The organism is Streptomyces sp. NPDC053493, assembly GCF_044544825.1.
Taxonomy (GTDB): Bacteria; Actinomycetota; Actinomycetes; order Streptomycetales; family Streptomycetaceae; genus Streptomyces.
In genome coordinates, this window is the sequence record NZ_JBITXS010000002.1 from 493,800 (window position 1) to 598,570 (window position 104,771).

Genomic DNA, 104,771 nt, shown 5'->3' on the forward strand with positions numbered 1-104,771 from the left:
GGGGCCGGCGGCCCCGGCGCCGCCCCGGGTGAGCGCACCCTCGTCGCGGCCTGCCGCCCCGTCGGCACCCCCCCCCCCCCCGGGCCCCCGGCGCCCCCCCCCCCCCCGCGGGGCGCCCGCTTCTGACGTGCTCCGCGCGGCCCGCCGCCGCTCCGAGCCGCTCCCCCACTGCACCGAACCGAAAGGAAGCGACATGCTGCATCCCGATGTCGTCGACGTCTGGCTCATCTCCCTCGACGCGGTGGCGCCCGGTGGCCACGACGACCGGGTGGACGAGCTCAGCCCGTACGAGCAGCACCGGCTGTGGCGGCTGGGCCAGCGCAATCCGAGAGCCCGGCACCGCTATCTGGCCACGCATCTCGCGGTCCGCGAGATAGTCGCCGGCTACCTCGGCTGCCATCCCGGCGAGCTCACCCATGTGCGCAACGCCCCGCACGGCAAGCCTGGATACAATCTCGGCTGGTGCCCCGGGCCCGCCGTGAGCCTGTCGCGGTCCGACGGTCTGGCCCTGCTCGGTGTGCGTCCGCCCGGCGCGACGGTCGGCGTGGACGTGGAGCGCATCCGGGCCGGCATCGACTGGCCGAGGGTGCTCGGCCGTCGTGCGGTGGGCACGGTACCGGGCTTTCGCGCGTGGACCCGTCTTGAGGCCTCCGTGAAGGCGTCCGGCCTCGGGCTGGCCGCCGGGGCGGGCCGGGATCTGTCGCCCTGGCCCGCCGCCACCCTGGCGCTTCCCCACCCGTTCCGCGACTACGCCGCGGCGGTGGCGACCGAACAGCGGCAAAAGCCGGTCGACATCAGATTCCGTCACCACTCGGGCGCCTTGGGACGTCCGAGTGAAGAACGTGCATTGGCGCAGGTAGGGTCGTGGTAAGAGCACGTTACAAGTTCAATTCTGTTCTTTCGACGTCAAGAAGTCTCGTTACACTCCTCCATGCAACGCAAGGGGGAGCTGATCATGATGAAGACCGAACCGGTCGAGGACACAAGGACTGCGGCACGACAGCTGGAGAGCTGGTTGTTCGCCGGAAGAGACGAGATCGTCCGCTCCTTCCGGAACGCCCTGCTGGAAATCTCGAGTCCCCTGGTAACCACGGACGAACTCTGGGTCGAGGCCCGCGAACACGCGCTGCTCGTCCTCGAGGAATGCTGCGCGGCCCTGCGTGAGGACGGCGACCGGGCGGGCGGCAACATCGCGCTCAGCCTCTCGGTCGGCCTGAGCACCCGGGGCATCCTGCAGACGGTGCACCCGGCCGACACGCTCCGCTCGTCGGGGCTGCTGTTCCAGATCACCCTGCAGTACCTGGTCAGGGTGGTCGCCGACCTTCCGCCCGCGCAGGCTTCCCACTGCCTGGGACGGGCGGTGTCGGCGCTCAACCAGAGCCTGTCGACCTGCCTCCAGGTGTCGGCGGCCGGCTATGACGCCTATCTCCTGAACAAGGTGGAGGAACGGGCCGGCAGCCACCGCCGGCAGCTGGGCCGCGACCTGCACGACCACCTGGGCAACACCCTGGCCGTGGCCCACCGCTACCTCGACCTGCACGAGCAGGCCTCGGAACGGTCTCGACCTGACGAACTACGGACGCCTTATTTGGGCCGTGTACGAGACGCTCTCGACGAGGCCTCCGTTTTCACCCGTCAACTGATCTCCGATCTGCGGGTAACGAGCGGAACGCGCCATCTGGCCGATTCTTTGAAGGAATACGCGGAGCAGCACCAGCCGTCCGGGACGGCCCTGCACATCGAGGTCAACGGGGACGAGAGCTGGCTCCCGCAGGAGCACGCCGAGGAGTTGTTTCTCGTCCTGCGGGAATTCCTCCGCAACTCACTGGCCCACGCGAGACCGAGAACCGTGGCGTTGAAGGTCGACGTGGCGCCGCACCGCGTGGACTGTTTCGCCCACGACGACGGTGACGGCTTCGACACCGACCGGCCCCTGGGTCTCGGCAGCGGCCTGCTGTCGATGCGCGAGCGCACGCAGGCGCTTGGCGGATCGTTCCACCTGACCAGCACGCCCGGCGTGGGAACCGGTATGCGCATGTCCGTGCCGCTGCCGCCCGGGCCGGAACAGGCCGGGGGGCGACCCGCTTCGTGAACCCGTACCGGATCGTGATCGCGGACGACCACACCCTGCTCCGCGACGCCTTGGCCGAACTGATCGCCGCCATGGGCGACTTCGAGGTGGTGGCGACCGCGGGCGACGCGCCCGGCATGATCGCCGCCGTCGCCGAACACCGGCCCGCCGTGGTCCTCATGGACATCGAGATGCCCGGCAACGAGGACCCGGGCCGTACGGTCCAGGCCCTGCAGGCCGCCTCGCCCGACACCCGCGTCATGGTGCTGACGATGCACGACGACCCGCGGCTGCTGCAGGCGCTGCTGCCGCTCGGCATCCGCGGCTTCCTGCACAAGACGGCCACCCACCGTTCGCTGACCGCCGCCCTGCGCGACGCCTGTACGCAGGACGGCCTGACCGTGTCGCTGCCGCCGCGCTCCCGGGCGGCGGCCCGGCAGCCGGCTCCCGCGCCGCCGCGTGAGAGTCTGAGCCCGCGCGAGGTGGAGGTGATCACGCTGGTGGCGGCCGGCTACAGCAACCGCCGCACGGCGACCTCGCTGGGCCTCACCGAGGGCACGGTCAAACGCCACATGCGCAACATCTTCGCCAAGCTGAGCGCCACCTCACGGGTCGACGCGACCAACAAGGCCGTCGCGGCCGGCCTCATCACGCCGCCCGCCTCGGCCCCGCCGAACACACCGTCGCTCTGACGCCCTCGGGGCGTCCTCCCGGGTCGGCCCCGGCCGCCACCGCGTCCCGTACGACGGGACGCGGGTGCGGTCCGGGGCTTCGGCATGCCCGCGGCGGGGCGTCTTGGGCGCGGCGCCTCGGGCGCGGCGTCTTCGGCGCGGCGATGAGTTCGCGGCCGACGGCCGGTCTATCTCTTGACGGAGACAACCGACTCTCCGCAGAGAGGAAGCCATGGGCCTCATCCACATCGAGATGTTCGCGACCCTCGACCTCGTCGGGCAGGCGCCGGGCGGCCCGGACGAGGACCCGGTGGGGTTCCCGTTCGGCGGCTGGCAGGCGCCGCTGCTCGACGAGGTCACCGGCGGGCAGGTCGCCGCCGCGTATGAGGGCACCGACGCCCTTCTGCTCGGCCGGCGCACGTACGACATCTTCGCCGCCTACTGGCCCCACCAGAAGGACGGCGAGGACGAGGCGATCGCCACGCTCTTCAACCGCGTCCCGAAGTACGTGGCCTCGCGCGGCCGGCCCGACCTCTCGTGGGCCGGGTCGACGCAGCTCGGCCCGGACCTGGCCGCAGCGGTGCGCGAGCTCCGGGACCGGCACGAGCACGTGAAGGTGGTCGGGAGCCTGAACCTCGTGCAGAGCCTCCTGCGCGAGAAGCTCTTCGACCGGCTCGACCTCTGGCTGCACCCGGTCGTGCTCGGCGTCGGCAAGAAGGTGTTCGACGGCGGCGCGGTGCCGTCCAACCTCACGCTTCTCGAACCTCCCGCCGCCGGCCCGAAGGGCACCGTCTACCTGCGGTACGGCCTCGCCGCCGGCACTCCCGCCACCGGAGACATGAGCGCCCCCGACCGCGGTGTCGGCGGCGACGCCTGAGCCCGCCCGCACCCTCTCGTCCCGTCCCCGTCGTCAGCTGACGGTCAGGAACTTCGCGACGCTCGGCACCCCACGGTCGTTCAGGGCGAAGAGCATGTACGTGCCCGGAAGGACTACGCCCTTGTCGGCCGGGATCGACACCGTGTACGTGCCGGGTGACACGGCCGTGGAGGCCAGCGGGACCCGCCGCTGGTCGTTGTCCGTGGAGTGGGTCGCGGCGGCCGCCCGCATCAGGACGAAGGAGGCCACCGGCCCGTCGGTGCCGACGGTGAGCGAGGCGCCCGCGGCGGCCCGGGCCGGTACGCCGCCGGTGATGGCGGGACGCGGTTTCGGCGAGCCGTCCGCGTTGAGCAGGTAGGGCGGTGTGAACACGGCCCCGTCGGCGTGGTTGGTAGCGCAGTCGCCGCACAGACCGCCGCCGCCGGAGAAGATCCGCCCGTCGGGCAGCAGGTTCGCCACGCTGTGGTAGTTCCGCGGGATGGCCATGGTGGCGAGCGGGGTGAAGCGGCCGGTCGCCGGGTCCCACAGCTCGGGAGTCAGCACGGAGGTGGCGTCGCTGAACGGCACCGGATAGGCCTGGCCGCCGAACACGGCGACCTTGCCGTCGGGCAGGACGACGCTGTTGACGAAGCCGCGGGCGTAGCCCATGTCGCCGGTGCGCGCGGTCCGGACCTCGGTGCCGTCGGTGCTGACGGTGTACGCGCGCCGGGTGGCGGGCGTCTTCTCGTAGGCGGGCGCGCCGCCCAGGGTGAGCAGCTTGCCGATGTCGTAGGCGACGGCGTTGCCGGTCATGGCGTCCGGGCTGTCGGCCCGGGTGCCGGCGGAGGTGATGCTGCCGTTCCCGCCGGTCGTGATCCAGTTCATCTGCTTGCTCGGGCCCAGCTGGAGCACCTTGCCGCCCGAGGTGGCGTACAGCCACATGTGGTTGTCGGCGCGGTAGGCGCCGGCCGGGTCGGCCGTCACGGCCGGGCCCGCGGGGACGCCGGGGAGCTTGCGCCAGGTGCGGGTGTCCGGGGACCAGACCTCGCCGGCCTTGTCGCCCGCGGCTCCGCTCCAGGATCCGCCGAGGACGAAGGCCTCGCCGGTGGAGAGGAGCGTCATGGCCTGGTAGCCGCGGGCGATGTTCATGTTGGTGGTCGCGGACCAGCCGTCGGTGGCCGGGTCGTAGATGCTGGCCTTCTCCGCGTTGCTGCCGCCGGTGACCAGGACCCGGCCGTCGGCGAGCATCGCTATGCCCGGGCAGAACATGTCGTGGCCGGTGTTGTCGATGCGGCGCTGGGTGACCTTGCCCGTCTTCAGGTCCAGGATGGCGGTCTGTGTGTAGCCGTTGCTGCCGCCGTAGCGGTCGACCGCGTACGCCGACCAGGCCAGGAGCTTGTCGCCGGGCAGGACGGCGGTGGCGACCGGGACCAGGGGGAAGCCGGTGATACGGCTCCAGGTGCCGTGGACGGCCGGGTCGGCCGGTCCGCTCAGGCGTATCTCGGCGGCGGAGGTCCAGGGCCCGCGGTTGCCGGCCTCGCGGGTCACGGTCAGGCGTATGTAACGGGCGGTGGCGGTACGGGTGAAGGTGGCGGTCTTGACGGTGTCGTCGTCCCGCCAGGTGCCGGAGGAGACCGGTGTTCCGAAGGTGGTGCCGTCGGTGCTGGTGGTGACGGTGTAGGCGCCCGCGCGGCCGTTCGCGCCGTCCTTGCGGGGCTGGTAGACGAGGGCGGAGACGGGCGCCGTGCGGTGCATGTCGACGGTGATGCTGTGCGGCAGCGGCGCCGGGGTGGTGGACCACCTGCTGTGCCAGATCGTGGTGGCGTCGCCGTCGAGGACGTTGGCGGCGCGGCCGTTCTCCTTGGCGGTCTCCTCGTCGCTCGCCGCGGCCGTCCATCCGGTCCGGGGCAGGTCGACGGTGGCCGCCGGTGTTCCGGGATCGCCGAGCAGGTTGAGCTCGGCGGCGGCGCTCCACGGGCCGCGGTTGCCGGCCTCGGTGAGGGCGGTGAGCCGGACGAACCGCGCGCCCTGCGGGGCGAATCCGAGCGTCTTGGCGCCGGGATCGTCGGCGAGGGTGCCGGTGGCGACCGGGCTGCCCCAGCTCCGGCCGTCGGTGCTCACGCTGATGCTGTACTCACCGACGCGCCCGTTGGCCTTGTCGGTGCGCGGCTGGTAGACGAGCGCCGAGACCACGGTCGTACGGTGCATGTCGACGGTGATGCTGTGCGGCAGCGGCGCCGGGGTGGTGGACCACCTGCTGTGCCAGATCGTGGCCGTGTTGCCGTCGAGGACGTTGCTCGCGCGGCCGTTCTCCCTGGCGGTCTCCTCGTCGCTCGCCGTGGCCGTCCATCCGGTCCGGTCGAGGACGGGAGCCATCGGCTCCATGGCGTTCGCCGGGGCCACGCCGTGGTGCGGCGACTGCTTCGCCGGCTGCTGGGCGAAGGGCACGGGCGTGGGCCGGGCGACGGGACCGTGGGCACCCGGCGCCGGGCTCGCCACGCCGAGCCAGGGGGTGAAGCCGACGATGAGCGAGCCGAGGCCGAGCGCGATGAGCAGAGGGGAGCGGCGCAGCGCTCCGGCGAGGGCGCGAACGCGTCTGGGCGGCAATCAGACCTCCTGGGCGAACCGTGTACCGCTACGGGCCCCTCGAACATAGGTCAGAATGCCTCAACTCGACTCCGGAACGGAGGAGTTGGCCCGAACCCGCCCGACCGGAACCGGAACGGGCTCCTCCGTCGGGCCGGTTCAGACGGTGCGGATCGCGGTGCCGAGGATGTGGGCACCGGCCGGCATCGGGACGCGGGTGGGCGGGAAGGCGAAGCGGTCGACCGCGGTGACGGTGAAGCCCGCGGCGGCGATCGCCGCCTCGGTGTCGCGGCCGGTGTGACAGCCGCCCGCCAGCCGAGGCCAGAGGGTGGCGTCGAGCACCCGCTGCAGGCCGCGCATCGCGGGCGAGGCGGCCCGTACGTGTTCGAGGAACCTGAGCTGCCCGCCCGGCCTGAGCACGCGCCGCAGTTCGGCGAGCGTCGCCGGCTGGTCGGCCACGGAGCAGAGCACGAGGCAGACCACGGCCGCGTCGAAGGAGGCGTTGGCGAAGGGCAGTTGTTCACCTCGGGCGGTCACCGTGTCCACCGGGAGGGCGAGGCCGTGCGCCTGCCGCACGGCCAGCGCACGCAGGGTCGGTTCCGGCTCGACGGCGACCAGACGGGTCACGTCGGGCGGGTAGTGGGGAAAGTTCAGTCCGTTGCCCGCGCCGATCTCGACCACCTCGCCGCTCAGGCCGGCCAGCAGCCGCCTGCGGTGCGCGGTGATGCCCGCCCGCTCGAGCGCCGGGCCGACGAGCCTGCTGTAACAGCGGGCGAAGACCGGATGCGGTGTGATCGGCTGCGCCATGACGCCCTCGCCCTCTCTCCTCGGGTGCCGGACAGGCCCTTTCTCCATGATGGGCCGTCGCGGCCGCGGTGACGTCGGGTGGGGGCGCGCTCACGTGCCGTGTCCGCGCCGGACCCGGTCGCGTCGCCGGGTCGCGTGTGCTGTTCTGGAAGCAGCCGCAGGAAGGCACGCCGATGCGTCGCAGCCGGATCTCCGCCTTCGTCCCCGCCCGGCCGCCCTCGCCGACCGGAGCCGGTGGAGGCTTGCAGCCCAGGCGGGATCTCGCGGCCGCCTGGATCCTCGTCGTCCTGATCTCCGTGCCCGCCTGGGTGCTGACCGTCGGTCAGGCCCGGGACATGGGTGTCGAGCCCGGCACCATGGGGATGGCGCTGCCCCTGTTCCTGCTGCTCTGGGTGACGATGATGGCGGCCATGATGCTGCCGTCCATGGCACCGGTGGCCCTCTCCTGGGTGCGCGGCATCGGCCGCCGGTCCTCCGGCTGGGCCAGGACCGCCCGCACGGTGGAGTTCGTGGCCGGATATCTCCTGGTGTGGACCGCCTTCGGCCTGCTCGCCTACGCGGCACTGGCCTTCACCGGCGGCCTGCTGGACGACCATCCCGCCGTCGGCCGCTGGATCGGCGCCGCCGCCTTCCTGCTCGCCGGCCTCTATCAGCTCGGTCCCCTCAAGAACGTCTGTCTGCGCCACTGCCGCGACCCGCTGGGTCAGCTGGTGCGTTACGCCGGCTTCCCGCGCCCGGCCCGTGACCTGCGGGTGGGCGTCCACCACGGCGCGTACTGCGTCGGCTGCTGCGCCGGGCTGATGGTCGTCCTGATCCCGCTCGGCGTGATGAACGTGGCGGCGATGGCCGGACTGGCCTTGGTGATCTTCGTGGAGAAGCTGTGGCCCCGGGGCGTCCTCCTCAGCCGCGTCGTCGGCGTCGCCTTCCTGGTCCTGGCGGTGCTCGCACCGTTCCAGGACTGGATGCTGCCGGGCCTGGAGGGCTCGATGCCGTCCATGGACGGCATGTGACCTGGAGGTGCAAGCTGGAAGGGAGACCGTCCTTTCGATCCCGGGAACGGGCTCGGGACACACGGCCTCGCCACTCCGAGTGGGCTCCTCGGAGCCCGGCTGGAGGAAGCGAGATGACACAGCAGGCCACCAGCGGCACGCGCTGGCATCTGGCCGGCGACTGGTTCGACGTGTGCAAGTGCGCGATCCCGTGTCCGTGCACCTTCGCCCAGCCTCCGACCTACGGCGACTGCGAAGGCGTCCTGGTCTGGCACATCCGGGACGGCAACTTCGGCGACGTACGGCTCGACGGCCTCAACGTCCTGATGCTCGGCTCCTTCGAGGGCAACCCGTGGGCCGGCACGCACACCGAGCCCTACGCCGCGGTCTTCCTCGACGAGCGCGCCGACGAGCAGCAGCGCGCCGCCCTCGGGGCCGTCTTCGGCGGCGAGGCCGGCGGATGGCCGGCGGAGTTCGGGCAGATGTTCCACCCGGAGATGCGGGGCATGGACGTCGTCCCGATCCATGTGGAGATCGACGAGGACCTCGCCACCTGGCGGGCCGAGATCCCGGGCCGTGTCACGGCGAGCGCCGAGGCGCTCACCGGCCCGACCACGCCGGACGGCACCCGCGTCCAGGTCCACAACCCGCCGGGCGCCGAGGTCGGACCGGGCCAGATCGCCACCTGGGGCCGGGCCACCGTCGACCGCGCCGACGCGTTCGGCTTCTCCTGGGACCGCACCGGCAAGTCGAGCAAGCACTTCCCGTTCGACTGGAGCGGTCCCGACTGAAGGACCCGCCGAAGAACCCGCCCCACGCGCGGGAGCCCTGTCTCACCGAAGTGAGACAGGGCTCCTGTTCTGCGACGACGAGGCGAACCTCTCGTCGGGACGACAGGATTTGAACCTGCGACCCCTTGACCCCCAGTCAAGTGCGCTACCAAGCTGCGCCACGTCCCGATACCCGTCTGACCTGGGCTTTCCCCGGCCGAACGCGCATGAGAACAATACCGCACTTCCGCGCGTGGTCACGAACCGGTTTGCGGTTTGACCTCAAGCAAGCTTGAGGTTGCAAGGTGTGAGGCATGACGAACACGACGTACACGCCGCGCCCGGACGCCCAGGACCACGCCCGGGATCACGCCCGGGACCACGCCCGGGACATCGAGCGGCTGCAGCGGCTCATGGGGCTCATGACCGGGGACGAGAAGCACTCCCCCGCCGCCACCTCCACGCTCGACGCGCTGTGGGTGCTCTACGACCGGGTGCTGCGGGTCGGGCCCGGGACCGTCGGGGACGCGGGCCGGGACCGGTTCCTGCTGTCGAAGGGGCACGGCCCCATGGCGTACTACGCCGTCCTCGCCGACAAGGGCTTCATCGGGGAGGAGATGCTGAGCGGGTTCGGAGGCTACGACTCGCCGCTCGGGCACCACCCGGACCGGACCCTGGTGCCCGGCGTCGAGATCGGCAGCGGGTCGCTGGGGCACGGACTGCCGCTGGCCGTGGGGACCGTGCTCGGGCTGCGGGCGCAGGGGCTGACCGAGCCGCGCGTGTGGGTGCTGATCGGCGACGCCGAGCTGGACGAGGGCAGCAACCACGAGGCGCTCGCCTACGCCGGGCCCGCCGGGCTCGAGCAGCTGCACACGCTGGTGATCGACAACAGCTCCGCCAGCCACGGCTGGCCCGGCGGGATCGCCTCCCGCTTCGCGGCGGCCGGCTGGTCCGCCGAGACCGTGGACGGCCGCGATCCCGAGGCGCTGTACGCCGCCTACACCGCCCCGCACCCCGGCCGGCCCCGCGCCGTCGTCGCCCGGGTCGAGCCCAAGTACGCCTGACGCGAGCGCCCCGGGCCCGGCCGACAGCGCGCCGCCCCGGGCACGGCCCCCGGCCGGCACCGCCCCGGCCCCGCACCGCCGCCCCGGCCCCTCCTTCCTCTCACCTCAGCTCAGCTCTCAGGAGACAGCCATGGACACCATGCGCGACCGCTTCATCGCCACCACCACCCGCCTGCTCGACGAGGACCCCCGGCTCGCGCTGCTCCTCGCCGAGATCAGCAAGGACGGCTTCCGGCAGGCCCTGGACCGCCACCCGGACCGGGTGATCAACGTCGGGATCCGCGAGCAGCTGCTGATCGGCGCGGGCGGCGGGATGGCGCTCACCGGGATGCGGCCGATCATGCACACCTTCGCGAGCTTCCTGGTCGAGCGCCCCTTCGAGCAGCTGAAGCTGGACTTCGGGCACCAGGGCGTCCACGGCGTCCTGGTCAGCGCGGCCGGCTCGTACGACTGGCCGGCCGGCGGCTTCACCCACATGGCACCCGGTGACGTGGCCCTGATGGACACCCTGGACGGCTGGACCGTGCACGTGCCGGGACACCCGGACGAGGCCGAGGCCCTGCTGCGGCGGGCCGCCGCGAGCGAGGAGTCGGTGTACGTACGGCTGTCCGCGCACGCCAACGCCTCGGCGCACCCGATGTCGCCGGGCGGTTTCACGGTGCTGCGCGAGGGCGCGCGCGGAGTCGTGGTCGCGGTGGGTCCGATGCTCGACAACGTGCTGGCCGCGACCGAGGGCCTGGACGTGACGGTGCTGTACGCGACGACCGTCCGGCCCTTCGACGGCGAGGCCATGCGCCGAGCGGTCGCCGGGGCCCGCCCGGACGTCGTCCTCGTGGAGCCGTACCTCGCCGGGACCTCGACGGCCGCCGCGAACGACGCGCTCGCCGAGCTGCCGCACCGCGTCCTCGGGCTCGGCATCGGGCGGCGCGAGCTGCGTCGGTACGGCTCGATCGAGGAGCACCTGGCCGGCCAGGGACTCGACCCGGCGGCGCTGCGGGCCCGGATCACCGCCTTCCTGCCCTGACCCGCGTCCGCGCCCGGCGCGCGGCGCCCACGCACGGCGCGCGGCGCCCGCGCACGGCGAGAACGTCCCGGGCGCGTGCGCGCCGCCCACGCTCCGTGACGCACGCCCCTTACACACCGTGACGCGCCCTCGCTCCCCGTCCGTGCTCCCGCACGCCCCCGGCCGCCTCCTCCTGGCGGGGTTCAGGGGCCCGGAAGCCGTGGGGTTGCGGCGCGCCGGGGGCGGGCAGGTGCTTCCGGAATGCCGCGTCTTCGGTGAGGAAGTGGCGTTTGAGGCGACCCGGCCCCTGTCGGGGCCATATGCCCACGCATCCCGTGCCGTTGGCATGTGGCAGAAAGATGACCCTGGGGAATGTCCTTCGGATCGGACTGAGCAGGCCAAGACCGCGCGAAACACAGTCAGAAACAAACGTCAACCATTCCGGTTTCAGACAAACTTGGTGTCGATATTGATCCGTCCCGTAAAGATCAACACCATGAAGTGGTCGGCCTGTTCGGGACGGGACCACTGCCGATGCACCACCTGCTCGGCCCACTAGACGAGCAGGCGTTTCGCAGGGGAGGACTCGAATGGACGGCTACTTCAGCAGCAGGCTCCATCACCAGCTCCGGGAGACGGTCCGGGACTTCGCAGAGCGTGAGGTTCGGCCACGGATAGCCGAGATGGAGGAGTCGCGCTCCGTACACCACGAGCTGTCCCGGCTGATCGCCCGACAGGGCTGGCTGGGCGCGACTATCGGCCACGAGTACGGGGGCATGGGCGCCGGCCACCTGGCCAAGACCATCATCATCGAGGAGCTCTCGCGGGTCAGCGGCGCGATGGGCGCCATGGTCCAGGCCTCGCAGCTCGGCACCGCCAAAATCGTGCACTTCGGCAGCGACGAGCAGCGCAAGACCTGGCTCCCGGCCGTCGCCGCCGGCGACTGCCTGCCGACCATCGCGGTCACCGAGCCGGAGTCCGGCGGCCATGTCCTCGGCATGTCCGCGACCGCGGTCCGCGACGGCGACGACTACGTCCTCAACGGCAGCAAGGTCTACGTCGGCAACAGCCATGTCGGCGACCTCCACGGCGTCGTGGTCCGCACCGGTCCCGGATCGAAGGGACTGACCGCGTTCCTGGTCGAATCCGATCGCCCCGGGTTCAGGACCGGTCCTCAGCAGCCCGCGATGGGCCTGCACGGCTTCAGCTTCGGCGAGCTCATCTTCGAGAACTGCCGGGTGCCGGCCGCCAACCGGCTCGGCGACGAGGGCGACGGCCTCGCCGTCGCGTACTCCTCCAGCGTGCTCTACGGCCGGGCCAACCTCACCGCCGTCTCGCTCGGCATCCACCAGGCGATCCTGGAGGAGACCACCCGGTTCGCCACCGAGCGCATCCGCTACGGCAAGCCGCTCGCCGAACTCCCCACCGTCAAGCTCAAGCTGGGCCAGATGCAGTCGCGGCTGATGACGGCCCGGCTCGCCGCGTACCACGCGGTCCATCTGCTCGACCAGGGCATGTCCTGCGACACCGAGCTGATGAACGCCAAGCTGGTCAACGTCGAGTCCGCCATCGACTCCGGCCGCAACGCCATGGAGATCCACGCCGCCGCCGGTCTCTTCACCGATCGCGCCATCGAGCGCTACCTCCGCGACGCGCACCACATCTTCGCCCCGGCGGGCACCTCCGACATCCAGCTCCTCCGCCTCGCCGAGGTCGCCCTCGGCCAGGACAAGGGAAGCTGGTCGGAGCGGCTCGCCGACGTGCTCCGGATGGAGCCCGCGCACGTCTGACGCCCCGTCGGCCGAGACGGGTCAGCGCACGAAGAAGTGCCCCGGAGTCCGGCGGGAGAGCCGGACACCGGGGCACCGGTGTGTCCTCACGGGTGAGGACCGGACCGTCAGAGCAGGCCGTCCTCGCGGCGGTGGATCTGCTCCACCAGCTCCGCCGCCATCGCCTTGATCGTCTCCAGGCCGGCGCGTCCCCAGGGCCGTACGTCCGTGTCCACGACGCAGATCGTGCCCAGGGCGACACCGGTGCGGTCGATCAGCGGCGCGCCCATGTAGGAGCGGATGCCGATCTCGTCCACGACCGGGTTGCCCGCGAAGCGCGGGTAGTCGCAGACGTCCTCCAGGACGAGGGCCTTGCGGCGCACCACCACGTGCGGGCAGTAGCCGTGGTCACGGGCCATGAAGCGGCCCACTCCCCCGCTCCCGGCGGCGGTGGCGCCGAGGTCGGTGCCCGAGTGGCTGCCGGACGGCGTGTGCAGACCCGCGAAGAACTGCCGGTTCTCGTCGATGAAGTTGACCATCGAGAACGGAGCGCCGGTCACCTCCGCGAGCCGGTGGGCGAACTCGTCGAACGCCGGGTCGGGCTGCTCGCCGAGCCCCAGCTCGCGCAGGCGGCGGACCCGGGCGGGCGCCTCCTGGTCGACGGGGGTCAGCAGCATGTGACCGGTCGGGTCGTAGGTCATGTCGTGGCTCCGTAGCTCGGCACGGCGGCCGGGATGGTGGTGAGCAGATGCTGGACGAGGGTCAGCAGGGTACGGATGGCGGAGCTGGAGATCCGTGCGTCGGTGAGCACGACGGGCACCGTCGGCTTGAGGTCGAGGGCGGCCCGTACCTCGTCCGGGTCGTAACGGTAGGCGCCGTCGAACTCGTTGACGGCCACCACGAACCCGATGCCGCGCCGCTCGAAGAAGTCGACGGCGGAGAAGCAGTCCTGGAGACGGCGGGTGTCGGCGAGCACGACCGCGCCCAGCGCGCCCTCGGAGAGTTCGTCCCACATGAACCAGAAGCGCTCCTGGCCCGGCGTGCCGAACAGGTAGAGGACGTGACGGTCGTCGAGGGTGATGCGTCCGAAGTCCATCGCGACCGTGGTCGTGGTCTTGGACTCCACGCCCTCCAGGCTGTCGGTGGCCGCGCTGACCGAGGTCAGCAGCTCTTCGGTGCTCAGTGGTTCGATCTCGCTGACGGCGCCCACGAAGGTGGTCTTGCCCACGCCGAAGCCGCCCGCGACCAGGATCTTCAGCGCGGTGGGGAACGGGTCGGTGGCGAAGCCGTCATGACCGTCGTGACCACGGTCGTGGCGCTCAGAGCCGTTGTCGTAGGCCATCGAGCACTGCCTCCAGCAAGGAACGGTCGGTTGGATTGGCGTGGAACCGGGGCGCCCGGGCGGTGATCGCCCCGCAGTCCACGAGATCGGAGAGCAGGACCTTGGTGACGACGGCCGGGAGCCGTAAGTGCGCCGCGATCTCCGCCACGGAGGTGGGTCCGTCGCACAGGCCGAGGGCCAGCGTGTGTTCGGGACCCATGTGCGGCTGCGGGGAGCCGCCGGTCGCCATCACCATCGAGAGCAGGTCGAGCGCGGTGGTCGGCTTGGTCCGCCCGCCACTGACGGTGTACGGACGGATCAGCCGGCCTGCCGCGTCGTCCAGCCAGGGTCCTTCCTGAGCGGACCCCATCGTCACTGTCCCGCACTGCCCGTCGCGCCGGCGGCCTGTCTGGCCGGGGTGACCAGATAGGGCCGCACGCTCTTGACGAGCATCGCCATCTCGTAGCCGAGGACGGCGGCGTCCGCCTCGCGGCCGGCGAGGACCGCGAGGCAGGTGCCGGAGCCCGCGGTGGAGACGAACAGCAGCGTGGAGTCCAGTTCGACCACGACCTGCCGGACCTCGCCGCCGTCGCCGAAGCGCGCGCCGGCGCTGCGGCCCAGCGAGTACAGGCCGGAGGCCAGTGCGGCCATGTGGTCGGCCGCGTCGGGGTCGAGGCCGTGGACGGACTTCACGAGGCCGTCGGAGGAGAGCAGTACGGCGTTGCGGGTGTACGGCACCCGCTGGACCAGGCCGCTCAGCAGCCAGTCGAGATCCGAGGAATGGCCGTTCGGCGCATTGCTCGCCATGGTGCATCTACTCCTTGTGCGCGTCACCGGGACGCAGCGGTTCACGGGGGGCGGGTTGGGATTCTGCGAGGCCGATGCCGCGCTGGAACGCGGCCATCAGGCCCGGGTCGTGCAGGGCGTGCTCCTCGGGCTTGCGGGCCGCGGGCTCGTCGCGCAGCTGCGGGACGAGGTGCTCCTGGGCGCGCCGCTTGGGGAGGTCGGGCCTGCCGGGTGCCGCGGGGCGCGGGGCCGGGGGGACCTCGGCCGCCGGGGCGGGGTGGGGAGTGCCGGGCCCGACGGGCTCGGCGTGGGTGGGCTGCGGCGGTACGCCGGGGAGGGCGCCGCCGAAGCCGGGGCCGGGTGCGCCGTGGCCGCCGGCCGCGGCGGGGCCGGCCGGAGCCGGGTGGGCGGGGGCCTGTGCCTGCACCGGTACGGGGCGGGGCGCGGGCGCGGCCGGCGCCTGGGGCGCCGGGGCCGGAGGCGTGGCGGGAGCGGGGGCCTGAGCCGGGGCCTGAGCCGGGGCCGGGGCCTGCGGCAGCGGTGCCTGGCCGGCGCCCTGCCCGTTGAGCTGGCCGTTCAGCTGGCCGTTCACCTGCCCGTTGAGCTGGCCGGGCAACTGCCCGTTGAGCTGGCCGTTGAGCTGGCCGGCGGCCTGGGCCTGCGCGGCCTGGCCGGCTCGCGCGAGCCCTTCCGGGTCGGCGCCGAGCAGGCCCTGCGGCAGGACGAGAACGGCCTGGACGCCTCCGTAGATGTTCGACTGGAGCCGTACGGCGATGCCGTGGCGCCGGGCGAGGGCCGAGACGACGAAGAGTCCGATGCGGCCGTCCTGGAGCAGATGCGCGACGTTGACCTGGTCGGGATCGGCGAGCAGGGCGTTCATCTTGTTCTGCTCGCTGACCGGCATGCCGAGACCGCGGTCCTCGACCTCGATGGCCAGGCCGGCCGTGACGTACTGGGCCCGCAGCAGCACGGTGGTGTGCGGCGCGGAGAACAGGGTGGCGTTCTCGACCAGTTCGGCGAGGAGGTGGATGACGTCGGCCACGGCATGGCCCCGCAGCGTACCGTCGATCGGCGGCACCAGCTTCACGCGCGGGTACTGCTCGACCTCGGCGATGGAGGAGCGCATCACCTCGGTCATGGTGACCGGGTTCGACCACTGGCGGCGGGAGATGGCGCCACCGAGGACGGCGAGGTTCTCCGCGTGCCGGCGGATGCGGGTGGCGAGGTGGTCGACGTGGAACAGGCCCTTGAGCAGCTCCGGGTCCTCGACCTCGTTCTCCAGCTCGTCGAGGAGCTGGATCTCGCGGTGGACGAGGGACTGGAGCCGTCGGGCGAGGTTGACGAAGACCTCGACCTTCTGTTCGTTGCCGACGCTGCTGGAGAGCTTGGAGGCCTGCACCACGGCCGCCACTGCGGCCTCGTGAGAGCGGGTCAGCTCCTGGGCCAGCAGGTCGAACTCGTCACCCTTGGCGCCGCTCGGAACGGCCGCGGAGCGGAGTTCCGGGCTCTCGCCCCTGCGCAGCTGTTCGACGACGGTGCGCAGTTCGTTCTGGGTGCGGGCACTGGAGCGGCGGAGCGCGCCGACGCGGTCGAGCACCGACTTCGCGGCGCGGTCGGCGCCGAGCGCGGCGGCGGTCACCGAGGCGACCGTGAGCGCCGCGGCGCCGGTGAGCGCGGCCCACAGACCGGGCGAGGGGCTGGCGCCGGTGGAGCGGATCGTGAACAGCACGGCCGCGGCGCCGCCGAGCGCCACCGCGACCGCGGGAAGAACGGAGGTACGCAGGAGTTGGGGGCGTATGCGGGCCTCGGTGAGAAGCGGCGCGGGGGACTGAGCGGAGCCGGCGCCGGTCGCGCCGGCGGCGGTGCGGGCGCCTGACCGGCCGTGCCGCCCGCCCTCGCGGCGTTCGGACCGCGCGGCGGGTGCGCGAAGTTGAGACATGAGTGTCCTTGGTACGTGCCCAGGATTCGGCGTACTACGGGGGGTTCGCTACGGGGGAGGGGTCCTACGTGGGTGTGATGAGCCTACCGATGATCACCAAGCACCCACTGTAGACGTCAACCGTTCACCTGCGGTGCGCAGTTGGCAAACTTACCCGTAGAGCGGCCCCCTCTGGTATCGCCCTTCGCACGACAGGCCGAGAAGGGTTGGCCGAAACTCGCCGCACCCGGTGCGCGGCGACGGAGCGGAGGAGCGTCCGGGCCGGTGCAGGCCGCGGCGCGGCTCGCGCGTGGGCCGCTAGCGGAATCCCGTTGCAGGGGCGCGCGCAGGGGAGCACGGGACGGCGTCGGCGCACGCCGACCGGAGTCCACGCGCCGGCCCGGGACACGGACCGGCGCCGTCCGGATTCGCGTTCGTTCATTCGCGTACGAGATCGGGCGGGACCGGGCGGGCGTCGCCGGGCCTCGGCGGCTGCCGGCGGCGGCCGGGTCCTCGCTCACACCGCGCGGGCGGCGGCCCTGGAGACCGAGGCGGCGCGCGGGAGCCGGGTCACCGCCGGTAGTAGGTCTCGATCGGGACCCGGGCCTCGTCGAACAGGGCCGGGCCGTCCTGGACCACGGCGGGCCAGGCGCCCGACTCGGGGTTGAGCGATACGAGTTGCGCGGTGGACAGCGCGTGCACGACCCGGCCGAGCCCGGAGCGGACGATGGCGCCCGCACACATGCCGCAGGGCTCGCAGCTGGTGTACATGGTCGTGCGGGCGGCCGTGTCCGGGGCGAGTTCGCGCGCCGCCCAGCGGGCCAGCTTCAGCTCGGGGTGGGCGGTGATGTCCTCGTCGCGCCGCACGGTGTTGTGGGCCTCGGCGAGAATCGTGCCGTCCGCCCCGGCCAGCAGCGAGCCGTACGGCGCGTCGCCCAGGGTGACGGCGTGCGCGGCGATCTCGAGGGCGCGCCGCAGGAGCTTCTCGTCGGCGGGGGTGATCACGGTGCTGTTCTCCTGTGGTCGGCCACGGCGGCGAGGGTCTTCCAGGCGGCGTGCGGCCTGCGGGTCTCCTCGGGGTCGCCATGGTACGGGTCGAGTACGACGGTTTCGGCCCCGAGACGCGCCAGCTGGTCGAGGTCGTCCAGGATCTGTTCGAGGGTTCCGACACCTGCGGGCCGCTCGGGGGTGTCGACCGGCGCGGCCGTCGCCCGCAGGGCGATACGCGGCGCGAAGCCCGGCAGTTCGTGCCGGGTGACGACCGAGCGCATCCAGGGCAGGGTGCCGCGCAGCGGGTGCCAGGCGTCGCCGAAGCGCACGGCGCGGCGGATGCCGGCCTCGCTGTTGCCGCCCACCCAGATCGGCACCGCTCCCCCGTCCGTCCGCCAGGTGGCGCGCAGGGTGCGCAGACAGTCGTCGGTCAGTCGGCCGCGCGCGGCGAACGGCACCCCGAGCGCGTCGAACTCCTGGCGCGCCCAGCCGATGCCCACGCCCAGCACGAAGCGGCCACCGCTGATCCGGTCGAGTCCGGCCGCCATGCGGGCGACGAGCAGCGGATGCCGGTAGGGCAGGACGAGCACGGTGGTGCCGAGCCGCACCCGGGTGGTGAGGCCGGCGAGCCAGGAGAGCGTCGTGAACGGTTCGTAGAACGGCTCCGGATACCGCTCGGCCACGTCCGGGGTGACGGTCACGTGGTCCGAGACCATGAGGAGGTCGAAGCCGAGGCCCTCGACGGTCCGCGCCCAGTCGCGGAGCACGCCGGGATCGGTCCCGGGGCCGAAGTTGGGGACGTTGACGCCGATTTGCATGACCGGAGGCTATCCTCGCGATCATGACGGACTGAAGAGAACTCTCCTTGCGTTCCCTCGGTTTCGCCGTGGCTTTCCCGGTACTCTCGCCGGATGGCCGTGAATCTCGACGACGTGGACTGGGCGATCGTCCGGCAGCTCCAGCAGGACGGCCGGATCTCCCTCAGCGAGCTCGGACGACGCGTGAGCCTGAGCCCGTCGGCCACCACGGAGCGGGTGCGCCAGCTGGAGGCGGCGGGCGTCATCACCGGTTACCACGCGGCGGTCGACCTGGCGAAGGTCGGCTACCCCGTGCTCGCCGTCGTCCGGCTGAAGTACCCGGGCAACCGGCACGAGCCGCTGCGCCGACTGCTGGCAGAACGCGCGGAGATCCTGGAGTGCCTGCGCACCACCGGAGACGACTGCTACGTCCTGAAGGTGGCCGCCACCTCCATGGGGCACCTGGAGACGCTCGTGGACGAACTGGCCGGCTTCGGTTCCACGACCACGAACGTGGTCTACAGCCGGACCCTGCCGTGGCGCGGCCCGGACAGACCGCGCCGGGACCCCGACGGGACGCCCGGCTGACGGGCACCACAGCCAGGCTGGAATCAGCTGGTGGCTCACCGCAGCCCGCGTCGACGGTCTACCGGTGATCAGTTCGGCTGCTCACGCCGGATCGGGACGGCCCGGGTCCCGGAACGGGACCCGGGCCGATGGCTCAGCGGTTGGGTTCCTGCATCGTGACGCAGTGGGCGCCTCCGCCGCCGTTGCCGTAGAGGTTGTCGAGGTTGAGCTGGACGACGGGGCGGCCGTAGGCGGCCGCGATCGCCGTCCTGGCCGCCTGGTCCTTGGTGGTGTCGCCGAACTGGGTGGTGACGATCGCGCTGTTGGTGACCGTCCAGTTCATGTAGGAGCTGAGGAAGTCGGCCTGCTTTCCGGCTGCGATACGGGGCAGGACGTCGGGGCCCTCGATGGTGAGGACCTGGAGGCGGCGGCCCCTGGCGTCGGTCGCGTTCACCAGGACGTCGTGGATGGCCTGGGCGTTTCGCGACCAGACGTCCGGCCTGACCGCGCCCGCCAGTTGCACCATGACCACGCCGGGCTTGATGTAGCGGGCGGTGCCGTCGATGTGGCCGTCGGTGACGTCCTGACCCGTCACGCCGGGGAGCCAGATCATCTTCGAGGCGCCGAAGCGGGACAGCAGCTCCGCCTCGATCTGGGCGCGGGTCCGGCCCGGGTTGCGGTTGCTGTTCAGCCAGCAGCTCTCGGTTGCCATCAGAGTGCCGTCGCCGTCGTACTCGATGCCGCCGCCTTCGCCGACCACGGATGCCTTCGCGAAGGGGACGCCGGTGTAGGCGGCGAGTCGCTGCGCGAGCGCGCGGTCCTTGTCGTAGGCGGAGGCGGGGATGCCGTAGAAGCTGGTGGCGTTCTCGCCCCACGCGTTGAAGTTGAGGCCGAAGGCGTCCAGGCCGCCCATGCCGTCGACCCGGAAGAGCGGGCCGGTGTCCCGCATCCAGCAGTCCGAGACGGGCACCGAGCTGATGACCGTGACGGTGGACCCGCAGGCGGCCCTGGCCTGCGAGGCGGCCGACGAGCCGTCCGCGCACATGACGACCGGCTCGTACGTGGCGATCGCCTTCGCCAGCTTGGCGATGTCGGCCTGGATCTTGGACAGCAGGTTGCCCCAGATCGTGTAGCTGGACGGCCAGGCCATCCAGGTCCGCTTGTGCGGGCTCTCCTCCCCCGGCACGTGCCAGGAGGAGGCCGCGGCCGGCCGGATGCCACCGAGTACCGGCCCTGCCGCCAGCGCGGCCGCGGCCGCTCCGGTTCGGGCCAGGAGTGTTCTGCGGCTGATGCCGGGGCGTTCGCCGTCGTGCTCTGTCTTCACGTGGTGCTCCTTCTTGAAAGGTCCTGTACGTGCTGACGCGGGTGGTTCAGTGAAGTCGTTCCAGCAGCCCCTCCTCCCGGACCAACCGGCGTTCGGTGGCCAGGTCGAGGCTTCCGGCGAAGGCCCGGTAGAGGCCGCCCGCCACCGGCAGGCCGACGAAGACGGAGCAGTCGACGCCGCCGAGGAGCTTCGCGACGGGCCCGACGAAGAGGCCGGTGATGACCATGAACGGGGCCATGCAGGCCAGTCCGATGAGGTAGGCGAGGTTGCCGCGCCATCCCCACCGGCCGTAGATCCCGTGCGGGTTGAAGATCTCCTCGACGACGTACTGGCCACGCCGGACGAAGAAGAAGTCGACCAGGTTGATGGCCGTCCACGGGATGAAGAGGTAGGTCAGCACCACGACCACGTGGGCGAAGAACCAGTTGAACTGGTCGATGCCGACTGCCGTGGAGACCGTCCCGACGGCCACCAGCATGATCCCGATCGTCGCGACGCGGATGGCCCGCGTCGGCTTGACCGGCCGGAACGAGTCCACGATCGAGATCATGGTGAGGCTGCCGCCGTACTGGTTGATCGCCATGACGGAGAGCAGGCCGACGAGCAGGACGACGACCGCGACCGTGCCGAACCCGCTGAACAGGCGGTCCGCCGCCAGCTTCAGGGCGGTGACCGGGTCGGTGCCCTCGGGAGAGCCGGCCGAGACCACGGCCCCGAGGAGGAAGACCCATATCCCGGAGATCGCGCTGGGCAGGTACGTCCACCAGAAGGTGCTGCGGACCGGAACGTCGGGTCTGAGGTAGCGCGAGTAGTCCGAGACGTACGGCGCCCATCCCAGCTGGAAGCCGGCGACGAAGACGAACACGAGCATGAAGGGGGCGAGTTCGAGGGGGCCCGCGTTCCATGCACCGTCCGGTAAGCCGCCGCCGAAGAGGGCGGCCGCGGTGATCGCGGCGGCGATCACGACGAAGGGCCAGGTGAGCCACCGGTTGAGCCGATGGATCCAGTCGTACCCGAAGAGGGCGATCACCGTCGCGACCGCGGCGGCCAGCAGATAGCCGAGCTCGTTGGGGACGCCGGTGAGCAGGTTCATGGCCTGACCGGACAGCAGGGCGTCCGACGTGTTGAAGGCCACGTAATTGACCAGGGCGAAGACCCACACGGTGAGTGCCGCTCCGAGATAGCCGAACTGGGGCCGTGACTGGACGAGTTGCGGCAGGCCCAGCTGCGGCCCCTGGGCCGAGTGGAACGCCATGAAGAACGTGCCGAAGAGTGACCCGAGGACGGTGGCGACCGCCGTCCACACGAGCGAGGCCCCCATCGAGAGCGTCACGACGCCGGTCGCCAGGCCGGTGAGGTTGAGGCTGCCCACGAACCAGATGGCCCCGACGTGCGAGGGTTTGCCGTGCCGTTCCGAGAGCGGCACCCAGTCGATCGAGTGCCGCTCGATGCCCGGATGCGGTGCGGAGTCGTGGTACTCCGGGACAACTGACCCCATGGGGGCTCCTGTTCGGGGTGGGTGGGTCCGTGAAAGGCCGGCCGCGGCGCCGGTCTGCCCGTCGGCGTCACGCGGCGCGCGCCCACCCTAGGGACTGACTTAAATTTCAGTCAATGGATCGGACGGAACTCGCCCTCCCCCGTTGCGGCCATGTCCTCTCAGGCCACGGGCTGTTGCTGGGTGACGCAGTGGATGCCGCCGCCGCCCGTTCCCAGGCGGTCGATGTTCAACTGCTCGATGCGACGGTCGGGGTAGAGACGGTTCAGGGTCGCCCGTGCGGCCTCGTCCGCCCTCCTGTCGCCGAACTGGGCGGAGATGACGGCGTCGTTGCAGAGATAGAAGTTGGCGTAGGAGGCGAGGAAGTCCCTGTGGGTGGAGCGGATCATGTTGTAGTCCGGGCCCTGGAGGCGCATGACGTCCATTGCACGGCCTGCGGCGGTGGTCGAGGCGGAGAGGGTGTCGTACTGGCGGCGGGCGTCGCGGGCGTAGGCGTCGTTCTCGGACGGGAGGGGCGTCTGCACGAGGGCCTCGCCGGGGGCGAGGAAGCGGGAGGTCGCGTCGACGTGGTCGTCGGTGATGTCCTGGCCGCGGACGCCGTCGAACCAGATGACCTTGGACGCGCCGTACGCGGCGCACATCGCCCGCTCCAGCTGCCGTTCCGACATGCCGGGGTTGCGGTTGCGGTTCACCAGGCTGCTGCGGGTGGCCATCAGGGTGCCGGCGCCGTCCTGTTCGATGGCGCCTCCCTCGCCGACCAGGTCGGCGTAGGTGAACGGCACGCCCACGTGGGCGGCGATCCGCTCGGCGACGAGGGCGTCCTTGGCGTGGGTCTGCTTGTCGCCCCAGCCGTTGAAGTTGAGGCCCACGGCGTCGAGACCGCCGTAGCCGTCGGTGCGGAAGACGGGTCCGGTGTCGCGCATCCAGCAGTCGTCGACGGGGATGGAGCTGATGACGGCGACGGTGGAGCCGCACATCGAGCGTGCCTTGGCGGCGCTGCCGGGGTTCGCGCACATGACGACGGGCTCGTACTTCGCGATCGTACGGGCGATGAGGGCGATGTCCGCCTGGACGCCGCCCAGTCGGCCGGTCCAGATCGCGGTGCTGTCCGGCCAGGCCATCCAGGTGCGGGTGTGGCGGACGTCCTCGATCGGGACGCGGAAGGCACCGGCGGCGGAGGCGGCGCCGGCCCGGCTCTGGAGGGTCGTGGCGACGGCGGCCCCGGCGGCTGTCAGACCGGCGGCGGCCAGGAACCGGCGCCTGTTGAGGCCGGGACCCGCGTGGCGGGCGACGGCGTGATCGTTCATGGGGACCTCCGGTGTGGGTGTGGGGAGTTCGGTGGGGTCAGAGTGCCCTGCGGGCGGCGGCGATCGCCTCGGGGTCCCAGCCCGGGCGGGGTACGGATTCCAGCAGAAGCCGCGTGTACGGGTGCCGGGGTGCGGCGAGCACGTGGTCCGTGGGACCCGCTTCGACGACGCGGCCCTGGTGCATGACGATGACGTCGTCGGTGACGCAGCGGACCACGCCGAGGTCGTGGGTGATGAAGAGGAAGGCGATCCGGGTCTCCTCGCGGATGTCGGCGAGGAGGTTGAGGATCTGGGCCTGGACGGAGACGTCGAGGGCGGCGACCGCCTCGTCGAGGACGAGGACTGCGGGCTCCACGGCGAGCGCGCGGGCGATGGCGACCCGCTGGCGCTGGCCGCCGGAGAGCTGATTCGGCCGCGCGTCGGCGGCTCGGGTGCCGAGGCCGACCTGGTCGAGGAGTTCGTGGATGCGCCGGTCATGGCCGGTGCCGGTGTCGGGAAAGTGCAGGCGCAGGGTTTCACGTAGCACCTGTTCGACGCTGGTCCTGGGGTCGAGGGACAGGTAGGGGTCCTGGAAGACCATCTGGACCTCGCGGGCCCGGGCGAGGCGCTGAGCCTTGCCGCGGGCGCGGCTGGGCCGGGCCCGGCCCCGTACCCGTACCTCCCCGTCGTCGGCCCGCTCCAGGCCGACGACGATGCGGGCGGTGGTGGTCTTGCCGGAACCGGATCCGCCGACGATGCCCAGGGAACCGCCCTCGGGCAGGGTGAACGAAACGTCGTCGACGGCGCGGACGGTTCCGAAGGCGCGGTGGAGGCCGACGGCCTCCAGTGCGTGCTCAGGCATCGGCGGAGCTCCCTTCGAGCCGGTCGCTGTGGTGGCAGGCGGCCCGCTGGTGCGGCCGCCCGGGCGCGGGCAGCGGTTCCGCAGCCTGGTCGTCGCAGATCTCCGTGGCCAGGTGGCAGCGGTCGGCGAACGGGCAGCCGTGCAGTTCCTTCCGCAGGTCGGGGGGCTGGCCGTCGATGGCGGCGAGCCTGCCCGGTGGGGCGTCGAGACGGGGCGCCGAGGCGAGCAGCGCCGAGGTGTACGGGTGCCGGGGCCGCGCGAAGAGGGCTTCGGCGGGGCCGCTCTCCGCGATCCGGCCGGCGTACATGACGTAGACGCGGTCGCTGATGGCGGCGGCGAGGTCGAGGTCGTGGGTGACGAAGAGCAGGCCGGTGGCGAAGCGTTCGCGGAGTCGCGCCAGGAGGGCGATGACCTCGGCCTGGGTGGTGACGTCGAGCGCGGTGGTCGGTTCGTCGGCCAGGAGGAGGGCGGGGTCGCCCATCAGCGCGGCGGCGATCATGACGCGTTGCAGCATGCCGCCGGAGACCTGGCCGGGGTACCTGCGCAGGGCGGTGTCGTCGAGGCCGACGGCCTGGAGGAGTTCGGTGGCGCGCGCGGCGGCGTCCGTCCGGCTCATGCTCCTGGTCAGGGTCACGCTCTCGGTGAGGAAGTCACCGATGCGGCGCATCGGGTTGAGGGCCGCGCGCGGGTCCTGGAAGATCATGGACACCGTGCCGGTGCGCAGGGCGCGCAGCTGGGCGGTGTTCATCGTGAGCACGTCCTGACCGCTCACGCGGACGGCTCCCTCGATCGTGGCGCCGGGCGGCAGCAGCCCGAGAGCGCTGCGTGAGGTCAGGGTCTTCCCGGAACCGGACTCGCCGACGAGGGCGACGGTCTCGCCGGCGGCGACGTGGAGGTCGACGCCGTCGAGGACGGGACGGGCCGTGCCGGGCAGGGTGATCCGCAGCCCTCGGATGTCGAGCGTGGGTGGCGGTGGGGTCAGCGGTCTCATGGGGACCTCCTGGCGACGCGGTCGGCCCAGCGTTCGCCGACCACGTTGAAGGCGACGACGGTCAGCACGACGAACACGCAGGGCAGGACCGCGGAGAGCGGGTAGCCGTGCTGGATGGCGGTCTGTCCGTCGAAGACCATGCGGCCCCAGTCCGGGGTGAGCGCGGGGACGCCGAGGCCGAGGAAGGACAGGCCGGCCAGGTCCATGAGTGCGTAGCCGAAGTTGATGGTGGACTGGGCGAGGACGACGGGGGCGATGTTGGGCAGGACGTGGCGCAGGCAGATCTGGAGGGCCGAGTGTCCCTGGACCTGGTAGGCGCTGACGTAGGGGCGTTTGCGTTCGGCCAGGACGAGGGAGCGGGTGAGTCGGCTGACGTAGGGCAGGTAGGCGATGGAGAGGGCGACGACGGGGGCGAGCAGTCCTTCGCCGTGGACCGAGATGATCAGGATGGCCAGGAGCATGCCGGGGAACGCGAAGACCAGTTCGGTGGAGCGGGAGAGGACGGAGTCGAGCCAGCCGCCCCGCCAGCCCGCGGCCGTACCGATCGCGACACCGGTGACCGTGGAGAAGACCACGACCCCGAGGGGTCCCAGGAGCGAGGTGCGGGCGCCGAGGAGCAGCCGGGAGAGGGTGTCGCGCCCGGCGGCGTCGACGCCGAGGGGGTGCTCGGGCGAGGTGCCGGCCAACGCGTTGCCGAGGTCGACGGCATTGGGGTCGTGGGGCACGAGCCACGGCGCGAGGAGTGCGGCCGTGGTGACGAGGGCGACGAGGCCGAGGCAGACCAGGTACAGCGGGGACCGGGCGGTGCGGATCTTGGACAGTCCGGGCCGGCGGGTGAGGACGGCTGTCATACGGAGGAGCTCCTCGATCCGAGGGTGATCCGCGGGTCGACCAGGGGCAGCACCAGGTCGACGATGAGGTTCACGGTCATGAAGAGAGCGACGATGATCAAGGAGATGGCCTGGACGGTCGGGAAGTCCTTGGTCGTGGTGGACAGTTCCAGGAGCTGGCCGACGCCTCCGATGCTGAACGCGGTCTCCACGAGGATCGTGCAGACCAGGAGGGTGGAGATGATCAGGCCGCCGGTGGTGAGGACGGTGCCGAGCGAGTTGCGGAACACGTGGCGGCTGATGACGTGGCGCTCGGGGACGCCCCGGCTGCGGGCGACGGTGACGTGCTCGCTGTCGAGGGCTTCGAGCATGGCGGACCGGGTGACGCGGGCGAGCATGCCGATCAGGTAGAGCGCGAGGGCGATCGCGGGCAGGGTGAGGTGCCAGACCTTGTCGAGGAAGCCGTCGCCCGAGCCACTGCTGGGAAACCAGCCGAGGTTGACGGCGAAGAGTCCCTGGAGCAGTACGGCGGCGACGAAGGAGGGCGTGCCGACGGCGAAGGTGGTGCCGACCAGGATCGCGGAATCGGTGCCGCCGCCGCGTACGGCGGAGATCCAGCCCAGGACCAGGCCGATCACCGCGACCACGACCAGCGCCATCACGACGAGCAGCAGCGTGGTGGGGAGGCGGTCGGCCAGGAGGCGTGAGACGTCGGTGCGGTACGTGATGGACCGGCCGAAATCCCCTTGCACGATGTCGCCGAACCAGCGGAGGTACCGGACGAAGAAGGGGTCGCCCAGGTGGTACTGGGCGTTGATCGCGGCGAGGGCCTCCGGGGAGGCCGAGCGTCCTGAGAGCAGGAAGCTGGCCGGGTTCCCCGGCGCCAGGTACATGGCGCCGAAGACGACGAACGAGGCACCGAGCAGGGTGGCGGCCATCTCCGCCACCCGGCGTACGGCGAATCTCAGGAAGTTCACCGCGCCGCCCCCGCGTCCGCTGCCCCGACGTCGGCGGCCCACGGGTAGTACATGTACGCGATGGTGGTGGGGGCGCCGGTGATCCTCTTGTTGAGGAAGACCGCGGTGGGCCACTCTGCGACCGGGATCCACAGCAGCTGCTCGGCGGCCAGCTTCTGGAGTTCGGCCTCGATCTTCATCCGCCGGTCCGGCTCGTAGACGGCGGTGGCCTGGTCGACGAGGGTGTCGTAGCGCTTGTCGCTGTGGCCGGCGAAGTTGAGGTAGGCGCCGGTCCTGAAGTTCGTCAGCAGGTCGAGCGGGTCGGTGATCGAGTTGTAGTAGGTGAGCGGGAACATGTCGATGCCCTCGCGCGCCTCGGGATCGGTGAAGAGCGCGGTGAAGGCGTTGGGGGCGATGGTCTTGAGGTTGATCCTCAGGCCGATCCTGCTGCCGGCGGCCTGGACGGCGGTGGCGAGGAGGGAGACGTCCTGGCCGATGGAGCTGGTGGCGACGGTCAGGGTCTTGCCCGTGGCGCCGGCCTCCTTGATCAGCGCCTTGGCCTTCTCGAGGTCCTGAGTGGCGGGCGGAAGCGCGGCGAACGCGGCCTGCCGGGTCTGCTCCGAGGCTCCGGCCCAAGCGGCACGTGTGGTGAGCGAGTTGGTGACCGTGCCGGCACCGCCGAGTCCGGCCTGGGCGAACCCGGACCGGTCGAGGGCCAGGGACAGGGCCCGGCGGACGCGGACGTCACCGAGCGGGCCCTTCATGTTGGTGATGTTGACGTTGACCGTGCTCAGGCCCTCGCCGAAGTACAGGGTGCCGGTGCCGCTGTCGCGGAGCCGGGCGTAGCTTTCGGTGGGGATGAGGTAGCCGCCGTCGATCTCTCCGCTGAGCAGGGCGTTGGTGCGGGCCGACGGGTCGGTGATGATCCGGAAGACGGCCTTCTTCGCCTTGGCCTTGGTGCCCCAGTAGCCGTCGAAGCGCGTCAGCTCGATCGACTGGCCCTTGCTCCACGTGCCGAGTTCGAACGGGCCCGTACAGGCGAGTCCGCCGGTGGTGCCGTAGTTCTTGCCGGCTGCCTCGACGCCGGCCTTGGAGGCGACGACGCCCGCGGCGGTCGCCATGTACTGGGGGAACTGGGAGTCGGGCTTCTTGAGCTTGACGGTGACCTGGAGGGGACCGGTCTTCCGTACGGATGCGACGTTCTGGAAGTTCTGGGCCCAGGCGGCGGCGTTGTCCGGGTCCGTCTGACGGCCGAGGCTGTGGACCACGTCGTCGGCGCTCATGGTCCGGCCGTCGTGGAAGCGCACGCCGGAGCGCAGGTCGTAGACCCAGGTGGTGGGGTCCGGGTTCGACGCCCTTCGTGCCAGACCCGGTTCCAGGGTGAGGCCCGGGGTCCAGCGCATCAGGCTCTCGCACACGTTGGACAGGATGGTGTTCTGCGGGTAGTCGAAGGCCACCGTGTAGTCGAGCGTGGGTGGCTCGGCGTAGACGGCCCAGGTGAAGGAGTCGATCTCGCCACGAGCCGGGGGCGTGGACGCGGAGAGTGTGACCTGGGTGCCGGCGCCGGCGTCCCGGGGAGGACCGGAGCAGGCCGCGAGGGCGGCGAGGGAGGTCAGGACAGCCGTCGTCGCGGCGATCCGGCGGTACCTGCCGTATGGGCGTCTGCTGCCGGGGCGGTGCGGTGTGGTCATCGTCGCGCGCTCTTTCCGTGAGGGGGCGGGGAGCCGGAGGACCGCCGGAGCGGCCCTCCGGAAAGCGGACCGTTCCCGGTTCAGGCGCCGGGGGCCGCGGGGATCTGCTGGGTGATGCAGTGGACTCCGCCTCCGCCGTACGCGATCGCGGCCGACCGCACCCCGACGACCTTGCGGCCGGGGTACGCCGCGGCGATGATCGCGAGGGCGGCGTCGTCCTGGGGCAGGCCGGCGACCGGTACGACGACGCCGCCGTTGGCCACGTAGTAGTTCAGGTAGGAGACCTCGACCTCGGCACCGGCCACGGTGGCGAACGCGGTCTGCGGAATCTCGACGATCTCGAACGGCCGGCCCTGGGCGTCCGTCGTGTGCTCCAGGACGGCGCGGTTGGCGCGCATCCGTACGTAGTCGGGGTGCTCGGGGTCGCCGGGCAGGGAGACGACGACCTTGCCGGGAGCCGCGAAGGCGCAGACGCCGTCGACGTGCCCGTCGGTCTCCGTGTCGAGCAGACCGCCGTACGGAAGCCACACCACCTTGTCGACGCCGAGCTGGGCCTTCAGCTCCGCCTCGATCTCGCCGCGGCTCATCCCCGGGTTGCGGTTGGGATGGAGCAGGCACTGTTCGGTGGTGATGAGCGTGCCCTCGCCGTCGACCGTGATCGCCCCGCCCTCCAGGACCATGTCGGAGGCGATGCGCTCGACGCCCAGGTGCTCCAGGAGGAGGCCGCTGATCCGGTCGTCGGAGTCGTACGGGTGGTGCTTGCGGCCCCACGCGTTGAAGCGGAAGTCGACCGCGGCGCGGTTGCCGTCGCCGTCGAGCAGGAAGAGCGGGGCGGAGTCACGGAACCACGAGTCGTCCTGCGCCATCTCCACCACGGTGATGCCCTCGCCGCACTTCGTGCGGGCCTCGTCGCCGTGACCGGGCGGCGCCACCATGGTGACCGGCTCGCATGCGGCTATGGCGCGGGCGACGTTCGCGTACTCCTCCTTCACGTCGTCCAGCACGCTGCCCCACAGGTCCTCGCGGACGGGCCAGGCCATGAGGCACCTCTCGTGCGGGGACCATTCGGCGGGCATACGGAACGCGGTCATCTCAGGTCTCTTTCCTTTGGGTGGCGGCATCTTCTTCCTGACTGAAAATGCAGTCAAGAGTCGAGGCATGCCTTGATGGGACGTCGGAACCGGCGGGTCACAGGAAGTACAGACGGCTCAGGGAGACCCGTTGCGCAGGCTCGGAACGCATCGGGTCCCCGTCGAGGGTCACCAGGCCACTGCGCGGGTCGACGTCCACCCGGCCGAGCCGGGCGTTGCGCACCATGTCGGCCGGACCGATGCCACGGGTACCCCCGACGGCCACGCGCCTGCGCCGCGTGCCCAGCGTGTCGTACGGCGAGCCGGGCGAGCCCGACTCGGCGGCGGCGCGGCTGACGAAGGCGACGGACAGCTCGGCCGGCGCGGCTCCATGGGCGCCGAAGAGGGGGCCGAGAACGAGCGGTTCGCAGGTGTCGGTGGCCGCGTTCGGGTCTCCGGTGACCCCGTAGGCGGGAAAGCCGTTCTTGATGACCATCTGCGGTTTCGCACCGAAGAACGGAGGGCGCCAGAGCACGATGTCGGCCATCTTCCCGGCCTCGATGGAGCCGATCTCGTGGGCGAGGCCGTGGGCTGTGGCGGGGTTGATGGTGAGCTTGGCCATGTAACGAAGGACGCGCGCGTTGTCGTCGTGCGCGCCGTCGCCCTCCAGGGGACCTCGTTCGGCCTTCATCTTCCCGGCCATCGCGAACGTGCGTCTGATGGTCTCCCCCGCGCGCCCCATTCCCTGCGCGTCGGAGGAGGTGATGCCGATGGCGCCGAGGTCGTGCAGGACGTCCTCCGCGCCCATCGTGCCGGCCCGGATCCGGTCCCGGGCCATGGCGGCGTCGCCGGGCAGGTCGGTCTTCAGCGCGTGGACGGAGACGATCATTCCGTAGTGCTCGGCGATGGCGTCACGGCCGAAGGGGAGTGTGGGGTTGGTGGAGGAGCCGATGACGTTCGGCACGCCCGCCATCTTCAGGACGTCGGGAACGTGTCCGCCGCCGCAGCCCTCGATGTGGAAGGCGTGGATGGTGCGGCCGTCCAGGACGCTGAGGGTGTCCTCCACGGACAGGCACTCGTTGAGGCCGTCGCTGTGCAGGGCCACTTGGACGTCGTGCTCCTCGGCGACGCGCAGGGCGGTGTCCAGGGCGCGGGTGTGGGCACCCATGTCCTCGTGGACCTTGAATCCGCAGGCGCCGCCCTCGACGAGCGCCTCGACCAGCGGGGCTTCGTGGGAGGCGGATCCCCGGGCGAGGAAGCCGATGTTGACCGGCCAGGCCTCGAAGGCGCCGAACCCCAGCCCGAGGGCCCAGGGGGAGTTCACGCCGACGCCCCAGCTGGGCCCGATCTCCTGGCCGATGATCGTGGTGACCCCGGAGGCGAGTGAGGCCTCCATGATCCGCGGGGAGAGCAGGTGGACGTGGGTGTCGACCGCGCCCGCGGTGGCTATCAGCCCCTCCCCCGGGATCATCGTCGTCCCCGTTCCGACGACGACGTCGACCCCGTCGAGGGTGTCGGGGTTGCCGGCCCGCCCGATCGCGTGGATGCGGCCCTCCCGGATACCGATGGACACCTTGCGGATGCCGAGTACGGCGTCGATCACCAGGACATTGGTGATCACGACGTCACAGGTGTCGCGGACGGCCGCGGCTTTCAGGTGCATGCCGTCGCGTGCCGTCTTGCCGAAGCCGGCCAGGAACTCGTCGCCGTGCGCCTGCGAGTCGGATTCCACCCGGACGACGAGGCCCGAATCCCCCAGCCGGACCCGGTCCCCCGCGCGGGGGCCGTGCACGGAGGCGTACTCGTACGGGTCGATGTGCCGGCCGCTGCCCGGCGCGCAGTGGTCGCTGTGCTTGGTGGGCCTGCTCATCGCTCCGCGCCTTCCGTGCCCAGGTAGCCGCAGGCGGCTGCGCGCCGCAGGGCTTCGGTCTTGGCGCCGGGCGCGTCCAGCGGCCCGTCGACGAGGCCCGCGAAGCCGATCGCGATCCGCTCGCCGCCGATCGCCACGAGCCCGACCTCGACGGCGGCGCCGGGGTCGAACCGGGTGGACGAGCCGGCCGGGGCCGCGAGCCGCATGCCGTAGGCGGCGGCACGATCGAAGTCGAGGCGGGGGTTCGCCTCGAAGAAGTGGAAATGCGAGGTCACGCTCACCGGGACCGCAGCCGTGTTGCGGACCGTCAGGGTGATCAGCGGTTCTGGTTCCGGCAGGGTGTCACTGTGGGGCAGGACCGCGCCGGGGGCGCCGGCGTCGCGCTCCACCTCGCCGAACGGGGCGCTGATCACGGCCAGTCTGCTGCCGTCGTCGAACACGGCCTCGACCTGGATCTCCGTGACGACGTCGGTGACGCCGGGAAGCACGTCGTCCGGGGCGAGCACGCCGCGGCCGCGGTCCAGCGCCTCGGCCAGGTGGAGGCCGTCGCGCGCGGCCTCGCACACCGTGTCGGCGATCAGCGCGGTGGCCTCCGGCACGTTGAGGCGCAGACCGCGCCCCCGTCGCGCCCGGGCGAGTTCGGCGGCCGCGAAGAGCAGCAGCCGGGCCCGTTCCGTAGGGGTCAGAGGCATGGCGCCCCCTTCCTTTTCCTTGCTGGGGTGTGGGAACACTGTCGCATTGACTGAAATTTCAGTCAATGCCTGAGGGGTGAGGCAGCCCGGTCGATCCCTGAAGGTTCCTGGGGGATCGACCGGGCCGGGTGGGACGGTGCGACGACGCCTGCCAGAGCCGCAGGAGGCCCCCGACGCCGACGGGTCGCGTCAGCGGCCGAGCTGCGCGATTTCGGTCTCGATGGCCTCGCTCATCAGCGTCCGCGCATGGGAGATCTGCAGCGTGCCGCTGAGCCAGCGCATGCTCAGGCCCTCCAGGAGGGCGGTGAGCCGCTCGGCCGCGGCCGTGAGGGCGACGGCCGGAGCCATGGGCTGGACCTGGCCCAGGAGGGCCGCCACCTCCTGGACCCAGACCAGGGTGGCCTTCGCCAGGTCCTGGCGCAGGAGGTCGTCGAAGACGGCACTCGCCCGCAGCTCGCCCCAGGCCGTGCTGTTCTCCCGGACCTCGGTCGTGTCCTGGAGTTCCAGGAGGAGCGTCTCTTCCAGTTCCTCACGGGGACCGAGCGGTTCGGCGTCGGGATCGCGCTGGGTGGTGTAGCGCTCGGCGCGGTCGTTGATGAATTCCAGCGTCTTGCTGAGGATGCCGGCGCGGTCCTTGAAGTGGTAGTAGAGCAGCGCGGTGGACACGCCCGCCTCGGCGGCGAGCTCCTCCACGCGCAGGCCACGGACACCGCGCCGGGCGATCACCCGGGCGGCTGCTTCGAGGATCTGAGTACTGCGAGACGCCATGGCCCGAACCTTACCGGGCGCTTGCCGCGCCGGGGGCTGCGACCTCGGGCCGCCCGCTCAGGCCGCCGGGGGAACGACCGGCTGCGACTGGGTGGCGCAGTGAATGCCACCGCCGCCGCTCGCGATGTTGTCGATGTCGAGCTGGACGACGTTCCGGCCGGGGTAGGCGGCCGCGAGGATCCCGTAGGCCACGCCGTCGGCGTAGCTGTCGCCGAACTGGGGGACGAGTACGCCGCCGTTCACGGTGTAGTAGTTGGTGTAGCTGGACAGAAAGGCGGTGCCCCTGCCGCGGATGAGGCGGCGGTCAGGGCCGGGGAGTTCGGTGAGGGCCAGCCGGCGGCCCTGCGCGTCGGTCGCGTTCAGCAGGATCCGCTTGGTCTCGTTGTAGACGGCGACCCACTTGGGGTCGGTGCCGGGACCGGGCTGGTCCAGGAGGACCTGCCCGGGCGCGACGAAACGGGCCAGGCAGTCGATGTGGCAGTCGGTGATGTCCTGACCGGCGAGGCCAGGCACCCAGATCACCTTCTCGATGCCGAGCGCCGACTTCATGGCCTGCTCGACCTGGTCCTGGGTCATGCCGGGGTTGCGGTTGCTGTTGACGAGCGAGCTGACCGTGGCGAGCAGGGTGCCCTGGCCGTCCGTCTCCAGTGAGCCGCCTTCCCCGACGAAGCCGGCCTGGACGCGCTGGACTCCGTACTGGCCGAGCAGGGTCGCCGCCGCGGCCGCGTCGTTCGCGTAGGGCTGCGCGTACGGTGTGCCGGTCTTGCCCCAGCCGTTGAAGTTGGTGTCCACGCCGGCGACGGCGCCCGGGGCGGCCACGAAGGTGGGGCCGAAGTCCCGTATCCACAGGTCGTCGTTGGCGATCTCGACGACCTCGATGCCGTAGTAGGCCCCGGCCCCGCAGGCGTACCGGGCATCGGCCGCCTGCGCGGGGCGGGCGAGCACCACGACCGGCTCGTAGCGGGAGATGGCGTCGGCCACCCTGGCGATGTCGCGGCGGACGCCCTCAAGCTGCGTGGACCACACGGAGGACAGGGCGGGCCAGGCCATGAAGGTCCGCACGTGGCGGTCGGTCTCGGCGGGCATCCGCAGCGTGGCGCCGGAAGGACTGGTGGCGGCGCGGGCCGCAGTGGACAGGGTCGAGCCGAGGGCCGCGAGCGGCAGAGCCGCCGCGCCGAGCTGGAGCAGTCGGCGTCGAGACGTCGTGGGCGTGTCCATGAGGGAGCTCCTACCTGCACGAGAGGGGTGGTGTTCCGGCATGGTGCCGCAGACTGAAAATTCAGTCAACGATCTCGGTGGACACAAGCCTCTACTGATCCAGGCGGTAGTGCTCGAACGCCGCCCTGACCGGCCCGCCATCGGCGTGGGCCTCGATCAGCCGCACGATGACGATGTCCCGCCCGTCAGGGCTCCGGATGCAGAAGGCCCGCTCGTCGGTCAGGTCGGAGAAGGCGATCCGGGTGACCGGCTCCGTGTCGATGCCACGGACGCACGCGGTGGGGCTGAGCTCGTCCCCCGGGGCCAGGAAGGCGTCGCTGTCCTCGGGGAGGACGAATTCCGTCCGGCTGCGTGCCAGGTACCAGTCGGCGGTGTCCGAAGGCACGACCTTCCTGGCTCTCAGGTCGAACTCGTAGGTGGCATCGGGCGAGGTCAACTCGACCTCCTTGCCGCCGGGCGCATAGGAGCCGACGACTGGATCCGCCGACGGGCCGTTCGGTCGCGCCGAGGCGTCGAGGAGGTACCAGGCCGCGCCGGCCGTCGCGAGGGTCGCGAGTGCGGCGAGTGCCGTCACGACCAGGCGTCGCCGGCCGCGCCGCACCCTGCGAGAAGAAGGCGCGGCAGGACCTCTGCCCTGGGGCGGTACCGGCGCCGGCGTGGGCACGGCCGGGGGCGGCGCGGCCGCGAGCGTGGGCTGTGCGTGCACGGGCGCCGTACCGAGAGCCCGTACCGCCACCTCACTGCTGATCGACCGTGGCAGCCACCCGTCACCGAACTCCGGGCGGGGCCCCACCAGCGGATGGGCGTGCACGGCCGCGATCAGGTCCACCGTGCCGGGCCGGTCCTCGGGCCGCTTGGCCAGGCACCACGCCACAAGGCCTCTCAGCTCATGCGGTACGCGGGCGAGATCAGGCTGCTCGTGGACCACCCGGTACAGGGCCGCCGACTCAGGCCCCGCCCCGAAGGGCACCTCGCCGCCCGCCACGTACGCGAGGAGCGCGCCGAGCGCGAAGACGTCGGTGGCCGGGGAGACCGGCCGGCCCAGGGCCTGCTCCGGGGCCATGAACGCAGCGGTTCCGATGCTCAGCCCCGTCCCGGTCAGCGCGGCGGAGTCGGCCGCACGCGCAATGCCGAAGTCGATGACTCGGGGGCCGTCCTCGGCGATCAGCACGTTGGCCGGTTTGAGGTCGCGGTGGACGACACCGGCCCGGTGGATCCCCTGCAGGGCCTCGGCGATGCCGGCCACGAGCAGCAGCACCGTTCGCACCGGCAGCGGGCCGTGGCGGTGGACCACCTGGTGCAGCGACGGGCCGGGCACGTAAGCGGTGGCCAGCCACGGCGTCGGGGCATCCACTCCCGAGGCGACCACCTGCGCGGTGAACAGACCGTGAATGCGCTCGGCGCTGGCCACTTCCTGCGCGAACCGCAGGCGGAACTCGGGATCTCCCGCGAACTCCTGTCGCACCACCTTCAACGCGATGGGACGGCCTCCCGGAGTGTGGGCCAGGTACACCACACCCATGCCGCCCGAGCCGAGCCGGGCCTGGAGGCGGTAGCCACCGATCTCTCGGGGGTCGTCGGCGGTCAGCGCCGTGTGAGCGAGCTGGGCACCGGAAAGTTGATCGGACATGCGGTGACTCTTTCGACGATGTGGAACGAAGGGCGCAGGTCGACCGCGCGACTGGCGCATAGTCGCTCTAACTAAAGTTTCAGTCAACATGAGATACTTCTGGTTCAGACCACCGAGAAGGGGGATGTGGCAATGGACCGCCGAACGGCCATCCTGGAGGCCGCCGCCCGGGTCGTGGCCCGGCGAGGAGTACGAGGGCTACGGATGGAGGAGTTGGCGACAGAGGCAGGGGTGTCCACCGCGCTGGTCTACTACCACTTCAAGGACCGGGCCGGTGTCCTCCGCCACACCCTGGAGTTCATCAGCGACCGGGCCGACCGGTACACATCCGACGAGGACGGCGGCGGCGGTCCGCTCGACGCCAGGGAGGCGCTGGAGCAGTCCCTGCTCCTTGAGTTCCAGGACCTTCCCGAGGTCCGTGAGAACAGCACGGCCTGGGGCGAGCTGCGGGCCAGCGCGGTCTTCGAGCCCGAGTTGCGCGGAGATCTGGCCAGGGCGACCCTGGCCTGGATCCACGACGTCGCCGACCTCCTGAGCCACGTCCGGCCGACGGCTCCCGCGCCGACCCTCACGGCGTCCGCGGAACGGCTGACCGGCCTGCTGGAGGGGCTCAGCACCCGCTGGCTCAGCGGGGCGCTCCCCCTGGCCCACGCTCGGGGACTGGTGAGAGAGGCCGTCGCCGTCGAGATCGAGAGGCTGAGCCACCCTGAGATTTGACTGATTTTTCAGTCAGTGTCAGTGTGGCGACACGACGGCACATCCGGCCTGGCGGTGCCGCGGGTGAAGTAAGTCGCGCGTGCACCCTGATCACGGGCGGCACGCCACCGACACGACTCGCCTCCCTCTTCCGCCCTCCGCCGGATCCCTGGCCCCCACCCTCACGATCGGAGACCTCCGATGTCGGACTTCCGCCCCTCACGCCGGTCCGCTCTGCGCGTACTCGCCGGAATCGGCGCACTCGCCCTCGGCACCACGGCGTGCGGCCCCGGCGATCCCGGCCTGTCGAGCAGCGCGGGCACCGCCGGCCCGTCGGCCGCGCCCGACGAGGCACGCCGCCTGGGCGCCGAGTGGGAGAGCCACGCCCGCACCTTCATGTCGTGGCCCGCGCTCGCGTCCGTATGGGAGGACGACCTCCCGTACGTACGGAAAGACATCGCGCGCGTGGCCCGGGCCATCGCGGAGTACGAGTACGTCGTGATGATGGCCCGCCCGGACCAGGTGGCCGCGGCGCAGAAGGCGTGCGGCAGGGACGTGGAGGTCATTCCGCTCGCCGTCGACGACCTGTGGGCCCGTGACACCGTGCCCGTCTTCGTCGAGGAGGGCGGAGAAGTCGTCGGCGTCGACCTCAACTTCAACGGCTGGGGCGACAAGCAGGTCCACGACAACGACGGCCAGGTCGGCCGGAAGCTGCTCTCGACATACAAGATCCCCCGCGAGCAGGCGCCTCTCGTCGCCGAGGGCGGCTCCTTCGAGACGGACGGTGAGGGCACGCTCCTCATCACGGAGAGCTCGATCGTCAACGACAACCGCAACCCGGGCAAGTCCCGCGACCAGATCGAGGCCGAGCTCAAGGAGCTCCTGGGCATGGAGAAGGTGATCTGGCTGAAGGGCGTGCGCGGCGAGGACATCACCGACGCGCACGTCGACAGCCTCGTCCGGTTCACCGCACCTGGCGTGATCCTCCTGGACCGCGCCTTCCCCGGCACGCCCGCCGACTCCTGGTCCCGCTCCTCGGACCAGGCCATGTCGGTGCTGAGCGAGGCGACCGACGCGAAGGGCCGCCCCTTCGAGGTCATCGATCTGCCGCAGCCCGACCCCGACCGGATCAGCGGCCACAGCGACGACTTCCTCTCCACGTACGCGAACTTCTACATCGGCAACGACGCCGTGTACGTGCCCAAGTTCGGCGACAGGAAGGCCGACGACCGCGCGCGGGGCATCCTCAAGGAGCACTTCCCCAAGCGGGACATCGTGCAGGTGAACATCGACACCATCGCCACCGGAGGCGGCGGCATCCACTGCGCCACCCACGACCAGCCCGGCAAGCCGGTCGACTGACCGCGACGCGAGAACCCTCCGAGTCCCCCAGCCGACGCCACGTACGGCCGCGCGGCGGGCTGATCCCCGCCGCGCTCGCGGCCCTCCTGTCGACGCCTACGACGCGGCCATCGAGTTCAACGCCACGCGGGGAGGCGAACAGGTCCCGGTCCGCGTGACGCCGCGCTACGTCGGGGGGCGGCAACTACACACCGCCCGGCCTCACCCAGCATCACGGAGCGTTACCACAGGGAGAGATGCGGGCGGGCCGGGCACCAGTCGGCGGCCGCCCCTTCCAGAGGCTCACGGGGCGCGCCGTCCAGCGCACGCACCAGGCGGTCTCGCTCTACGCCGGGAAGACTTGCCAGAAGGCGCACGATCCGGCCGAGGTCGTCCTCGCTCGCTGTCAGCGGTCACCCGCCAGGTCGAGATCGCGCCGGGCGGCCCCGCCCGAATCCTCCATCAGCTTCGGCCGGCGCCAGGGGCGGGCGATCGGCTGGGACACCCCTTGCCACCAGGCGTCCGTGGGCAGCTGCCCCGCGGGCTCGAAGGGCTGGCCGGGGCGCGGGAGCGCGACGGCCTGGCCCGCCTCGTCGGCGGCGTCCTTCGTCCACTCCCCCGGCTCGGCCCAGGCGTGCGGGGCCAGGTTGAAGGTGCCCCAGTGGATCGGCAGCAGCACACCGTGCGGGCGGCCGCCCTGGAGGTCGAGGTGGGCGCGCAGGCCCTCGGCCGGCGTCATGTGGATGTCCGGCCAGAAGTCGGAGTACGCGCCGATCTGGATCATGGTCACGTCGAACGGGCCGTGCGCGGCGCCGATCTCCTGGAAGCCGGAGAAGTAGCCGGTGTCGCCGCTGTGGTAGATCCGGTGCGCGGGGCCCTCGACGGCCCAGGAGGCCCACAGGGTGTGCTGCTGGTTCCGCAGGCCCCGGCCGCAGAAGTGCCGGGCGGGCGTGGCGGTCAGCCGCAGGTCGCCGACCGTCGTCGACTCGTTCCAGTCGAGCTCGCGCAGGCGGGAGGCGGACACGCCCCAGTGCTCCAGGTGGGCGCCGACGCCGAGCGGGACGGCGAAGAGAGTGTCGGTGCCGGCGAGCGCCTTGATCGTCGGCAGGTCGAGGTGGTCGTAGTGGTCGTGGGAGATCACGACGACGTCGACCGGGCCGAGCGCGGCGAGCGGCACGGGCACCGGGTGGAGGCGCTTGGGACCCGCGAACGGGAAGGGCGAGCAGCGGTCGCCCCAGACCGGGTCGAAGAGGACGCGGTGGCCGTCGATCTCGGCGAGGACGCTGGAGTGTCCCATCCAGGTGATCCGGAGTCCGCCGGCCGGCGGCTTGGCCAGGTCGGCGACGGTGGTCGGGTGGACGGGGATGCGGCCGGCGGGGGCCCGGCGCGCGCGGGCCTCCTTCTCGAAGTAGATCTTGGCGAACTCGACGGTGGAGCCGGACGGCCGGTGCCGGGCGGGCTCGGGGTTGCGGAAGGCCCCGTCGGCGAAGTTCGGGGAGCGGCGGACGCGCTCCAGGCGCTCCCCGGTCGAGTCGGCGCCGAAGGCCGCGGGGCGCAGCGCGCGCAGCCGTGCCCGCAGCGAGTGGTCGGAGCCAGTGCCGGTCACAGGTCCTCCTGAGGTCGGGGGTCCCTTCATTATGGGCGGCCGGCCGGGAGGCGGGACGGGCGGAGGGCGGCGAACGACTTGATCTTGCCGTTGTCATGTGCTGTGTAGGGTCGGGCCGTGGCGAGAGAACGGTGGAGCGTGGCCGAGCGGCGGGAGGCGCTGCTGCGGGCCGCCGTGGTGCAGATCGAGGCCCGGGGCGTGGCGGCGGTCAGGATCGCCGACGTGGCCGCGGAACTCGGGGTGAGCAACGCGCTGGTCCTGTACCACTTCGCGACCAAGGAGCAGCTGGTCGCGGCGGCGTTCGCGTACGCGGCCGAGGAGGACCTGGCGAGGCTGCGCCGGCTGCTCGGGCGCAGGACGACCGCGGTACGGCGGCTGCGCGCCGCGGTCCGCTGGTACGCCCCGACCGGTCAGGCCAAGGGCTGGCGGCTGTGGATCGAGAGCTGGGCGGCGGCCCTGCGCGACCCGGCGCTCCGCGAGGTCGCCGGCTCGCTCGACCTGGCCTGGAAGACGGCCCTGACCTCGGTGATCACCGAGGGCACGGCGGCCGGCGAGTTCGCCTGCGCCGACCCGTCGGCCGCCGCCTGGCGTCTCACCGCCTTCCTGGACGGGCTGGCCGTGCAGACCATCTCGTACGCGGGCGCGCTGCCCCGCGCCACGATGCTGGAGTGGGCGGACGCGGCCCTCGCCCGGGAACTGGGCCTGCCGGAGCTGCCCGCGAAGGCCCGGGAGGCGCCGGAGGTGCCGGCGGAGCCTTCGCCCCGCAGCGCTTCCGACGGGCCGGACCGGCCGGACGACCGGGCCGAGGGGCCCGGCCGGCCGGGTCACGGGGACGACGCGGGGCCGCGGGGCCGCCGGGACGCTCAGAGCAGTTCGTAGACCGCTGTCACCGTCACGTGCTCCTCGATCTCGCCCGGGGCCAGCGCCGCGCCCTCGCCGCCGTCGGCCGGAGCGGTCGGGGCGGTGCTGGGGCCGGGGCGGACGCTCTCGCCCTCGCTGACCGAGACGAGGCGGCCGAGGCGGCGGCCGCCGAGCCGGGCGTTGTGGGCGGCCTTGTCGTGGGCGTCGCGGTGGGCGGCCTCGCGGGCCCGGGCGCGCAGGGCGGTCGGGTCGGACACGTCGAAGGTGACGCCGTTGATGCGGCCCGCGTCGCCGGTGGCGTCGTTGACCGCGCCCATGACGGGTCCGGCCCGGTCGATGTCGCGGACCTTCACGGAGAAGGTCTGCCCGGCCTGATAGCCCGTCACCTTGCTCTCGCCGCGGGCGTTCTGGCTGTAGACCGGCGTCAGCGAGAGGCTCTCGGTGCGGATGTCGCGGTCGGCGACGCCCTGCCGGTGCAGGGCGTCGAGCAGCGCGGCCGAGGCCGTCTCCTGCGCGGCCATGGCCTCCTTCGCGGTCGGGCGGGTCGCCTCGACGCCGACCGACAGCACCGCCACGTCGGGCGCCTGGGAGGCGCGTCCGTTGCCGATGACGGACACGGTGGACGGCGCCGCCTCCCCGACGGCGGCGGGGCGGACCGTGCCACCGGGCGAGGCGGCGAGTGCCGGCGCGGCGGCGGCACCGAGGAGCAGCCCGCCGAGCGCGGTGCAGACGGCGAGTGCGCGCAGCGGGCCGGAGAGCGGATGTGCGGCTGGGGGCTGGGGGTGACGGGGCGTCATGGGCGTTCCCTTCGACGGTGGTCGCCGGTGCTCGGCGCGCACATCCCACCAGCCGCCGCCCGCCGCGTCCTCGCGCCACTCCTGGCGCGGGCCCGCCCTTCACCTCTCCGTACCAGGCTCAGCAGTGCAGGGCGAGCGGCGGGCGCCACACGCGGCCGTCGCCGGCCGTGCCCGGTGTCGGGTGGTAGGCCAGCGGTACGACGTGGGTGGCGGCCGCCGTCTCGTTGCGGGTGCCGAGCCACAGGTCGATGATCTGCCAGGGCCGGCCGTCGAGGACGGTGACGGTCCTCGGCTGGCCGCCGCAGCTGTTGCCGTTGAAGATGCGGCGGCCGTAGGCGGGCGCCGTCCATCCGACGTTGCCGGGGGCGGTCCAGCCGCCGTAGAGCGTGGGCGCGGTGGCGTAGCCGATCGGGGTGCCGGCGCAGTAGCCGCAGGCGGGATCGGCGTAGGTGAGGACGTACAGCCGCTGGACCGGGTCCCAGTAGCCGCCGGGGCCCTCGACGTGCCGGAGCCCGGCGACCTCGCTCACTCCCGTGCCTCCGCCGCCGCTGCCCCATTCGTCCAGTTCCTCGATGCCGAGGTGCGCGGCGCCGGGAAGGGTGCAGACGAGGGCGGGCGGGTCGCCGGCGGTGCCGGAGTCGATGAAGCCGAAGTCTCCGTTGCCGGTGCAGTAGGAGAGCCGGGGTTTGCGGTACGTGCCGTCGGCACCGGTCTCGGTGCCGGCGATGCCGTATCCGCAGGGGCCCGCGGCGGAGGCGCAGCCCATGACGTTGTACGCGTTGGAGCGGTCGGTCGACCAGTGGCGCGGGCTGTTGAACCAGAGGAGGAAGGCGCCGTCGTCCCGGCCCCAGCCGGAGCGGCGGATCATCCTCGGGTTGAAGCAGCCCTGGCCGGTGCCGCCGCAGGTGTCCTGCCAGGTGCGGCCGGTCCACGGGTCGGTGGCGGTGCGGTCGAAGAGCGGTCGGGGGGCGCTCCACGGCCCCTGCGGCGCGGGCGCGGTGGACACGCCGAAGCCGCACCAGGGCGTGGTCGGCCGGTACCACTCGAAGCCGCAGCCGTACATCGAGCCGTACATGTAGTAGACGTCCTCGAACTCGACGATCTGGGCGTCGTGGAGGTCGAGTCCGGTGATGGTGAAGGCGGCGGGGGTGGTGTCGGGGCGTGCGGCCGCCGGGGTCGCGGCGCACAGCGCGGTCGTGGCGAGCAGGAGGAGAACGGTGAGGACGCGACGAACGAGCACGAGTGATGATTATCAGACAAATCATCAACTTTCGTCACGGACACGCACGGGCCCCCGCCCGTCGGCGGCCCGCCAAGGGCGTTGTCGGTGCCGCTTGGTACAACTGCTCCCATCAGCCGATCAACGCCGTCGGGGACGGGGAGCACTCATGACCGTGTCGCACTATCTGCAGGGACTCGGCGGTCTGCCGACGTTCGACTTCCCGGAGCGGGACGCCGACGTCACGCTGCCCGATCCCGCCGCGGTCGCGTGGCGGCTGTCCGCACCGACCTACTGCGACGCCGGCGACGAGCAGTGGGAGCCGCGCTTCGAGCGCTTCCTGGCCGCCGTGGACACCACCCGGGTGCGCGCCCTGATCGTCGGCGGCTGGGACGAGGCGTACGAGACGTCGTCGGAAGGCATCGTCAAGGCGCTGGTCGACGCCCGCGACCGGCTCCCGGCGCTCGAGGCGGTCTTCATCGGCGACATGCTGTCCGAGGACTGCGAGATCAGCTGGATCGCGCAGACGCTACTTGACCACTCGAGCAACCTGCAGCATTCCCTGACCCAGACCTCCTGACCTGGCATTTTGCGGCGGCGTACATGATTAGTTGATCGGTAGCCATCGCGTGTTGACCAAGATCGTCTCCCAGTCGTTTCCCACCACTCCCCCAGCCATGAACCAGGGCCGAGTCGCGAAGCACCCTCGAAGGCACCCAAGCTGACTCGGCCCTGGCATATGGCCAACGAATGTCTCGTACAAGGATCACGCCATGAGAGACACTCGCTGGCGCGACCACCCGTCATTGTGGGACGGGTGACCGTTAGGGGCCGCTTCCCGCTCGCACGCGGGGAGCTGGCGAACTGGAAGCGGTCCCGTCGGCGCCACGAGACCTGAACTCGCACCACCGAACCTCTCGGTATCCAGTTGTTTCGTCCCTCAAGGGGCGCTAGAACGCGTCGGCTGAAGCGCGTCCCGCCCCTCCGAATCGAACAAGTGTTCCGCCTGGACGGTACCGCCACTCTCCGGCATATGCCAGACGGTGTCGCCACCGATGCGGAGCGTGCCCGTCCGCGCAGGTATAGGGTGCACCCGGAACCATGATCATTAAAAGCGGCAAAATAGCTGCTGACAAACGATCATGATCGGTCGAGCTTGGTCGAGTGCCCGCCGACCAGCCCGAATGGATCATCCACGCCCTACAGGCGCTCGGGCTCCGCGTCCGCGACGCCCGCATCTACGCGAACCTCACCCAGGAGGAGCTTGCCGAGCGGGCAGCCATCGACAGGTCCACCATCCAGCGCATAGAGCGCGGCCAGAGCGACGCCAAATTCAGTCACCTACTCCGAATCGCCAGCGTCTTGGGCCTGACGGTGCAGGACCTCATTCCCTAAGCTCAAGGCACACCCCACCCACCGACGCCTCACGGGCATCGTCCGTGCGGACCACGTCACGAGTGTGTCCGAAAGACGCTCCTGCCGAAAGGGTGGCGCCTGCATTGGTTGACGCGCGGCAACAGTTCGGGGCGCCCGATGTCAGACCCCGGCCGTAGGCTGGGCCCATGCCCGAGACGCCGGAGATACCCCGCCAGACGGCCGCGGAGCTCAACGAAGAGATCCGTCAGCTCGTCCGCAGCGGCCTGTCGAACGCGGCCGGCGCCGAGTATCAGCGGCTCGTCGTCGCCTGGGCTGAGGCGCTGCGCGCCGAGCAGGATCTGGCCGCCTAGGATCTGCCCGTGGCAATCGAACTTCCTGACGAGCTGATCCAGCTCGAAGAAACGGCGTGGGTGGAGATCCAGGCCAGGGCGCTCACGGTCGATACTGCGATGGCGGTCCAGCAGGGCATCACCGAGCTGGCCGAGGCGACCGGCGAGAGCCGATACGACGTCGAGGCGGCGCTCAAGAAGCATGTGCGGCATCGAGAGTTGACAGCCGACTGAGCGCATCCAAACCGGCCCAGCCGGCGGTAGATAGGGCAGAGCCCCCGCTCATGCACGTCGGCTGAGCGGGGGCTCGCCTGCGCGCGGCTACGGGCGCCACGCCTCGTCGTAGTCGGGATGGCCGACATACGGCAGAGCGAGCAGCTTGAGCACGTCCCACGCGGTGAAGGTGCCGGCGATGTGGGCGTCGTGCGGGCCTGCTGGCGCGATGCCCCCGACGATCCGCCGCTTGGAGTCGATGTCGGCGAGCGTCTTCGGCGACTGCTGCACATAGTCCACCTTGGTCGGGTCTTCCTGCTCACCGCAGTAGAAGCACGCCCCGCGCGCGGGATCGACCCAGGGGTCCTGACACCAAGGCTCATGCCACGCGGGCGTGGCTACGGGCGCGGCTTCCTCGTCATAGCGGACGTTCAGGAACTCCACCAGGTCCACGGGTGCCTCCAGGATGCGCCCCGCCCGTCGGTCGCTGTGCCCCGCGGTGGGGCCCGACGGGCGGGTCCGGTATCAGCGTCGCCAGAAGACGCGGATGGATGGCAGCAGAGTACGGCCCGCCACTGACACCCGGGGTGACTCCAGCCCGCCCGGACGAATAGAATCGAACTTGTGTCCGATGGTGAGCCGACGTCCCCCGAGCTGGAGAAACTCCGGTTCCTCTACCGCGTGCAGCTGCAGCAGGTCGCCCAGACGCAGCGGTGGATCGACGCCGAGCTGGCCCGGGTCCGCGAACGCGCCTCCCGCCGGCCACTCCCCGACGGGCCCGCCTACGTCCTCTCCTACCTGCGGGCAGGCGGCCAACCCACCGCCGACAGCGTTCACCTCGGCGACTGCCGGCAGGCCAGCCACCACACCCGGCCGCTGACCCGCGAGCAAGCTCTCCAGGCCATCACGAGCGGCGGCCTTCGCGCGTGCGAGATCTGCCGGCCCGACTCCGAGCTCGGCGTGCTGGACAGCTGACCCCGGCGCACCCTGGAGGCATGAGCGGCGCACCCATAGTCGTCCATCGACCCACCCCGACCGGCGGCCGGCGAGTCACCGCCCGCGAACAGCCCCTCGGTCTGGCCCACGACGACAGTGACGTCGTGGAATTCCTGCGCCGGGCCGGCCTCGAAGGCGCCGAAGACCTCCTCGACGACCCTCGCTGGGTCGAGTGGCAAGGCGGCCACGCGCACGAGTACGAAGCCGCGTGATCGCTACGAGGCCCGCTTCCGCGCCGCTTTTTTGGCCGGCGCCTTCTTCGCTGCCTGCTTCTTCGCAGGGGTCTTCTTGGCCGTGGCCTTCTTCGGCTTCGGCATCTCGTGCACGGTGGCCGGCCCGCCGGTCTCGCCGCGGGACTCCTTCGCCTTCGCCACCGACGCCTCAAGCGCGGCCATCAGGTCGACGACCGGCGCCGCCTCCGGCTCCTCACCCGCGACCAGCTTCGGCGCCCGATGCTCGGCCTTCGCGCTGATGACCTCGACCAGCGCCTCGGTGTAGTGGTCGGTGAGCCAATCGCCGAGGTCGGCCAGGTGCTCCACGCTCATGGTCTCCATCAAGGCGAGCGCGCCCGCGATCTCGTGCTCGCTGATGTCGGTCTCGGGCGGAGCCAGCTCGGCCGGCGAGCGGATCTCGTCGCCCCAGTGCAGGCCCTGGATCACGAGCGCCTCGCCGAGCGGCCGCATCAGGCCCAGGCGCTCGCGGCCGCGCAGCGCGTACTTGGCCACGGCCACCTTCTCGTTGCGGGCGAGGGCCTGGCGCAGGAGGCTGTACGGCTTGGCCGCGACCGGGCCGGAGGGGCGCGCGTAGTAGTCGCCGGCGCCGTAGGAGGTCGGGTCGATCGAGGCGGCGTCGACGAACGCCACGATCTCGATCGCCTTCGCCGTCGGCAGCGGCATGCCGGCGAGGTCCTCGTCCGTGATCGAGACGAGGTCGCCCGTCGTGACCTCGTAGGCCTTGCCGATCTGGTCCTCGGTGACGATCTCGCCGTCGATCTCACACCGCTTCTGGTAGCGGATCCGGCCGCCGTCCTCGAGGTGGATCTGCCGGAAGCGGACGTCGTGCGACTCGGTCGCCGGCTCCAGGCTGATGGGCACGGTGACCAGGCCGAACGAGATCGCGCCGTTCCACATGGGGCGGGGCATCGGGCTCCTCCAGGACGCCCCCCTGGGGTCTGACCTCAGGCTATGCAGACCCGCGCCGTGATCGCACGCCTTATGCCTCCCGCGGGGTGGACCGGGAGGCGGGCGCGGCCCCGCCCGTCGCAGCGGCAGGCGGGGCCAGCGCGGTCCCTCTCCGGGGGTGGGTTGCGAGGACCGCGTGCGCACACCCTGCACCCGCTGGCCCGCGCGGCGCTAGAGCCGTGCACGAAAGAGACAACGGCATATGACGAAGCCCGCCCTGGCGTGGGCTTCCCCGCTACGTGCGGCGCCGTCCACCCATCGGCGTGCTGATGGCGCGGACGCTTCCCCTCGGCTCCTGGCGCCGCTGCTCCAGGAGCTGCGCATCGAAGGTGCGGGCAAGCGCCCGGGCCTCTTCGAGGCTCGCCGCGCAGTCGATCCAGGTCCTCCGGCAGTCCGTCAGGCTCCACACCTCTGTCGTCCATGCGAACTCGTCGTCCGGCGGCTCGAAGGTGATCTCGCCGATCCGGTCATCACCCTCGATGAGATCGAAGCGGCGTTCCGAGCCGTCGCTCGGACGTATCTCCAGCGCCATGGCGAGTCCCTCCCAAGCGGCGATCTACGGAGGCTAGGTCCGCCCCTTCGGGGAGCGCAACGCAATCAGCGCATAACGTCTTGTTAAGCGCCCGGCTTGTTGCGTCGAGCCTTCTCGATGGAACGGATCAAGATCTTGCACTTCCAGAGCTCGCGTCGTTCCAGTTGCGTCAGGTTGTCCGCGAGCTTGGCCACCTCATCCCATGCGGCTGAGCGTGCCGCTCTGGCGGCTAGCAGGTCGCGCCGGGCCAGCGCGGCCTTGAGGGCGTCCATGTAGGCGGTCAGCTGCCTCTTCGCCGCCTTCTGCCTCTTCGAGAGAGTGGTGCCGCCACCACCAATCCTTCGGGGGCGGTCTGCCCAGGCCGGGCCGCCAGTCAGAAGATGCGCCCGCGGACGTGCCCTATGCGTCACGGGAGACCTCCTCTGATTGAAGCCGAGCGGCAAGTCGGGCGGCGAGGCCGTAGGCGGGGTGGTCGTCGAGGGCACGCCGGCGTCGGTTGTACCGCTGGGTGGTGCGGGGGTCCGTATGGCCCACGGCGTCCTGGACGCGTTCCAGGGGGACGCTCTCGGCGAGGTTGTCGGTGATGAACTGGTGCCGGAGTGTGTGGGGCTTGATGTTCGCCGCGGCGGGGATGCCGGCCCGGCGCGCCAGGACGCGCAGGTGCTTCCACACGCCAGTCTGTGTCCAGCGCTCGCCCGTTTCCGTTACGAACAGCGGCCCTTCGGCTCGGCCGTCGAGGTACCGCTCGAGGGCATCCAGCGCCAGCGGCGGCACGGGGACAAGCTGTCGCTTCCCACCCTTCCGACGCAGAGGCAGTGTGCGGTGGCCGCGGTCGTACCCGAGGTCGGTGACGTTGAGGGTGAGGGTCTCGTCGATGCGAGTGCCTAGGAGGTAGAGGACGGTGACGAGGGCGTAGGAGCGGGGCGCCCACTCGCGGGCGATGGTGATGAGGCGCTCGACTTCCTCGGGGGTCATGCCTTGGGTGGGGCTGTGGTCGGGGTCGACGAGGGGGCGCTGGACGTGGCTGAACGGATTGAGGGCGACGGCTTCGAGGCGGATCGCGTAGTCGTAGAAGGAGCCGGCCGCGGCAAGCGCCTGGGCTTGGGCGGACGGAGACAGGAACCCGCCACCTCGTCCTGGCAGCTGGGAGAGGTGGTTGGCGTAGGCGTCGGCGAGCGGCAGCTTGGCCTGGAGGGGGTGGATACCGGCGCCGCGGGCGTAGGCCTCCCAGCGGAGGAAGTTGCGGGCGTAGGCGCGGCGGGTGTGGGCGCTCTTCTGTCGGGTGCACCAGGCGCCGGCCGCAGTAGGCAGGGGGTCCTGCTCGCCGTACAGCTCTTCGAGGCGGGCGCGGAGCTTCTGAGCTTCGGGGTGCCAGTCGTCGCGAGGGTCGTGCCGGTCGGTGGAGATCTCAGACGACTGGCGCAGGGCGGGCTGGGCCTGCATCAGGCGGGCTGCGCGATGAGGGCCGGCCGGAAGTCGTGATGCGAGCCCTCGGGGCACCTCCGGCAGAAGCCGGGGTCGTACCAGTCACGGTGGACGTCGCCGATGTGTCCACAGTCGGCACACGGGTGGGTGCAGGTGTAGGCCGTGCATCCCTTGCTGACGTCGCCGACGATGACTCCGCCGCACAGCTTGCAGGTGTCGGTTCGCTCGTTCATGACTGCCTCCATGGATGGTGAGTAACTGTCATTATCAACCATCGAGTTGCGTGATCGCCAGCACTGCAGAGGGGTTGCTCTGGGCCTACTCGGCTACTTCCTCTGCATAGACCTCAGGCATCGGATGGCCCTTAGGGAAGCGCATCAAGTGCCTCTGGGCGTTGTACTCGACATCGGACCGATTCGCGTCCGCGTAGCGAGAGTGGCCGCCGCACTCACACCGCCAGTGGTAGACGAGGTACGTTTCGCGGCGCACCGGCCGCGAAGGACCGCCGAGTGCGCGTCGAACCCGCTTGAACATGACCATCTCCCTCGCCCCTGCGCGAGGCCGGGGTCTCCAGTCGCGGCTCCGATGCGGGCGACGCGCGATACGGCATCTTATCGGCGGTCGAGCACCCCAACAGGAGTCGCCTGGCGACCGGTTGGCGAATGAATCCCCGCCGTATGTCTTGACTGCAAGTCTTGAGTTGCTATCAAGAGTACATGCCTAAGAGTGACAAGCCGAGGCTCCTGCCCAACGGCTTCTGCTGGTGCGGCTGCGGCCGTGAAGTCGGCATCGGTAAGTTCTTCGCCCAGGGCCACGACAAGATGGCCGAGGCCGCCCTCATGGCCGTCCGCTACGACGCCTCAGTCCCTCGCTTGCTCGCCGAGCACGACTTCGGTCCCGACAACTCGGTCACCGAAGCAGCTGTCAGAGAGGGATCCTGGGAGTACTGCCCGCAAGGATGCGGATACCCGGGCGCCCCGGCGAGCATCGTGAACCACATCCGTAAGTACCACACGTCAAAGGAGACTTGATGCCCGCACGATTCCGCTCAAAGGATGCCACGGTCCGCTGGCACGGCACCGACAGCAGGACACCGGCTGGCCACACCCTGGCTTTGGGAACCGACAGCCTCGGCACCGTGTACCTCTGGCTCTTCAAGGGTGACCAGCCCACTGATGAAGCGTTCGTGGGGTCGATCATGATCCCTGACCGGCCTGGCGTCGCCCCGACGGCCTACGACGCTGGCGGCGGGTTCGCTGGCTCCGTCTACAACGAGAAGGAGACCTTGGCGAAACTCGTCGAGCGGGCAGCTCACTGACCGACGCGGCGTCCCGCCTAGTGCAAGTAGGCGGGACGCCGCCGACAGACTATCGAACACAGCAAAAGGCCCCCACCGCGCGATGCGCGGCGGGGGCTTCGTCACTCCTCCTGCGGCCAGTCGGGCTCCAGGAACAGGCCCTCGTACTGCGGGGCGGCCTGTCTTTCCGCGCCGCAGCGCGAGAGGGGGCGTTCGTCATGGCGTGGAGCTCCGGCCCTTCAGCGGCGCCGGTGGCGCGGCCTGTGCCCGCTGACACGCGAGCACGTTCGGGTCGCCGGCGAGCGGCTGCAGCGTGTACCCGTCCGGGCAGGCCTGCCCGGCGGCGCCGTCTCTACCGTCCTTCCCCGCCGGTCCTGCGGGGCCGGGCTCGCCCTGCGGCCCTGCCGGCCCCGGTGGGCCGGTCGGTCCCGGCGGTCCGGACGCCCCCACGCCGTCCGTACCAGCCGGCCCCGGACTCCCCGACGGACCAGGCGGCCCGCTCGGGCCGGGCTTCCCCGCAGGCCCCGACGGGCCAGGATCACCCGGCGGACCGGTCGGCCCGGGCGGGCCCTCCACCGTGCGGCCCGGCTGCCCGCGCGATCCGGGCGGGCCAGCGACCGGCTGCCCGCCGAGCTGCTCCACCTGCGCGGCGAGCTGGTCCCGCGCCTGGTTCGCGGCCTGCAGCTCCAGCTGCAGCGACCGGACCGCGATGAGGATCCCCGCCAGAACCAGCCCGATCGCCACAGCAGCAACAACGGCGAGCATGTCCCCCCGCCGCCAACGCCGTTCCTCGGCACGCAGCTGGCTTCGGGTCATGTGCTCGCCCCCTGGATGAGCAGGATGATCACGGGCATGAGGACGGCGACCAGCGGGATGATGACGGCGCCGATGAGCCACCTGCGGGTGGCGGCCACCTTCTCGGCGTCTTTCTCCCGCACGGTCTCCAGCGCGGCGACCCGCGTGCTGAGCGTCTCGTGGCGCAGGTCGTAGACCTTCTGGTCGACCTTCTCGTCGAGGCGCCGGCCGAGTTGCTGGATGTCGTCTCGCACGTCGGTGAGCCGATCCTCGAATCGGCGAACGACCTCTCCGAGGGTCGGCTCATCAGTCATGCGTAACGCTCCGTTCAGACGCGCGGGGTGTGCTTGGCGGCCCAGCCGCTGACGAACGTGATCGCGGCGGGGACGAGCGCGACGACGAACGGGGCCACGCTGTCCGGCATGAACGACAGCAGGCGGGCGTTGTCCTGCACGGCGGCGAGGCTGGCGAGCACGCCGGTGGACGCGATGTAGGCCGCGGCCGTGCTGGCCTTGACCTTGGTCTCGATGGTCTTGTTCGGCACGAGGGTTCTCCGTTCAGGTGTTGAGTCGGGATTCGAGCGCGGCGACCTTGGCGGACAGGGCCTCGATGGCGGCGAGGAGGTCCGCGGCGTGCTGGTCGCCCCAGACGAGGAAGGTGGCGGCGCGGCGGGTCGGGTCGGTGCCGGCCGGGGCGGTCGGTGAGTTGAAGCGCCTGCTCCATACCTCGTCGGCGGCGGCCTTGGCGAGCTTCTTGATCTCGGCGTCGGTGAGCGCCACGGTGGTCTCCTTCACGGGGGGCCGGGTGGTGGAGGTCTGAGCGGCGACCGAGGCCGAACGCGTGCCACCCAAGGCGGGGTCGGCGCTGATGGTGTCCTCGTCGAACTGAGGGACGCCGTAGCCGTAGGGGCTGCCGGGGCCGCGGCGCGGGCGGGAGCGCAGGTACACGCCGTCGCCCTGGAAGCTGCCGCCGGCGTTCGTGTTGCCCTCGACGGTGTAGATCGTGTCGTCGTCGTAGGCGTAGACGACGCCGACGTGGTCCTGCCCGGAGGTGCCGAGGTAGAAGGGGCCGCCGAGGACCGGGTATTCGGTCCAGCGGCCAGCCTTCTTCCACCACTGCACCGCGGTGTAGCAGGAGGCGGTGATCGGCCAGCGGTCGCGGGCGCCGAGCTCGTCGGCGCCCCAGGCGGTGAACGTGGCGCACCACGCCTGGCCCTGCGACCATTCCAGGCCGGGGACGTTCGGGCTGAACTTCTGCTGGTTGTTCCAGTTGCCGGACGGGTCGCGGCCTTCGTGGTAGCCGACCTGCGCCCGGAGGAGGTTGACGAACTGCGTTCGGGAGAAGGCCATGCGGACTCCAGACATGGAGAAGGCCCCGGCCGTCGGCGCGGGGCGTGGGGGCGGGAGCGGTCAGGAGGCCGTCTCGTAGGTGAAACTGCATCTGAGGAAATTCGTGCTGGCCCAGGTGTAGGGCACCGTCGCGGTCGCGGCGGAGAGGTTGCTGACGGAGCCGGTGGCCGGGAACCACAAGCCGAACGTCGAGGCGCTGGTGTTGACGGTGACCTGGCCGGCCGCGCGGATGGAGCCGGACGCCTGGGCGACGCCGATGCGCAGGCCGCCCGAGTTCGTCGAGGTGAACGGCAGACCCAGGCTCCAGTTGCCGGAGCCGTAGGTCGTGGTCGTGCCGCACGACAGCTCGACCTGCACGTGGCAGGTGCGGCCGACCTTCATGTAGACCCCGGTCAGGGAGCCGTTGCCGAGGACGGGGTTGGTGGTGGATGCGGTCCACGTCGGGGTGTACGACGTCCAGGCCGCGAACATCGAGTTGAGCTGATCGCGGATCTCCTGGTTCATGGTGGCGGCCGTGACCACCTCACCGACCACCCAGGTGCGAGGGGCGAACGTCATCTGCGGTTCAGCTCCTCAGGCGGCGGCGGGGGCGGGACCGGCCGCTGCTTCTTCGGCGGCGGGGGCGGCGGAGGCGGCGCCGGGGCCGGCGCGTCCGGGTTCGTCCAGTTCCGCAGGTGCGGCTCGTCGATGCCGGCGAGGGACGCCTCGACTGCGTCCACGTCGTCCGGGAAGACCACGAGGACCCAGCCGCGGCCGCACTCGGTGCAGGCCATGCGCGGGTCGGCGGGGCTGACGACCTGCGCGGACCCGCACGTGCAGGAGCTGATCCACCGGTTCTGGTTGATCTCGGCCCACGCCTGCGCGCCGAGGAGGAAGCCCTCGGGCGGGGTGAGGCGGCGCTGCTGCACGTACTCGACCCAGCGCCAGACCCGCTCGGCGACCGGGACGAGGTCCCAGGCGTCGGGCGGCAGCTCGGGCGGCGGGGTGTAGAACGTCTCGGCGCGCACGACGTCGATCACGCGGCGCCTCCTCTCTCAGTAGGCGAGCCGGGTGGTGGACCCGAGCACGGAGTAGGTGGGGTCGTCGAGGACCCACACGGCATCGGTGTTGGTGCGCGAGGTGTGGTAGTCGAGCCGGTGCGTGGACTGGCCGATGGTCTCGGTGTAGCCCTCGACCGTGACGACCGCGGTCGTCGCCGGCGCGGTCGCCGGCATGCCCGTGACGGTGATGACCGTGGAGATGTCCGCGGCCAGCAGGGCCTGGAACGTCGCCTGCGGCAGGGAGTAGGCCTCGACGGGGATGGTGCGGATCTCCGGCTGTGGGACGGCGTACCGCGACACCGTCCAGTAAGCGGCGTCGAGGACCTCGTTGTCGGAGGTCTTCAGCAGGTCGAGCTGCTGCCGCTTCGGTCCGAAGGCGGTCCGGGATTCGGCGGAGGCGACACGCTGGGTGGCGCCGCCCGGCCGGGACGCGGTGACCGTGTTGATCAACTTCTGGTCGTCCATGAGGCTGTCGACGTCGCCCGTCTCCAGGTCCGCGTAGGCGAGCGTCACCGACGAGGTCGGGTTGTAGCGGACCGTGCGGGCCTGGAAGACCAGACTCGCGGTGCCGCGGTCGCAGGCGAGCTTGCCGCCCTCGGTCGTCTCGACCTGCCGCATCATCTCCAGCGCGGTCGACCCACCCTCGCCCTGGGAAGCGACCGCCGAGAAGTCCCCCGACGTGCTCACGGCGCCGATGCCCGCGTATCCGGCGAGCCGCAGGACCCGCTGGTCGGCGTCCTCACCGGAGAAACCAGAGAAGCCGGCGGTGTAGTGGGCGGTGAAGGCGCTGATGGCCGGGGCCGGGTTGGGCGCGTGCAGCGCGATGTGGCTGATGCTGCCGGACCACAGCCGGTCGTTCGCGTAGGCGCCGACCGTCAGGTACTGCAGGCCGAACATGCTGTCGACGCTGACGGGGATCGCCGCTCCGCCGTCCACGTAGACGTTGCCAGTGGACTCGTCGTACACGAAGTGGTGAGGCTGGCCGTCGGCGAGGTTGGCGGTGGCGGCCACCGACGAGCCGTACCCGGACAGCGGCCCGCCGACCGTGGTCCACTGGGCCCTCAACTTCCCGGTCCCCGATTCCAGACTGAAAATGATCTCGTACTGCCGGTCGTCGGAGCGGGCCGCGAGGATCACCCGGCCAGAGGTCGAGGTGGTGAACCACGCCTCGATGAAGAGGAAGTTGGCGCTGCTGGTGGTCGCGAAGTCAGGCCCCATGTCGCCGGTCAGGTACTTGCCCGCGGTCGCGGAGGCCGGGGTGAACGTTGGGGCGCCGAGGCCGTCGGCCGGAGGGCCGGCGCTGTCGCCGAACGTCAGCGTTCCGCCGGCGCCGGCCTGCGCGATCGCCAGCGATCCGGCGCCTCTGCCCGCGATGTCGCCGGCGGACGTCGACGAGGCGGGCTCGGACAGCGGGAAGTAGGCGAGGGGCGCGGCGAGCAGGACCTCCTCGACGAGCAGGGCCTGCAGGGCGTCGTCGCCGCCGAGGAGCGCGAACAGGTCCACAGCGGTGAGGACGACTGTGTCCTGCAGGCCTTTCCACTTCTGTCCCCAGTCCGTGACCATCCCGTAGAACCGGCGGTAGGTGACGCCGCCCACGATGACGGACACACGGATCGGGCAGGAGGGCCGGATGTACGGGTAGTACGGGCCGGCCGCGTTGCCCGCGGTGAACCGGCCGTCGGTGTTGTCCAGGAGCAGGCCGAGGGTTCCGGCCTGCGTCTGCGACAGCTCGTCCGACGCGCCGCGGGTGATGCGGATGGCCTGCCGCAGGTCGACCCACTGGGTGATGTCGGTCCACGTGATGGAGGCCGCGGTCGGGGCGTACCCGAACGCGGCCTCCACCAGAATCGTTGACGTCATCGCATCAGCTCCCCTTCGGGCAGGCCCATGGTCCGGTTGAGTCGGACCAGAACACGGCGGAGTTCCTGGCCGGTGGCAACCGGGTCCAGGGCGCCGTTGACGGTGATGTTGTAGGTGACGCCCGCCGGGGTGCTCGCGCCCGGCGCCGCCGCTGCGAGCGCGCGCGGCGCGGCCGGCTGGAGCATGGCCATGCGCGCGCCGACCGCATCGATCGCCCGGCCCACCAGCGGTACGGACGCCAGCACGCCGCCGCCGATGGAGCCGCCGAAGTTGGCGCCGATCCCGTGGCCCACGCGGCTGGGGCTGCGGATGCCGAGCGCCTTCTTGATCGCCTTCTCCATGCCCTTGGCGATCGCGACCATCTGCGCCTCGATGGCCTTCTGCTGGTCGGACAGGCCCCGCAGGAAGCCCTTCCCGGCGTTCTTCCCGGCGTCGTACATGATGTCCGCGCCGGTCATGCCCAGCGAGTTCGTCGCCGAGTCGAGGCTGCTCTGGGTCTTGTTCAGCGCGGCCAGGCCGCTCCACGGCATGCTGGCGAGCGCGGACGCGTAGGCGTACCCGGCGTCCGGGCCCATGGCGAGGATCTGCTGCAGCAGGCCCCGGTTAAGGCCCCGCTTCGCCAGGGTCTGGATGTAGGACGTGAACTGCCGGACCTTCGCGAGCTTCTGGCCCAGGCCGGCCTGGATGCTGCCTGCGGTCACCTCCTCCTCGGACAGGCCCAGGCTGCTGAGGCTGGTCTGCTCCCGGGCGGCCTGGGTGAGGTCGGCCCGGTACTTCTGGGCGGCGGCGATCCGCGCGGCGAGCGCGTCCCGCTGCGAGGCGAGGGACTGCAGCCGCTTGGTGTCGCGGTCGACCATCCGCACCAGCGTGGTGTCACGGGTGGACCGGGTGCCTTCCCACGCCTTCCAGATGTCCTTGACCAGGTCTTTCGCCGTCGCGGCGATGGTGGCCTTCGATCCGGTGAGGCCCTTGACGATGCCGGCCCGGACGTCCTGCATGAGGGCGAGCATCTTCTTCGACGGTGACGCGATCTGCAGCTCGGCCCGGACGCCGGCCTCGACGCCGGCGGCCATGAGCCGGGCGGCCCGGTCCACCTGCGCGCGAGACGAGACGAGTCCGGCGACCAGGCCGCGCCCGGCGTCCTGCCCGGCGCCGAGCTGACGCGCCATGCCCATGGACGTGCGGTGATCGAAGACCTGCTCGCCACCCCGCATCCGGACCAGCTCGGGGCCCTCTTCGCCGACAAGGGCCCAGCCCGAGGCGGCGCTGTCCGTGCCTGAGGCGTACTTCGGGAAGCCGCCCGGCCCGTTGTGGCCCTGAGGGGACACGACCCGGTCCGAGGAGTAGACCGTCGACACGTAGGTGACTGCCGTCTTCCCGTTGAGGGCGTCCAGCTTCCGACGCGCCTCTGCCAGCTGCGCTTCAAGCTGCGCAATGTTCGCCCTGACCTGGGCCTTGCGCGCGTCGGGGACCTTGCCGAGCTGGGCCTTGGCCGAGTTCAGCTTGGCCTGCAGATCCTCGATGTCGCCCTTCAGCTTCGCCGTCTTGTCCGGCGCCCGGAGGATCTGATCAGCCAGCTGCCGAGCCGCAGACTCGTTGAGACCCATCTGCCGGGCGTTGGCGATGAGCTGCTGCCGGCCCCGCTCGTAGATCCCGTTGACGGTGCCCCACGACGCGCCGGACTCGCGTGCCGCCGCGGCGGCCGCGTCCGTCTTGCTGGCCAGGTCGTTCAGCGCGGTCGCGGCCGTCCGACCCTTCTCCGTGGACAAGTCGAGCGCGCCACCGTTCGCCGTCCAGACGCCCGCGTTCTGCTTGGCCGCCTCCGTAGTCTGGTCGAGGGCCTGCTCGAACGCGATCTGCGCCGAGATGCCCGCGCGGTTCACGTCATTCAGGGCCTGGATCGACTGCCGCAGACCGTCCGTGCTCAGCTTCTGCGCGTCCAGCTTCTGCTTCGTCGCCAGCGCCTGCTGACCGAACAGACCCATGCTGTCGGCGGCGAGCTGCTGCTCGAACTGCGCATCCGCGAGCGCGGACTGGTAGTCGTCCAGCTGGCTGGTGAACTGGCTGGTGTCCCGGCCGCCCTTGCCGTACTCCTCGGCCAGCCGCTTCGCCGCGGCCGCCGCCAGGTCGGCCTGCCCGCTGCTGACGAGGGACGCGAGCGATTTGTCGACGGCGTCGAGGTTCTCCTTGGCGCGCTTCACCGGAGTGGAGTCCCACCCGGTCCAGCTCACCAGGAACTGCTGCACGGTGTCGAGGGTGCTCGGGTCTGTCAGGGAGCGGACCTTGTCGTACAAGCCGCCCAGGTCCGAGCCGAACGCGCGCGCCGCCTCGCCCGTAACCTGCGACGTCGCACCAAGCTGCTTCAGCGACACCGTCAGCTTGTCCACGTCGGGCGGCGCCTGCTCGGACGCCGCCGCGATCTCCGACAGGGCGATGACGAGCAGGCCGATACCCGACCCGATCAGGGCTGTCTTCGTCGCCCGCGACATCGACGAGAACGCAGCACTCACCGCGGCGAGTCGGCCCGGCGCCCCCGCCGCAGACGCCTGCATCAGCGCGATCTGCGCCGTGAACGCGGCCACCGCCGTCCGGGCCGCCGCCATGCCAGCTGCAGCGATCCGTACCGCCTTGATCGCAATCGCGAGCTGCAGCAGCCGGGTGATCGCCTCCGGCGGCACGGCGGCCACCAGGTGGCTGAGCAGCTGCACGACAGACAGCATGCCGACGCCGACGTCGGCGCCCGCCTCCAGCAGATTCAGCAGCGCGCGACCGACATCCTTCAGGGTCGCGGCGACGGCCGGGCCTTGGGCGCGGGCGAACTCCATGAACTCGCTGAGCCCGCCGGAGACCTTCCCCGAACTGGCCTCGCGGAGAAAATGAATCATGCCGTCCGTGGCCCGCTTCAGCGCGCCGGACGCCCAACCGTCCACCTTCTTCATGAAGGTGTCGAAGCCGGGCGAGGCGACCGCGCCGCCGGCCACCGTCATCAGGCGGTCGAGCTGGGCTGCCGCGGTCTTCACCGTCGGCGTCAGCTTCGGAAAGATCGCCCCGACGACACCCAGCCCCTTGACCAAGGGCTGCATGGTGTTGCTGGCCAGAGAGTTGGACCACGCCTTGTATTGGTCCTTGAACACGCCGAGCGCGGCCGCAGCTTCGCGCGTGGCGGGCGGCAGCTTCTCCATGGTGCGCGCGTAGGCGACCTGGGCCTTCACTGCCTGCTCAGAGGACTTGCCGTTCTCCTCGACAGCATCGGTGTACTTCTGCTCCGCCTGTGACGCCTCCGACAGCGCAGCCACCTGAGCGCCCGCAGCCAGGGCCAGCGCCGCCATGCCGACACCCGCAGCGGCCGCCGCCGAAGCCACCGGCGCCAGCGCCGCCGCCATAGGGATCACAGTCGGCGTAAGCGCCAGCCACGACATCTTCAGCTCACCGCCGAGACGCCGCGCCTCGTCAGCCGCGCGAGACCAGTCCGCGAGCGGCCGGGAAGACTCGCCAGTCCGATGCGCCATGAGCGCCGCCGCGTCCGCGACAGACACGAAGCGCCCTTCAAGGTCATGCAGGCGGCCATCGGCATCCTGGGTGAGCGTGAGGAGCGCCCGGCCCGACCCGTCGGAAGCGTCCTCCATCTGCCGGCGCAGACGCTCCGCCGAGTCCCCAGCGTGGCCGAGAACCCGGGACAGGTTGTCGCGGCCGTCGAGGATGAAGGTCAGGCGCTCCGCCACGGTCATTCACCTCCGTGCTGCTGTTGGGCGAGGTAGTCGTCGATCCACAGCACGTAGGCCTCGAAGTCGTCGACGAGGAGGTCGTCTACGACGGGGGCTGGGATGTGGAGGAGGTGGGCGAAGAGTCCGAGGTACTCGCGCCGGTCGGCGTCGATTCCTCGGTCGGGCCGCTCGGGCCGGCGGTCTCGTCGGCGGTGGCCGCCGGGTCTTTTGGGGCCGCGGCGAGCCGCAGGATCAGCTCTCGCGCGAAGTCGGGGTCGCACGCCGCGTCGACGATCGGGTGCAGCGCGATCAGGACGGCCTCGGGGGCAATGCCCTCATCGATGGCGGCGACCGCCTCGGTCGCCCACTGCTCCACCTCGGTCTTGTCGAGGCGGACGGTGAGCTCGTCGACGAGCGGGTCGAAGTCGGCCAGGCGCAGCGTCGGCTCGCTCCGCTTCTTCACGGCCCAGGCCACGGCGCGCATCGCCTCGGGATCGTCATCGGCGAGCAGCTCCTTAACCTTCCTCCAGGTCGTGTCGAGCGCGCGGGAGATGATCGACGCCTCCGCCGTGCGGATGCTGCGAAGGTCGAAGTGCGCGGCCTCGCCGCCGGCGGGGGTGTAGACGATGAGCACGGGTTCTCCTAGGTGAGGCTGCGGCGGACGTCGTCGATGACCTTCTCGACCTCGGCGCGCATGCGAGGGGTGTGCTGGCGGACGGTCTTGTCCCACCACAGAGGGGTGGTCCACTGGTTCACCCAGCGCCTCTTGTTGCCGAACACCGGATGCCGGATCCGACCGTTGCTGCTGTTCATGACCCACGGCATGTTCTTCAGGTCCGACGGCAGCGCGGACCGGTCCACCCAGACACGGGCGCCCGGGTTGCCGCCCGTGCGGACAGACAGACGGACCGCCTCGGCGATCGTGGCCCGCAGTGGCCGCGTCGTCGGCGACGGGCCGCCGCGCTTCCCGGGCTTCCGCGGCTCGGCGGTGATGGGCAGGTTGCGGATCGTCTGCTGCAGATCGTTCTTCAGAGGCTCGCCGGCCCGCCGGATCCGGCGGACGTAGTTCGCCTTGAGCCGCGGGCCGCCGGCCGCCTTCAGCCGCCGGGACAGCTCGATGAGCTGCCCAGTGCCGTGGATCTGAACCGAACCGACGGCCACAGCGCACCTCCGTCAGACGGTCGTGTCGGTGGACATGTACTCGATGGCGACCGCGTTGGTGCCGTCGTACAGGGCGGTGAAGTTGAACGTGGGGCGCACGACCTGGAAGCCGTCGACCTGCGGCGGCGCGTCGTCCACCCTGATCGCGGGCAGCTTGATCCGGAACGTCTCCGCGTAGGTGCTCGCGATGATCGGGCCGACGAACTCGACGACGAGCGAGGTCGCGCCGTCGCTCGTGTGGAGGTCGTCCACGGTGGTCGCGACGTAGTCCATCTCCAGCGACCCGGAGATTTTCACCAGGTCGTTGCTGATCGGCTGCGCCTTCAGCGCCGAGTTGTTGGCGTAGAAGCGGTCGGTGGCCTGCGGCCGCTCGACCTTGATGCTGACCTTCCGGACGCCGTCCAGGGCGGTCTCCGTACCGAAGGTGCCGGACTTGACCGCGAGCTGCCCGAAGTGGAACGGCGACATCGACGGATAGCTCGCGGTCGCGAGCGTCTGGCCCTCGTCACAGTCCCGGCCGTCGAACTCCCACGTCGACGTCAGCATCTGGCCGGCCTCGCACGAAAACTCCGCGCTGGTGACCTTGCAGCCCAGGAACGTCTTGTCGACCACCGTGCCGGTCGTCAGCGGCACGCCCTTCTGGATCGTCAACGACTTTCCGGCCGTGTCCGCCAGGGTGTGCGTCTGCAGGTACGCCGTCGTGACACCCTGCTGCACCGGCGTAACAGACGTGCCCATGAGCGCTTGCAGCAGGACACCCATCGACTTGTTGGTGACCTCCATCTCCAGCGAGCCGGACACCTCCCGCTGCGTCACCACCCTCCGCGAGGACAGCGCCATCAGGCGGCCCGCCGCGACGCCAGCGGACTGAGCCGTCGTTTTCTTCAGCGCCAACGACTCCTTCGTGAACTCCACGAAGCGCGTCGGCGCCACGAACGTGCCGTAGGTCGACTCGGCGGCGATGCCGATCTGCGCGCCGAGCCCGGATCCGATCGCCATGGATCAGCCCTCCTTCGCTGCGGACTTGGCCGCGACCTTCTTCGTGGCGCCGGGCTCCTCGACCGGCTCCCACAGCGTGGTCTGGCAGACGTAGCCGTCGAACCGCGCGTCGGGGACCTCGACGAGCTGGTCGGGCTGAATCACTCGGTCGCCGAGCTCCGGCACGGTGACCGGCTCCGGGCCGATGAAGCGCACACGCGCCATCGCAGTACTCCTTGGATCGTGGGGTGGGTCATATGCGAGCGAAGCATGAGACGGTGAAGTTGAGCCCGGCGAGGGATCCCTCCTTCTGCTCCTGGTGCAAGTCACCGGCAGTGAGGTGCGCCCATTGGACGGTTCCGTTCAGCGTCGGCGCCTCTGGGAAGGCGTTGGAGGCTCTGAGTTCCGTCTCGACGACACCGAGAATTTCGAAGACGCGGGTTCGGCGAAGGGCCGTGTCCTTGTCGCCAGCCCGAGACTCGATGTAGCAAGCGATCACGAAGTCTTCGTCGCGGGTCCGAGCTCCGGCCCCGTTAAAGGCCTGCTGGATGGAGACGGCCGACTCGCCGGACGGCTGCCAGCCGATATAGATGATGTCCCGCTCGGTGAAGTTAACCGCCGAAGGCCCATCCACGATGCGTACCGGCGAGTCGGGATCATTAAGGGTGGGTGCCGCGCGCAGGATGGCCAGCAGCGCTGCGACGGCTGCCGGAACCCGGGAGGTCGCCATCACGCGACCCCCGGCGGGACCTTGAAGGCCTCGAGCATCTGGAGCACCCGGTTAGGGATGGCGTATCCCCAACCGACGACAGGCTCGTTGACGTCGAAGTCGTCGCTGCCCGATGCACCGCGGGCAGCCCCGTACTGGGTGCGCCAGAGGTGCTGAAGCAAGATCCTTGCAGCCACGTTGATGGTCGGGTGGATCTCGCCGCGGCCGGCGACATAGACGACTTGCCAGGGGCCTCCGCCGAAGAAGCTGCCGTTGACACGTCGGATGATGCCCGCAGCACCGTCGAGGGCGACGTCGTCCATGCCCAGTGCCAGGCCGCCGGCAAGGACTGGTGTGATGGACGTGAGAGAGACGGCCGGAACCTGGGTAACAGCCAGCGTCAGGCCCTTGCTGTCGAGGGTCTCAGTGATCGTTCGGTTCTCAACGGGCCCGATGTAGCGCTCGACGATCGGAGTGAGGGCGTTGATGTAGGCGGTCAACTCCTGGTCGTGCATCGTGGTTTCGATGTCGAGCTGGGCCTTGGCTTCGGCCAGCGTCAGAAGGGCCACGATCCCTCCCAGCTATCGCTTGAAGCGCTTCAGCTCGGCGTCGACCTGCTTCACGCGGTCCGTCAGGCCACGCATCTCGTAGCCGGCGCGCTCGCGCTGCAGGGCGTCCATGTAGGCGCGTTCCATAGCCGTGGGTCCGTCCGCCTCAGTGGCGTGCGCGTTCTCGGCTTCCCTGCCGTCCAGGGACTCCGCATCCTCGCCGGCGCTGTCCTCCGCAGCCTTGGCGGGTCGTCGGGGTGCTGCCATGGCTCACTCCTCTCAGGAAGGCGCCGGGCGGTGCTGCCGACCGGCGCCACGGGAACTAGAACGTCGGGGTGATGAGACCTGTGCCACTCAGGACCGAAATGGACTTCGGATACCGCTCGGAGTGCAGCGCGGCGTAGTTGTAGAACCGCAGCAGCACGGACAGCTGGTTGGCGTAGGTCTCGCGGAACGCCTCGGCTCGCGGAGACCCCTCGAAGAGGATCACGTCGGAGCTTCGGACGATGATGATGCGGTCCTCGTTCGTGCCGGCGCCCAGGTTGGTCGGGATGTTCGGGTCGACGTACACGGGCAGACCCTGCAGAGTGCCGACGAAGCCTTCGGACGACACGTCGCCCATCGACGCGATCACGTTCTGCGGCATCTGCGCCACAGGGACGACGAGAGGGCGGCCTGCGGTGTCGAGGGAGACCGTGTACCAGGCCCAGCGCCGCGGGTGCATGAAGATCTTGTCCGGCGGCATGAAGCGGCCAGTGTGGATCTGCTGGATGCCGTCGCCCGTCTTGGCGTAGGCCTCGCCCACCGTCGGGGTGGCGTCGGTGTAGGTGATGGCGTTGGAGCCGGAGACGTTGAGCAGGCCACGCTTGTTGGCCGCGTTGTTGTTGATGACGAACGTGTCCAGGCGGACGGCGTAGTCGGCGGCCAGGTCCGCGAGCAGGATCGTGTCCATGTTGACCGGGGACTGCTCGAGCAGCTGCTGGGAGACCACCTGCTGGCCGGCGATCGTTGCGACAGCGGCCGTGACGCTGTTGGAAGTGGCGTCCGTGTTGGAGACGGCGGAGTTCTGCGTGGCCTGCTCGGCTGTCGAGGTGCCGGTGGCCAGCCGCGGCAGGTTGATGCTGTCGGTGCCGCTCGGGAGGGCGGCGTGGGCGATCTGGTCGGCGACGACACGACCGGCGCGGGCGAGACGCACGTAGTCCTCGACCATCCACAGCGGCGGCACGAACTCGCCGACTCCGCCGTCCGTAGTGTTCAGGGCGCGCTTCTCCTGGACCTCGCGGTCGTTGCGCTGGAGTCGCTCGATGGCCTCGTGATCGCCGCGCTGCTGAGCCCGGAACAGGTCCCGGAAGTAGCTGGCCTGTCCGCCCTTGCGGTACGTCTCGGGCTCGGAGACGACCGCGATCCCGGTGGCCTGCGGACCGGCGGGGGCGTACCGGGCGCGGAGCTCGGCGGCCTTGTTGTCGCGCTCCTCGGCGTCCTCGAGCTCGGCGATGCGCTGCTTGAGGCCGTCAATGCCCTCGTCCTTGGCCTTGATAGCGGCGCGCTTCTCGTCGAAGGCGGACTTCTCATCGTCAGTGAGGTCGCGCTGCTCCTTGCCGGGGGCGTCGAGGATGCCGTCCAGGTCGGTCTTCAGCGCGGCCCGCTGCTCGAGCGCGTCCTGCAGCTGCTTGCGCAGGAATGCGAGCATGGCTCGCTCCTTTCCGAAGGTGATGGTGGTGGGTCGCGCCTGCGATCTGTACGGGTGGTGGCCCAGGTGGTGGCGTTCTCGGGCATGCCGAGTACCGCTCCGGCGTAGGCTCCGGCGCGTCAGGTGTTGCAGGCGGTTTGGCTACAGGTCCAGCGACTGGGCCTGAGCCAGGTAAAGGGAGAGCGGGTGCCCAGAGGCGGGCGCGGGCTCTGCGGGAGGGGCGAAGCGCCGCTGGAGGCGTTCGTAGAGTGCGCGCGCGTCGCCGTCGTCAAGGCTGTCGAAGTCGACCGCTCGCATCGCAGGCGTGACGCTGGTGGCCGGGTTGGCGCCGAAGTTCACGACGGATACGTCCCCTCGGTGCAGGTCCACCTCGAGGATGTCGCGCTGGTCATAGTCCGGGGACCAGATCTGCCGGGTCACTCGGAATGCGAAGCTCATCTCGTCGACGCTGCGGTCTTCGAGAGCCAGCAGCATGTCCTGGACGTCGCCGCGAGCAGTGGAGACGTCGGCCTCCATGTACAGGCCCGTCGAGTCCTCGGAGAGGCGCAGCGTGCCAGCCTTCGTGTAGGCCATGGCGAGACCGCCGTGGTTCAGAAGAAGCTGGACCTGCGGCGTCTCGTTCAGCGTCTTGGTGAAGGCGCCGGATCGCACCACCTCAGCATAGGAGCCGAGGAAGTCCCACATCTCGTAGGGTTCTTCGACCACCGACGCGTAGCCGCTGATGGTGGTGACACTCGAGGATCCTGCCTTGGCGCGCGTCTCCAGCTGCACCGGGAAGGCGCGTCGCACGATCCCCTTCGCGGAGGCGCGTTCGCTCTTGTCGTTCACGGCTGACCTCCTTCGGGGTCCGACGGTGCCGCCCCTGTCGGGTTCGGCTCATTGCCCCAAGGGACGGGGCCCATTTCCTCAAGGTCACGAACCTCGTTCACGACCTTGAAGCGGTTCTGCAGCGCGATGGCGTGGGCCCTGTAACGCGTCAGCAGGTCCGTTCTCACCAGCGCAGCCCGGTTGAACCGCACGACCTGCCCGCGCGGCAGAAGGGCGCTAAGGGCCCTCTCGATGCGCACAAGCCACGGATCCACCGCGTAGGTCAAGAGGTCGATGGACCGCTGCTCGATGTTCGAATACGTCAGGCTGCCACCGGTCTCGTAGCCGAAGATCTCGGCGAATCCCGGACCGAAGATTCGGCAGCACTCAGCGGCGGTGTAGTTGTTCGTCTCCAGGAACTGGGACTCGTTGGGGCTGATCTGGATCGACTGGTACTTCCAGCCGTTCCCCAGCACCGCGGGCTCTCTGCGCCCATGTACCGCCGCCATGAACCGTTCCTTGGCAGTCAGGGCCTGCCGGGCATCGAGGGCCTGGTCGCTGGAGAGAATGCCCGACGGGTGGGCGCCGTCCTCGAACCAGGAGGCGCCGAAGCGCAGGGCCGAGATGCCCGTCGAGATCGTCGTGGCCTGCAGGGCGATCGGCGACAGCCCGAGGAGCCGGCCCGGCGCGGTGTGAGCCCGCTTGTGCCACAAGTCCTCCCGTGGCACCTCTTCCCCGTTCACCCGCCATACCGGCTGGCCTGCACCGTCCAGCGTCACGCCAACGAGGTCGGGATGCTGCAGCACGATCTGCGTCGGCGTGCCCCGCTTCGGGTCCCGGGCACCCGTAATGCCGTACACGTTCCCGCGGAGCATGTCCGACCAGACGAACTGGTGGATCCAGTCCGGCAGCCCGTAGCCGTCGCCCGCCAGGTCAGCCATCCAGGAGGGAAGCGGCTGGGTGCTCCGAGGCCGCGGGTAGTAGTCGAGCGGCATCGTCTCAGCAACAGTGGCCACCAGGTCCACACATGACCAGACGGCCACCTTCTGCAGCGACGCCTCAGTGCGCGAGAGGTCCACGCGCGCGAAGTTGCCGCTGCCCTGCGCGCCGTTCGTCGGGATAGGCGGCTCGGGGATCCATGAGGCCCGCTGTTCGCGGCGCCCGAAGAGAAAGCTCACCTGTTCCTCCGTCCCGCCACTTGGTCCGCCAGGATCAGCACCCCAGCGACGATAAAGCCGGACGGCGCCCACGCGAGCCAAGCACCGTAGGAGACGAGGCCCACGCCGGCCACTGCCGGGCCGAAACGCAGGGCCGCACCCGTCACGCTCCCTGCGACCCCGGCGGCGCTCTGCAGCAGCCTGCGGCCCATACGACCTCCCCTCACCAGATGTTGTCGAGCGGATCGACCACGTCCTCGACCTCGGCGCCGAGGCCCCAGCGGGCGAGAGTGGCTGCAACGAGCGGGCTGATGTCGACGCCGACACCACGCCGAGCCCACGCCCAGGAATCACCCAGCGGTCTCTTCTGGGCGCCCGCGAGGGCGACCGCGAGCGGCGCCTGGTCGAGATGCGAGATGGACTGGTCGACGACCGCGTCGTAGAACTGGCCTGTGGCCTGGGCGATCTCCCGGACCTTCGGCTGCACCACGGAACGGCCCAGCGCTTCCTCCAAGGCCGGAATCAGCGAGCCAGCCGGTCCGCCGCCGTCCACGACCCAGCAGCGCGGGCCCCACTTCTCTTCCAGGGCCTTCGCCTTCTCCACCACCCAGCCCAGGCCGGGCTGATGGGCGATGACCTCAAGGTGCGTTCCGCCCCGCCACGGGCTGGCCACGACGATCGCGGCGTAGTCCCGTTCAGGTGTAGCGTCGATGGCCATGCAGAGAGCCCCGTCAGGCCGGGACTTCGCATCAGCCAGGGCCCGCCAGACGTCCTCGCCGATCACCTGCCAGGTGTCGCTGCCGTCCGATGGGTAGTCGCCGACGCCGAGACGCTCACGGGCGTAGCCGGCCGGGCTCAGCGTCATCCGCTCGTTCCGGACCTTCTCCAGCGTCAGCCGGTAGCCCACCGCCGGATTGGCTTTCAAGACGGCCTCGTCCGACGCCGCGTCGTCGTGGGCCGTGCACCCGGTTGGGCATTCGTCCAGGTGCAGAGCAGCAGACCACTCGAAGTAGGCGAGTGACGGGTCGACCGCATCGGCTTCGATCGCCGCCAGGGCGCGTCGCCTCAGGCGGCCGAGCTGTACCGAAAGCGGTCCAATGCCGGCCGACCCGAGGTACCAGATCTGCGGATTCTCGACGGCCGCCATCGTCGGCAGCAGGGCGTCCATGGCGTCGTCGCCGAGGATCATGTCCTCGTCGAGGATGTTGCAGTCACCGGTGAAACCGCGGCCGGAACCCTTGCTGCGGGCGATGAAGCGAAGCGTCTGCCCCGTGTGGAGCTCGATGGCTTCCTCGCCCACGGTGTATCGGTAGGCCTTGACGCGCTTGTGCAGGTCAGGGCAGCTACGTATGAGCCGTTCCACGCGCTTGAAAGCGGCCTTGGCGGTCTTGAACTCGTGCGCGCTGTGCAGGATGAGCTTCTCGCCGCCGATGAAGAGGCCCCACAGTTCGCGGGCTTCGATGATGCCGCCCTTGCCGTTCTGCCGCGGGACGTTGACGCAGACCTCGAACGCTGACCAGCTTCCGTCGGCCGATTCGCCCATGCCCTGCCGGAGGACGTGCTGCTGCCATGGGTCGAGCTGGAGGCCCGCTCGGGCGGCGAGGTCGATTGCCTCCTGCCCAGCGGTCGAGACGGACGGCGGGACGATCTCAATGGGCGGCTGCTGCCAGCCCTGTGCCCGGGTGTCAGCCGCCGGAGGCCTTGCGGCGGACTGCCGCTTGGCGCTCTTCTCGCTTGCGAGTGATGTCATCGACGCCGTCCCCCTCTGACTTGATGGGCGCGAGGGCGCGGAGGCGGACCATGAGGCCGTGCAGCTTGTCGGCGACGACGGCCTGTGATGTCGGAGAGTCACCGTCAGGGATCTGGTCGAGTGCGCGGGCGAGCTTCAGCGCCATCTCCGCGAGACCGGGAGCGGTACTGGTCACACCCAGTTTGTCAAGCTCCTGACGGATCGAATCTTCGACCATGATCGACCTCCATGACAGAGCGTCACGGTTACAGAGAGTCGCTATTTCATGAATCCTGGGACTCGGGTCAAGATCTTTCTGACGGCCGCGCAAAAAATCGGGCGAGAAGGGCTTTTGGGTCGCCCGGTCCTGAGCTCAAAGAACAGGCCAGGCCGCGTTCACCAGGCCCTCGATGACTGCGGCATTGCATCGGAGCGTGACGCTCGGTGCTGCCGATACCAGCGGGTGGCCACCCGCTTCATCTCCAGGTCACGCATCGCTTCGATGCGCTGCATGACGATGTCTCGCCCAGGGTCGACAGCCACGATGCGCGCGTCGAGCCGCTTGTACTTCGCCATAGCCTTGCCGCTCGGCATGGTGTGGATGAGGTAGACGTCAACCTTGTCGCGCAGCTCGAACGCCTCGTACATCGCGGCGTATCGCGCCTTGTGCGCCACGCGCAGGAGATTGGGGTCCTGGTTCCACTGCGGTGCACCAGGACCAGACAGGGCGCGAGTGATCAGATCCAGATCGATGACAATGTCACGCGCCGTAGCACGAGCCTGGATCCAGCTGCTCTTACCTGAGGCCGGCGGCCCGGTGACGACGTAGAGCACGGGGTCACTCTGCCGCGATGCGCACGCCGTCAGCGTCGTACCACTCGATGCTGGACACTGATGCCTGCCCATCACGGGCCTGGAACCACGGAGTCATCGATGCAGCGCGAGGTGGCGCCATCGGAGCATCCAACGTCAGGACTACAGCTTCGGCGTCCCTCTCGTCTCTCGCGACTTCCATGCACGCGAGGAGGTGTAGAACCTGCTCGAACTCAGACAGGAGTTCGTGCGCCACTCGAAGAGTCACGCGGCCCATGCTCACCACCTTCTGGAAGCTCGACGGGATTCAGCCGGGCGCATGCGGTTGCCTCTACCTGAGTTGCAGGCACGGTGTGCTGCTCGGGCGTTGGCGCGGTCAAGGAGGGCGCCGCCACGACTGAGGGGCTGGGCATGGTCGAGGGTGAATGCCCACCGTGACCGTTGAGCGTCCTTACCCTTGAGGGCGTAGTTGATGTCCCGGCCGCAGATCCAGCAGGGCAGGGCCTGAGAGCGGAGCCAGGTGCACAAGTCGCGGTAGGGGCGCCCGTTACGCGGGTTGCCGGCCACGGGCGCCACCTCCTCACCGGTAGTAGCGGTCGGTGTATTCGGGCCCGGAGGGCTCGGGCTCGCAGCCCTCGTCGCTGTCGGGTGTGCCGTGGCTGATGACGAGGAAGTACGACTGGGGCACGAAGTCGCAGCCCTTGTCGGTCCAGCCGCTGGCGAGCCCGGTCCACACAAGGAGGGCGACGAGCACGGCGACGATCTTCGTGTTGCGGGAGAGGCGGCGAGGCGTGGTGTCTGGCATGCGGGTCAGGGTGGCGGACGTGGAGGCGCCGTGCGGGCGGTGTGACTGTCCTGTGACCTACGCGGGCTCGGGGCCGAGGTTGGCGAGGCGCATGATCCAGGGGTAGCCCGCGAACGCGTACACCCGGGCGCTGCTGGTGCCCTGGTTGACGAGTGCCACGGTGGCCAGGCCGCCGCTGGTGTGGCCGGCGCCGACGGTGAACCGGGCGGCGCCTGGGACGCGCGGGAACGAGGTGTTGTAGTACATCCACGGCGAGCCCTCGCTCGAAGGGCTGGACGTGCCAGAGCTGTCGTAGACCGCGATAGCGCCGCCGCTGCTGAGCAGGGCGAGGTCGTAGAACCGGGTGCCGGAGTTCAGCATCAGCACCTCGGCCGCGATTCGGTCGCCGGCCTGGGCAGCGATCGAGCACTTCAGTTGCGTGCCCACCGAGGTGGCGACGATCGCCCAGGATGGGGCGGAGGGGAGGTCGACAACGGCGCCGTCGCTGATGCGAGCTTCGGCCCAGCGGATGGTGCTGCCGCCTCCGCTGCTGTTGAAGCGCGGGTCGTCACCAGCTGCGGCGGTGCCTGCAGTCGTGCCGATGTTCCGGGTGGCCGCATTCCCGAGCCCGAGGTTCGTGCGGGCGCTGGCTGCGCTGGCCAGGTCGCTCAGGTTGGCACTCTTGGCAGCGAACTGCTGGACGGCCCATGTGCGGTCGCCGTGGGGGTCGCTGGCGCCCGCGTGTGTGGCGACGGTGCCCTCAGGCTCGGCATCCACATCCGCGTAGGTGATGACGACGACGCCCGTCTTCCCGTTGACGGACGACACGGCGCCACTGCCTGCCGAGCCGCCGTCAGGGGCGGGTACGGGGATCAGGCTGGAGATGTCGACGGTGCCGGTACCCGAGACGTAGGCGTAGAACTGCTGGCTCGGAGCACCAACCGGTTCAAGACTGATGCGCCAGCGCCAACCGGCAGGCCCAACGCCTGACGCATCGTTCGGGACGACCACCGCCGAGAAGGAGCCATTGGCGATGGTCACCTCGCCGCCGCCGAGGTAGATAGCCGCGCGGCCCGTATCCACCAGGTAGGACGACGGCGTGAACACCACCTTGCCGCCATATCCAGTACCTGTCACAGCCGCGGGAAGCGTGCCCGTGATCGTGACGGTAGGGGTGCCAGGAGGGAACGGCATCGAATACCCCCTCGCGCAGTGGTGGGCAGATCAGGCGGCGCGGTCGCCGGCAGGTAGCGGAGGAACGTCGCCGGGCTCGATAAGGGCGTTGGTCTCCTCGTCCCTGTCGGCCATGTTGAGTTCGAGGATGTTGTAGCGAACCTTGCCTCGGCCGGTTCCGTAGCGCCCGATTCGGCCTTCGTGGGCCCACCGTCGGATGGTGACGCCAGGACGTCCCGCGTACCAGGCTGCGGCACCTTCATCGACGAGGATGGGTTCGTCAGCCATGGCCACCCCCGAGAATGCGAAAGGCCGCCCCAGCGTGGGCGGCCCTCAGCAGGCGCAAAGCTCCAATTGAGCACACCGTAAGTTCGGCGGTCGATCGTGTCAAGCTATCTCAGGTTATCTCTGGATAGGGCCCTTCTATCCGCCACACTGCTGTCATGGCGACGGTGTTCACGGTGCAGGCGGATTCTGAGGCTGAGTGCCGCACGGAACTGGTCCGGCTTTGCGAGCTGTTCGGGCTGACTCCGCTACTGCGGCCGATGGAGTCGAGGGGCACGGGTCGGTGGATGGCTCGCGCGACACCGACGGCCCCTGCCGAGACAGGCGAGGGCCGCGGATAGTTCATCGACCGCCGGCTCCGACGGTTCATCGGGGCTGGTTCATCGGTTCCTCCGGGCGGCGACGGCGGCCTTGAAAATGCGGACGCCGGACCCGGGGTCGTGGGCGCTGCCGACGACTCGGCTGCGCGGGAAACGGATGAGCAGCTGGGTGATGTGGCGTTCGCAGCCGTAGGTTCCGGCGTTGGTCTCGTCGAGGAACAGGTGGTCGTGGGCGCCGTCACTGCAGGGTTCGTTGTCGATCTGGGCTGAGGGGCAGCGCTTGCTGGTCATCGATTCTCCCCGGCGTTGGCGGCGGCGGTGCGGATGAGGTGCAGGATCTCGGTCTTGCTGCGGCCGTGCTGGTCGTTCCAGCGGTGGTAGGGGTCGGTGATGCCTCGGGCGGCGAGGATGTTCTGCATGTGGCGACCGGCGGCGTGGGCGGTGTGCTCGTCGCCGTAGCCGAGGCGGAACAGGACGGCCTGGGCGCCGAGGATGCAGCGCCGGCCGCTGTTGGTGCGGAGGGCGCCGCGCTCCCAGCCGTAGCGTTCGATGACGAGCGCGGTGAGTTCGAGGTGCTGGGCGACGGTGATGTGCCGGGTGGTGCCGGCGTGGAGCTGGCGGATGATGCTCAGTGTCCAGTCGGGCAGGATGCGCCAGAGTCGGCTGGGCGGTTCGAGGGTCGGCGCGGCGACCGGCGCGGGCTGGGTGCCGAGCGCTTCGGTGACGAGCTCGGCGGTGGTCTTGGTGACGAGCGGGTGGGCAGTCCGTGTGCTGGCCTGCTGGGCGAGGTACTGCTCGATATCGGCGATGAGCTGCCGTGCGTCGACGTCGGCCTTGACGGGGGCGAGGGTGGGCGTGGTCATCTAGTGGTCTCCTGTTCGCGGGAGGTGGGGCGCCCCTGGTGCTGTCCAGGCGGTCAGGGGCGCCCCGAGTTGGTGAGGTCAGCGGCCGTAGTTCTCGGGAAAGCCGTGGCGACGGAGCCATTCGCTCTCGTAGTCGCTGCGGCCGGCCGCTTCGAAGGTGGCGCGGGCGTCGTTCACCTCGTCGTCCGTCATCTCGAGCGAGGTCTTGTTAGCCCAGGTCTTTCCGGTGAGGTCGGGCCAACGGTCTGCGGATCCCATGAGGGCTTCCTCTCGTCTTGGTAGGCGCGGGGCGTAGCCCGGCCCTACTCGCCTGGGTGGGTTAGGCGGATCGGGCAAGTTGCGGGCAAGGTCAGCGGCCCAGGAGCGGCCTGTTGCTCTCCAGGTAGAAGAGGGCGCGCTGCAGCTCGGCGTCGGTGAGGCCGGCGGCTCGGAGAAGGTCGCGGGTGCGTCCGGCGTCCATGCCTGCGGCGCGTGCTGCTCCGGTCGCGATCTGGGCGAGTTCCTTGTCGGTGTGGGCCATGGGTTCCTCCGTGGGTGTGGGCTCGGGTCTGTCCCGGCTCCCCTCACCGCCCGCGCGGGTCGGGCGGATCGGGCAACCGTCAGAACCAGCGGCTTCGCTTGGCGCCGGCGGCGGCGAGGATCTTCTTGGAGCCGTCGCCGCGGCTCATGTCCTTCTGGTGCGCGGCGTGGGTTCGCTGCGCGACGTCGTGGTTGGTGGCGGCCTGCGGGGTGTCGGCGATGTTGCGGATGCCGCGGGGCGGCTTGCCGTGGACCTCGCGGTGGTGGGTGAGGAGCTGGGTGACGCTGAGCTCGCTGCCGCCTCGACGGTTGGGGCTGGTACTGCAGACCATGGGGTGCCCGGTGAACGGCGCGGTGTCGTTGGTGACCTCGTACTCCTCGTAGAGCTGGCTGTCCTCGTAGGGGGCGACGCGGGTCTCGACGTCGTGGATGACGTAGAGCAGGTCGCCGGGGCGGACGTCGCTGCACAGCTTCTTGGCGTGGCCGCGCTTGGCTTCGTAGAGGGACTTGAGGGCCATGATCGGGTTCTCCTTCAGGCTGTGGATGTTCTTCGCATATAGGGCGTGACAGGGCGCGTGACGGCCCGTTACGTTGCAGGTCAGAGCGGTGCGGGTGGGTGTGACGTGGGTGTGACGCGTCACGGGTAGCGGGTCGCGGTCACGCCCCTGTCACGGGCAGCGTCACGGCCGTGACCTGCGGCGTCACACCCTCGGTTCGGGCGATCGGCGCCTATTCGGCGCTCGTCTCCCCGATCAGCTCGAGCAGCGTGGCGAGGTAGTACCCGCGGCCTCCACGCCACTGCTTGGTCTTCATGTCGATGCCGGAGGCGATCTGCTCGGACTGGTCGCGGAGGGCTTTCTGGAAGCGGGCCAGCGCCTTGTCGGGTTCCTCGTCCTCCTGCGGCGCCCACGCCTCTGAGGCCGAGGCGACGTAGTCGTAGATCTCTTCGCTGGTCAGGCGCTCGGGGTCGCCGTGGGCGGTGAAGGCGAGCCGGGCGAGCTCGATGGCCTCGGGCAGGACGGTGTGCGGCTTGACCTGGTCGAGGTCGTCGAAGGTGACGCCCGCGGTCTCCAGCGAGATCGCGTCGATCCAGGGACGTCCCGCAGCCGCTCGGGCGGCGGCGCGCTCCTTGGCCTCGGCGCCGCTGATCGCGATGAACTTGTGGATGAGAGGGTCTCGCTGGCCAGCGCCCATGATGTAGACCTTGCCGGCGTCGGCGGGGTCTTCGCCCTCGGCAGGGTGGAGCCGGTCGGGACGGTAGCCGTTCGCTCCGGCTCCGGCGCCGAAAACCTGCACGATGTCCTGGTGCCGGGCGGGCCCTACGATCTTCAGCGCGATGCTGTCGGCGATGGCGGCACCGATGGAGTCTTTCGTGGCCTCCTGTGCGGCGAGCCCGATCTGAACCCGGGCCTTGCGGCCGACGCGGAGGATGCCGACAACAAGCGCCTTGGCCTGCGGGGACAGCTGCGGGTACTCGTCGATGACGGCGACGATCGCCGGGTACTCGGCTGACGGGATCCAGTTGTCGCCCATGCCGAGCTTGCCGAGGAGTGTGGCCCGCGCCTTCGCGACCTTGAGCAGCTTCTCCAGGATCGCTTCGATGCGGTGCATCTCGTCGGGTCCGACGGCACGCACGCCGACCGCGTCGGCCAGGGGCTCCAGGCCGTTGCCGCCGGGGTCGAGGTCGATGACGACGACGTCCTGGCAGGCGGTGAGGACGTCGCCGATGGTTCGCATGGTGACGGACTTGCCACCGCCGGAGGAGGCGATGACGATCCAGTGCAGCCCGAGGAACGACATCTCGGTGGGCTGGCCGTCCATCCTCATGGCGACCAGCGCCTTGTCCCGCATGCGGCCGCTGTTGGGCGCCCGGTCGGGCAGGGGCGGCATCTTGATGAACGGGTCACTGGCGACGAGGCGGAGGGTGGCGCGGGCCCGGCTGATGCGGAGCGGCTGGCACAGCAGTCCGTCGACGGGCAGGTCGAGCGGGGTCTCCAGGTCGCCGGCCTTGGCGATGAGGTCGGCGGGAGTGCCCTTCTTGAGGCGGACGTTGATCTCCCAGCCCCAGTCGTAGCGGCGCCCGGCCTCAACGTCGGCGACCGCGATGCCTTCGGAGACGAGGGCGCGGCGGACGCACTCAGCGGCTTCCTTTCGGGTCGTGGCGTCGGCGATCGGGAACGGCTCGCCTTCGCCGGCGAGGATCTCGATGCGACCCGGGTCGTCCTCCAGCTCGACGGCCTGGGGCCGGCCCTTGAGCGCGCCGTAGGTGAGGGTGCCGATGGCCATGAGGATGCTGGTCCACACGCCGCCGGCGACCGCGCCGTATCCGGCGGCGGTGCCGATCGTTGCACCCCATGCGCTGGTCTTCGCGGTGTAGACGAGGCGGTGCTTCTTGTAGTCCTCGCGGAGCTGCTGCACCGCGCGCTTGGCAGCCTGTTCGGCTGCCGCGTCACCCTTGGCGGCTTTCACATCGGCGCGGGCGGTGCGGATCATCTGCGGGTAGTCGTCGCGGTAGCCGTCGATCCAGCGGGCGGCGAGCCGGCCGTAGCCGCGGAGGGTCCAGCCGACGTAGAGACGGTTGCCGAGCGCGTGGTCCTTGGCAAGGTCGGTGCGGTCCTTGGCCGCGACGAGCCACGCCGGCCGCTCGGCGAGCACGTCGCCCTGATGCTTGATGATCGTGCCCTCGACGGGCTGGGAGACGCCGTCCTTGACGAGGGTCAGCGGGGGCCGCTGGACGGCCGTCTCGGCGTTCGGGGCGGTGGTCACTTCGACTCCTCGGGGGTGCGCTCGATGCGTGCCTGGGTCCGGGCGATGGCGCTCACAGGCAGCGTGTCGCCGGGTACTCGGCGGGGCGGCGTGCCTCCGTTGTTGCGGCGTCCGTCGGGGGCGTTCGGGTCCTTCTTCTCGGCCGGGGGTCGATGGGAATTGACCTGCGAAAAGTCACCGATTATCGGAACGTCCGTGGCTACCTTCATGCGGGCCTGCGCGGCCTTCGAGTTGGCCTCGATCTCGGGTGTGATGCCGACGACCTTCGAGCCCGTCACCCGGTACCAGGCCTCGCTCCAGACGCCCTCGGTGACGACCGGCAGGCCACGCGCGGAGCGGAGCGAATCGGCGACCTGCCACACCTTGTCGTGCGCGTTGCGGCGGTCCTCATCGCGACGCTTCTGCTCTTCCGCCTCACGCATCTCGGCAAGCCTCTTCGCCTCGCGGGCCTGAGCCTCGGCGACAGTCTTCTCGGTCTTCGCCCTCTCGCGTGCAGCGTCCTCCTTCGCCTTCGCTCGCCGGGCTGCGCGGCGCTCTCGGGCGGACGGGATGCCGTCTGCCTTCTGTGCGATGCCGTGCTCGTAGGCCATGAGGACAATCGGGCCGCCGAGGGAAGCGATGGCGCCGATGAGGCCGGCGTTGAGCCCGATGTCCGGGTCCGTGACGCCGTGCCACAGGTTGATTGCGGCGGCGACAGCGGCGCCAAGCATGATGCCGATCCGGTACGGCAGGACGTCGCGTCGGTGGGCGACCGCCCAGGCTGCGCCGCAAGCCAGGACGAGGGCGAGGCCTTCAAGGAGGGCGGGAGCGGCCACCATGAACTTCCGCTGCGGGTCCCAGAAGGCGAGGAACTGAACCGGAGCGGCGATGACCAGTCCGACGGCGTAGATGGCGCGGGCGCCCCACTTCCACAGCCGCTCAGCACGCTGCTGCTCGGCCATCCGCGCCGCTTCCTCGGCCGCCTCGTCAGCGGCCTCAGCCTCGGCCTTGAATTTGGCCGCGTCCGCGCGCGCCTTCTTCTCGGCCTGCTCCGCCAGGTACGCCTCGTGAGCAGCCTGTTCCTTCTCCGTCTTCATCCGCTGCCGCTCGTTCGCGAGACGCAGCTTCTCGGCCTCCTCGGCCGCCAGCGTCTCCGCGGCCTTGGCCCTGGCCTCGGCTTCGATGATCCGGGCGCGGGCTTCGGCTTCGCTGCGGGTGCGGATGGCGTCCGCCTCGGCGAGCGCGACCGGGTCGAACCGCGGCTCGTGGGCCACGGCGTGGCCGTTGACCTTCTCGATGGCGGTGCTCACGGTGATCAATCCCTTCAGGTTCCGGTGGACTGCTGGGTCGGAATGCGGGTCGGCTTGACGGCTCGGAGGGTCGGCGGGCCGGGCTCGACGGCGGATGCGACGACGGCGAGGACTGCGGAGGCGACGAGCGCGAGACGCCACAGGAGCGGGACCTGCGCGCCGAACACGAAGGCCAGGGCGCCGAAGACGGCGAAGGCGATGCTGGGCCGGCGGGTCTGCCGCCAGTCGACGATCACCGGACCTCGTCCTCGCCCATGTCGTCGACGCAGGCGGAGAGGATCCGCATGACGGTCTGCTGGCTGTAGTCGCCGGAGTGGAGGGTCAGGTCCCAGGCCTCATCGCCGCTGTCGGCGTTGAGCTTCTTGGCGGCCGAGGCGATCTCGGCGTCGGTCGGCTGGTAGCCCTTCGGCTGCGGCTTGCGGTTGAACAGGCCCATGACGGGCTCCTTTCGAGGTTGGCGAGGAGGGCGGAGGACTACCACCAGCTCCACTTCTTGCGCTTGTCGGAACAGCCGTTTTTGGCGTGGTCGTCGCACTCGGGGCACGGCGTGCTCTGGTCCCCGAGGCCGAGCCAGTTACCGCTGTGGAGTCGGGCGTGCTCCTCGCACTGCGGGCAGACGTCCTCGGCCATCACGCGGCGGCGGGCTGGGTGAGGCCGGCGAGCTCGTCGAGGAGGCGCGGGCCGTCGGGCGTGGAGTTGTCGATCTGCGCGGCCAGGTACTCGGCGGCCAGCAGACCTGTCTGGTCACCAGCGCGCTGGGCGGTCAGGTAGTCGGCGACGACGCTGGCGCGGACACCGGCCTCGACCTCGGCGAGCTGCCGGTCAGACGGTCCATCGGACGGGATCAGGGCGAAAGCGGGCATGACGAATCTCCTCGTGGCAGAGGTACGGGTGTGGTGGTGGGGTGCCGGGGCCGGCGGCAGGGGGAATGGACCGCCGGCCCTGGCGGCTAGACGGCCGCTGCTAGCGGCGTTCGGCACGGATGCAGTCGGCCTGGTACCTGGCCTGCTCCGCGGCGGCCTGGGCGCGCGCGGCAGACTCCTGGTTCCGGCGGATCTGCTCCTGCAGCTGGGCGTGCGCGGCGGCCTGGATCTCCTCGGCGGTCATCACGATCACCGGGCCGGGCGAACGTAGGAGGCGGCGGCGTGGGCGGCCTTGTCGGCGTCCGACATCACGAGGACCAGCGGGCCGCGGCCGACCTTCTTGCCGACGACGATCCGGCGGCGCTGCGGGGCGACGGTGGCGGCCTCGACCGCGGTGGCGCTCACAGGGCACCGCCGAAGGAACGAGCCTCCAGGCTGGTCGGCAGCGGAAGCATCGGGGTACCGAGGAGACGGCCGACGAGAAGGCGGGCCATCGCGTCCCTCTCGCGAGGGCTCTGGGTCTTCGGCAGCACGACCTGGATCGGGCCGGCGCTCTGCCGGAGAGCCACGCCTTCGAAGTGCTCGTACTCGGCCGGCGCGTCGATGATCTCCGCGTTGGTCTCCGCCAGAAGCTCAGGCAGCGGCGCCGAGAAGAGGCGGGCGGTCGAAGGCCGCTGGGTAGGGCCGCTCATGAGGCCACCGCCAGTTCGCTAGCGGGGATGCCGCGGTCGGCGAGGTACTGGTCGAAGGCCGCGCGGCTGATGCGGATCGTGCCGCGGCCGGTACCGACCCGGTAGGCCGGGAGATCTCCCTGGCGCACCAAGACGTAGACGGTCTGGACGTTGACGCCGAGCGCGGAAGCCACGTCCTTCGGCCTCAGGGGCGAGACGGAGGCGGGGCGGCCCGCCTTGACGGTAAGGTTGTCGTGCATCGGTTTCCTCCAAGACACCTGATGCGCGGCCCCTCGGGCGCGGTGTTGCGAGCACCGCGAACTCCCCGTGGGGCCATTTCTATGCAGCACACAAAGGTTGCGAGCCCTTTGAAAGCTGCGGACAAGGGAGACGTTATAACGAGTGGCACGACTGCGCAAGGGAGTCGGTGAACGACGCGCCGTAGTCGCGATAGACCGCAGGTCAGACCCCGTGCTTCACTGGTCCTATCGAGTAGACGAGGAAGGAACGGATGGCTTCAAAGACCGGGAAGAGCGCCTACGAGCAGGTTGCCGCAGACCTCCGTGCGCAGATCACGGACGGAGACCTCGCGACAGGCGACCAAATCCCGTCCGAGGCCGAGCTGATGACCCACTACGGGGTCTCGCGTATCGTCGTCCGCATGGCAGTCGACCGACTGCAGAGCGAAGGGCTCGTCGTCAAAAGACAGGGCGTCGGTACGTTCGTCCGCGAGCAAGCGCCCCCCAGCAAACGCATCGCTGGAGACTTGTACGGCGTGCGCCCCAAAGGCTCACCCGTCAAGGCGGCAGCCGCTCGGGCCGGCCAGCAAGCCGAGTGGGAGTACAGCAGCCGCGCCACCATCGCGACAAGGGCCGTGGCCGAGCGCCTCGCAATCGAGCCCGGCGCCGAGGTGATGCGCACGACGTACACATTCTTCGCCGACGACAAGCCCATCAAGCTGTCCACGTCCTACGAGCCGCTGGATCTGACGCGGGGGACGCCCATCGAGCAACCTGAGGCCAGTCCTGTCAGCGGCGTCGTCCCCCGGTTCGACCTCATCGGCCAGCACATCACACACGTGACAGAGGATGTGGTGGCGCGCGCGGCGCGCCCGCACGAGGTGGAGCAACTTGAGGTGGCGCCGGGAGTGCCCGTCTTCGTCATTACGCGCACCTACTTCGTCGGGAATCAGCCCGTCGAGACCTGCGACATCATTACGGCAGCCGACCGGTACGCGCTGTCGTACACCATCCCGCTCCCGCCCTTCAGCGAGGAAGACGGCGAGGCGTAACTGCCGCAGAACAAAGGCCCCTCCGGGTACCCGGAGGGGCCTTCGGCTTCCACCTCACTCTTCGTCGAGCAGGCCGCGCTGCCGCAGCTCTGCGAGGACCCGGTCAGAGATGTCCCGGATCTCTCGCGCGGTGAGGGTGTCCGCAACGGCGACGATCGCGTTGGTGACGGCTCCTTTGAGCTCTTCGTCTGGGATCGCAGCGTGCACGAACCCTGCCCCTCCAGGGCTTCGTTCGACAGTGATGGCGCCTGCGGCGCCTTCCAGGATGGCGGCGGCTGAGCCGGGCGCCCAACGAAGGGCCTTGTCGATCTTGATATAGCCGCTGTCGCGGATGGGGAGTCCGCGCTCGACGCGCTTATAGGTGTCCTTGGCCAGGCCTGCCGCCTCAGCGGCGGCAGCGACGGACAGAGTGAGCTCTCGTCTGCGGGCTGCGGCGGCCTCGGCGAGCCGCTGACGGTCTTCGGGTGTATTGGCGGGCATGGTCGCCATGATGCCCGCCCTCGCTATCTTCCGCTAGCTTAGCCGCTTAGTTAGTCGAAGCTGTAGCAAGCTAGTCGACCTTCCGCTACCTTGAACGCAGCAAGGCCCACCCGGTACTTGGCGGTTCGGGTGGGCCTAGCGATCAATCCACTGTGTCCACAGATCGGAGAGACCACGACCATGGTCGCATCCCAGGACGGCCCCGGCGAGAACGGGGCCGTCGAGCGTTTCAGCTTCGAAGGGGCAGAGGTCCGGACCCTGATCCGCGACGGCGAGCCCTGGTGGGTGGCCGGCGATGTCTGCGCGGTTCTGGACATCTCGAACGTCGGCAGCGTGCTGGCGCGCCTCGACGCCGATGAGAAGGATTCCATCCGTCTGACCGATGGAAAGCCGGGCAACCCGAACCGGGCCGTGATCAATGAAGCGGGGCTCTATACGTTGATCATCCGCTCCGACCGTCCCGAGGCCAAGGCCTTCAAGCGCTGGGTCACCCACGAGGTGCTGCCCGCGATCCGCAAGCACGGCCGCTACGAGGTGGCGCCGACGGCGGCCCGCGAGATCACCGCGGCGGCCGGCCCGGTGCCGTACAAGGAGCAGGCGGAGATCTTGTCGATCCTCCGCCCGGTCCTCCCGGAGGCCTACGCGACGGCGACGGGCAAGGTCATCATGGCCCGCGTGATGGGCGAGCAGCCGGAGCTGGAGTCGTCGGAGACGCCGCTGTATGCGTCGACGTTCCTCGCTGAGAAGGGCCACAAGCCGAAGACGGTGGCGAAGTTCCAGTCCGGGTTCGGCTCTCGGGTCAGTAACCGGTACTTCAAGGTGCACGGGCGCCGGCCGGGGAAGATCCCGGGCCCGGCCGGCTCCCGCATCGACAGCGTCGCGTTCTACACCGAGGACGACCGCCCGATCCTGGAGCAGGTGTACGCGGAGATTGCCGACCTGATCGACGACTTCGAAGGCGGCGGCCAGCTGCGGATGACCGCCTGACGTAGATGCGCGAGAGGCCCGCCACCCGGAAGGGTGGCGGGCTTCGTCGTGTGGCGCTGGGCGCGCTACAGCCCATGGGTGTTGAGCTCGGCCTTGTACTTGTACAGGAACCGGTGGGTCTCTTCGTCGGTGGCGACGTAGGTGTTGTCGAAGCGGCTGTCTGCCCCTGACGTCTTGCCGCTGGAGCGGTAGTGGAGCTGGCCTCCGGTGATCCGGTACGTCCGGTACTCGGTGAAGTTCTTTCCCTCGAAGCTGGTCCTTCTCTCGAAGCCTTCGTTCTGGTCGAGCAGTTGCTGGCGTACTGCTGCAGTCAGGCGCATGGTGCCCCCCTTGGCGGTTTGCGGTGGGCTGATGCTGGCACGAAGGCGGAGGTGTGGGCGAGCGAAAGCGAGCCCGCCACCCCTTCGGGTGGCGGGCTTCGTTGTGTCAGCGGGCGCCGGCCACGGCGGGTTCGTTGGCCTCGACTGCGGCGTCAATGAGTTGTTCGTACTGTTCGTTGTTGAGCAGGATTTCTAGCCCGAAGTTCGTGGCCCAGGCAACGTCGATGGTTTCTGACTCCTGGCCGCGGGTGCTTTCGACGTCATGGAGGAGCAGTCCGAAGCGCTCGCGGCGGTCGAGGGTGGTGCGGACGCCGGCCTGGGCTCGGTGCTCGTCTACGGCTTGGCGGGCGCACCGGACGTAGGTGGTGTAGTCATCGCCCATGTAGCGCTGGAGGGTCTCTAGCTGTGCTTGCGCTGTGCGGATCTTGAGGGGCCAGTCAGCGGCGGGTCCGAAGCGGGATTCGAGGGCTTGCGTGAGGTCTGTCATGGGTCTGGTGTAGCGGCCGGTCAACCGGCTGAAGTGGGAGGCGCCACGGAAGATCCACCCTTCGGGGGGCGGCTTCGTCGGTTCCTGCCAGCGCGGGGCGGGTCAGCCGAGGTAGTTGATCTGCAGCACGGTGACCGTCTTCAGCACGTCGCCGATGAGGAGGACGGCGAAGGCGTGGTCGGTGATGAGCATGCGGATGACGCCGTCGTCTTCACCGTAGGGCTGGGTGGCGCCGATGGGGTTGTTGCAGGCGGCGGCGAGGGCGAGGGTGAGTGCCTCGCTGGGGCCGGGTGGCATCGCTTCGTGTACGGCTTCCGCTGCGGGGTCGTACTTCAGCCGGTACTGCAAGGCGGATCCTCGATCTCCGGGCACCCGGGCGGGTGCGGCGAAATCACTGGCGCCGATTACAGTGATCATTCCACCGCGCAGCGTAGCGGACCGCTGACTGTACGAAGAAACGACCGAGGTCAGGCGGCGCCGCTGGTGCGGGACCGGTCGGCAGCGGCCTGGATCTTGTCGGTGGCGTCGACCCACGGACCGGGGGCTTCTTCGCCGCGGGCGTCGTAGGCGGCGAGCTTCCGGCCGCGGTCGACGGCGGCGACGGTGTCCTTGGCGATGCGTTCCCACTTGGCGAAGACGGTGAGGAGCTGGTGGGCTGGCGCGCGGTTGATCTCGCCGAGGAAGCGCTGGGTGAGTGCAGGGTTTCCGAGGGCGTCGCGGATCCGTTCGATGGTCCACGGTTCGCTGCTCATCCTGGCCCTCCGGTGGAGTCTCTAATCGCGCTTTCCACCGTAGCGCAAAACGTTAGCGGGCTAACGTTTCGGGACAGCAGTCCGGCTTGTCTATCGGCGCTTCGTATCGGAGTCGGCATCGGCGTGCCTGTTCGTGGCTGTGCGCGTTGTTCCTGTCGTGGATGCTGCCGAGCCGGTTTCCGGCGACTACACCGATGACCCGCGTCTGCCGCTGCTGACGGCTGCGGAGGCCCGCCGGGCGGTGGGGTTCTTGCAGCTGTTGGAGCAGTTGGATGTGACGCCGCGCGGTGAGGCCGCCGGCCAGCTCGCGGCGGACCTGGCGCGGCGGCTGCCTACTTCTTAGCGGCTAGCAACTGCTCGCGGTACTCGTTCTGGAGGCGCTGAAAGTCTTCCTCGTCGGTGGTGACGGCGTAGGCCGGGGCCCACAGGTTGTACTCGCCTGGAGCGATGCCTTCGCGTGACGGCTGACCGACTTCGACCTGGGTTCGCCAGCGCGTCCATGTCGGCACGGTCACTTCCATCCAGGTGTGCTCGTCCGGCTTCTGCATGAGGGTCTTGAGCCGCCCCTTGATGACCCCGCCGTTGTTGGGGAGGCGCACTTCGACGCTGGGGTAGGGCGGGGTGACCTCGAACCTTTTCTCTTCCACGCCGTGTGCATACCGGGCGAGGGGGCGAGAAGGGCGGGATGGCCACCAGGCGCGCCGGGTGATCATCCCTTCGGTCCAGCGTCGCGTCAACGCGCCTAAGCCGCGGCCCGCCGTTCGGCGAGCGGCAGCCGCATGATCTCTCCGCGCGCGTAGTCGGCTCCGCAGCCTCGGCAGGTTTCGCCGCGGCTGGCGAGGGTGAACGGCAGGTGGTGGCCGCAGGGGCATTGGGCGTGGAGCCGGCGGGCGGGCTTCTCTCCGCCGGTCATGCCCTGCAGCGTGCGGACTATGGCCGCGATCTCGTCGGCCGCTTCGTCAATGGCCGGGTGGTGCTGCACAGCCCAGGCCAGGTTGAACCGCAGGGTGCGGCAGGCGCCGGCGACCCGGTCCTGCAGCGTCCCGGCCTCGTGGAGTTCGGCGTGCCCGTGGTGCTCCCAGTCCCGGACCCAGGCCTGCAGCGGTCCGAGGACGGGTCCGGTTTCCATCTGGGCGTCGAGGACGTCGATGCGGAGCGGCAGGGGCGCGGTCTTGCTGCCGGAGACGGCGGGCCCGGTGCTGGCGCCGCGCTGCAGGTGCTGGGACAACTGCTGGTAGAGGCCGGGGATGGCGACCAGGGCGGCGGCGGTCCGGTCTTCGCAGATCCTGCAAAGGAACCTTGACAGCTCGTCGTCGCGGAGGTCGCGGGCGCAGCGGGTGCAGGTGGGCATGTCGTTCACGGCGGCTCTCCTTGCGGCGGTGCGAGGTGGGTCAGGCGGTGGGCGGCTGGAAGGCGGCGAGGAGTTCACCGAGGCCGAGTTGGGCGTCGCGGTAGCCATCGCCCCAGGCGCCGGGGTGGGTGCATTCCTCGTTGGCGAGTTCGGTGACGGCCAGCAGGGTCGTCTCGAGCCATCCGAGCTTGACGGCCCGATCGATTGCCTTGTGGCGCCACTTCTCCGCTTCGCTGTTGTGGAGTCCGACGAGCGCGTCGGCAATGGCGCGTTGGCCTTCGACGGGGAGCCAGTAGCCGGCGGCGTTCAGGGTGGTGGCGATGGCGTCGCGGATGGCGTCGCGCGCTTCGACGCCCTGTGCGCCGGTCTGAGCCTCTGCCACGTCGCCACCGTCTCGGATTACCTTCTCGCCGCGTTCGGCTGCGAGAGGGGCGCTCAGGGCCTCTGGCGGGGTCGAGTTGGGGTTCACGCTGCCTCCTGCTTGTCGCTGTGCGGCTGTGTGGGCTTGTTCCGGTAGGCGCGTTCGCCAGCCCTACACGGCTCACAGGGCTTCTCGCCGCGGCGCCGGTGGGCTTCGTAGCCGGCGTGGTCGCCGTGGCGCTGCGGCCGGCCGTCGAGGATCCCGGCCTGGCAGGCGAGCAGGACGGCGTGCGGGGCGTTCGCGGCGCCGAGCTTGGCGAGCACCCGGTTGACGGCCGCCGTGGCGCCCTTCGGCGTGACGACGAGCTCGGCGGCTATCTGGGCGTGCGTGCGGCCTTCGGCGACCATGCGGAGCACGTGGAGCTGGTGCGGGGTGAGTTCGGGGCTCACAGGGTCTCCAGAACGTCGTGGATGGGTCGGCGGGATGGGAAGTGTCGCTTGCTGCAGGGGCGGGCGTATCCGGCGATCGGTTCGTCGGACTGGATGCCGGCTTTGCGGTCTGCCTCCTGCTCCCATCCGTCGTGCCAGAGCGGCGGCTGGTCGGTCATGGGTCCTCCGTCGGGGCGCGCCCGCTGGTCTTGGCGGACTGGGCGCACCCCTTTGCGCGTCCGGGGTCAGGGGCGGCTGGTGAGATGCCAGCCGCGGCAGTGCGGGCAGCGGTAGGCGCGGCGCTCGCGGCGGTTGCCGTGGCCGGTGTCGATACGGGCGAGGGCGAGCTTGGCGGCGACCTCGTCGCGGTACCGGGCCTTGCCGGTTCGGCAGCTGGCGGCCGGGGCGTGGCGGGTCACGGCTGGGGCTCCTTCGGGCCGGGGCAGAGGAACGGGTAGGGCGGGTTAGTGCCGGTGCAGGCGGGGCAGTCCTCGGCGTTGCCGCCGACGTGGATGGGCAGCTCCTGCTCGACGGTGGCCTCGCGCCACGGGTAGCTGCATCGGTCGCACTCGCGGCGCAGGTGCTGCGGGAACTGGTTCACGTAGTGGGTGTAGGCGCCGCGGTTGCCGCACTTGATGCAGCGCGGGTTGGGGCCAGAGAAGGGCGGAAGGACGCTCACGGCTGCTCCTGCTGCTCGTCGAGGGCGGCGAGGATGCGGCGGCCGAGGGTCTTCTCGTTGCCGGTGCGCGCGTTACCTCGGGTTGCCAGCTCCTCGGCGAGGGCGCGGACGCGTTCGATGGCGGCCTGGTCCTTCCCGGCCTGCTCGGCGAGGGCGATGTGGGCCCGCTTGAGCGCGGCCAGGGCGGCCTTGGCCCGCTCGGCTGCGGGCCGGGTCATGAGTCGAATCCCTCGGGGTCGCCGGTGACCTCGTCGATCTCCGTAATGTCGAAGGACCAGCCGCGGAGGTCGTCGCGGTCCTCCAGGCCGCCGTCCACCCACTGCTCGAAGTACTGGGGGATGTCGTCGGCGTCGATGTAGCTGCCGTGGAAGGTGAGGGTGAAGGTGCCGGTGACCCGCTTGGTGGTGCGGCGGTCGTCGTGGCTCATCAGGTGCTCCTGCGCGGGTGCTTGAGGACGTGGGCTGTGCGGCAGACGATGGCGGCGGTGAGGATGGAGGCGGCGCACCAGGCGGCGAGGCCGGTGGCGAGCCACTGCCACCAGGTCACGACTCGGCCCCGGCGGCGTCGCTCATCGCGGTGAGCAGCTGCTTGACGGTGACGGTGTGGTAGCCGGGGCGGCCGGAGCAGAGCCGTTCGACAGCGGCGAGACGGCGGCGGTCCTCGGTGTCGTGGTTGGTGGGCGCGGCCAGCCCGGCGGCGGGGTGGGCGCAGGGGCCGCCGTTGCAGGCGCCGGTGTCGTCGCACTGCGGGCACTCGGCGACCGGCTGCTCCCCGACGGCGGGGCACTCCTCGGGCCGGTCGTCGCACACGCACTCGGCGGCCAGCTGTCCGGCGGCCAGCCCGGCGGCGGCCGTGGCAGCAGCACCGCCCGGGGGAACGATGATCGCCTCAATCCGCCAGTGCACGTTGAACTGCTCGGCGAGGGCGGCGGTCAGGACGTCCTCGCTGCCGCTGTCCGTGAAGCCGGCCCGCGCATCCTCGTCGGGGAAGCCAAGCTGGAGGGTGGTTCCGTCGAAGCCGGCGACCTGGGCGTTCTGCGAGAGCGTGTTCCAGGTGAAGCGGCGGCGGTTCTTGACCGCCTCCAGGATCTGCGGCCACATGGCCCGCACCTGATCGGCGCCCGCGGCCGACTGTCCGGCGGCCTGGCGGGCGGCGTCCCGGATCGTGGCGGCGAGCTTGGCGTACACGCGGCCGGACGCGGAGTACTCAATCCCCGCGCTGTCGATCGCCTTGACGAGATGCTGGGTGGCCTTGTGGAGAGACGGCGCGCAGCGGTGGCAGAAGTCGTGAGTGGCGCAGTGGCGGGTCGTGCGGCAGGCGGCGGTCTGGTCGGTCATGGTCATGCTCCTGGTGGTGTGGAAGGCTGGGGTGGCCGTCCGCCCCGCGCTGCCTGCGGGGCGGACGGCTTGCGTGCAGGGTCAGGCGGCGTCGGTGAAGCAGCCGCAGCCGCCCCAGTCGTCGGTGTCGACGGCGTCGAGCAGGGTGGGCTGGGCGTACCGCTGGAACTCGATTCGGCGGCGGAGCGTGGCCAGCGTGAGCGGCTTCGTCTCGCCGCCGCGGCGGTCGCGGAGGATCGCAACGTCCTTGCCGAGCTTGGCCCGCATGCGCTCCTCGAACGTCTCGACCTTCGCGTACCGCTCGGGGAAGACGTCCAGGAGTCGGGCCCACTGCGCCTGGCCGCCCTTGACGCAGGCGCCGCCGCAGTTGTTGTGGGCGAAGCCGAGCCGGTACAGCCTGGGGTCGATGAGGCCTGCCTCGCGGGCTTCGGCGCGCAACTGGTCCTTGTCGGAGTACGGCGGCCGGGTGAGCGGGGCGTCGACGGTCCAGGGGGCCCAGCCGCGGACGATGGCCGGCAGGCGCTCGGTCTCGGTCCAGTCGATGCCGACGTACACGGTGGTGTCGGCCGGGTCGGTGTTGTCCTCCAGCCACTTGCGGCAGGGCTTCAGCTTGAGCTCCAGGGAGCATTGGGCGATGCGGGTGTTGCCGACCCAGGACTTGTCCTCGAACACCTGCCAGGGGTCACGGCCGTCGGCGACGTGGGTGATGGGGACGCCAAGCTGTTCAGCGGCCTGGGCGTTGAACGTGTGGAGGTCTTCGTCCTCGGCGCGGGTGTCGGCGAACAGCAGGGTGGTGCTGGCCGTGCCGTGCTCGGCGATGACGTGGCGGGCGGTGGCCCAGGAGGTGATGCCTCCGGACCACATGACGACGTGCTTCATGGTGCTGCTCCTTCGTGCGGTCGGGTGGAACCGGGTCAGGTGGCGGGTGTGATGGTCCAGCCGTGGCGGGTGAGCTGGCGGGCGATGTGGTCGGTCTGGGTGTCGGGGTGGTCGAGGTGGTGGTCGGTGAGGGTGCCGCGGATGATGTTGAGCGCGTCGTCGGGGATGGCGATCTGCCCGGGGACGGCGGCGGGCGGCGGCTGGTCGAGGAGCGCGCGGGCGGCAGTGAGACGGGCGGCAGACATGCGGGACTCCTTCAGACGGCGGGGTTGTCGTCGTCGACGGCGATCCCCGTGATGCGGTGGAAGCGGATCTGCTGGTTGCCGGATTCGAGGCCTTCGGCGCCGACGAGTCGGCGCTTGCAGGCCCGGCAGTGCGGAGAGTCGAACCAGGTGGCGTGACGGCAGTAGACGCAGTAGCCGATCCACGCCGCGCGGCCGCGGGTCGAGGTCCAGCGAGGGTGCCCGCCGTGGTGTCGGCCGGAGATCGCCTGGGCCCAGTACGGGCGGTGGTCGTCTTCGTCGTAGTCGGGCGTCCAGCCCCGTGGCGGGTGGCCGATGAGGACGAGTTCGCCGCCGATCCAGCGGCAGGTGCAGGCGAACTTGGGACAGTCGCAGGCGAGGGACTGGCCGTATTCGATGGCTTTCTCGATCCGCGGGACTCCGTCACCCTTGACCTCGAGCCAGACGCCTATCTGCGGCAGGTGGAAGTCGGGGATGTAGCGGGCGCCGGACGGCAGGGTGACGGTGGTGGGTTCGTACTCCCAGGTGAGCCCGAAACTATCGATGGTGGCGGCCCAGGAGGCTTCGAGTGCGGAACGGAACGCTGTCCCGCGATAGACGGTCGGGAGTGCTTCGACAGCGAGACCGCTGGTGGCTTCGTGCTGCCGTCGGAGCCGGGCGGTCTCCATGTCGTCCGTGAGTGCTTCGACGAGGCAGCGGGGGTCGATGTCGTCCTGGAGCATGTCGTTACCTCGGTCCCATGGAGCGGAGGCGGGCGTAGTGACCCTGGAAGACCAGGGGGACGATGCGGCCATTGGCACCGTTGCGGTTCTTCTCGACGATCACATCGATCTCGCCGATGCGTTCCTCGTCGAGCGAGCCGTCGTCGTTGATCGGCTTGTGCATCAGGAGGATCACGTTGGAGTCCTGCTCGATCGCCGAGGAGTCCTTGAAGTCGCTGGCCATCGGCCGGCGGCCCACGGCGCCGCGGTTGAACTGGGCGAGGGCGACGACGGGGACCTCGAACTCCATGGCGAGGAGCTTCAGGCCGCGTGAGAGTTCGGCGACTTCGTTGGCCCGGTTGGTGTTGGCCTTGCCCCTTTCAGGGGTGAGCAGCTGGAGGTAGTCGGCGACGACGATGGCCGGAGGGGTGCCGCGGGAGGCCATCCAGCGCATGCGCGCCCGGATCTTGCCGAGGGTTAGGTTGGGCGAGTCGTCGAGGATGAAGTTCTGGGCGTTCTGCAGCCTTGGACCTGCTTTGAAGATCTTTTCCCAGTCCGTGTCGCTGACGCGGCGGCGGATGAGGTTGTCGAGGTTGACGCCGGCCTCGGCGGCGGTGAGGCGGGCCATGAGCTCGCTGCCGCCCATTTCCATAGAGGCAACGAGCGCGGGCTTGTTGCGGGTGAGGGCGACGTGGGCGGCGAGGTTCATGCCGAACAGCGACTTGCCCTGGCCTGTGCCGGCGCCGACGGTGATGAGCTGGCCGGGCTTGAGCTCGATGACCTCGTTGAGGTCCATCCATGGGGTGTCGAGGGCGCGAGGGTCGGCGCCGGCTTCCAGTTCGAGGACGAATCCCATCCATCGTTCGGCGACGGACAGCTTGACGTCTGCGGGGGCGACGCCTGCGGCGGCGGCCTGGAGGTCGGCCATGGCGGCGTCGAGGATTTCGGCGGCGGAGGAGGCTGCGGTGAGGGCCCGCTGGGTGGCGCGGCGGGTGGCGTCGAGGACGGCGCGGAGTTGGGCGTGTTCGCGGACGAGTTCGGCGTAGTAGGTGGCGCTGGCGACGGAGGGCACCGAGTTGGCGAGCTGGTGGATGTAGGGGGCGCCGCCGACTTTGGCGAGTTCGCCGGAGGCCATGAGTTCGGCGGAGACGGTGATGGGGTCGATCTTGGGGTCGCGGCTGGCGGCGTAGAGGTCGGTGATGGTGCGGTAGATGGTCTGGTGGCGGAGGACCCAGAAGTCGGCGGCTCCGGCGAGGATCGCTGCGATGGGTTCGATGGAGCTGCGGTCGAGGAGCATCGCGCCGAGGATCGCCATTTCGGCGTCGGCATTGTGCGGGGGCGCGTCCTCGATGGGCTCGTGCTCCCAGGCGGGCTCGGTCACGCGGCTTGTCCTTTGCTGGTGGGGTGGCAGTCGGGGCAGGGCTGGAGACTTCGGAGGCCTCGGTCGTTCTCGGTTTCGCGGGTGCGGGAGACGGGGTCGCAGTCGGGATGGCCGCAATGCGGCGGCTTGCTGTTGTTGGTGGGCTGCTTGCGGGCGGTGGCGGTGTCGGGGTGCCACGGGGAGCCGACGGGCGGTGCGGGGTACTCGAGCCAGATGTCGAGGAGCAGGGTTCCGAACCGGATGGGGTTGCGGGGGTTCCATCGGGAGCTGGCGATGTGCACCAGGTACGGGATGCCGTGGCTCTTGATCAGCTGCTGGACGGCGATCCACTGGAGGTTGCTGAGCCGGCCCCAGCTGATGTCGATGCTCTTCATGTGGAGGGCGTCGAGGAGGGGCTTGGCCCAGTCGGGATACCGCGTCCCCTGCTGCTGCTTGCTTACGTAGTTAGAAAGATTCGGTGGAAGTGGGCTTCCGGTCGTTCCTTCCTGACCTGCAGTTTTGTCGTTTCCGGAAGTGGTCGACCGGGTGGAAGTGGGCTTCCAGTCGTTACGGGTGGAAGTGGGCTTCCAGTCGTTCTTCTCTGACCTGCGCTTCTGCGTCTCTTCGGGGGTGTTACCGAGGGTTGACCGGGTGGAAGTGGGCTTCCGCCCGGACCGGCCGGAAGTGGGCTTCCAGTCGGTCGCGGTGAGGATGCGCCTCCGCTCCATCGCCAGATCCCACACAAGGGGGCGACGATCGGGCGGAATGTGCTCGACGATTCGAGGGTCTCCGGGGCGGATCAGGCCGGCCTTACTCATGCCGGTGAGGTCGTTCCGGACGGCCCGGTCGGTCTTGCGGGCGTACTCCGCGAGCAGCTCCTGGGAGGGGCAGGCGCCGCGCCCGAATGCGTCTGCGTGCCGAGCCAGCCCCATGAGGACGGGGATCCAGTGAGACAGCACGTCAGGTGCCGCACTCACCGCCCAATCCATGGCTTCTTCACTCACTGGTCTCTCCGGCTGCAGTAATGGGGTGGGTGGTCTAGGCGGCGGTCTGGTCGGGGTGGCGGCAGAGTTCCTGCTGGAGGTGCTGGCGGGTGACGCCGATGCGCTGGGCGGCGGTGTCGTAGTCGGCGCCAAGCCGCATGAGCTCGCGTGCGTCCTCGGCGATGGCGGCACCGCGGTTGGAGGCTTCGCCGCGGGCCCGGCCGAGTTCCCGGTACCGTTCGGCGGCGCTCAGGTGCTTGCGCTCCTGCAGCCACAGGTCGTGCGCGGCCTGGCAGGGCTCGCATGTGGGGATGTGCTCGACGCGGTGGGTCCACCAGCCGCGGTCGGTGCCGCAGTACCCGGTCCAGTCGGGGTGGGCGTTCGGGTCGTCGATCGTGTCGTCGTCCCAGGCCGAGAGCGGTGCCCACCCTTTGGCGCGCGCCACGTTCTTCGTTCGGCTGGTGTGCTTGTTGGTCGCCGGCGGGTGCAGGGCAAGGTCTCGGCAAACGGCGGCGAGGCGCTCGGCCAGGTCGCGACGCACGGTGGGCTGGTGGCCGTTGGCGATGCTGAGGACTCGGTTGGTGGCGGAGCCCGCTGCGGCGGCGATCGTTGCGTAGGAGTGGCCGACGTAAGAGAGGGCTCGCACTCGCCGCGTCGTGCCGGTGGCATCGATGTACTGCCCGCCGTCCCCGGTCTCGGGGGCTACGACCGCCATGATGGCGGCGTGGGTCTCCCACCGGATCTTCGTGCGCTCGCCGTTGTAGAGGCGCACGAGGGCGCTGATCTGGAGGCCGGTGGCGGCGACGAGGCTCTTCCACGACATGGTGTTGTGCAGCTCGGAGAGTCGCTGCTGGGCCGGCCGCGGGTCGGCGAACAGGCTGCGGCCGGTGTCTCGGGCGAAGCGCTGATGCTTCTGGGCACGGTTGCGGGCGGCGCGGCAGGGGTCACACTTGCAGGGGAGGCGGTAGCCAGGGCTGCCATAGCCGCGGGCTGAGGTTCCGTGAGCAGGTACCGGTCGTATGGTCACTGGCCTGTCTCCTTTCGGGGGCTGGCGGCGGGGAGGTTGTAGATCTCGCGGCAGGTGCGGAGGCTGTCGATGGCTTCCTGCATGCGGCGCTGGGCGCGGTAGCGGGCGACGTCGTCGAGGACCTGGTCGCGGCTGCGGTATGGGGCGGGCTGCTGGTCGCGGAGCCAGCAGGAGATCGCTGCGATGGCGATCACGACGCAGCTGGCGACGATGACGGCGGTCACGCGGCGGCCTCCGTCGGCGCGCGCCGGGCCCGGCGACGCTGCTCGGCTATGACGAGGCCCTTGACGCTCAGGCGCCAGACCGAGATGCGGTGGCCGTGGGTGTTGGCGAGGGTGGAGGGGACGACCCGCCCGGTGTGCTCGATGACGCCGGCGGTGCGGAGGCTGTTGATGACGGCGCCGAGGAAGCCGTGCGCCATCTCGGGCAGCACGTCGCGCAGGTCGTTCGCCGAGAACTCGTCGACGCGGGTGCCGTAGTGGAACGCGGCCTGCTCGACGAGGTACCGGTCCCAGGACGACTGGTCGGCGAGGTTCTCGAGCAGCAGGTCCTTCTCGGCGGAGGCGAGACGCTCGGCCGGGCTGAGGTGGCGGGTCATGGCGGTGGTCCTCTCTGCTGTGGTCTGCTGGGTCGTGGCTCGCCCCGCTTGCCTCGGGGCGAGCCGTGGCCTTACTGGGTGGGGTTGCTGCGGAGCCAGTCGAGGACGGGCTTGGCGATGTCGCGGGCGCCGTCGGGCCGCTCGAGGATCTGCTGGTGCAGGGCGGGGCAGCGGGACTTGAGGAACCGGAGCCGGTTGTTGATGTCCATCTCGGCGGCGATGTCGAACTCGTACTCGATGCCCTTGCGCTGCTCGGCACGCATGCCGACCATCACCGGCTCCGTTCCGCTGCCGTTGCGCTTGGGCTGCAGGACCCACTCGGTCTGGGATCGCATCGTGGCGACGATGTGCCCGGGGTACGTGAGGATGGCCTCGACCATGTCGTTCTGGAGCGGCGTGCCGTCCTTCCAGCCGGCGAAGCTGTTGCCGCCGTACTTGGACTTGGCCTTCTCGACCTGGTCGAGGGTGCCGTCGGTGCCCTTCCAGAAGAGGCTGAGGGAGTCGACGACGACGACCGGGTAGCCCGCCTTGGCGGCGGCGTCCAGCGCCTCGATGAGGAGGCGCGGGTCGTAGCGGTCCATCTGGAGGGTGTCGAACTGGATGCCGCGCTCACCGGCGTAGAGGGAGGAAGCGCCCTTCTCGGTGTCGATGACGCCGAAGCGTGCGCCCTCGGCGAGGCCCCAGGCGATGGAGAGGCCGGTCCAGGTCTTGCCGGAGCCGGAGACGCCCTGGATGGCGATGTGGGCCTTGCGGCCGTCCTTTGTGGCCGGCCGGAATCCGGCGGGGCTTCCGGCGGCGGGCTGGTCCTGGCGGGGCTGTGCCCGGCGGACGGGCGGCGGGAGCTGAGTCACGAGATCTCCTCGATGGCCTTCTTCTCGGCCCAGGGCGGGAGCGAGATGTGCAGGGTGGTGGAGCTGTAGGCGGGCCACTCGCCGGTGGCCTGGCAGAGGCGGTAGGTGTGTGCGGCGCGGGCGTTGTACTCGGCGCCGATCGCCCGGGCGGGGAAGTCGAGCTCGACGACCTGCACCAGGTATGGCGGCTCCTTCTCCTGCATCACGAACTTGAAGGTGCCGTGCGGCGGGATCAGGCCGAGTTCGATGGCGACTCGCCGGTAGTGCGGGTCTTGCTGGAAGTAGCCGTGCTGGTAGACGGCCTTCTGGATGGCTTCGGGGTGGACGGATCGGGCGGTCTTGTAGTCGACGATGTCCTCCTCGCGAAGCCAGTCGAATCGGGCCCGGTGCCAGGTGCCGTGCTCGTCAGGCCAGAAGGCTGACTGCTCGGCGATCCCGCTGCCCGGCGTGAGGAGCTCGGAGGCCTCGGAGTGCTGGGAGAGCACCTCGGCCATGTCGTCGATCCGCTTGCGGGCTTCCGGCTTGAGGGGCACGTTGCCGGCGGCTCGTATGGCGGCGACTTTGGCCTTGACCTCCTTCGTGTCCCACCGCACGGCATTCACGACGACCAGCTCGGGCCCGTCGCCCAGGACCACGGTGTGGGCCGAGGTTCCGAACTCGTAGGCGGGCTTGTAGGGCTCGGGGTTGTCGAGGAAGTACTTGAAGCGGGCGGGGCAGTCGGTGAGGCGCCGGATGCCGGTGGAGGAGAGGCTGCCGCCGGGGATGGGGTCACGGTGGTACTGCTCGGCGGGGATGTCGTACAGGCCGGGCTCGACCTCGCCCCCGGCGGCCGTCACTGCTCCTTCTCCTTGTCGGCGCAGTTCTCGCAGCGCGGGCCGTCAGGGGTGCGGACGAACGGGCCGGCGGTGTCACCGCAGGGGCAGGTGATCACGCGGCCACCTCGTCGGGGCAGGCGATGGCGAGGATGCGGGAGTGGGCCTCGTTGAACGGCTCGGTGTCGAGGCCCATCCACGGCACCGTGTGGGCCATGGCGTGGAGGAGCTCCAGTCCGTCCATCTGCTCGTCGGCGGCGGCTCGGGCGGCCTTCTCGATGTCCTCGTCGGTGTAGGTGCCGTTGTGGCTGACGTTGCAGTCCATCCGGTCGGTCCCCGGCAGGCAGCAGTCGAAGGCGAGGAGCGTCGTGAACACCTCGTCAGTAATGACGCTGGCCTTGACGGTCTCGCTGTCTCGGGTCCAGTCCGTGAGCTTGGCGAGCGCCCGGATGCCGCGGACGGCGTCCTCTCGGCGCATTGCGCCTGCGATGGCGAGGCCGCTGGGGAGGTGCCCGACCCGCCACCGACGCGGGTCGGTCCTGTAGACCGTGTCCGGGAGGCGGAAGAGGGCGAGGCCCGGGGCGAGCTGCTGGGCGTCGTCGATGATGTACGGCTGACCGTCGATGGTCATCGTGTACGGGATGGTCTTCATGTCGGGCTCCGTGAGGGTGTGGAAGGGGAGGCCCCGCGCGGTGTGGCGCGTGTGCGGGGCCTGGATGTGGTGGCTTGTCCCGCCGGGCGTTGGCCGGTGTCATCCAGCGGCCGGCGGGTGGACTAGGCGGCCTGCCCCGGGCGGATGGGGATGAGAAGGCTGGCCTGATAGGAGGCGGACACCTCGGGCAGCTTGTGCTGCTCGACGAGGTGCTTCTCCATCGCCTGGGACGCGAGCGGGGTGTAGGCGATGCGGTGCTGGCAGTTCGCGGGGCAGCGGAGGTACCTGTCGTTCATCACGCGACCGCCTGCTGCCGGTGCTCGCAGGTACCCATGAAGCAAGGCTCGGCCTGCTCCTTCCACTGGGCCTTGGTGACGAGCCGGATGCGCCACCCGGCCCGCAGTTCGCGGGCACGGTCGCGGGCCTTCGGAATGAAGTCCTTGTGGGCGGCCTCAGCCGTCGCGGCGGTGTCTCCGTGGCTACTGCTGCACACGCACCCATCCGGACTGATGCGGATCCAGAAGCACTGGGCGAGCGGGACGATCTCCTCGCCGGTCTGCACCATCAGCTTCATGCGGGGGTCTCCTTGGAGAGGTGTCGCCCGAGGAGCAGCAGGGCGAGGGAGGCGAGGATGCCGGCGACGGCCGCGCGGGCGGTGAGGAGGCGGGTCACTGGTCGCCTCGCAGGTCGTCGGGGATGTCGGCGAACCCGTCCTCTATGTCGCGGCGCAGGCCCAGGTCGGTAATCCACGCAGGCACCACCGTGCGCGGCGCGAGGTCGAGGCCGGCGAGCAGCTGGTGCGCGGCGGCGGGCGGAATGCTCGGCGCCGACAACAGCGGCGACAAGACATCCACCGTCGGGCGGGTCATGACACGACCTGCTGGCCGCGCTGAAAGAAGGCCGCAGCCTCGGCGTAGTCCTTGCTCATCGGGTTTCTCCGGGGATCCAGCCCTTGTAGTCGGCGTCGGTGCTGCAGCGGTCTCCGTGCTCGCAGGCGAGGCGGGCGAACGCGGCGTCGATGGGGTCGAGCTGGTGGGCCTGCTCGGCGAGACAGGCGCTCTTCACGCGGCGGGCCTGCTCCGACTTCAGATCGGTCAGCAGCACCGGCAGGGCGACGTCCAGGCTCTCGATCGGGTTGATGCTCATCGGGCACCGCCGTTCAGGCCGTCGCGAGCGATGTAGTACGCCTGGCCCCAGCTGAGCGTGTCGTGCGTCTCGCCGTGCTTACGGAAGTCTTCGGCGGCGGCGCAGCGTCCGGACTCGAAGCCCGCCTGCTGGGCCTCGCCGAGCGCGAGGGACAGGAGCTCTTCGGCCTGCCGCTTGCCGTAGCCAACGTTGACCAGGGCTTGGACGACGCTCTCGCGGGCGCTCATGCGGCCACCCCGTTCGGTCGGACGGGCAGCTGCGGGTGGTGCTTGGCGAGGACCTTGTTGGCGCGGGCCAGTCGCGAGAGGGCGTCCTCCCGGTCAGCGCGGTCGTCGTTCGAGGCGAGCGGGCGGTAGCGGAGGGCATCGGTAGCCGCGGACACGGCGTCGACCTCGGCCTGCAGCACGTGGATCGGGATGCTGCCGCCGATCAGGCTGGCCACCCGGTCGGGGATCGGGACCGGCACCAGCTGCGGGTGCGTCTGGGATACTGCGTTCACTGGGTTCACTTCTCTCTTTCGCAGGTGAGTTGCGATGGAGTGGGTGGAGCTGGAGGGCCGCCCGTCGGAGGTCAGAGCCCGGCGGCGGCCCGCATAGCCGCTAGGCGGCGAGGGAGCCGAGCGGCTTGCGGCCTCGGCCGCGCCGGCCGCTCGGCGGCTGCACGAGGCTTGACTCGATGAGCGCGTCGCGGTCGGCCTTGGTGACGACGACCCAGCGACCGGGCTTCCGGGTGAGTCCCAGGGCCTTGAGCCGGCGCCGGACGGTCGGGACGCTGCACTTGAGGACGTAGGCCGTCTCCTGCACCGTCATGAGATCCGCGTTCGGGTCCGCGGGCGCTGTAGGCGTCTCGTACTTGAGGAATCGCTGAGCCCTGTCGCTGTCGGCGGGCATGTCACTCCTTGTCATGGGTTTCCCCAGAGGGGCCGGTTCGGCTCTGCTCGGCCGCCTTGAGGGCGTCGAACAAGCGCTTGTAGCGGGTGGGTCGCATTCGGGTACGGGACCCGGTCTCCAGGTGGCTGAGGTACGACCGGCTTATGCGGGCGGCCTTGGCGAGGTCGTCGATTTCGAGACCTGCGGCCATACGCCGTCTGCGCAGCTCCGGCCCGTCCACCGGGAGGGTGGTTGGGGGTTGGTGCATGCCTTGAAGTTAGACCCACCTAGACCACCTTGTCCAGCACTAGTTGGACCTGAGTTGTGGAGTGTTGGTCAAATAGATCGCCCAACCTGGTGACCTGCGACGATCTCTAAGTCCCAAGCGGTCGGTTAAGGGCAGGTCAAGGAATCAGCCTTAGTTGACCCTGGTCCTGGCTGGCCCTAGCTGGCCCTGCCAAGATGGGCACATGGCACCCCGTGACCTGGACGCCCTCGCGAAGGCCGTCAAAGAACGCCGCATCGAACTCGGCCTCGGCTACAAGAGCGCCGCGAAGGAAGCCGGCATCGCCCCCGACACCTGGAAGCGCATCGAGACCGGGCTGCCAGTCCGGGAGCTCAGCTACGCCAAGGTCGACCCCGTACTGCAGTGGGCACCGGGCAGCTGCAAGGCCGTTCTCGGCGGCCGATCCCCCGTTCCCGTCGCGCCCGCGGAAGGTGCACCGGGTGTCTCGATCTCACCCGTACCACCCGAGGCGCTCGAAGCCGCGAAGGGCGTCGTTCAGCTTGCCGCCATCGCCACGACCAACGGCCTGACGTCCGAGCAGATCCGCGCCCTCAGCGAGAAGGTCATCCAGGACCTCCAGGAAAAGGGCTACCTCGGCGGCTGAAACTCATCCGATGGTCGTACAACCTTCTCGACAGTTCAGATGGTGACAAAATCGGTCGCTCAACTTCCGCCACAACTAGTTCCAACTTCCACTTTTCGTGGCAGAGTCGGTGCACACCCTCGAAGGCTCCCGCAACAACCCGACAGGGGGAGCCCATGCAGAAAACGGACGCGCTCATAGTCGACTACGGGCCAACCTTCCACGGGACAGCCCTCAAGACCGGCCACGGGATCGTCTGCGTCATCCCTCGGCAGCTCCAACCCCACAGCGAGGCCGGCAAGGCCATGCGGGAGCTGGTACAGGGACTTGGAGGAACCTGTGGCCAGTGCGCTGGCTGCCCTCTCGGCAGCCGCCACTGAGATCATGGGCAACGCGGAGGCCCGGCGGTTGGGGAACCGCCGGGCACCGCGACCTTCAGCAGAACAGAGGGGATTAGCGCATGGCTCGCATCGACCAGCACGTCCACGTCGAGTGGCGCGGCAACACGTGCAGGGTCAAGTGGTGGAGTGGCGAGTACCTCCCCAATGGGCGCAAGCGATACGAGTCCAAGGGCGGGTTCACCGACGAGGACGAGGCCTACCGGCACGGCCAGGACAAGCTCTACGAGATCCGGCACGGTATCCACGTCAGCAACCGGGACAAGTCAACGCTGATGTCCGACTGGTTGGACGACTGGCTCAGTGCGATGAACTACGCCTATTCAACAGAGGTTGCCTACCGCTCACGCGTCGAGGCTCACATTCGCCCCTACTTCGGGCGGATGGCCATCGGTGACGTCGATACCCTCGCCTACCGGCTTTTCAAGAAGCACATCCAAGAGACTGTTGGGCCAGCCACGGCAAAGAACGTTCTGTCGACCCTGGGCATGATCCTTGACGATGCCGTGCCCCGGCTCATCAAGGTCTCTCCAGTCGAGCGCGTCAAGCGGCGAGGCAAGTTCGAGAAGAGACCGAAGGAGCGCAAGCGAGACGTTCCAGAAGAGACTGTGGAGGTCTTGGCGCGCAACGCCAAGGTCCTGCTCGGCGAACCGGGGTACGTCCTCATCTGGACCATGGCCATGACCGGCATGAGGCCAGGTGAACTGTTCGGGCTGACGCGCGAGTACTGCTATCCGAACTGGCCGGCGACTGACCCGAGGCCGGACCCGGCGGAGGGAGATCGGTACGCCGAGGACCTGGAGCGCTACGGGAAGGGCGCAGGCCTCCTACCCGCGATCAGGGTTGAGCGTCAGGCCCAGCGCACGCAGAGGGTGAAGGGCGCCGAGTTCTTCCCGCCCAAGTACGGCAGCCAGCGCACCCTCGTCATTCCGCCGTTCCTCGCCGACATGCTCGAATCCATGCTGGCCTCGCACAGCAGTCCGTGGGTGTTCCCGACCTACCGAGGGCGCTGTCACGCTGCGGGCGACTTCAACTCCACCTATTGGTACAAGATCACCGGAGGCGCCGACGAGCGGCCTGCCGGCGACGGAGTGAGGATCCCTCGTCCCGCCATTCCGCCGGTCCCCGAGTTCCGGGGCAAGCGGATGTATCTCCTGAGGCACAGCCACAAGGCCTGGCTCGACGAGGCCCTGGAGCATAGCCGTTTCGCCATCGAGGCGCGCATGGGTCATGAGATGGGCGGCGTGGAGGGCATCTACAGCAGCGTGACAGTTCCGATGGAGCGCGCCATCATGAAGACACTGCAACAGCGGTGGGAAGGCCTGCAGGAGCGGCTCGCCAAGACAGACGACTCCTAGATCATCTCCCACTCGTTTCCCACTCGGGGTGGGAGTTGAAGCTCCGCTGCAGCTCCAGAGCCAGCCAAGTCCGAGGACTGCGAGATCAGCTGGATCGCGCAGTGCGACGTCACACCGCTGCTCACCGCCTATCCCCGGCTGGCCGTGCTCGGCGTCCGCGGCGCCTCCGGCCTCGCCTTCCCGCCGCTGCGACACGAGGGCCTGCGCCGGCTGGTCGTGGAGACCGGCGGCCTGCCGGCCGGCGTGGTGCGGGACGTCGCCGCGTGCGAACTGCCCGCGCTCGAACACCTGGAGCTGTGGCTGGGAACGGACTGGTACGGCGGCGACAGCACGCCCGAGGACCTGGCGCCGATCCTCGCCGGCACCCGGCTGCCCGCCCTGCGCCATCTGGGCCTGCGCAACTGCGTCACCCAGGACGCGGTGGCGGCGGCCGTCGCCGAGGCGCCCGTCGTGGCGCGCCTGACCGAGCTGGACCTGTCCATGGGCATCCTCACCGACACGGGTGGGCAGGCGCTGCTCGACGGGCAGCCGCTCACCCATCTCAAGCGCCTCGACCTGTCCTATCACTACCTGTCGGAGGAGATGAGCGAGCGGATCGTGGCCGCGCTCGCGCCGCACGGCGTCGACGTGGACGTCTCCGACCGCCAGGTGCCGGACGTGCACGAGGGCGGGACCGACCGCTACACCGCGGTCGGCGAATGAGCCTCGCCACGGGCCCGCGCCCGGCCGTCGTCGGCAACCCGGAGAGCCGCCGCGTGCGGTTCTTCCGCGAGGCGGTGCGGGCCGCCGGGCTGCCGGAGGCGCGCGTGGTCCCGTGGCTCGACGTGCTGCGCGGGCGGGCGGAGTTCCGCCCGGGCGAGACGGTCCGCGTCGACACGCCCGGCGAGGATCCCGAGGTCGACCGGCTGCTGCGCGGGGCCGACGACCCGGCCCGGGTGGAGGGTTCGCGGCGCTGGTACGAGCGGTTCACGGCCGCGCTGCCGGAGCTGGCCGCCCGGGTGGCCGAGGCGGGAGCGACACTGGTCGACGATCCCGCCGAACCGGCCGTGCTGTTCGACAAGCGGCTCACCCACGGGCGGCTGCGGGCGGCCGGCGTGCCGGTCCCGGACTCGCCGACCTCGGGGCCGCGCGCGCCCCGCGTGGGCGGCTGGGACGACGTGCGGGCGCTGACGGCCCGGGCCGGCCTGCGCCGGGTGTTCGTGAAGCTCGCGCACGGCTCCTCCGCCTCGGGCGTGCTCGCCGTGGAGACGGCCGGCGCCGGCCGGGTGCAGGCCACCACCTCGGTGGAACGGGCGCCGGACGGCCGGCTGTTCAACTCGCTGCGGGTGCGCCGCTATCGCACCGAGGCGGAGGTCGCCGCGCTCGTGGACGCCCTGGCACCCGACGGGCTGCACGTCGAGCGCTGGCTGCCCAAGGCCGCCCAGGACGGCCGGGCCGCCGATCTGCGGGTGGTGGTGATCGGCGGGCGCGCCACCCACGCCGTGGTCCGCACCAGCCGCTCGCCCCTGACCAATCTCCATCTGGGCGGCGCCCGGGGCGATCTGACCGCGGCCCAGGAGGCCGTGGCGGCGGCCGGCGGCCGCTGGTCGGACGCGCTGGACGTCTGCGAGCGGGCCGCGGCCGCCTTCCCCGGCACCCGCTGCGTCGGTGTCGACCTGCTGCCCACGGCGGGCTGGCGGCGCTTCGCCGTCGGCGAGGTCAACGCCTTCGGCGACCTGCTGCCGGGTCTCACCGGCCTGCCGGGCAGCGGCGCCGAGGGCCAGGACACCTACGCGGCGCAGGTCGCCGACCTCGTCCGCGTCACCGCCGCCGGCCGCCCGCACCGGAGCACCTCCCGCACCACAGGAACGAGCACACCGTGAACCCGCCGCCCACGCCCCCGAGCCGGACCTCGGTCCCGGACCCTGCCATACCACCGGCCGCGCCGGCGCCCGCACCCGCGCCGGCGTCCGCGCCCGCACCCGCACCCGCACCTGCACCTGCGCCGGCGCTCGACATGAACGAGATCGTCGGCAGCCACGACCTGCTCCTGGTCACCCTCGACACCCTGCGCTACGACGTGGCCGCCGAGCTCGCCGCCGAGGGCCGCATCCCGAACCTGGCCCGGCATCTGCCCGGCGGCGTCTGGGAGCGGCGGCACGCGCCGGGCAGCTTCACCTACGCCTCCCACCAGGCGCTCTTCGCGGGCTTCCTGCCGACGCCGGCGACGCCGGGCCCGCATCCGCGGCTCTTCGCCGCCCGCTTCGCGGGCAGCGAGACCACGGCCGAGGGCACCTACGTCTTCCACGACACGCCCGACCTCGTCTCGGCCCTCGCGCACGAGGGCTATCGCACGGTCTGCGTCGGCGGCGTCGGCTTCTTCAACCGGCAGCCGCCGCTGGGCACGGTGCTGCCCGGGCTCTTCCAGGAGAGTCACTGGGAGCCGTCCTTCGGCGTCACGTCGCCGACGTCCTTCGAGTCCCAGGTGGACCGCGCCGAGCAGGTCGTGGCCGGGCTCCCGACCGACCGCCGGCTCTTCCTCTTCGTCAACGTCTCGGCCCTGCACCAGCCCAACTGGTTCCACCTGCCGGGCGCGACGCGCGAGGCCGGCGACACCCGGGCCACCCACGCCGCGGCCCTGGAGTACGTGGACCGGCACATCGGCCGGCTCTTCGCCGCGATGAGCAGCCGCCGCGACTGCTTCGCGATCGTCTGCTCCGACCACGGCACGGCCTACGGCGAGGACGGCTTCACCGGCCACCGGCTCGGCCACGAGAGCGTGTGGACGGTGCCGTACGCGCAGTTCGTCCTGCCCGGCCCCGGACGGGAGGCCGCCGCGTGAGCACCGGAACCGAGCCCGCGTCGGTGGCCGCGGCGGAGGCCCCGACCGTGACGGACGCCGCCAGCGCGACGCAGACCCCGCGCCCGTACCGGAGTTACGTCTACGCCTACCCGCACAAGACCGCGTACCGCCCGCTGCCCGAGCGGCCGCCGCTCGCCGCGCTCTGGGCGGACGAACCGAAGGACGCGCTGTCCCTCTACGCCCACATACCGTTCTGCGAGGTCCGCTGCGGCTTCTGCAACCTCTTCACCCGGATCGGCGCCCCGGACGGGCTGACCACGCGCTATCTCGACGCGCTCGACCGGCAGGCCGCGGCCGTGCGGGAGGCGCTCGGCGACGCGGCGCCGGTCCGGTTCGCGACGGCGGCCTTCGGCGGCGGCACGCCCACCTTCCTCACGGCGGCCGAGCTGGAGCGCCTGTGCGACATCGCCGAGCGGCGCACGGGAGTGGACCTGCGGGCGGTGCCGCTCTCGGTCGAGACCTCGCCGGCCACGGCGACCGCCGACCGGCTCGCGGTGCTCGCCGAGCGGGGCGCGACCCGGCTGAGCATCGGCGTGCAGAGCTTCGTCGAGGCGGAGGCCAGGGCCGCGGTGCGCCCGCAGCGCCGGGCGGACGTCGAGACGGCCCTCGGCCGCATCCGCGACACCGGCGTCCCGGTCCTCAACATCGACCTCATCTACGGCATCGACGGCCAGACCGAGGACTCCTGGCGCCGCTCGCTGGACGCCGCGCTCGCCTGGCGGCCCGAGGAGCTCTACCTCTACCCGTTGTACGTGCGCCCGCTCACCGGCCTCGGCCGGGTCCAGGACGCGACCGCGGCCGATCCCGCCTGGGACGAACAGCGGCTGCGGCTCTACCGGCACGGCCGCGACCACCTCCTCGCCCACGGCTACACCCAGGTGTCGATGCGGATGTTCCGCCGCACCGACGCGCCGCCGCTGGGCCCCGACGACCACGCCTGCCAGACGGACGGCATGATCGGCCTGGGCTGCGGAGCCCGCTCGTACACCTCGCGGCTGCACTACTCCTTCGACTACGCGGTCGGGATGCCCGAGATCCGCTCGATCATCGACGCCTACACGGAGACGGCCGACTTCTCCCGGGCGGAGGTCGGCCGCCGGGTCGACGGCGACGAGGCGCGCCGGCGGCATCTGCTGCAGTCGCTGCTCCAGGCCGAGGGCATGCCGCTGGCGGACTACGCGAGCCGCTTCGGCACCTCGCCGTTCGAGGACTTCGCGGCCGAGCTGTCCCGGTTCGAGCGGCTGGGCTGGCTGGACACCGACGCGCCCGCCGGGCTGCTGCGGCTCTCCGCCGAGGGCCTGGCCCACTCGGACGGCCTCGGACCGGAGCTGTTCTCACCAGCGGTGCGGGCGGCGATGGCCGCGTACGAGGCGAAGTAGAGGGAGCGCGCCGGCATGGATCTGACCCTGCTCTACCGTGGGCCGCTCGCCTCCTGCGACTACGACTGTCCCTACTGCCCGTTCGCCAAGCGGCGCGACAGCCGTGAGCGGCTGCGGGCCGACCGGGCGGCTCTGGAGCGCTTCACCGGCTGGGCGGCCGGGCAGGGCGGCGACCGGCTGCGGATCCTGTTCACGCCGTGGGGCGAGGGCCTGGTGCGGTCCTGGTACCGGCGGGCCCTGGTGGACCTCTCCCGGCTGCCGCACGTGGAGCGGGTGGCGATCCAGACGAACCTGAGCTGCCGCACCGAGTGGCTGGAGGAGGCGGACCTCGGCACGCTGGCGCTGTGGTGCACGTACCACCCGGGGCAGACGCCGTACGAGCGGTTCCTCGGCAAGTGCCGTGAGCTGGCCGCCCGGGGCGTCCGCTTCAGCGTGGGCGTCGTCGGTCTGCCCGAGCACCTGGAGCACGCGCGGCGGCTGCGTGCCGAGCTGCCGGACCACGTCTATCTGTGGGTGAACGCGGCCGAGGGCCACGGCTACCGGGACGAGGAGGCCGAGGCCTGGACGGCGCTCGACCCGCTCTTCCCGTACAGCCGTCATCCGCACCCTTCGGCGGGACTGCCTTGCCGCACCGGCGAGTCGGTCGTCTCGGTGGACGGCGACGGGACGGTGCGGCGCTGCCACTTCGTCAAGGCGGAGCTGGGCAACCTCTACGACGGTTCGTACCGCGCCACGCTGCGGCCGCGGGCGTGCCCGCTGGCCGTGTGCGACTGCCACATCGGCTACGTCCACCTGGAGACGCTGCCGCTGTACGACGTGTTCGCCGGCGGCGTCCTGGAACGGATCCCGGCCGCCGTCCGCCCGGCGGACACGCACGCGCGCTAGCGGCCGGCACGACGCCGCCCGAGGCGGCCGCCCGACCGACGCGGCGGCCGCCCCGGCGGCGGCGCCCCGGCTACAGCGGCAGCAGGTCGGGGCGCTTGGCCTCGACGTGGTCGCCGGAGCTCTCGCCGCGCAGCCGGCGCCCGATCCACGGCACCAGGTACTCCTTGGCCCAGTGGATGTCGTCCTTGCGGACCTCCAGGGCGCCGCGCGGCGGCTGCGGCGGCCAGGGCTGCTCCGGGTCGGCCGGCACGGGCAGGCCGAGCACCTGGGCGGCACGCAGCGCGACCCGGGTGTGGCCCTCGGGCGACAGGTGGAGCCGGTCGTCGTCCCAGGCGCGGCGGTCCTGGACGGACTTGAGCGACCACAGGTCGAGCACGGGGCAGCCGTAGCGGTCGGCGACGGCCCGGACGTGTCCGTTGTAGGTGGCGATCTTGCCGCGCAGGTGCTTGAGCAGGGTGACGTCGCGGGTGTCGAAGCCGGTGGTCACCATCACCGTGCCCACGGCGGAGGTGAGTTCGGCGACGGCGCGCTCGAAGCGCTCGGCGACGTCGTCGGGGTCGGTGCCGGGGCGGATGATGTCGTTGCCGCCGGCGCAGAAGGTCACCAGGTCCGGGGCGAGTTCCTTCGCCCTCGGGACCTGTTCCGCGACGATCTGGTCCAGGAGGCGCCCCCGTACGGCGAGATTGGCGTACCGGAAGCCCTCGTGCTCCGGCAGCTGGTCGGCGAGCAGGACCGCGAACCGGTCCGCCCAGCCGACGTAGGCCCCGTCGGGGCCGGGGTCTCCGACGCCCTCGGTGAAGCTGTCACCGATCGCCGCGTACGACCCGAATGCGTTCTTGTCTCGTGATCTCGAATCGTCTGCCACGGGAGCACATCATTCCCTCCGCCGTGTGACCTACGCGACCGTAAGGAGGGGTTGACGCCGGGTGACATATGCCACCGATAAAGATTCTCCCAAGCCGGAATACGCGGAGGCCCGGCACGCAGGTGCCGGGCCTCCGCGACGTGACGCGACGTCAGATGTGTGGTGTGACGTGACGTCAGATGCTCACGCCG

136 protein-coding genes, 1 tRNA gene and 1 pseudogene (1 of these 138 only partly in view) are annotated in these 104,771 nt (G+C 70.5%); 31 read left to right on the top strand and 107 right to left on the bottom strand.

Going from position 1 to position 104,771, the window contains the following annotated elements; genetic code table 11:
• Window positions 1-193 precede the first annotated feature (193 nt).
• The 4 genes from ACIGO8_RS07715 (at window position 194) to ACIGO8_RS07730 (ending at window position 3,619) form a co-directional block, all read left to right on the top strand.
• On the top strand, window positions 194-871 hold the full coding sequence (locus tag ACIGO8_RS07715) for a 4'-phosphopantetheinyl transferase family protein (RefSeq protein WP_399725474.1): 678 nt from the start codon (window positions 194-196) through the stop codon (window positions 869-871).
• Between the two features lie 60 nt (window positions 872-931).
• Window positions 932-2,092: a sensor histidine kinase gene (locus ACIGO8_RS07720; protein ID WP_399725477.1), complete on the top strand. Its 1,161-nt coding sequence runs from the start codon at window positions 932-934 to the stop codon at window positions 2,090-2,092.
• Entirely contained in the window at window positions 2,089-2,763 is a 675-nt protein-coding gene (locus ACIGO8_RS07725; RefSeq protein WP_399725478.1) for a response regulator, read from the top strand. The genes ACIGO8_RS07720 and ACIGO8_RS07725 overlap by 4 nt, the downstream gene beginning before the upstream one ends.
• A gap of 211 nt (window positions 2,764-2,974) precedes the next feature.
• Window positions 2,975-3,619: a dihydrofolate reductase family protein gene (locus ACIGO8_RS07730; protein ID WP_399725481.1), complete on the top strand. Its 645-nt coding sequence runs from the start codon at window positions 2,975-2,977 to the stop codon at window positions 3,617-3,619.
• Between the two features lie 33 nt (window positions 3,620-3,652).
• On the opposite strand, the gene ACIGO8_RS07735 is transcribed toward ACIGO8_RS07730, so the two are convergent.
• Together ACIGO8_RS07735 and ACIGO8_RS07740 are read right to left on the bottom strand one after the other, a co-directional pair.
• Complete coding sequence (locus ACIGO8_RS07735) at window positions 3,653-6,205, bottom strand: discoidin domain-containing protein (RefSeq protein ID WP_399725484.1); 2,553 nt, start codon at window positions 6,203-6,205, stop codon at window positions 3,653-3,655.
• 138 nt (window positions 6,206-6,343) lie between these two features.
• Window positions 6,344-6,991: a class I SAM-dependent methyltransferase gene (locus ACIGO8_RS07740; protein ID WP_399725487.1), complete on the bottom strand. Its 648-nt coding sequence runs from the start codon at window positions 6,989-6,991 to the stop codon at window positions 6,344-6,346.
• A 173-nt stretch (window positions 6,992-7,164) separates the two neighbouring features.
• On the opposite strand from ACIGO8_RS07740, the gene ACIGO8_RS07745 reads away from it, so the two are divergent.
• Complete coding sequence (locus tag ACIGO8_RS07745; RefSeq protein WP_399725491.1) at window positions 7,165-8,001, top strand: DUF2182 domain-containing protein; 837 nt, start codon at window positions 7,165-7,167, stop codon at window positions 7,999-8,001.
• A gap of 113 nt (window positions 8,002-8,114) precedes the next feature.
• Window positions 8,115-8,771 (top strand): DUF1326 domain-containing protein, encoded by a 657-nt coding sequence (locus tag ACIGO8_RS07750; RefSeq protein ID WP_399725494.1) that lies wholly within the window; start codon window positions 8,115-8,117, stop codon window positions 8,769-8,771.
• 94 nt (window positions 8,772-8,865) lie between these two features.
• Here ACIGO8_RS07750 and ACIGO8_RS07755 read toward each other — a convergent pair.
• Window positions 8,866-8,939: transfer RNA gene (locus ACIGO8_RS07755), tRNA-Pro, on the bottom strand.
• Between the two features lie 125 nt (window positions 8,940-9,064).
• Between ACIGO8_RS07755 and ACIGO8_RS07760 the strand changes: the two genes are divergently transcribed.
• The 3 genes from ACIGO8_RS07760 (at window position 9,065) to ACIGO8_RS07770 (ending at window position 12,607) form a co-directional block, all read left to right on the top strand.
• Window positions 9,065-9,814, top strand: a complete 750-nt coding sequence (locus ACIGO8_RS07760; RefSeq protein WP_399725497.1) for a transketolase — start codon at window positions 9,065-9,067, stop codon at window positions 9,812-9,814.
• A gap of 130 nt (window positions 9,815-9,944) precedes the next feature.
• On the top strand, window positions 9,945-10,838 hold the full coding sequence (locus ACIGO8_RS07765) for a transketolase family protein (protein ID WP_399725500.1): 894 nt from the start codon (window positions 9,945-9,947) through the stop codon (window positions 10,836-10,838).
• A gap of 569 nt (window positions 10,839-11,407) precedes the next feature.
• A complete protein-coding gene (locus ACIGO8_RS07770) occupies window positions 11,408-12,607 on the top strand; it encodes an acyl-CoA dehydrogenase family protein (protein ID WP_399725503.1) in 1,200 nt (399 codons plus the stop codon).
• A gap of 107 nt (window positions 12,608-12,714) precedes the next feature.
• Here the strand turns inward: ACIGO8_RS07770 and ACIGO8_RS07775 are convergent, their stop codons facing one another.
• The 7 genes from ACIGO8_RS07775 to ACIGO8_RS07805 form a co-directional block, all read right to left on the bottom strand.
• Window positions 12,715-13,287, bottom strand: a complete 573-nt coding sequence (locus ACIGO8_RS07775) for a GAF domain-containing protein (protein WP_399725506.1) — start codon at window positions 13,285-13,287, stop codon at window positions 12,715-12,717.
• The gene (locus ACIGO8_RS07780) at window positions 13,284-13,928 is read right to left on the bottom strand and encodes a GTP-binding protein (protein ID WP_399725509.1); all 645 of its coding nucleotides are present in this window, start codon (window positions 13,926-13,928) and stop codon (window positions 13,284-13,286) included. Before ACIGO8_RS07780 ends, ACIGO8_RS07775 begins: the two co-directional genes overlap by 4 nt.
• Complete coding sequence (locus ACIGO8_RS07785; protein WP_399725512.1) at window positions 13,906-14,277, bottom strand: DUF742 domain-containing protein; 372 nt, start codon at window positions 14,275-14,277, stop codon at window positions 13,906-13,908. Before ACIGO8_RS07785 ends, ACIGO8_RS07780 begins: the two co-directional genes overlap by 23 nt.
• A gap of 2 nt (window positions 14,278-14,279) precedes the next feature.
• Window positions 14,280-14,714 (bottom strand): roadblock/LC7 domain-containing protein, encoded by a 435-nt coding sequence (locus ACIGO8_RS07790; protein ID WP_399725514.1) that lies wholly within the window; start codon window positions 14,712-14,714, stop codon window positions 14,280-14,282.
• Between the two features lie 7 nt (window positions 14,715-14,721).
• Complete coding sequence (locus ACIGO8_RS07795) at window positions 14,722-16,632, bottom strand: sensor histidine kinase (protein WP_399725517.1); 1,911 nt, start codon at window positions 16,630-16,632, stop codon at window positions 14,722-14,724.
• 549 nt (window positions 16,633-17,181) lie between these two features.
• Entirely contained in the window at window positions 17,182-17,616 is a 435-nt protein-coding gene (locus ACIGO8_RS07800; protein ID WP_399725520.1) for a nucleoside deaminase, read from the bottom strand.
• A complete protein-coding gene (locus ACIGO8_RS07805; protein ID WP_399725522.1) occupies window positions 17,613-18,419 on the bottom strand; it encodes an LLM class flavin-dependent oxidoreductase in 807 nt (268 codons plus the stop codon). The genes ACIGO8_RS07800 and ACIGO8_RS07805 overlap by 4 nt, the downstream gene beginning before the upstream one ends.
• Before the next feature lie 93 nt (window positions 18,420-18,512).
• Between ACIGO8_RS07805 and ACIGO8_RS07810 the strand changes: the two genes are divergently transcribed.
• The gene (locus tag ACIGO8_RS07810; protein WP_399725525.1) at window positions 18,513-18,986 is read left to right on the top strand and encodes an Lrp/AsnC family transcriptional regulator; all 474 of its coding nucleotides are present in this window, start codon (window positions 18,513-18,515) and stop codon (window positions 18,984-18,986) included.
• A 133-nt stretch (window positions 18,987-19,119) separates the two neighbouring features.
• Here ACIGO8_RS07810 and ACIGO8_RS07815 read toward each other — a convergent pair whose 3' ends face one another.
• From ACIGO8_RS07815 to ACIGO8_RS07880, 14 genes are all read right to left on the bottom strand, one after another.
• Window positions 19,120-20,289, bottom strand: coding sequence for an agmatine/peptidylarginine deiminase (locus ACIGO8_RS07815; protein WP_399725527.1), 1,170 nt, complete (start codon window positions 20,287-20,289; stop codon window positions 19,120-19,122).
• A gap of 46 nt (window positions 20,290-20,335) precedes the next feature.
• Window positions 20,336-21,787, bottom strand: coding sequence for a purine-cytosine permease family protein (locus ACIGO8_RS07820; protein WP_399725529.1), 1,452 nt, complete (start codon window positions 21,785-21,787; stop codon window positions 20,336-20,338).
• A gap of 158 nt (window positions 21,788-21,945) precedes the next feature.
• Window positions 21,946-23,091, bottom strand: a complete 1,146-nt coding sequence (locus ACIGO8_RS07825; RefSeq protein ID WP_399725531.1) for an agmatine/peptidylarginine deiminase — start codon at window positions 23,089-23,091, stop codon at window positions 21,946-21,948.
• Between the two features lie 37 nt (window positions 23,092-23,128).
• Window positions 23,129-23,932, bottom strand: coding sequence for an ABC transporter ATP-binding protein (locus ACIGO8_RS07830; RefSeq protein ID WP_399725534.1), 804 nt, complete (start codon window positions 23,930-23,932; stop codon window positions 23,129-23,131).
• Entirely contained in the window at window positions 23,925-24,923 is a 999-nt protein-coding gene (locus ACIGO8_RS07835) for an ABC transporter ATP-binding protein (protein ID WP_399725537.1), read from the bottom strand. The genes ACIGO8_RS07830 and ACIGO8_RS07835 overlap by 8 nt, the downstream gene beginning before the upstream one ends.
• Window positions 24,920-25,774 carry an ABC transporter permease gene (locus ACIGO8_RS07840; RefSeq protein WP_399725540.1) on the bottom strand — a complete coding sequence of 285 codons (855 nt, stop codon included), beginning with the start codon at window positions 25,772-25,774 and terminating at the stop codon, window positions 24,920-24,922. The genes ACIGO8_RS07835 and ACIGO8_RS07840 overlap by 4 nt, the downstream gene beginning before the upstream one ends.
• Entirely contained in the window at window positions 25,771-26,730 is a 960-nt protein-coding gene (locus tag ACIGO8_RS07845) for an ABC transporter permease (protein ID WP_399725544.1), read from the bottom strand. Before ACIGO8_RS07845 ends, ACIGO8_RS07840 begins: the two co-directional genes overlap by 4 nt.
• Window positions 26,727-28,400, bottom strand: a complete 1,674-nt coding sequence (locus ACIGO8_RS07850) for an ABC transporter substrate-binding protein (RefSeq protein ID WP_399725546.1) — start codon at window positions 28,398-28,400, stop codon at window positions 26,727-26,729. The genes ACIGO8_RS07845 and ACIGO8_RS07850 overlap by 4 nt, the downstream gene beginning before the upstream one ends.
• Window positions 28,401-28,480: 80 nt before the next feature.
• A complete protein-coding gene (locus ACIGO8_RS07855) occupies window positions 28,481-29,491 on the bottom strand; it encodes an agmatine/peptidylarginine deiminase (protein ID WP_399725549.1) in 1,011 nt (336 codons plus the stop codon).
• Between the two features lie 97 nt (window positions 29,492-29,588).
• Entirely contained in the window at window positions 29,589-31,340 is a 1,752-nt protein-coding gene (locus tag ACIGO8_RS07860; protein WP_399725552.1) for an urease subunit alpha, read from the bottom strand.
• A complete protein-coding gene (gene ureA / locus ACIGO8_RS07865) occupies window positions 31,337-32,032 on the bottom strand; it encodes an urease subunit gamma (RefSeq protein ID WP_399725555.1) in 696 nt (231 codons plus the stop codon). The genes ACIGO8_RS07860 and ureA overlap by 4 nt, the downstream gene beginning before the upstream one ends.
• Before the next feature lie 189 nt (window positions 32,033-32,221).
• Window positions 32,222-32,800, bottom strand: a complete 579-nt coding sequence (locus tag ACIGO8_RS07870; RefSeq protein WP_399725558.1) for a TetR/AcrR family transcriptional regulator — start codon at window positions 32,798-32,800, stop codon at window positions 32,222-32,224.
• 57 nt (window positions 32,801-32,857) lie between these two features.
• Window positions 32,858-34,018 carry an agmatine deiminase family protein gene (locus ACIGO8_RS07875; protein WP_399725561.1) on the bottom strand — a complete coding sequence of 387 codons (1,161 nt, stop codon included), beginning with the start codon at window positions 34,016-34,018 and terminating at the stop codon, window positions 32,858-32,860.
• Between the two features lie 91 nt (window positions 34,019-34,109).
• The gene (locus ACIGO8_RS07880) at window positions 34,110-35,708 is read right to left on the bottom strand and encodes a serine/threonine-protein kinase (RefSeq protein WP_399725563.1); all 1,599 of its coding nucleotides are present in this window, start codon (window positions 35,706-35,708) and stop codon (window positions 34,110-34,112) included.
• 72 nt (window positions 35,709-35,780) lie between these two features.
• Between ACIGO8_RS07880 and ACIGO8_RS07885 the strand changes: the two genes are divergently transcribed.
• Both ACIGO8_RS07885 and ACIGO8_RS07890 read left to right on the top strand, forming a co-directional pair.
• Window positions 35,781-36,365, top strand: coding sequence for a TetR/AcrR family transcriptional regulator (locus ACIGO8_RS07885; RefSeq protein ID WP_399725565.1), 585 nt, complete (start codon window positions 35,781-35,783; stop codon window positions 36,363-36,365).
• Between the two features lie 180 nt (window positions 36,366-36,545).
• Window positions 36,546-37,706 carry an agmatine/peptidylarginine deiminase gene (locus ACIGO8_RS07890; RefSeq protein ID WP_399725568.1) on the top strand — a complete coding sequence of 387 codons (1,161 nt, stop codon included), beginning with the start codon at window positions 36,546-36,548 and terminating at the stop codon, window positions 37,704-37,706.
• Window positions 37,707-38,091: 385 nt separating this feature from the next.
• Here ACIGO8_RS07890 and ACIGO8_RS07895 read toward each other — a convergent pair whose 3' ends face one another.
• Window positions 38,092-39,291, bottom strand: a complete 1,200-nt coding sequence (locus ACIGO8_RS07895) for an MBL fold metallo-hydrolase (RefSeq protein ID WP_399725570.1) — start codon at window positions 39,289-39,291, stop codon at window positions 38,092-38,094.
• A 117-nt stretch (window positions 39,292-39,408) separates the two neighbouring features.
• On the opposite strand from ACIGO8_RS07895, the gene ACIGO8_RS07900 reads away from it, so the two are divergent.
• Window positions 39,409-40,170 carry a TetR/AcrR family transcriptional regulator gene (locus ACIGO8_RS07900; RefSeq protein ID WP_399725572.1) on the top strand — a complete coding sequence of 254 codons (762 nt, stop codon included), beginning with the start codon at window positions 39,409-39,411 and terminating at the stop codon, window positions 40,168-40,170.
• Here the strand turns inward: ACIGO8_RS07900 and ACIGO8_RS07905 are convergent.
• Together ACIGO8_RS07905 and ACIGO8_RS07910 are read right to left on the bottom strand one after the other, a co-directional pair.
• Window positions 40,155-40,949: an SIMPL domain-containing protein gene (locus tag ACIGO8_RS07905; RefSeq protein WP_399725575.1), complete on the bottom strand. Its 795-nt coding sequence runs from the start codon at window positions 40,947-40,949 to the stop codon at window positions 40,155-40,157. The genes ACIGO8_RS07900 and ACIGO8_RS07905 overlap by 16 nt on opposite strands.
• A 118-nt stretch (window positions 40,950-41,067) precedes the next feature.
• Window positions 41,068-42,189: a hypothetical protein gene (locus ACIGO8_RS07910; protein WP_399725578.1), complete on the bottom strand. Its 1,122-nt coding sequence runs from the start codon at window positions 42,187-42,189 to the stop codon at window positions 41,068-41,070.
• A gap of 148 nt (window positions 42,190-42,337) precedes the next feature.
• Between ACIGO8_RS07910 and ACIGO8_RS07915 the strand changes: the two genes are divergently transcribed.
• The 4 genes from ACIGO8_RS07915 (at window position 42,338) to ACIGO8_RS07930 (ending at window position 44,108) form a co-directional block, all read left to right on the top strand.
• Window positions 42,338-42,748, top strand: coding sequence for a hypothetical protein (locus ACIGO8_RS07915; RefSeq protein ID WP_399725581.1), 411 nt, complete (start codon window positions 42,338-42,340; stop codon window positions 42,746-42,748).
• A gap of 584 nt (window positions 42,749-43,332) precedes the next feature.
• On the top strand, window positions 43,333-43,563 hold the full coding sequence (locus tag ACIGO8_RS07920) for a helix-turn-helix domain-containing protein (RefSeq protein ID WP_399725584.1): 231 nt from the start codon (window positions 43,333-43,335) through the stop codon (window positions 43,561-43,563).
• A 167-nt stretch (window positions 43,564-43,730) separates the two neighbouring features.
• A complete protein-coding gene (locus tag ACIGO8_RS07925) occupies window positions 43,731-43,895 on the top strand; it encodes a hypothetical protein (RefSeq protein ID WP_399725587.1) in 165 nt (54 codons plus the stop codon).
• Window positions 43,896-43,904: 9 nt separating this feature from the next.
• A complete protein-coding gene (locus tag ACIGO8_RS07930; RefSeq protein WP_399725590.1) occupies window positions 43,905-44,108 on the top strand; it encodes a hypothetical protein in 204 nt (67 codons plus the stop codon).
• A gap of 87 nt (window positions 44,109-44,195) precedes the next feature.
• Here the strand turns inward: ACIGO8_RS07930 and ACIGO8_RS07935 are convergent, their stop codons facing one another.
• The gene (locus ACIGO8_RS07935; protein WP_399725593.1) at window positions 44,196-44,540 is read right to left on the bottom strand and encodes a DUF6221 family protein; all 345 of its coding nucleotides are present in this window, start codon (window positions 44,538-44,540) and stop codon (window positions 44,196-44,198) included.
• Window positions 44,541-44,711: 171 nt separating this feature from the next.
• On the opposite strand from ACIGO8_RS07935, the gene ACIGO8_RS07940 reads away from it, so the two are divergent.
• Both ACIGO8_RS07940 and ACIGO8_RS07945 read left to right on the top strand, forming a co-directional pair.
• Window positions 44,712-45,062 (top strand): DUF6233 domain-containing protein, encoded by a 351-nt coding sequence (locus ACIGO8_RS07940; RefSeq protein ID WP_399725595.1) that lies wholly within the window; start codon window positions 44,712-44,714, stop codon window positions 45,060-45,062.
• Window positions 45,063-45,082: 20 nt separating this feature from the next.
• On the top strand, window positions 45,083-45,295 hold the full coding sequence (locus ACIGO8_RS07945; RefSeq protein WP_399725598.1) for a hypothetical protein: 213 nt from the start codon (window positions 45,083-45,085) through the stop codon (window positions 45,293-45,295).
• 3 nt (window positions 45,296-45,298) lie between these two features.
• On the opposite strand, the gene ACIGO8_RS07950 is transcribed toward ACIGO8_RS07945, so the two are convergent.
• From ACIGO8_RS07950 to ACIGO8_RS07970, 5 genes are all read right to left on the bottom strand, one after another.
• A complete protein-coding gene (locus ACIGO8_RS07950; protein ID WP_399725601.1) occupies window positions 45,299-46,225 on the bottom strand; it encodes a Ku protein in 927 nt (308 codons plus the stop codon).
• A 274-nt stretch (window positions 46,226-46,499) separates the two neighbouring features.
• The gene (locus ACIGO8_RS07955; protein WP_399725604.1) at window positions 46,500-46,796 is read right to left on the bottom strand and encodes a hypothetical protein; all 297 of its coding nucleotides are present in this window, start codon (window positions 46,794-46,796) and stop codon (window positions 46,500-46,502) included.
• Between the two features lie 83 nt (window positions 46,797-46,879).
• Window positions 46,880-47,068, bottom strand: coding sequence for a hypothetical protein (locus ACIGO8_RS07960; RefSeq protein ID WP_399725605.1), 189 nt, complete (start codon window positions 47,066-47,068; stop codon window positions 46,880-46,882).
• Between the two features lie 127 nt (window positions 47,069-47,195).
• The gene (locus ACIGO8_RS07965; protein ID WP_399725608.1) at window positions 47,196-48,239 is read right to left on the bottom strand and encodes a tyrosine-type recombinase/integrase; all 1,044 of its coding nucleotides are present in this window, start codon (window positions 48,237-48,239) and stop codon (window positions 47,196-47,198) included.
• Window positions 48,239-48,454, bottom strand: a complete 216-nt coding sequence (locus ACIGO8_RS07970) for a hypothetical protein (RefSeq protein WP_399725611.1) — start codon at window positions 48,452-48,454, stop codon at window positions 48,239-48,241. Before ACIGO8_RS07970 ends, ACIGO8_RS07965 begins: the two co-directional genes overlap by 1 nt.
• Before the next feature lie 483 nt (window positions 48,455-48,937).
• On the opposite strand from ACIGO8_RS07970, the gene ACIGO8_RS07975 reads away from it, so the two are divergent.
• Together ACIGO8_RS07975 and ACIGO8_RS07980 are read left to right on the top strand one after the other, a co-directional pair.
• A complete protein-coding gene (locus ACIGO8_RS07975; RefSeq protein WP_399725614.1) occupies window positions 48,938-49,252 on the top strand; it encodes a hypothetical protein in 315 nt (104 codons plus the stop codon).
• Window positions 49,252-49,539, top strand: coding sequence for a hypothetical protein (locus ACIGO8_RS07980; protein WP_399725616.1), 288 nt, complete (start codon window positions 49,252-49,254; stop codon window positions 49,537-49,539). The genes ACIGO8_RS07975 and ACIGO8_RS07980 overlap by 1 nt, the downstream gene beginning before the upstream one ends.
• Window positions 49,540-50,330: 791 nt before the next feature.
• Here ACIGO8_RS07980 and ACIGO8_RS07985 read toward each other — a convergent pair.
• The 38 genes from ACIGO8_RS07985 to ACIGO8_RS08170 form a co-directional block, all read right to left on the bottom strand.
• Window positions 50,331-50,627, bottom strand: a complete 297-nt coding sequence (locus ACIGO8_RS07985) for a hypothetical protein (protein WP_399725619.1) — start codon at window positions 50,625-50,627, stop codon at window positions 50,331-50,333.
• A 14-nt stretch (window positions 50,628-50,641) separates the two neighbouring features.
• On the bottom strand, window positions 50,642-50,857 hold the full coding sequence (locus tag ACIGO8_RS07990) for a holin (RefSeq protein WP_399725622.1): 216 nt from the start codon (window positions 50,855-50,857) through the stop codon (window positions 50,642-50,644).
• A gap of 13 nt (window positions 50,858-50,870) precedes the next feature.
• Entirely contained in the window at window positions 50,871-51,662 is a 792-nt protein-coding gene (locus ACIGO8_RS07995) for a CHAP domain-containing protein (RefSeq protein ID WP_399725625.1), read from the bottom strand.
• Between the two features lie 60 nt (window positions 51,663-51,722).
• The gene (locus tag ACIGO8_RS08000; protein WP_399725628.1) at window positions 51,723-52,220 is read right to left on the bottom strand and encodes a hypothetical protein; all 498 of its coding nucleotides are present in this window, start codon (window positions 52,218-52,220) and stop codon (window positions 51,723-51,725) included.
• Entirely contained in the window at window positions 52,217-52,681 is a 465-nt protein-coding gene (locus ACIGO8_RS08005; RefSeq protein ID WP_399725631.1) for a hypothetical protein, read from the bottom strand. The genes ACIGO8_RS08000 and ACIGO8_RS08005 overlap by 4 nt, the downstream gene beginning before the upstream one ends.
• A 15-nt stretch (window positions 52,682-52,696) precedes the next feature.
• Window positions 52,697-54,562, bottom strand: coding sequence for a hypothetical protein (locus ACIGO8_RS08010; protein ID WP_399725634.1), 1,866 nt, complete (start codon window positions 54,560-54,562; stop codon window positions 52,697-52,699).
• On the bottom strand, window positions 54,559-58,284 hold the full coding sequence (locus tag ACIGO8_RS08015; RefSeq protein ID WP_399725637.1) for a hypothetical protein: 3,726 nt from the start codon (window positions 58,282-58,284) through the stop codon (window positions 54,559-54,561). The genes ACIGO8_RS08010 and ACIGO8_RS08015 overlap by 4 nt, the downstream gene beginning before the upstream one ends.
• Before the next feature lie 85 nt (window positions 58,285-58,369).
• Window positions 58,370-58,900 carry a hypothetical protein gene (locus ACIGO8_RS08020; RefSeq protein ID WP_399725640.1) on the bottom strand — a complete coding sequence of 177 codons (531 nt, stop codon included), beginning with the start codon at window positions 58,898-58,900 and terminating at the stop codon, window positions 58,370-58,372.
• 8 nt (window positions 58,901-58,908) lie between these two features.
• Window positions 58,909-59,427, bottom strand: a complete 519-nt coding sequence (locus ACIGO8_RS08025) for a hypothetical protein (RefSeq protein ID WP_399725642.1) — start codon at window positions 59,425-59,427, stop codon at window positions 58,909-58,911.
• A gap of 12 nt (window positions 59,428-59,439) precedes the next feature.
• A complete protein-coding gene (locus ACIGO8_RS08030; RefSeq protein ID WP_399725645.1) occupies window positions 59,440-60,426 on the bottom strand; it encodes a phage tail tube protein in 987 nt (328 codons plus the stop codon).
• 3 nt (window positions 60,427-60,429) lie between these two features.
• Window positions 60,430-60,630 carry a hypothetical protein gene (locus tag ACIGO8_RS08035; protein WP_399725647.1) on the bottom strand — a complete coding sequence of 67 codons (201 nt, stop codon included), beginning with the start codon at window positions 60,628-60,630 and terminating at the stop codon, window positions 60,430-60,432.
• A 28-nt stretch (window positions 60,631-60,658) separates the two neighbouring features.
• A complete protein-coding gene (locus ACIGO8_RS08040; protein WP_399725650.1) occupies window positions 60,659-61,135 on the bottom strand; it encodes a hypothetical protein in 477 nt (158 codons plus the stop codon).
• A complete protein-coding gene (locus ACIGO8_RS08045) occupies window positions 61,135-61,683 on the bottom strand; it encodes a head-tail connector protein (RefSeq protein ID WP_399725653.1) in 549 nt (182 codons plus the stop codon). Before ACIGO8_RS08045 ends, ACIGO8_RS08040 begins: the two co-directional genes overlap by 1 nt.
• 12 nt (window positions 61,684-61,695) lie before the next feature.
• Window positions 61,696-61,929 (bottom strand): hypothetical protein, encoded by a 234-nt coding sequence (locus ACIGO8_RS08050; protein ID WP_399725656.1) that lies wholly within the window; start codon window positions 61,927-61,929, stop codon window positions 61,696-61,698.
• A 55-nt stretch (window positions 61,930-61,984) separates the two neighbouring features.
• On the bottom strand, window positions 61,985-63,352 hold the full coding sequence (locus ACIGO8_RS08055; RefSeq protein ID WP_399725659.1) for a phage major capsid protein: 1,368 nt from the start codon (window positions 63,350-63,352) through the stop codon (window positions 61,985-61,987).
• A gap of 141 nt (window positions 63,353-63,493) precedes the next feature.
• On the bottom strand, window positions 63,494-64,180 hold the full coding sequence (locus ACIGO8_RS08060) for an HK97 family phage prohead protease (protein ID WP_399725662.1): 687 nt from the start codon (window positions 64,178-64,180) through the stop codon (window positions 63,494-63,496).
• The gene (locus tag ACIGO8_RS08065) at window positions 64,177-65,337 is read right to left on the bottom strand and encodes a phage portal protein (protein WP_399725665.1); all 1,161 of its coding nucleotides are present in this window, start codon (window positions 65,335-65,337) and stop codon (window positions 64,177-64,179) included. Before ACIGO8_RS08065 ends, ACIGO8_RS08060 begins: the two co-directional genes overlap by 4 nt.
• Window positions 65,338-65,539: 202 nt before the next feature.
• Window positions 65,540-67,066, bottom strand: coding sequence for a terminase (locus ACIGO8_RS08070; protein ID WP_399725669.1), 1,527 nt, complete (start codon window positions 67,064-67,066; stop codon window positions 65,540-65,542).
• Window positions 67,002-67,283 carry a hypothetical protein gene (locus tag ACIGO8_RS08075; RefSeq protein WP_399725672.1) on the bottom strand — a complete coding sequence of 94 codons (282 nt, stop codon included), beginning with the start codon at window positions 67,281-67,283 and terminating at the stop codon, window positions 67,002-67,004. The genes ACIGO8_RS08070 and ACIGO8_RS08075 overlap by 65 nt, the downstream gene beginning before the upstream one ends.
• A 158-nt stretch (window positions 67,284-67,441) precedes the next feature.
• On the bottom strand, window positions 67,442-67,879 hold the full coding sequence (locus ACIGO8_RS08080) for a hypothetical protein (protein ID WP_399725675.1): 438 nt from the start codon (window positions 67,877-67,879) through the stop codon (window positions 67,442-67,444).
• 258 nt (window positions 67,880-68,137) lie between these two features.
• Window positions 68,138-68,434 carry an HNH endonuclease gene (locus ACIGO8_RS08085; RefSeq protein WP_399725678.1) on the bottom strand — a complete coding sequence of 99 codons (297 nt, stop codon included), beginning with the start codon at window positions 68,432-68,434 and terminating at the stop codon, window positions 68,138-68,140.
• 4 nt (window positions 68,435-68,438) lie between these two features.
• Entirely contained in the window at window positions 68,439-68,663 is a 225-nt protein-coding gene (locus ACIGO8_RS08090; RefSeq protein ID WP_399725681.1) for a hypothetical protein, read from the bottom strand.
• A gap of 57 nt (window positions 68,664-68,720) precedes the next feature.
• A complete protein-coding gene (locus tag ACIGO8_RS08095) occupies window positions 68,721-69,752 on the bottom strand; it encodes a hypothetical protein (protein WP_399725684.1) in 1,032 nt (343 codons plus the stop codon).
• A gap of 114 nt (window positions 69,753-69,866) precedes the next feature.
• Window positions 69,867-70,103 carry a DNA-binding protein gene (locus tag ACIGO8_RS08100; protein ID WP_399725687.1) on the bottom strand — a complete coding sequence of 79 codons (237 nt, stop codon included), beginning with the start codon at window positions 70,101-70,103 and terminating at the stop codon, window positions 69,867-69,869.
• A 377-nt stretch (window positions 70,104-70,480) separates the two neighbouring features.
• Window positions 70,481-70,711, bottom strand: a complete 231-nt coding sequence (locus tag ACIGO8_RS08105; RefSeq protein WP_399725690.1) for a hypothetical protein — start codon at window positions 70,709-70,711, stop codon at window positions 70,481-70,483.
• The gene (locus tag ACIGO8_RS08110) at window positions 70,708-71,283 is read right to left on the bottom strand and encodes a hypothetical protein (RefSeq protein ID WP_399725693.1); all 576 of its coding nucleotides are present in this window, start codon (window positions 71,281-71,283) and stop codon (window positions 70,708-70,710) included. The genes ACIGO8_RS08105 and ACIGO8_RS08110 overlap by 4 nt, the downstream gene beginning before the upstream one ends.
• Before the next feature lie 78 nt (window positions 71,284-71,361).
• Window positions 71,362-71,541 carry a hypothetical protein gene (locus tag ACIGO8_RS08115; protein WP_399725696.1) on the bottom strand — a complete coding sequence of 60 codons (180 nt, stop codon included), beginning with the start codon at window positions 71,539-71,541 and terminating at the stop codon, window positions 71,362-71,364.
• A 91-nt stretch (window positions 71,542-71,632) separates the two neighbouring features.
• On the bottom strand, window positions 71,633-71,803 hold the full coding sequence (locus ACIGO8_RS08120; RefSeq protein ID WP_399725699.1) for a hypothetical protein: 171 nt from the start codon (window positions 71,801-71,803) through the stop codon (window positions 71,633-71,635).
• A gap of 79 nt (window positions 71,804-71,882) precedes the next feature.
• Window positions 71,883-72,443, bottom strand: coding sequence for a hypothetical protein (locus ACIGO8_RS08125; RefSeq protein ID WP_399725702.1), 561 nt, complete (start codon window positions 72,441-72,443; stop codon window positions 71,883-71,885).
• 88 nt (window positions 72,444-72,531) lie between these two features.
• A complete protein-coding gene (locus ACIGO8_RS08130) occupies window positions 72,532-74,568 on the bottom strand; it encodes a hypothetical protein (RefSeq protein ID WP_399725705.1) in 2,037 nt (678 codons plus the stop codon).
• The gene (locus ACIGO8_RS08135) at window positions 74,565-75,857 is read right to left on the bottom strand and encodes a hypothetical protein (protein WP_399725708.1); all 1,293 of its coding nucleotides are present in this window, start codon (window positions 75,855-75,857) and stop codon (window positions 74,565-74,567) included. The genes ACIGO8_RS08130 and ACIGO8_RS08135 overlap by 4 nt, the downstream gene beginning before the upstream one ends.
• Before the next feature lie 14 nt (window positions 75,858-75,871).
• Window positions 75,872-76,093, bottom strand: coding sequence for a hypothetical protein (locus tag ACIGO8_RS08140; protein ID WP_399725711.1), 222 nt, complete (start codon window positions 76,091-76,093; stop codon window positions 75,872-75,874).
• A complete protein-coding gene (locus ACIGO8_RS08145) occupies window positions 76,090-76,293 on the bottom strand; it encodes a hypothetical protein (RefSeq protein ID WP_399725714.1) in 204 nt (67 codons plus the stop codon). Before ACIGO8_RS08145 ends, ACIGO8_RS08140 begins: the two co-directional genes overlap by 4 nt.
• Window positions 76,294-76,486: 193 nt before the next feature.
• The gene (locus ACIGO8_RS08150) at window positions 76,487-76,720 is read right to left on the bottom strand and encodes a hypothetical protein (protein ID WP_399725717.1); all 234 of its coding nucleotides are present in this window, start codon (window positions 76,718-76,720) and stop codon (window positions 76,487-76,489) included.
• A gap of 100 nt (window positions 76,721-76,820) precedes the next feature.
• Window positions 76,821-76,973: a hypothetical protein gene (locus ACIGO8_RS08155; RefSeq protein WP_399725720.1), complete on the bottom strand. Its 153-nt coding sequence runs from the start codon at window positions 76,971-76,973 to the stop codon at window positions 76,821-76,823.
• A complete protein-coding gene (locus ACIGO8_RS08160; protein ID WP_399725723.1) occupies window positions 76,970-77,125 on the bottom strand; it encodes a hypothetical protein in 156 nt (51 codons plus the stop codon). The genes ACIGO8_RS08155 and ACIGO8_RS08160 overlap by 4 nt, the downstream gene beginning before the upstream one ends.
• Complete coding sequence (locus tag ACIGO8_RS08165) at window positions 77,122-77,412, bottom strand: hypothetical protein (RefSeq protein ID WP_399725726.1); 291 nt, start codon at window positions 77,410-77,412, stop codon at window positions 77,122-77,124. The genes ACIGO8_RS08160 and ACIGO8_RS08165 overlap by 4 nt, the downstream gene beginning before the upstream one ends.
• Window positions 77,409-77,651, bottom strand: coding sequence for a helix-turn-helix domain-containing protein (locus ACIGO8_RS08170; protein WP_399725729.1), 243 nt, complete (start codon window positions 77,649-77,651; stop codon window positions 77,409-77,411). The genes ACIGO8_RS08165 and ACIGO8_RS08170 overlap by 4 nt, the downstream gene beginning before the upstream one ends.
• Window positions 77,652-77,902: 251 nt before the next feature.
• On the opposite strand from ACIGO8_RS08170, the gene ACIGO8_RS08175 reads away from it, so the two are divergent.
• Window positions 77,903-78,682: a GntR family transcriptional regulator gene (locus tag ACIGO8_RS08175; RefSeq protein ID WP_399725732.1), complete on the top strand. Its 780-nt coding sequence runs from the start codon at window positions 77,903-77,905 to the stop codon at window positions 78,680-78,682.
• 54 nt (window positions 78,683-78,736) lie between these two features.
• Here the strand turns inward: ACIGO8_RS08175 and ACIGO8_RS08180 are convergent, their stop codons facing one another.
• Window positions 78,737-79,171, bottom strand: coding sequence for a hypothetical protein (locus ACIGO8_RS08180; protein WP_399725735.1), 435 nt, complete (start codon window positions 79,169-79,171; stop codon window positions 78,737-78,739).
• 171 nt (window positions 79,172-79,342) lie between these two features.
• Between ACIGO8_RS08180 and ACIGO8_RS08185 the strand changes: the two genes are divergently transcribed.
• Window positions 79,343-80,149 carry a Bro-N domain-containing protein gene (locus ACIGO8_RS08185; RefSeq protein ID WP_399725737.1) on the top strand — a complete coding sequence of 269 codons (807 nt, stop codon included), beginning with the start codon at window positions 79,343-79,345 and terminating at the stop codon, window positions 80,147-80,149.
• Between the two features lie 65 nt (window positions 80,150-80,214).
• Here ACIGO8_RS08185 and ACIGO8_RS08190 read toward each other — a convergent pair whose 3' ends face one another.
• The 4 genes from ACIGO8_RS08190 to ACIGO8_RS08205 form a co-directional block, all read right to left on the bottom strand.
• Window positions 80,215-80,469 (bottom strand): hypothetical protein, encoded by a 255-nt coding sequence (locus ACIGO8_RS08190; protein WP_399725740.1) that lies wholly within the window; start codon window positions 80,467-80,469, stop codon window positions 80,215-80,217.
• 106 nt (window positions 80,470-80,575) lie between these two features.
• A complete protein-coding gene (locus ACIGO8_RS08195) occupies window positions 80,576-80,956 on the bottom strand; it encodes a hypothetical protein (protein WP_399725743.1) in 381 nt (126 codons plus the stop codon).
• Window positions 80,957-81,058: 102 nt separating this feature from the next.
• On the bottom strand, window positions 81,059-81,373 hold the full coding sequence (locus tag ACIGO8_RS08200) for a hypothetical protein (protein ID WP_399725746.1): 315 nt from the start codon (window positions 81,371-81,373) through the stop codon (window positions 81,059-81,061).
• A gap of 50 nt (window positions 81,374-81,423) precedes the next feature.
• Window positions 81,424-81,708 (bottom strand): hypothetical protein, encoded by a 285-nt coding sequence (locus ACIGO8_RS08205; protein ID WP_399725749.1) that lies wholly within the window; start codon window positions 81,706-81,708, stop codon window positions 81,424-81,426.
• 157 nt (window positions 81,709-81,865) lie between these two features.
• Between ACIGO8_RS08205 and ACIGO8_RS08210 the strand changes: the two genes are divergently transcribed.
• A complete protein-coding gene (locus ACIGO8_RS08210; RefSeq protein ID WP_399725752.1) occupies window positions 81,866-82,051 on the top strand; it encodes a hypothetical protein in 186 nt (61 codons plus the stop codon).
• Here ACIGO8_RS08210 and ACIGO8_RS08215 read toward each other — a convergent pair.
• From ACIGO8_RS08215 to ACIGO8_RS08355, 29 genes are all read right to left on the bottom strand, one after another.
• Window positions 82,041-82,355: a hypothetical protein gene (locus ACIGO8_RS08215; RefSeq protein ID WP_399725755.1), complete on the bottom strand. Its 315-nt coding sequence runs from the start codon at window positions 82,353-82,355 to the stop codon at window positions 82,041-82,043. The genes ACIGO8_RS08210 and ACIGO8_RS08215 overlap by 11 nt on opposite strands.
• A 95-nt stretch (window positions 82,356-82,450) precedes the next feature.
• A complete protein-coding gene (locus tag ACIGO8_RS08220; protein WP_399725757.1) occupies window positions 82,451-83,068 on the bottom strand; it encodes a hypothetical protein in 618 nt (205 codons plus the stop codon).
• Window positions 83,069-83,099: 31 nt separating this feature from the next.
• Window positions 83,100-83,528 (bottom strand): hypothetical protein, encoded by a 429-nt coding sequence (locus tag ACIGO8_RS08225; RefSeq protein ID WP_399725760.1) that lies wholly within the window; start codon window positions 83,526-83,528, stop codon window positions 83,100-83,102.
• Window positions 83,525-83,869 (bottom strand): LuxR C-terminal-related transcriptional regulator, encoded by a 345-nt coding sequence (locus tag ACIGO8_RS08230; protein WP_399725763.1) that lies wholly within the window; start codon window positions 83,867-83,869, stop codon window positions 83,525-83,527. Before ACIGO8_RS08230 ends, ACIGO8_RS08225 begins: the two co-directional genes overlap by 4 nt.
• Window positions 83,866-84,027 (bottom strand): hypothetical protein, encoded by a 162-nt coding sequence (locus ACIGO8_RS08235; RefSeq protein WP_399725766.1) that lies wholly within the window; start codon window positions 84,025-84,027, stop codon window positions 83,866-83,868. Before ACIGO8_RS08235 ends, ACIGO8_RS08230 begins: the two co-directional genes overlap by 4 nt.
• Window positions 84,028-84,093: 66 nt before the next feature.
• Window positions 84,094-84,267 carry a hypothetical protein gene (locus tag ACIGO8_RS08240; protein WP_399725768.1) on the bottom strand — a complete coding sequence of 58 codons (174 nt, stop codon included), beginning with the start codon at window positions 84,265-84,267 and terminating at the stop codon, window positions 84,094-84,096.
• Window positions 84,264-84,527: a hypothetical protein gene (locus ACIGO8_RS08245; protein WP_399725771.1), complete on the bottom strand. Its 264-nt coding sequence runs from the start codon at window positions 84,525-84,527 to the stop codon at window positions 84,264-84,266. The genes ACIGO8_RS08240 and ACIGO8_RS08245 overlap by 4 nt, the downstream gene beginning before the upstream one ends.
• Complete coding sequence (locus ACIGO8_RS08250; protein WP_399725774.1) at window positions 84,524-84,745, bottom strand: hypothetical protein; 222 nt, start codon at window positions 84,743-84,745, stop codon at window positions 84,524-84,526. Before ACIGO8_RS08250 ends, ACIGO8_RS08245 begins: the two co-directional genes overlap by 4 nt.
• Window positions 84,742-84,954: a hypothetical protein gene (locus tag ACIGO8_RS08255; protein ID WP_399725777.1), complete on the bottom strand. Its 213-nt coding sequence runs from the start codon at window positions 84,952-84,954 to the stop codon at window positions 84,742-84,744. The genes ACIGO8_RS08250 and ACIGO8_RS08255 overlap by 4 nt, the downstream gene beginning before the upstream one ends.
• Window positions 84,955-85,069: 115 nt before the next feature.
• Window positions 85,070-85,864: a hypothetical protein gene (locus ACIGO8_RS08260; protein ID WP_399725780.1), complete on the bottom strand. Its 795-nt coding sequence runs from the start codon at window positions 85,862-85,864 to the stop codon at window positions 85,070-85,072.
• 81 nt (window positions 85,865-85,945) lie between these two features.
• Window positions 85,946-86,743: a hypothetical protein gene (locus ACIGO8_RS08265; RefSeq protein ID WP_399725783.1), complete on the bottom strand. Its 798-nt coding sequence runs from the start codon at window positions 86,741-86,743 to the stop codon at window positions 85,946-85,948.
• A gap of 35 nt (window positions 86,744-86,778) precedes the next feature.
• On the bottom strand, window positions 86,779-86,988 hold the full coding sequence (locus ACIGO8_RS08270) for a hypothetical protein (RefSeq protein WP_399725786.1): 210 nt from the start codon (window positions 86,986-86,988) through the stop codon (window positions 86,779-86,781).
• A gap of 11 nt (window positions 86,989-86,999) precedes the next feature.
• Window positions 87,000-87,707 (bottom strand): hypothetical protein, encoded by a 708-nt coding sequence (locus ACIGO8_RS08275; protein ID WP_399725789.1) that lies wholly within the window; start codon window positions 87,705-87,707, stop codon window positions 87,000-87,002.
• Between the two features lie 4 nt (window positions 87,708-87,711).
• On the bottom strand, window positions 87,712-89,067 hold the full coding sequence (locus ACIGO8_RS08280; RefSeq protein ID WP_399725792.1) for a replicative DNA helicase: 1,356 nt from the start codon (window positions 89,065-89,067) through the stop codon (window positions 87,712-87,714).
• Window positions 89,064-89,441 carry a hypothetical protein gene (locus ACIGO8_RS08285; protein WP_399725795.1) on the bottom strand — a complete coding sequence of 126 codons (378 nt, stop codon included), beginning with the start codon at window positions 89,439-89,441 and terminating at the stop codon, window positions 89,064-89,066. The genes ACIGO8_RS08280 and ACIGO8_RS08285 overlap by 4 nt, the downstream gene beginning before the upstream one ends.
• A 643-nt stretch (window positions 89,442-90,084) precedes the next feature.
• Complete coding sequence (locus ACIGO8_RS08290) at window positions 90,085-90,852, bottom strand: hypothetical protein (protein WP_399725798.1); 768 nt, start codon at window positions 90,850-90,852, stop codon at window positions 90,085-90,087.
• Window positions 90,853-91,052: 200 nt separating this feature from the next.
• Window positions 91,053-91,280, bottom strand: a complete 228-nt coding sequence (locus ACIGO8_RS08295; protein ID WP_399725801.1) for a hypothetical protein — start codon at window positions 91,278-91,280, stop codon at window positions 91,053-91,055.
• On the bottom strand, window positions 91,277-91,654 hold the full coding sequence (locus ACIGO8_RS08300; RefSeq protein WP_399725804.1) for a hypothetical protein: 378 nt from the start codon (window positions 91,652-91,654) through the stop codon (window positions 91,277-91,279). Before ACIGO8_RS08300 ends, ACIGO8_RS08295 begins: the two co-directional genes overlap by 4 nt.
• 71 nt (window positions 91,655-91,725) lie before the next feature.
• Window positions 91,726-92,505 carry an ATP-binding protein gene (locus ACIGO8_RS08305; RefSeq protein WP_399725807.1) on the bottom strand — a complete coding sequence of 260 codons (780 nt, stop codon included), beginning with the start codon at window positions 92,503-92,505 and terminating at the stop codon, window positions 91,726-91,728.
• A complete protein-coding gene (locus ACIGO8_RS08310) occupies window positions 92,502-93,341 on the bottom strand; it encodes a PD-(D/E)XK nuclease-like domain-containing protein (protein WP_399725810.1) in 840 nt (279 codons plus the stop codon). The genes ACIGO8_RS08305 and ACIGO8_RS08310 overlap by 4 nt, the downstream gene beginning before the upstream one ends.
• A gap of 91 nt (window positions 93,342-93,432) precedes the next feature.
• The gene (locus tag ACIGO8_RS08315) at window positions 93,433-93,969 is read right to left on the bottom strand and encodes a hypothetical protein (protein WP_399725813.1); all 537 of its coding nucleotides are present in this window, start codon (window positions 93,967-93,969) and stop codon (window positions 93,433-93,435) included.
• 122 nt (window positions 93,970-94,091) lie between these two features.
• Window positions 94,092-94,265 carry a hypothetical protein gene (locus tag ACIGO8_RS08320; protein ID WP_399725815.1) on the bottom strand — a complete coding sequence of 58 codons (174 nt, stop codon included), beginning with the start codon at window positions 94,263-94,265 and terminating at the stop codon, window positions 94,092-94,094.
• Window positions 94,265-94,543, bottom strand: a complete 279-nt coding sequence (locus ACIGO8_RS08325; protein WP_399725818.1) for a hypothetical protein — start codon at window positions 94,541-94,543, stop codon at window positions 94,265-94,267. Before ACIGO8_RS08325 ends, ACIGO8_RS08320 begins: the two co-directional genes overlap by 1 nt.
• A gap of 94 nt (window positions 94,544-94,637) precedes the next feature.
• A complete protein-coding gene (locus ACIGO8_RS08330; protein WP_399725821.1) occupies window positions 94,638-94,838 on the bottom strand; it encodes a hypothetical protein in 201 nt (66 codons plus the stop codon).
• A 55-nt stretch (window positions 94,839-94,893) separates the two neighbouring features.
• Window positions 94,894-95,115, bottom strand: coding sequence for a hypothetical protein (locus ACIGO8_RS08335; RefSeq protein ID WP_399725824.1), 222 nt, complete (start codon window positions 95,113-95,115; stop codon window positions 94,894-94,896).
• Window positions 95,112-95,342 (bottom strand): hypothetical protein, encoded by a 231-nt coding sequence (locus ACIGO8_RS08340; RefSeq protein WP_399725827.1) that lies wholly within the window; start codon window positions 95,340-95,342, stop codon window positions 95,112-95,114. The genes ACIGO8_RS08335 and ACIGO8_RS08340 overlap by 4 nt, the downstream gene beginning before the upstream one ends.
• Window positions 95,339-95,614 carry a hypothetical protein gene (locus tag ACIGO8_RS08345; protein ID WP_399725830.1) on the bottom strand — a complete coding sequence of 92 codons (276 nt, stop codon included), beginning with the start codon at window positions 95,612-95,614 and terminating at the stop codon, window positions 95,339-95,341. The genes ACIGO8_RS08340 and ACIGO8_RS08345 overlap by 4 nt, the downstream gene beginning before the upstream one ends.
• A 100-nt stretch (window positions 95,615-95,714) precedes the next feature.
• Entirely contained in the window at window positions 95,715-95,924 is a 210-nt protein-coding gene (locus tag ACIGO8_RS08350; RefSeq protein ID WP_399725833.1) for a hypothetical protein, read from the bottom strand.
• Between the two features lie 82 nt (window positions 95,925-96,006).
• Window positions 96,007-96,252, bottom strand: coding sequence for a helix-turn-helix domain-containing protein (locus tag ACIGO8_RS08355; protein ID WP_399725835.1), 246 nt, complete (start codon window positions 96,250-96,252; stop codon window positions 96,007-96,009).
• Window positions 96,253-96,454: 202 nt separating this feature from the next.
• Here ACIGO8_RS08355 and ACIGO8_RS08360 point away from each other — a divergent pair, with 202 nt between their 5' ends.
• From ACIGO8_RS08360 to ACIGO8_RS08390, 7 genes and pseudogenes are all read left to right on the top strand, one after another.
• Window positions 96,455-96,874: a helix-turn-helix domain-containing protein gene (locus tag ACIGO8_RS08360; RefSeq protein WP_399725838.1), complete on the top strand. Its 420-nt coding sequence runs from the start codon at window positions 96,455-96,457 to the stop codon at window positions 96,872-96,874.
• Between the two features lie 439 nt (window positions 96,875-97,313).
• Window positions 97,314-98,609 (top strand): tyrosine-type recombinase/integrase, encoded by a 1,296-nt coding sequence (locus tag ACIGO8_RS08365; protein WP_399725841.1) that lies wholly within the window; start codon window positions 97,314-97,316, stop codon window positions 98,607-98,609.
• Between the two features lie 72 nt (window positions 98,610-98,681).
• Window positions 98,682-99,311, top strand: a pseudogene (locus ACIGO8_RS08370) (STM4015 family protein); the annotation flags it as partial.
• Complete coding sequence (locus ACIGO8_RS08375) at window positions 99,308-100,471, top strand: STM4014 family protein (RefSeq protein ID WP_399725844.1); 1,164 nt, start codon at window positions 99,308-99,310, stop codon at window positions 100,469-100,471. The pseudogene ACIGO8_RS08370 and the gene ACIGO8_RS08375, both read left to right, overlap by 4 nt.
• A 134-nt stretch (window positions 100,472-100,605) precedes the next feature.
• Window positions 100,606-101,430 (top strand): STM4013/SEN3800 family hydrolase, encoded by an 825-nt coding sequence (locus ACIGO8_RS08380; RefSeq protein ID WP_399725847.1) that lies wholly within the window; start codon window positions 100,606-100,608, stop codon window positions 101,428-101,430.
• Between the two features lie 47 nt (window positions 101,431-101,477).
• The gene (locus ACIGO8_RS08385) at window positions 101,478-102,830 is read left to right on the top strand and encodes an STM4012 family radical SAM protein (RefSeq protein WP_399726779.1); all 1,353 of its coding nucleotides are present in this window, start codon (window positions 101,478-101,480) and stop codon (window positions 102,828-102,830) included.
• Window positions 102,831-102,845: 15 nt separating this feature from the next.
• The gene (locus tag ACIGO8_RS08390) at window positions 102,846-103,715 is read left to right on the top strand and encodes an STM4011 family radical SAM protein (RefSeq protein WP_399725851.1); all 870 of its coding nucleotides are present in this window, start codon (window positions 102,846-102,848) and stop codon (window positions 103,713-103,715) included.
• 70 nt (window positions 103,716-103,785) lie between these two features.
• Here ACIGO8_RS08390 and ACIGO8_RS08395 read toward each other — a convergent pair whose 3' ends face one another.
• Window positions 103,786-104,580 (bottom strand): SGNH/GDSL hydrolase family protein, encoded by a 795-nt coding sequence (locus tag ACIGO8_RS08395; protein ID WP_399725854.1) that lies wholly within the window; start codon window positions 104,578-104,580, stop codon window positions 103,786-103,788.
• 175 nt (window positions 104,581-104,755) lie between these two features.
• A protein-coding gene (locus tag ACIGO8_RS08400; protein WP_399725856.1) for a peptidoglycan DD-metalloendopeptidase family protein crosses the window boundary here: on the bottom strand, window positions 104,756-104,771 show its end. The gene runs 929 nt beyond the window's last position; only the last 16 of its 945 coding nucleotides appear in the window; its start codon lies off the right edge, out of view; it ends in the stop codon at window positions 104,756-104,758.

What these genes read in the sequence shown, in the direction of transcription:
- ACIGO8_RS07905 (WP_399725575.1), bottom strand. Translation starts at nt 40,949, where the DNA reads ATGACGCCCCGTCACCCCCAGCCCCCAGCCGCACATCCGCTCTCCGGC.
- ACIGO8_RS08190 (WP_399725740.1), bottom strand. Translation starts at nt 80,469, where the DNA reads ATGCGCCTGACTGCAGCAGTACGCCAGCAACTGCTCGACCAGAACGAA.
- ACIGO8_RS07875 (WP_399725561.1), bottom strand. Translation starts at nt 34,018, where the DNA reads ATGGACACGCCCACGACGTCTCGACGCCGACTGCTCCAGCTCGGCGCG.
- ACIGO8_RS08290 (WP_399725798.1), bottom strand. Translation starts at nt 90,852, where the DNA reads ATGTCGTGGAAGAGCCTCGTCGCCGCCACCGGCCTCCAGATCAGCGCC.
- ACIGO8_RS08330 (WP_399725821.1), bottom strand. Translation starts at nt 94,838, where the DNA reads ATGACCCGCCCGACGGTGGATGTCTTGTCGCCGCTGTTGTCGGCGCCG.
- ACIGO8_RS08350 (WP_399725833.1), bottom strand. Translation starts at nt 95,924, where the DNA reads ATGACGGTGCAGGAGACGGCCTACGTCCTCAAGTGCAGCGTCCCGACC.
- ACIGO8_RS08090 (WP_399725681.1), bottom strand. Translation starts at nt 68,663, where the DNA reads ATGCCAGACACCACGCCTCGCCGCCTCTCCCGCAACACGAAGATCGTC.
- ACIGO8_RS08195 (WP_399725743.1), bottom strand. Translation starts at nt 80,956, where the DNA reads ATGACAGACCTCACGCAAGCCCTCGAATCCCGCTTCGGACCCGCCGCT.
- ACIGO8_RS07870 (WP_399725558.1), bottom strand. Translation starts at nt 32,800, where the DNA reads ATGGCGTCTCGCAGTACTCAGATCCTCGAAGCAGCCGCCCGGGTGATC.
- ACIGO8_RS07915 (WP_399725581.1), top strand. Translation starts at nt 42,338, where the DNA reads ATGACCGTGTCGCACTATCTGCAGGGACTCGGCGGTCTGCCGACGTTC.
- ACIGO8_RS07965 (WP_399725608.1), bottom strand. Translation starts at nt 48,239, where the DNA reads ATGCAGGCCCAGCCCGCCCTGCGCCAGTCGTCTGAGATCTCCACCGAC.
- ACIGO8_RS07825 (WP_399725531.1), bottom strand. Translation starts at nt 23,091, where the DNA reads ATGAACGATCACGCCGTCGCCCGCCACGCGGGTCCCGGCCTCAACAGG.
- ACIGO8_RS08285 (WP_399725795.1), bottom strand. Translation starts at nt 89,441, where the DNA reads ATGAAGAGCATCGACATCAGCTGGGGCCGGCTCAGCAACCTCCAGTGG.
- ACIGO8_RS08100 (WP_399725687.1), bottom strand. Translation starts at nt 70,103, where the DNA reads ATGGCTGACGAACCCATCCTCGTCGATGAAGGTGCCGCAGCCTGGTAC.
- ureA (WP_399725555.1), bottom strand. Translation starts at nt 32,032, where the DNA reads ATGCCTCTGACCCCTACGGAACGGGCCCGGCTGCTGCTCTTCGCGGCC.
- ACIGO8_RS08325 (WP_399725818.1), bottom strand. Translation starts at nt 94,543, where the DNA reads ATGAAGCTGATGGTGCAGACCGGCGAGGAGATCGTCCCGCTCGCCCAG.
- ACIGO8_RS08380 (WP_399725847.1), top strand. Translation starts at nt 100,606, where the DNA reads ATGAACGAGATCGTCGGCAGCCACGACCTGCTCCTGGTCACCCTCGAC.
- ACIGO8_RS08260 (WP_399725780.1), bottom strand. Translation starts at nt 85,864, where the DNA reads ATGACCGACCAGACCGCCGCCTGCCGCACGACCCGCCACTGCGCCACT.
- ACIGO8_RS08050 (WP_399725656.1), bottom strand. Translation starts at nt 61,929, where the DNA reads ATGGCAGCACCCCGACGACCCGCCAAGGCTGCGGAGGACAGCGCCGGC.
- ACIGO8_RS08000 (WP_399725628.1), bottom strand. Translation starts at nt 52,220, where the DNA reads ATGACGTTCGCCCCTCGCACCTGGGTGGTCGGTGAGGTGGTCACGGCC.
- ACIGO8_RS07745 (WP_399725491.1), top strand. Translation starts at nt 7,165, where the DNA reads ATGCGTCGCAGCCGGATCTCCGCCTTCGTCCCCGCCCGGCCGCCCTCG.
- ACIGO8_RS07765 (WP_399725500.1), top strand. Translation starts at nt 9,945, where the DNA reads ATGGACACCATGCGCGACCGCTTCATCGCCACCACCACCCGCCTGCTC.
- ACIGO8_RS07715 (WP_399725474.1), top strand. Translation starts at nt 194, where the DNA reads ATGCTGCATCCCGATGTCGTCGACGTCTGGCTCATCTCCCTCGACGCG.
- ACIGO8_RS08035 (WP_399725647.1), bottom strand. Translation starts at nt 60,630, where the DNA reads ATGGCGCGTGTGCGCTTCATCGGCCCGGAGCCGGTCACCGTGCCGGAG.
- ACIGO8_RS08180 (WP_399725735.1), bottom strand. Translation starts at nt 79,171, where the DNA reads ATGGCGACCATGCCCGCCAATACACCCGAAGACCGTCAGCGGCTCGCC.
- ACIGO8_RS08120 (WP_399725699.1), bottom strand. Translation starts at nt 71,803, where the DNA reads ATGGCCCACACCGACAAGGAACTCGCCCAGATCGCGACCGGAGCAGCA.
- ACIGO8_RS08365 (WP_399725841.1), top strand. Translation starts at nt 97,314, where the DNA reads ATGGCTCGCATCGACCAGCACGTCCACGTCGAGTGGCGCGGCAACACG.
- ACIGO8_RS07770 (WP_399725503.1), top strand. Translation starts at nt 11,408, where the DNA reads ATGGACGGCTACTTCAGCAGCAGGCTCCATCACCAGCTCCGGGAGACG.
- ACIGO8_RS07980 (WP_399725616.1), top strand. Translation starts at nt 49,252, where the DNA reads ATGCCCGCACGATTCCGCTCAAAGGATGCCACGGTCCGCTGGCACGGC.
- ACIGO8_RS08375 (WP_399725844.1), top strand. Translation starts at nt 99,308, where the DNA reads ATGAGCCTCGCCACGGGCCCGCGCCCGGCCGTCGTCGGCAACCCGGAG.
- ACIGO8_RS08315 (WP_399725813.1), bottom strand. Translation starts at nt 93,969, where the DNA reads ATGAAGACCATCCCGTACACGATGACCATCGACGGTCAGCCGTACATC.
- ACIGO8_RS08145 (WP_399725714.1), bottom strand. Translation starts at nt 76,293, where the DNA reads ATGGGCCTGTTCAACCGCAAGCCGCAGCCGAAGGGCTACCAGCCGACC.
- ACIGO8_RS08205 (WP_399725749.1), bottom strand. Translation starts at nt 81,708, where the DNA reads ATGAGCAGCGAACCGTGGACCATCGAACGGATCCGCGACGCCCTCGGA.
- ACIGO8_RS08235 (WP_399725766.1), bottom strand. Translation starts at nt 84,027, where the DNA reads ATGACCGACCAGCCGCCGCTCTGGCACGACGGATGGGAGCAGGAGGCA.
- ACIGO8_RS08355 (WP_399725835.1), bottom strand. Translation starts at nt 96,252, where the DNA reads ATGCACCAACCCCCAACCACCCTCCCGGTGGACGGGCCGGAGCTGCGC.
- ACIGO8_RS07810 (WP_399725525.1), top strand. Translation starts at nt 18,513, where the DNA reads ATGGCCGTGAATCTCGACGACGTGGACTGGGCGATCGTCCGGCAGCTC.
- ACIGO8_RS07850 (WP_399725546.1), bottom strand. Translation starts at nt 28,400, where the DNA reads ATGACCACACCGCACCGCCCCGGCAGCAGACGCCCATACGGCAGGTAC.
- ACIGO8_RS07860 (WP_399725552.1), bottom strand. Translation starts at nt 31,340, where the DNA reads ATGAGCAGGCCCACCAAGCACAGCGACCACTGCGCGCCGGGCAGCGGC.
- ACIGO8_RS07750 (WP_399725494.1), top strand. Translation starts at nt 8,115, where the DNA reads ATGACACAGCAGGCCACCAGCGGCACGCGCTGGCATCTGGCCGGCGAC.
- ACIGO8_RS07795 (WP_399725517.1), bottom strand. Translation starts at nt 16,632, where the DNA reads ATGTCTCAACTTCGCGCACCCGCCGCGCGGTCCGAACGCCGCGAGGGC.
- ACIGO8_RS08200 (WP_399725746.1), bottom strand. Translation starts at nt 81,373, where the DNA reads ATGATCACTGTAATCGGCGCCAGTGATTTCGCCGCACCCGCCCGGGTG.
- ACIGO8_RS07995 (WP_399725625.1), bottom strand. Translation starts at nt 51,662, where the DNA reads ATGGCCTTCTCCCGAACGCAGTTCGTCAACCTCCTCCGGGCGCAGGTC.
- ACIGO8_RS08010 (WP_399725634.1), bottom strand. Translation starts at nt 54,562, where the DNA reads ATGACGTCAACGATTCTGGTGGAGGCCGCGTTCGGGTACGCCCCGACC.
- ACIGO8_RS08250 (WP_399725774.1), bottom strand. Translation starts at nt 84,745, where the DNA reads ATGACCCGGCCCGCAGCCGAGCGGGCCAAGGCCGCCCTGGCCGCGCTC.
- ACIGO8_RS07955 (WP_399725604.1), bottom strand. Translation starts at nt 46,796, where the DNA reads ATGGCGCTGGAGATACGTCCGAGCGACGGCTCGGAACGCCGCTTCGAT.
- ACIGO8_RS08165 (WP_399725726.1), bottom strand. Translation starts at nt 77,412, where the DNA reads ATGAGCGGCCCTACCCAGCGGCCTTCGACCGCCCGCCTCTTCTCGGCG.
- ACIGO8_RS07970 (WP_399725611.1), bottom strand. Translation starts at nt 48,454, where the DNA reads ATGAACGAGCGAACCGACACCTGCAAGCTGTGCGGCGGAGTCATCGTC.
- ACIGO8_RS07985 (WP_399725619.1), bottom strand. Translation starts at nt 50,627, where the DNA reads ATGACTGATGAGCCGACCCTCGGAGAGGTCGTTCGCCGATTCGAGGAT.
- ACIGO8_RS08055 (WP_399725659.1), bottom strand. Translation starts at nt 63,352, where the DNA reads ATGCTCGCATTCCTGCGCAAGCAGCTGCAGGACGCGCTCGAGCAGCGG.
- ACIGO8_RS07780 (WP_399725509.1), bottom strand. Translation starts at nt 13,928, where the DNA reads ATGGCCTACGACAACGGCTCTGAGCGCCACGACCGTGGTCACGACGGT.
- ACIGO8_RS08265 (WP_399725783.1), bottom strand. Translation starts at nt 86,743, where the DNA reads ATGAAGCACGTCGTCATGTGGTCCGGAGGCATCACCTCCTGGGCCACC.
- ACIGO8_RS07775 (WP_399725506.1), bottom strand. Translation starts at nt 13,287, where the DNA reads ATGACCTACGACCCGACCGGTCACATGCTGCTGACCCCCGTCGACCAG.
- ACIGO8_RS07925 (WP_399725587.1), top strand. Translation starts at nt 43,731, where the DNA reads ATGCCCGAGACGCCGGAGATACCCCGCCAGACGGCCGCGGAGCTCAAC.
- ACIGO8_RS07820 (WP_399725529.1), bottom strand. Translation starts at nt 21,787, where the DNA reads ATGGGGTCAGTTGTCCCGGAGTACCACGACTCCGCACCGCATCCGGGC.
- ACIGO8_RS08110 (WP_399725693.1), bottom strand. Translation starts at nt 71,283, where the DNA reads ATGACCACGCCCACCCTCGCCCCCGTCAAGGCCGACGTCGACGCACGG.
- ACIGO8_RS07880 (WP_399725563.1), bottom strand. Translation starts at nt 35,708, where the DNA reads ATGCGCCAGTCGCGCGGTCGACCTGCGCCCTTCGTTCCACATCGTCGA.
- ACIGO8_RS08150 (WP_399725717.1), bottom strand. Translation starts at nt 76,720, where the DNA reads ATGCCCGCTTTCGCCCTGATCCCGTCCGATGGACCGTCTGACCGGCAG.
- ACIGO8_RS08105 (WP_399725690.1), bottom strand. Translation starts at nt 70,711, where the DNA reads ATGACCAGCAAGCGCTGCCCCTCAGCCCAGATCGACAACGAACCCTGC.
- ACIGO8_RS07960 (WP_399725605.1), bottom strand. Translation starts at nt 47,068, where the DNA reads ATGGACGCCCTCAAGGCCGCGCTGGCCCGGCGCGACCTGCTAGCCGCC.
- ACIGO8_RS07885 (WP_399725565.1), top strand. Translation starts at nt 35,781, where the DNA reads ATGGACCGCCGAACGGCCATCCTGGAGGCCGCCGCCCGGGTCGTGGCC.
- ACIGO8_RS08075 (WP_399725672.1), bottom strand. Translation starts at nt 67,283, where the DNA reads ATGGTCGAAGATTCGATCCGTCAGGAGCTTGACAAACTGGGTGTGACC.
- ACIGO8_RS08185 (WP_399725737.1), top strand. Translation starts at nt 79,343, where the DNA reads ATGGTCGCATCCCAGGACGGCCCCGGCGAGAACGGGGCCGTCGAGCGT.
- ACIGO8_RS07975 (WP_399725614.1), top strand. Translation starts at nt 48,938, where the DNA reads ATGCCTAAGAGTGACAAGCCGAGGCTCCTGCCCAACGGCTTCTGCTGG.
- ACIGO8_RS08030 (WP_399725645.1), bottom strand. Translation starts at nt 60,426, where the DNA reads ATGGCGATCGGATCCGGGCTCGGCGCGCAGATCGGCATCGCCGCCGAG.
- ACIGO8_RS07830 (WP_399725534.1), bottom strand. Translation starts at nt 23,932, where the DNA reads ATGCCTGAGCACGCACTGGAGGCCGTCGGCCTCCACCGCGCCTTCGGA.
- ACIGO8_RS08115 (WP_399725696.1), bottom strand. Translation starts at nt 71,541, where the DNA reads ATGGGATCCGCAGACCGTTGGCCCGACCTCACCGGAAAGACCTGGGCT.
- ACIGO8_RS08390 (WP_399725851.1), top strand. Translation starts at nt 102,846, where the DNA reads ATGGATCTGACCCTGCTCTACCGTGGGCCGCTCGCCTCCTGCGACTAC.
- ACIGO8_RS07945 (WP_399725598.1), top strand. Translation starts at nt 45,083, where the DNA reads ATGAGCGGCGCACCCATAGTCGTCCATCGACCCACCCCGACCGGCGGC.
- ACIGO8_RS07720 (WP_399725477.1), top strand. Translation starts at nt 932, where the DNA reads ATGCAACGCAAGGGGGAGCTGATCATGATGAAGACCGAACCGGTCGAG.
- ACIGO8_RS07855 (WP_399725549.1), bottom strand. Translation starts at nt 29,491, where the DNA reads ATGACCGCGTTCCGTATGCCCGCCGAATGGTCCCCGCACGAGAGGTGC.
- ACIGO8_RS07950 (WP_399725601.1), bottom strand. Translation starts at nt 46,225, where the DNA reads ATGCCCCGCCCCATGTGGAACGGCGCGATCTCGTTCGGCCTGGTCACC.
- ACIGO8_RS07805 (WP_399725522.1), bottom strand. Translation starts at nt 18,419, where the DNA reads ATGCAAATCGGCGTCAACGTCCCCAACTTCGGCCCCGGGACCGATCCC.
- ACIGO8_RS08040 (WP_399725650.1), bottom strand. Translation starts at nt 61,135, where the DNA reads ATGGCGACCTCCCGGGTTCCGGCAGCCGTCGCAGCGCTGCTGGCCATC.
- ACIGO8_RS08320 (WP_399725815.1), bottom strand. Translation starts at nt 94,265, where the DNA reads ATGAACGACAGGTACCTCCGCTGCCCCGCGAACTGCCAGCACCGCATC.
- ACIGO8_RS08270 (WP_399725786.1), bottom strand. Translation starts at nt 86,988, where the DNA reads ATGTCTGCCGCCCGTCTCACTGCCGCCCGCGCGCTCCTCGACCAGCCG.
- ACIGO8_RS07790 (WP_399725514.1), bottom strand. Translation starts at nt 14,714, where the DNA reads ATGGCGAGCAATGCGCCGAACGGCCATTCCTCGGATCTCGACTGGCTG.
- ACIGO8_RS08170 (WP_399725729.1), bottom strand. Translation starts at nt 77,651, where the DNA reads ATGCACGACAACCTTACCGTCAAGGCGGGCCGCCCCGCCTCCGTCTCG.
- ACIGO8_RS08360 (WP_399725838.1), top strand. Translation starts at nt 96,455, where the DNA reads ATGGCACCCCGTGACCTGGACGCCCTCGCGAAGGCCGTCAAAGAACGC.
- ACIGO8_RS07730 (WP_399725481.1), top strand. Translation starts at nt 2,975, where the DNA reads ATGGGCCTCATCCACATCGAGATGTTCGCGACCCTCGACCTCGTCGGG.
- ACIGO8_RS08255 (WP_399725777.1), bottom strand. Translation starts at nt 84,954, where the DNA reads ATGAGCCACGACGACCGCCGCACCACCAAGCGGGTCACCGGCACCTTC.
- ACIGO8_RS08335 (WP_399725824.1), bottom strand. Translation starts at nt 95,115, where the DNA reads ATGAGCATCAACCCGATCGAGAGCCTGGACGTCGCCCTGCCGGTGCTG.
- ACIGO8_RS08340 (WP_399725827.1), bottom strand. Translation starts at nt 95,342, where the DNA reads ATGAGCGCCCGCGAGAGCGTCGTCCAAGCCCTGGTCAACGTTGGCTAC.
- ACIGO8_RS07785 (WP_399725512.1), bottom strand. Translation starts at nt 14,277, where the DNA reads ATGGGGTCCGCTCAGGAAGGACCCTGGCTGGACGACGCGGCAGGCCGG.
- ACIGO8_RS07760 (WP_399725497.1), top strand. Translation starts at nt 9,065, where the DNA reads ATGACGAACACGACGTACACGCCGCGCCCGGACGCCCAGGACCACGCC.
- ACIGO8_RS08275 (WP_399725789.1), bottom strand. Translation starts at nt 87,707, where the DNA reads ATGCTCCAGGACGACATCGACCCCCGCTGCCTCGTCGAAGCACTCACG.
- ACIGO8_RS08070 (WP_399725669.1), bottom strand. Translation starts at nt 67,066, where the DNA reads ATGACATCACTCGCAAGCGAGAAGAGCGCCAAGCGGCAGTCCGCCGCA.
- ACIGO8_RS08175 (WP_399725732.1), top strand. Translation starts at nt 77,903, where the DNA reads ATGGCTTCAAAGACCGGGAAGAGCGCCTACGAGCAGGTTGCCGCAGAC.
- ACIGO8_RS07890 (WP_399725568.1), top strand. Translation starts at nt 36,546, where the DNA reads ATGTCGGACTTCCGCCCCTCACGCCGGTCCGCTCTGCGCGTACTCGCC.
- ACIGO8_RS07740 (WP_399725487.1), bottom strand. Translation starts at nt 6,991, where the DNA reads ATGGCGCAGCCGATCACACCGCATCCGGTCTTCGCCCGCTGTTACAGC.
- ACIGO8_RS07835 (WP_399725537.1), bottom strand. Translation starts at nt 24,923, where the DNA reads ATGAGACCGCTGACCCCACCGCCACCCACGCTCGACATCCGAGGGCTG.
- ACIGO8_RS08300 (WP_399725804.1), bottom strand. Translation starts at nt 91,654, where the DNA reads ATGACCCGCCACCTCAGCCCGGCCGAGCGTCTCGCCTCCGCCGAGAAG.
- ACIGO8_RS07840 (WP_399725540.1), bottom strand. Translation starts at nt 25,774, where the DNA reads ATGACAGCCGTCCTCACCCGCCGGCCCGGACTGTCCAAGATCCGCACC.